The sequence below is a fragment of the Streptomyces sp. NPDC048636 genome (genome assembly GCF_040650655.1).
In the GTDB taxonomy this organism is placed as follows: Bacteria; Actinomycetota; Actinomycetes; order Streptomycetales; family Streptomycetaceae; genus Streptomyces.
On record NZ_JBEZHR010000001.1, the window covers coordinates 1,022,615 to 1,137,680 of the forward strand.

General features: G+C 71.0%; 98 protein-coding genes, 5 tRNA genes, 1 pseudogene and 1 riboswitch (2 of these 105 cut by a window edge). Of the genes and pseudogenes, 68 read left to right on the top strand and 36 right to left on the bottom strand.

Annotation, left to right across the window (positions count from 1 at the left end):
- The 3 genes in view from AB0C66_RS04680 to glgX are tightly spaced (at most 34 nt apart) and all read right to left on the bottom strand, a layout consistent with a single transcriptional unit that may run on beyond the window.
- Positions 1 to 403: the start of an ABC transporter ATP-binding protein gene (locus AB0C66_RS04680; protein WP_362432752.1), read on the bottom strand. 1,490 nt of this gene lie to the left of the window's left edge; 403 of the gene's 1,893 nt are visible here — the first part of the coding sequence; the start codon lies at positions 401 to 403; its stop codon lies beyond the left edge, outside the window.
- Positions 400 to 2,292 carry an ABC transporter ATP-binding protein gene (locus tag AB0C66_RS04685; protein WP_362432754.1) on the bottom strand — a complete coding sequence of 631 codons (1,893 nt, stop codon included), beginning with the start codon at positions 2,290 to 2,292 and terminating at the stop codon, positions 400 to 402. Before AB0C66_RS04685 ends, AB0C66_RS04680 begins: the two co-directional genes overlap by 4 nt.
- A 34-nt stretch (positions 2,293 to 2,326) precedes the next feature.
- Positions 2,327 to 4,534: a glycogen debranching protein GlgX gene (gene glgX, locus AB0C66_RS04690; RefSeq protein WP_362433389.1), complete on the bottom strand. Its 2,208-nt coding sequence runs from the start codon at positions 4,532 to 4,534 to the stop codon at positions 2,327 to 2,329.
- Positions 4,535 to 5,035: 501 nt separating this feature from the next.
- Here glgX and AB0C66_RS04695 point away from each other — a divergent pair.
- The 5 genes from AB0C66_RS04695 to AB0C66_RS04715 all read left to right on the top strand — a co-directional run bounded on the left by AB0C66_RS04695 (position 5,036) and on the right by AB0C66_RS04715 (position 9,370).
- A complete protein-coding gene (locus AB0C66_RS04695) occupies positions 5,036 to 6,262 on the top strand; it encodes an Ig-like domain-containing protein (protein ID WP_362432756.1) in 1,227 nt (408 codons plus the stop codon).
- Between the two features lie 87 nt (positions 6,263 to 6,349).
- On the top strand, positions 6,350 to 7,117 hold the full coding sequence (locus AB0C66_RS04700) for an enoyl-CoA hydratase-related protein (protein ID WP_362432758.1): 768 nt from the start codon (positions 6,350 to 6,352) through the stop codon (positions 7,115 to 7,117).
- A 278-nt stretch (positions 7,118 to 7,395) separates the two neighbouring features.
- Positions 7,396 to 7,902: an ATP-binding protein gene (locus AB0C66_RS04705; protein ID WP_362432760.1), complete on the top strand. Its 507-nt coding sequence runs from the start codon at positions 7,396 to 7,398 to the stop codon at positions 7,900 to 7,902.
- Between the two features lie 471 nt (positions 7,903 to 8,373).
- The gene (locus AB0C66_RS04710; protein WP_362432762.1) at positions 8,374 to 9,018 is read left to right on the top strand and encodes an N-acetylmuramoyl-L-alanine amidase; all 645 of its coding nucleotides are present in this window, start codon (positions 8,374 to 8,376) and stop codon (positions 9,016 to 9,018) included.
- Between the two features lie 133 nt (positions 9,019 to 9,151).
- Positions 9,152 to 9,370, top strand: coding sequence for an EF-hand domain-containing protein (locus tag AB0C66_RS04715; RefSeq protein ID WP_362432764.1), 219 nt, complete (start codon positions 9,152 to 9,154; stop codon positions 9,368 to 9,370).
- Positions 9,371 to 9,404: 34 nt separating this feature from the next.
- On the opposite strand, the gene AB0C66_RS04720 is transcribed toward AB0C66_RS04715, so the two are convergent.
- Positions 9,405 to 9,713, bottom strand: a complete 309-nt coding sequence (locus AB0C66_RS04720) for a hypothetical protein (protein WP_362432767.1) — start codon at positions 9,711 to 9,713, stop codon at positions 9,405 to 9,407.
- Positions 9,714 to 9,856: 143 nt separating this feature from the next.
- A pseudogene (locus AB0C66_RS04725) lies at positions 9,857 to 10,399 on the bottom strand (glycoside hydrolase family 25 protein); the annotation flags it as partial.
- A gap of 329 nt (positions 10,400 to 10,728) precedes the next feature.
- Between AB0C66_RS04725 and AB0C66_RS04730 the strand changes: the two are divergent.
- Entirely contained in the window at positions 10,729 to 11,034 is a 306-nt protein-coding gene (locus tag AB0C66_RS04730) for a hypothetical protein (RefSeq protein WP_362432769.1), read from the top strand.
- Positions 11,035 to 11,138: 104 nt separating this feature from the next.
- On the opposite strand, the gene AB0C66_RS04735 is transcribed toward AB0C66_RS04730, so the two are convergent.
- Entirely contained in the window at positions 11,139 to 11,312 is a 174-nt protein-coding gene (locus AB0C66_RS04735) for a CsbD family protein (protein ID WP_362432771.1), read from the bottom strand.
- Between the two features lie 196 nt (positions 11,313 to 11,508).
- Between AB0C66_RS04735 and AB0C66_RS04740 the strand changes: the two genes are divergently transcribed.
- A complete protein-coding gene (locus AB0C66_RS04740; RefSeq protein ID WP_362432774.1) occupies positions 11,509 to 11,679 on the top strand; it encodes a hydrophobic protein in 171 nt (56 codons plus the stop codon).
- Between the two features lie 546 nt (positions 11,680 to 12,225).
- Here the strand turns inward: AB0C66_RS04740 and AB0C66_RS04745 are convergent.
- The 5 genes from AB0C66_RS04745 to gcvT form a co-directional block, all read right to left on the bottom strand.
- Positions 12,226 to 12,957, bottom strand: coding sequence for a hypothetical protein (locus AB0C66_RS04745; protein ID WP_362432776.1), 732 nt, complete (start codon positions 12,955 to 12,957; stop codon positions 12,226 to 12,228).
- Positions 12,958 to 13,018: 61 nt separating this feature from the next.
- Positions 13,019 to 14,401, bottom strand: coding sequence for an L-serine ammonia-lyase (locus AB0C66_RS04750; protein ID WP_362432778.1), 1,383 nt, complete (start codon positions 14,399 to 14,401; stop codon positions 13,019 to 13,021).
- An 85-nt stretch (positions 14,402 to 14,486) separates the two neighbouring features.
- Positions 14,487 to 15,752 carry a serine hydroxymethyltransferase gene (gene glyA, locus AB0C66_RS04755; RefSeq protein ID WP_362432780.1) on the bottom strand — a complete coding sequence of 422 codons (1,266 nt, stop codon included), beginning with the start codon at positions 15,750 to 15,752 and terminating at the stop codon, positions 14,487 to 14,489.
- Between the two features lie 23 nt (positions 15,753 to 15,775).
- Positions 15,776 to 16,153: a glycine cleavage system protein GcvH gene (gene gcvH / locus AB0C66_RS04760; RefSeq protein WP_362432782.1), complete on the bottom strand. Its 378-nt coding sequence runs from the start codon at positions 16,151 to 16,153 to the stop codon at positions 15,776 to 15,778.
- Between the two features lie 124 nt (positions 16,154 to 16,277).
- Positions 16,278 to 17,405: a glycine cleavage system aminomethyltransferase GcvT gene (gcvT, locus tag AB0C66_RS04765; protein WP_362432785.1), complete on the bottom strand. Its 1,128-nt coding sequence runs from the start codon at positions 17,403 to 17,405 to the stop codon at positions 16,278 to 16,280.
- 160 nt (positions 17,406 to 17,565) lie between these two features.
- Positions 17,566 to 17,677, bottom strand: a riboswitch (glycine riboswitch).
- A gap of 195 nt (positions 17,678 to 17,872) precedes the next feature.
- On the opposite strand from gcvT, the gene AB0C66_RS04770 reads away from it, so the two are divergent.
- The 11 genes from AB0C66_RS04770 (at position 17,873) to AB0C66_RS04820 (ending at position 29,056) form a co-directional block, all read left to right on the top strand.
- Positions 17,873 to 18,523, top strand: coding sequence for an AAA family ATPase (locus AB0C66_RS04770; RefSeq protein WP_362432787.1), 651 nt, complete (start codon positions 17,873 to 17,875; stop codon positions 18,521 to 18,523).
- Between the two features lie 168 nt (positions 18,524 to 18,691).
- Positions 18,692 to 19,486, top strand: a complete 795-nt coding sequence (locus AB0C66_RS04775; RefSeq protein ID WP_362432790.1) for an enhanced serine sensitivity protein SseB — start codon at positions 18,692 to 18,694, stop codon at positions 19,484 to 19,486.
- A 158-nt stretch (positions 19,487 to 19,644) separates the two neighbouring features.
- A complete protein-coding gene (locus AB0C66_RS04780) occupies positions 19,645 to 20,391 on the top strand; it encodes an enhanced serine sensitivity protein SseB C-terminal domain-containing protein (protein ID WP_362433391.1) in 747 nt (248 codons plus the stop codon).
- Positions 20,392 to 20,726: 335 nt separating this feature from the next.
- Complete coding sequence (locus AB0C66_RS04785; RefSeq protein ID WP_362432793.1) at positions 20,727 to 21,731, top strand: ABC transporter permease; 1,005 nt, start codon at positions 20,727 to 20,729, stop codon at positions 21,729 to 21,731.
- A 127-nt stretch (positions 21,732 to 21,858) separates the two neighbouring features.
- A complete protein-coding gene (locus AB0C66_RS04790) occupies positions 21,859 to 23,622 on the top strand; it encodes an ABC transporter substrate-binding protein (RefSeq protein ID WP_362432795.1) in 1,764 nt (587 codons plus the stop codon).
- Positions 23,623 to 23,750: 128 nt separating this feature from the next.
- Positions 23,751 to 24,749 carry an ABC transporter permease gene (locus AB0C66_RS04795; RefSeq protein ID WP_362432797.1) on the top strand — a complete coding sequence of 333 codons (999 nt, stop codon included), beginning with the start codon at positions 23,751 to 23,753 and terminating at the stop codon, positions 24,747 to 24,749.
- Complete coding sequence (locus AB0C66_RS04800; RefSeq protein WP_362432799.1) at positions 24,746 to 25,885, top strand: ABC transporter ATP-binding protein; 1,140 nt, start codon at positions 24,746 to 24,748, stop codon at positions 25,883 to 25,885. The genes AB0C66_RS04795 and AB0C66_RS04800 overlap by 4 nt, the downstream gene beginning before the upstream one ends.
- A gap of 20 nt (positions 25,886 to 25,905) precedes the next feature.
- A complete protein-coding gene (locus AB0C66_RS04805; RefSeq protein ID WP_362432802.1) occupies positions 25,906 to 26,982 on the top strand; it encodes a dipeptide ABC transporter ATP-binding protein in 1,077 nt (358 codons plus the stop codon).
- Between the two features lie 63 nt (positions 26,983 to 27,045).
- On the top strand, positions 27,046 to 27,705 hold the full coding sequence (locus tag AB0C66_RS04810) for a trimeric intracellular cation channel family protein (protein ID WP_362432804.1): 660 nt from the start codon (positions 27,046 to 27,048) through the stop codon (positions 27,703 to 27,705).
- A gap of 56 nt (positions 27,706 to 27,761) precedes the next feature.
- Positions 27,762 to 28,166, top strand: coding sequence for a metalloregulator ArsR/SmtB family transcription factor (locus AB0C66_RS04815; RefSeq protein WP_362432807.1), 405 nt, complete (start codon positions 27,762 to 27,764; stop codon positions 28,164 to 28,166).
- Complete coding sequence (locus tag AB0C66_RS04820) at positions 28,163 to 29,056, top strand: SRPBCC family protein (RefSeq protein WP_362432809.1); 894 nt, start codon at positions 28,163 to 28,165, stop codon at positions 29,054 to 29,056. Before AB0C66_RS04815 ends, AB0C66_RS04820 begins: the two co-directional genes overlap by 4 nt.
- 63 nt (positions 29,057 to 29,119) lie before the next feature.
- Here AB0C66_RS04820 and AB0C66_RS04825 read toward each other — a convergent pair whose 3' ends face one another.
- Positions 29,120 to 29,707 carry a TIGR03086 family metal-binding protein gene (locus AB0C66_RS04825; protein WP_362432811.1) on the bottom strand — a complete coding sequence of 196 codons (588 nt, stop codon included), beginning with the start codon at positions 29,705 to 29,707 and terminating at the stop codon, positions 29,120 to 29,122.
- A gap of 157 nt (positions 29,708 to 29,864) precedes the next feature.
- Positions 29,865 to 30,710: an alpha/beta hydrolase gene (locus AB0C66_RS04830; RefSeq protein WP_362432813.1), complete on the bottom strand. Its 846-nt coding sequence runs from the start codon at positions 30,708 to 30,710 to the stop codon at positions 29,865 to 29,867.
- A gap of 158 nt (positions 30,711 to 30,868) precedes the next feature.
- Here AB0C66_RS04830 and AB0C66_RS04835 point away from each other — a divergent pair, with 158 nt between their 5' ends.
- Complete coding sequence (locus AB0C66_RS04835; RefSeq protein WP_362432815.1) at positions 30,869 to 32,038, top strand: cysteine desulfurase family protein; 1,170 nt, start codon at positions 30,869 to 30,871, stop codon at positions 32,036 to 32,038.
- 100 nt (positions 32,039 to 32,138) lie between these two features.
- Here AB0C66_RS04835 and AB0C66_RS04840 read toward each other — a convergent pair whose 3' ends face one another.
- Positions 32,139 to 32,822 carry an N-acetylmuramoyl-L-alanine amidase gene (locus AB0C66_RS04840; protein WP_362432818.1) on the bottom strand — a complete coding sequence of 228 codons (684 nt, stop codon included), beginning with the start codon at positions 32,820 to 32,822 and terminating at the stop codon, positions 32,139 to 32,141.
- 125 nt (positions 32,823 to 32,947) lie between these two features.
- On the opposite strand from AB0C66_RS04840, the gene mnmA reads away from it, so the two are divergent.
- The 11 genes from mnmA (at position 32,948) to gatB (ending at position 46,095) form a co-directional block, all read left to right on the top strand.
- Positions 32,948 to 34,105, top strand: coding sequence for a tRNA 2-thiouridine(34) synthase MnmA (gene mnmA, locus AB0C66_RS04845; RefSeq protein ID WP_362432820.1), 1,158 nt, complete (start codon positions 32,948 to 32,950; stop codon positions 34,103 to 34,105).
- A 121-nt stretch (positions 34,106 to 34,226) separates the two neighbouring features.
- Positions 34,227 to 34,922 (top strand): HdeD family acid-resistance protein, encoded by a 696-nt coding sequence (locus AB0C66_RS04850; RefSeq protein ID WP_362432822.1) that lies wholly within the window; start codon positions 34,227 to 34,229, stop codon positions 34,920 to 34,922.
- Positions 34,923 to 34,991: 69 nt separating this feature from the next.
- A complete protein-coding gene (locus AB0C66_RS04855; protein WP_362432824.1) occupies positions 34,992 to 35,519 on the top strand; it encodes a TIGR00730 family Rossman fold protein in 528 nt (175 codons plus the stop codon).
- A 138-nt stretch (positions 35,520 to 35,657) separates the two neighbouring features.
- Positions 35,658 to 36,347, top strand: a complete 690-nt coding sequence (locus tag AB0C66_RS04860; RefSeq protein ID WP_362432826.1) for an SDR family oxidoreductase — start codon at positions 35,658 to 35,660, stop codon at positions 36,345 to 36,347.
- A 170-nt stretch (positions 36,348 to 36,517) separates the two neighbouring features.
- Positions 36,518 to 37,534, top strand: coding sequence for a methionine synthase (locus AB0C66_RS04865; protein WP_362432829.1), 1,017 nt, complete (start codon positions 36,518 to 36,520; stop codon positions 37,532 to 37,534).
- Positions 37,535 to 37,549: 15 nt separating this feature from the next.
- Positions 37,550 to 39,748, top strand: a complete 2,199-nt coding sequence (ligA, locus tag AB0C66_RS04870; RefSeq protein ID WP_362432831.1) for an NAD-dependent DNA ligase LigA — start codon at positions 37,550 to 37,552, stop codon at positions 39,746 to 39,748.
- Between the two features lie 258 nt (positions 39,749 to 40,006).
- The gene (locus AB0C66_RS04875; protein WP_362432834.1) at positions 40,007 to 42,106 is read left to right on the top strand and encodes a bifunctional diguanylate cyclase/phosphodiesterase; all 2,100 of its coding nucleotides are present in this window, start codon (positions 40,007 to 40,009) and stop codon (positions 42,104 to 42,106) included.
- A gap of 438 nt (positions 42,107 to 42,544) precedes the next feature.
- Positions 42,545 to 42,841 (top strand): Asp-tRNA(Asn)/Glu-tRNA(Gln) amidotransferase subunit GatC, encoded by a 297-nt coding sequence (gene gatC, locus AB0C66_RS04880; protein WP_176180497.1) that lies wholly within the window; start codon positions 42,545 to 42,547, stop codon positions 42,839 to 42,841.
- Positions 42,842 to 42,846: 5 nt separating this feature from the next.
- On the top strand, positions 42,847 to 44,340 hold the full coding sequence (gene gatA, locus AB0C66_RS04885; RefSeq protein ID WP_362432838.1) for an Asp-tRNA(Asn)/Glu-tRNA(Gln) amidotransferase subunit GatA: 1,494 nt from the start codon (positions 42,847 to 42,849) through the stop codon (positions 44,338 to 44,340).
- Positions 44,337 to 44,576 (top strand): hypothetical protein, encoded by a 240-nt coding sequence (locus tag AB0C66_RS04890; protein WP_362432840.1) that lies wholly within the window; start codon positions 44,337 to 44,339, stop codon positions 44,574 to 44,576. Before gatA ends, AB0C66_RS04890 begins: the two co-directional genes overlap by 4 nt.
- A gap of 13 nt (positions 44,577 to 44,589) precedes the next feature.
- On the top strand, positions 44,590 to 46,095 hold the full coding sequence (gatB, locus tag AB0C66_RS04895; protein WP_362432842.1) for an Asp-tRNA(Asn)/Glu-tRNA(Gln) amidotransferase subunit GatB: 1,506 nt from the start codon (positions 44,590 to 44,592) through the stop codon (positions 46,093 to 46,095).
- A gap of 85 nt (positions 46,096 to 46,180) precedes the next feature.
- Here the strand turns inward: gatB and AB0C66_RS04900 are convergent, their stop codons facing one another.
- The 3 genes from AB0C66_RS04900 to AB0C66_RS04910 form a co-directional block, all read right to left on the bottom strand.
- Positions 46,181 to 47,248, bottom strand: coding sequence for a LacI family DNA-binding transcriptional regulator (locus AB0C66_RS04900; RefSeq protein ID WP_362432845.1), 1,068 nt, complete (start codon positions 47,246 to 47,248; stop codon positions 46,181 to 46,183).
- Positions 47,249 to 47,348: 100 nt separating this feature from the next.
- Positions 47,349 to 48,854, bottom strand: a complete 1,506-nt coding sequence (locus AB0C66_RS04905; protein WP_362432847.1) for a M81 family metallopeptidase — start codon at positions 48,852 to 48,854, stop codon at positions 47,349 to 47,351.
- A gap of 93 nt (positions 48,855 to 48,947) precedes the next feature.
- A complete protein-coding gene (locus AB0C66_RS04910) occupies positions 48,948 to 50,129 on the bottom strand; it encodes an ROK family transcriptional regulator (protein WP_362432850.1) in 1,182 nt (393 codons plus the stop codon).
- Positions 50,130 to 50,343: 214 nt separating this feature from the next.
- Between AB0C66_RS04910 and AB0C66_RS04915 the strand changes: the two genes are divergently transcribed.
- The 7 genes from AB0C66_RS04915 to AB0C66_RS04945 all read left to right on the top strand — a co-directional run bounded on the left by AB0C66_RS04915 (position 50,344) and on the right by AB0C66_RS04945 (position 62,282).
- The gene (locus tag AB0C66_RS04915) at positions 50,344 to 52,149 is read left to right on the top strand and encodes a peptide ABC transporter substrate-binding protein (RefSeq protein ID WP_362432852.1); all 1,806 of its coding nucleotides are present in this window, start codon (positions 50,344 to 50,346) and stop codon (positions 52,147 to 52,149) included.
- Positions 52,146 to 53,096 (top strand): ABC transporter permease, encoded by a 951-nt coding sequence (locus AB0C66_RS04920; RefSeq protein WP_362432854.1) that lies wholly within the window; start codon positions 52,146 to 52,148, stop codon positions 53,094 to 53,096. The genes AB0C66_RS04915 and AB0C66_RS04920 overlap by 4 nt, the downstream gene beginning before the upstream one ends.
- Complete coding sequence (locus AB0C66_RS04925; protein ID WP_362432856.1) at positions 53,093 to 53,986, top strand: ABC transporter permease; 894 nt, start codon at positions 53,093 to 53,095, stop codon at positions 53,984 to 53,986. The genes AB0C66_RS04920 and AB0C66_RS04925 overlap by 4 nt, the downstream gene beginning before the upstream one ends.
- An 11-nt stretch (positions 53,987 to 53,997) precedes the next feature.
- Complete coding sequence (locus AB0C66_RS04930; RefSeq protein WP_362432859.1) at positions 53,998 to 56,100, top strand: ABC transporter ATP-binding protein; 2,103 nt, start codon at positions 53,998 to 54,000, stop codon at positions 56,098 to 56,100.
- Between the two features lie 217 nt (positions 56,101 to 56,317).
- Positions 56,318 to 58,552 carry an MMPL family transporter gene (locus AB0C66_RS04935; protein WP_362432861.1) on the top strand — a complete coding sequence of 745 codons (2,235 nt, stop codon included), beginning with the start codon at positions 56,318 to 56,320 and terminating at the stop codon, positions 58,550 to 58,552.
- 345 nt (positions 58,553 to 58,897) lie between these two features.
- Entirely contained in the window at positions 58,898 to 59,089 is a 192-nt protein-coding gene (locus AB0C66_RS04940; RefSeq protein WP_362432863.1) for a hypothetical protein, read from the top strand.
- A gap of 73 nt (positions 59,090 to 59,162) precedes the next feature.
- On the top strand, positions 59,163 to 62,282 hold the full coding sequence (locus AB0C66_RS04945; RefSeq protein WP_362432865.1) for an AAA family ATPase: 3,120 nt from the start codon (positions 59,163 to 59,165) through the stop codon (positions 62,280 to 62,282).
- A gap of 24 nt (positions 62,283 to 62,306) precedes the next feature.
- Here AB0C66_RS04945 and AB0C66_RS04950 read toward each other — a convergent pair whose 3' ends face one another.
- From AB0C66_RS04950 to AB0C66_RS04960, 3 genes are all read right to left on the bottom strand, one after another.
- Complete coding sequence (locus AB0C66_RS04950) at positions 62,307 to 62,474, bottom strand: DUF6191 domain-containing protein (RefSeq protein WP_362432867.1); 168 nt, start codon at positions 62,472 to 62,474, stop codon at positions 62,307 to 62,309.
- 245 nt (positions 62,475 to 62,719) lie between these two features.
- A complete protein-coding gene (locus tag AB0C66_RS04955; RefSeq protein WP_362432869.1) occupies positions 62,720 to 63,919 on the bottom strand; it encodes a PQQ-dependent sugar dehydrogenase in 1,200 nt (399 codons plus the stop codon).
- A gap of 230 nt (positions 63,920 to 64,149) precedes the next feature.
- Positions 64,150 to 65,148, bottom strand: coding sequence for an aldo/keto reductase (locus AB0C66_RS04960; protein ID WP_362432872.1), 999 nt, complete (start codon positions 65,146 to 65,148; stop codon positions 64,150 to 64,152).
- A gap of 74 nt (positions 65,149 to 65,222) precedes the next feature.
- On the opposite strand from AB0C66_RS04960, the gene AB0C66_RS04965 reads away from it, so the two are divergent.
- The 8 genes from AB0C66_RS04965 (at position 65,223) to AB0C66_RS05000 (ending at position 77,599) form a co-directional block, all read left to right on the top strand.
- Entirely contained in the window at positions 65,223 to 66,227 is a 1,005-nt protein-coding gene (locus AB0C66_RS04965; protein ID WP_362432874.1) for a 2-hydroxyacid dehydrogenase, read from the top strand.
- 334 nt (positions 66,228 to 66,561) lie between these two features.
- On the top strand, positions 66,562 to 69,465 hold the full coding sequence (locus tag AB0C66_RS04970) for an EAL domain-containing protein (protein WP_362432877.1): 2,904 nt from the start codon (positions 66,562 to 66,564) through the stop codon (positions 69,463 to 69,465).
- Between the two features lie 215 nt (positions 69,466 to 69,680).
- On the top strand, positions 69,681 to 71,537 hold the full coding sequence (locus AB0C66_RS04975) for an acetolactate synthase large subunit (protein ID WP_362432879.1): 1,857 nt from the start codon (positions 69,681 to 69,683) through the stop codon (positions 71,535 to 71,537).
- A gap of 39 nt (positions 71,538 to 71,576) precedes the next feature.
- Positions 71,577 to 72,101, top strand: coding sequence for an acetolactate synthase small subunit (gene ilvN / locus AB0C66_RS04980; protein WP_362432881.1), 525 nt, complete (start codon positions 71,577 to 71,579; stop codon positions 72,099 to 72,101).
- 137 nt (positions 72,102 to 72,238) lie between these two features.
- Complete coding sequence (ilvC, locus tag AB0C66_RS04985) at positions 72,239 to 73,237, top strand: ketol-acid reductoisomerase (RefSeq protein ID WP_362432884.1); 999 nt, start codon at positions 72,239 to 72,241, stop codon at positions 73,235 to 73,237.
- A 267-nt stretch (positions 73,238 to 73,504) separates the two neighbouring features.
- Positions 73,505 to 75,109, top strand: coding sequence for a phosphoglycerate dehydrogenase (gene serA, locus AB0C66_RS04990; protein ID WP_362432886.1), 1,605 nt, complete (start codon positions 73,505 to 73,507; stop codon positions 75,107 to 75,109).
- A gap of 225 nt (positions 75,110 to 75,334) precedes the next feature.
- Positions 75,335 to 76,024 (top strand): helix-turn-helix domain-containing protein, encoded by a 690-nt coding sequence (locus AB0C66_RS04995; RefSeq protein WP_362432889.1) that lies wholly within the window; start codon positions 75,335 to 75,337, stop codon positions 76,022 to 76,024.
- Positions 76,025 to 76,096: 72 nt separating this feature from the next.
- Complete coding sequence (locus AB0C66_RS05000; protein WP_362432891.1) at positions 76,097 to 77,599, top strand: MFS transporter; 1,503 nt, start codon at positions 76,097 to 76,099, stop codon at positions 77,597 to 77,599.
- Positions 77,600 to 77,679: 80 nt separating this feature from the next.
- On the opposite strand, the gene AB0C66_RS05005 is transcribed toward AB0C66_RS05000, so the two are convergent.
- Positions 77,680 to 79,287 (bottom strand): MFS transporter, encoded by a 1,608-nt coding sequence (locus AB0C66_RS05005; RefSeq protein WP_362432894.1) that lies wholly within the window; start codon positions 79,285 to 79,287, stop codon positions 77,680 to 77,682.
- A gap of 97 nt (positions 79,288 to 79,384) precedes the next feature.
- On the opposite strand from AB0C66_RS05005, the gene AB0C66_RS05010 reads away from it, so the two are divergent.
- Both AB0C66_RS05010 and AB0C66_RS05015 read left to right on the top strand, forming a co-directional pair.
- Entirely contained in the window at positions 79,385 to 79,978 is a 594-nt protein-coding gene (locus AB0C66_RS05010) for a TetR/AcrR family transcriptional regulator (protein WP_362432896.1), read from the top strand.
- Between the two features lie 112 nt (positions 79,979 to 80,090).
- On the top strand, positions 80,091 to 80,924 hold the full coding sequence (locus tag AB0C66_RS05015) for a MerR family transcriptional regulator (protein WP_362432899.1): 834 nt from the start codon (positions 80,091 to 80,093) through the stop codon (positions 80,922 to 80,924).
- Positions 80,925 to 80,981: 57 nt separating this feature from the next.
- On the opposite strand, the gene AB0C66_RS05020 is transcribed toward AB0C66_RS05015, so the two are convergent.
- On the bottom strand, positions 80,982 to 82,238 hold the full coding sequence (locus tag AB0C66_RS05020; RefSeq protein ID WP_362432902.1) for a helix-turn-helix domain-containing protein: 1,257 nt from the start codon (positions 82,236 to 82,238) through the stop codon (positions 80,982 to 80,984).
- A gap of 167 nt (positions 82,239 to 82,405) precedes the next feature.
- Here AB0C66_RS05020 and AB0C66_RS05025 point away from each other — a divergent pair, with 167 nt between their 5' ends.
- From AB0C66_RS05025 to AB0C66_RS05035, 3 genes are all read left to right on the top strand, one after another.
- Positions 82,406 to 83,332, top strand: a complete 927-nt coding sequence (locus AB0C66_RS05025) for a proline dehydrogenase family protein (protein ID WP_362432905.1) — start codon at positions 82,406 to 82,408, stop codon at positions 83,330 to 83,332.
- Positions 83,333 to 83,400: 68 nt separating this feature from the next.
- Positions 83,401 to 85,041, top strand: coding sequence for an L-glutamate gamma-semialdehyde dehydrogenase (gene pruA, locus AB0C66_RS05030; protein WP_362432907.1), 1,641 nt, complete (start codon positions 83,401 to 83,403; stop codon positions 85,039 to 85,041).
- A 545-nt stretch (positions 85,042 to 85,586) separates the two neighbouring features.
- A complete protein-coding gene (locus AB0C66_RS05035) occupies positions 85,587 to 85,709 on the top strand; it encodes a hypothetical protein (protein WP_362432909.1) in 123 nt (40 codons plus the stop codon).
- On the opposite strand, the gene AB0C66_RS05040 is transcribed toward AB0C66_RS05035, so the two are convergent.
- Entirely contained in the window at positions 85,703 to 87,286 is a 1,584-nt protein-coding gene (locus tag AB0C66_RS05040) for a metallophosphoesterase family protein (RefSeq protein WP_362432912.1), read from the bottom strand. The two genes, AB0C66_RS05035 and AB0C66_RS05040, sit on opposite strands and share 7 nt — an antisense overlap.
- Before the next feature lie 137 nt (positions 87,287 to 87,423).
- Between AB0C66_RS05040 and AB0C66_RS05045 the strand changes: the two genes are divergently transcribed.
- From AB0C66_RS05045 to cimA, 3 genes are all read left to right on the top strand, one after another.
- Positions 87,424 to 88,467 (top strand): 3-isopropylmalate dehydrogenase, encoded by a 1,044-nt coding sequence (locus tag AB0C66_RS05045; RefSeq protein ID WP_362432914.1) that lies wholly within the window; start codon positions 87,424 to 87,426, stop codon positions 88,465 to 88,467.
- Positions 88,468 to 88,674: 207 nt separating this feature from the next.
- Positions 88,675 to 89,760 (top strand): branched-chain amino acid aminotransferase, encoded by a 1,086-nt coding sequence (locus AB0C66_RS05050; protein ID WP_362432916.1) that lies wholly within the window; start codon positions 88,675 to 88,677, stop codon positions 89,758 to 89,760.
- Between the two features lie 300 nt (positions 89,761 to 90,060).
- A complete protein-coding gene (gene cimA, locus AB0C66_RS05055; RefSeq protein ID WP_362432919.1) occupies positions 90,061 to 91,659 on the top strand; it encodes a citramalate synthase in 1,599 nt (532 codons plus the stop codon).
- Between the two features lie 95 nt (positions 91,660 to 91,754).
- Here cimA and AB0C66_RS05060 read toward each other — a convergent pair whose 3' ends face one another.
- The gene (locus AB0C66_RS05060) at positions 91,755 to 92,384 is read right to left on the bottom strand and encodes a YceI family protein (RefSeq protein ID WP_362432921.1); all 630 of its coding nucleotides are present in this window, start codon (positions 92,382 to 92,384) and stop codon (positions 91,755 to 91,757) included.
- A gap of 318 nt (positions 92,385 to 92,702) precedes the next feature.
- Here AB0C66_RS05060 and AB0C66_RS05065 point away from each other — a divergent pair, with 318 nt between their 5' ends.
- Both AB0C66_RS05065 and AB0C66_RS05070 read left to right on the top strand, forming a co-directional pair.
- Positions 92,703 to 94,286: an acyl-CoA carboxylase subunit beta gene (locus AB0C66_RS05065; RefSeq protein ID WP_362432923.1), complete on the top strand. Its 1,584-nt coding sequence runs from the start codon at positions 92,703 to 92,705 to the stop codon at positions 94,284 to 94,286.
- Positions 94,287 to 94,327: 41 nt separating this feature from the next.
- On the top strand, positions 94,328 to 94,570 hold the full coding sequence (locus AB0C66_RS05070; RefSeq protein ID WP_362432926.1) for an acyl-CoA carboxylase subunit epsilon: 243 nt from the start codon (positions 94,328 to 94,330) through the stop codon (positions 94,568 to 94,570).
- 94 nt (positions 94,571 to 94,664) lie between these two features.
- Here the strand turns inward: AB0C66_RS05070 and AB0C66_RS05075 are convergent, their stop codons facing one another.
- The 8 genes from AB0C66_RS05075 to AB0C66_RS05110 form a co-directional block, all read right to left on the bottom strand.
- Entirely contained in the window at positions 94,665 to 95,243 is a 579-nt protein-coding gene (locus AB0C66_RS05075; RefSeq protein ID WP_078510301.1) for an ATP/GTP-binding protein, read from the bottom strand.
- On the bottom strand, positions 95,224 to 95,883 hold the full coding sequence (locus AB0C66_RS05080) for a DUF742 domain-containing protein (RefSeq protein WP_362432928.1): 660 nt from the start codon (positions 95,881 to 95,883) through the stop codon (positions 95,224 to 95,226). The genes AB0C66_RS05075 and AB0C66_RS05080 overlap by 20 nt, the downstream gene beginning before the upstream one ends.
- An 82-nt stretch (positions 95,884 to 95,965) precedes the next feature.
- Positions 95,966 to 96,379, bottom strand: coding sequence for a roadblock/LC7 domain-containing protein (locus tag AB0C66_RS05085; RefSeq protein WP_009714795.1), 414 nt, complete (start codon positions 96,377 to 96,379; stop codon positions 95,966 to 95,968).
- A gap of 10 nt (positions 96,380 to 96,389) precedes the next feature.
- Positions 96,390 to 99,401 carry a nitrate- and nitrite sensing domain-containing protein gene (locus AB0C66_RS05090; RefSeq protein ID WP_362432930.1) on the bottom strand — a complete coding sequence of 1,004 codons (3,012 nt, stop codon included), beginning with the start codon at positions 99,399 to 99,401 and terminating at the stop codon, positions 96,390 to 96,392.
- A gap of 346 nt (positions 99,402 to 99,747) precedes the next feature.
- Positions 99,748 to 100,332, bottom strand: coding sequence for an ATP/GTP-binding protein (locus tag AB0C66_RS05095; protein ID WP_362432933.1), 585 nt, complete (start codon positions 100,330 to 100,332; stop codon positions 99,748 to 99,750).
- Positions 100,313 to 100,723 carry a DUF742 domain-containing protein gene (locus AB0C66_RS05100; RefSeq protein WP_362432935.1) on the bottom strand — a complete coding sequence of 137 codons (411 nt, stop codon included), beginning with the start codon at positions 100,721 to 100,723 and terminating at the stop codon, positions 100,313 to 100,315. Before AB0C66_RS05100 ends, AB0C66_RS05095 begins: the two co-directional genes overlap by 20 nt.
- A 106-nt stretch (positions 100,724 to 100,829) precedes the next feature.
- Positions 100,830 to 101,243, bottom strand: a complete 414-nt coding sequence (locus AB0C66_RS05105; protein WP_009714795.1) for a roadblock/LC7 domain-containing protein — start codon at positions 101,241 to 101,243, stop codon at positions 100,830 to 100,832.
- A gap of 9 nt (positions 101,244 to 101,252) precedes the next feature.
- Positions 101,253 to 105,227 (bottom strand): nitrate- and nitrite sensing domain-containing protein, encoded by a 3,975-nt coding sequence (locus tag AB0C66_RS05110; protein ID WP_362432938.1) that lies wholly within the window; start codon positions 105,225 to 105,227, stop codon positions 101,253 to 101,255.
- 587 nt (positions 105,228 to 105,814) lie between these two features.
- Here AB0C66_RS05110 and AB0C66_RS05115 point away from each other — a divergent pair.
- The 8 genes from AB0C66_RS05115 to AB0C66_RS05150 all read left to right on the top strand — a co-directional run bounded on the left by AB0C66_RS05115 (position 105,815) and on the right by AB0C66_RS05150 (position 109,106).
- A complete protein-coding gene (locus AB0C66_RS05115; RefSeq protein ID WP_362433393.1) occupies positions 105,815 to 105,994 on the top strand; it encodes a hypothetical protein in 180 nt (59 codons plus the stop codon).
- 161 nt (positions 105,995 to 106,155) lie between these two features.
- Positions 106,156 to 106,947, top strand: a complete 792-nt coding sequence (locus tag AB0C66_RS05120) for a fumarylacetoacetate hydrolase family protein (protein ID WP_362432940.1) — start codon at positions 106,156 to 106,158, stop codon at positions 106,945 to 106,947.
- A complete protein-coding gene (gene gltX / locus AB0C66_RS05125; protein ID WP_362432942.1) occupies positions 106,940 to 108,427 on the top strand; it encodes a glutamate--tRNA ligase in 1,488 nt (495 codons plus the stop codon). Before AB0C66_RS05120 ends, gltX begins: the two co-directional genes overlap by 8 nt.
- 198 nt (positions 108,428 to 108,625) lie before the next feature.
- Positions 108,626 to 108,697, top strand: a tRNA-Gln gene (locus tag AB0C66_RS05130).
- A 50-nt stretch (positions 108,698 to 108,747) separates the two neighbouring features.
- A tRNA-Glu gene (locus AB0C66_RS05135) sits at positions 108,748 to 108,820 on the top strand.
- A gap of 31 nt (positions 108,821 to 108,851) precedes the next feature.
- Positions 108,852 to 108,924: transfer RNA gene (locus AB0C66_RS05140), tRNA-Glu, on the top strand.
- A gap of 13 nt (positions 108,925 to 108,937) precedes the next feature.
- A tRNA-Gln gene (locus tag AB0C66_RS05145) sits at positions 108,938 to 109,009 on the top strand.
- Positions 109,010 to 109,033: 24 nt separating this feature from the next.
- Positions 109,034 to 109,106, top strand: a tRNA-Glu gene (locus tag AB0C66_RS05150).
- Positions 109,107 to 109,182: 76 nt separating this feature from the next.
- Here AB0C66_RS05150 and AB0C66_RS05155 read toward each other — a convergent pair.
- On the bottom strand, positions 109,183 to 109,821 hold the full coding sequence (locus AB0C66_RS05155) for a MerR family transcriptional regulator (protein ID WP_362432944.1): 639 nt from the start codon (positions 109,819 to 109,821) through the stop codon (positions 109,183 to 109,185).
- Positions 109,822 to 109,913: 92 nt separating this feature from the next.
- Here AB0C66_RS05155 and AB0C66_RS05160 point away from each other — a divergent pair, with 92 nt between their 5' ends.
- Complete coding sequence (locus AB0C66_RS05160) at positions 109,914 to 110,405, top strand: DUF4188 domain-containing protein (protein ID WP_362432946.1); 492 nt, start codon at positions 109,914 to 109,916, stop codon at positions 110,403 to 110,405.
- A 38-nt stretch (positions 110,406 to 110,443) separates the two neighbouring features.
- On the opposite strand, the gene ndgR is transcribed toward AB0C66_RS05160, so the two are convergent.
- Positions 110,444 to 111,160, bottom strand: coding sequence for an IclR family transcriptional regulator NdgR (ndgR, locus tag AB0C66_RS05165; protein ID WP_362432948.1), 717 nt, complete (start codon positions 111,158 to 111,160; stop codon positions 110,444 to 110,446).
- Between the two features lie 144 nt (positions 111,161 to 111,304).
- Here ndgR and leuC point away from each other — a divergent pair, with 144 nt between their 5' ends.
- The 4 genes from leuC (at position 111,305) to AB0C66_RS05185 (ending at position 114,406) form a co-directional block, all read left to right on the top strand.
- Positions 111,305 to 112,735 (top strand): 3-isopropylmalate dehydratase large subunit, encoded by a 1,431-nt coding sequence (leuC, locus tag AB0C66_RS05170; protein ID WP_362432951.1) that lies wholly within the window; start codon positions 111,305 to 111,307, stop codon positions 112,733 to 112,735.
- Positions 112,736 to 112,741: 6 nt separating this feature from the next.
- A complete protein-coding gene (gene leuD / locus AB0C66_RS05175; protein WP_362432954.1) occupies positions 112,742 to 113,335 on the top strand; it encodes a 3-isopropylmalate dehydratase small subunit in 594 nt (197 codons plus the stop codon).
- A gap of 124 nt (positions 113,336 to 113,459) precedes the next feature.
- Positions 113,460 to 113,705 (top strand): hypothetical protein, encoded by a 246-nt coding sequence (locus tag AB0C66_RS05180; RefSeq protein ID WP_362432956.1) that lies wholly within the window; start codon positions 113,460 to 113,462, stop codon positions 113,703 to 113,705.
- Positions 113,706 to 113,830: 125 nt separating this feature from the next.
- On the top strand, positions 113,831 to 114,406 hold the full coding sequence (locus tag AB0C66_RS05185; RefSeq protein ID WP_362432959.1) for an HU family DNA-binding protein: 576 nt from the start codon (positions 113,831 to 113,833) through the stop codon (positions 114,404 to 114,406).
- Positions 114,407 to 114,483: 77 nt separating this feature from the next.
- Here AB0C66_RS05185 and AB0C66_RS05190 read toward each other — a convergent pair whose 3' ends face one another.
- Entirely contained in the window at positions 114,484 to 114,687 is a 204-nt protein-coding gene (locus tag AB0C66_RS05190) for a hypothetical protein (protein WP_362432961.1), read from the bottom strand.
- Positions 114,688 to 114,757: 70 nt separating this feature from the next.
- Positions 114,758 to 115,066 carry the 3' end of a 2-phospho-L-lactate guanylyltransferase gene (gene cofC, locus AB0C66_RS05195; protein WP_362432963.1) on the bottom strand. 426 nt of this gene lie beyond the right edge of the window, so only the last 309 of its 735 coding nucleotides appear in the window; its start codon lies beyond the right edge, outside the window; the stop codon is at positions 114,758 to 114,760.

The following is a 115,066-nucleotide window of genomic DNA, read 5'->3' on the forward strand; positions in this document are numbered from 1 at the left end:
GGCTGATCCGGGCCCAGGAGCGGATGAACGCGTACTGGAGGGCGCCGGAGGCCAGCGCACAGCCCAGATAGCCCGCGCCGACCGCGATCAGCGGCCCCCGGTCGCCGTCGCGGAAGGCGGGCACCGCGCGGTCGATCGCGTACGCCACCAGCAGCGGACCGGCCTGTACGGCGGCCTGCTGGAGGAGCAGCAGCACGGTGGTCAGCCAGACACGGGGCCGGTGCGGGGAGAGCAGCGAGCGCAGCAGCGCGAATGAGGCGCCCTTGGGGGCGGGCAGCGCATCGCCGTCGAACGGATCGGCCTCGGCCCGGTCCGCGCTCCCCGCCGCGGGCGGCGCGGTGCGTGCGCCACCGCCCCGCTCGTCGTCCTCCGCCGTCGGCGGGCCCGTCGCGGTCGTGGTCATCGGTGGTCCTCCCCCTTCTCGCCCTCGTGCCGGGAGCCCTCGTGCCCGGAGCCCCCCGAGCCCCCGTCCCCCGAGCTCTCCTCCCCGGACATCAGGTGCCGGTACTCGGCGCTGTCACGCAGCAGTTGCTGATGGGTGCCGACGGCGGTGATCCGGCCCTCGGAGAGCAGCGCGACCCGGTCGGCGAGCAGCACGGTGGAGGGGCGGTGGGCGACGACGAGCGCCGTCGTGGTGGCCAGCACCTGCCGCAGCGCGGCCTCCACCAGCGCCTCGGTATGGACGTCCAGCGCGGACAGCGGATCGTCGAGCACCAGGAAGCGCGGCCGCCCGACGACGGCCCGGGCCAGCGCGAGCCGCTGCCGCTGTCCGCCGGACAGGCTCAGCCCCTGCTCACCGACCTGAGTCCGGTCGCCCTCCGGCAGCGCGTGCACGAAGTCGGCCTGGGCCACCTCCAGGGCGCGCAGCAGATCGGCCCGCTCGGCGCCGTCCGCGCCCATCAGCACGTTCTCCCCGGCGGTCGCGGAGAACAGGGTGGGCTCCTCGAAGGCGACCGCGACCAGGGCCCGCAGTTCCTCGCGGGGGAGTGCGGTGATATCCCGTCCGTCCAGGGTGATCCGGCCGCGGGTGGGCTCCTGGAGCCGGGGCACCAGCGCGGTCAGCGTGGTCTTGCCGGAGCCGGTGGCGCCGACCAGCGCCATGGTCTCGCCGGGACGGATGTGCAGATCCACACCGCGCAGCACCGGCGGGGCGTCCACGGGCGCGTCCGGATGGGCGAACTCCACGCCCTCGAACCGCAGTCCGCCGCCGGACCGGTCCCGCTGCCGGGGCACCACGGCCTCCCCGGCGGGCGCGGGCCGGTCGGCGGCCGCGGCCGGGACCTCGCCCATCACCTCGAAGTAGCGGTCGGTCGCGGTCGCCGCGTCCTGGCTCATCGCGAGCAGGAAGCCGAGCGACTCCACCGGCCAGCGCAGCGTCATCGCCGTGGACAGGAAGGCCACCAGGGTGCCCGCGGACAGCTCACCGTCGGCCACCCGCACCGTGCCCAGCACCAGCGCCGCGCCGATCGCCAGCTCCGGCAGCGTCATGATCAGCGCCCAGATGCCGGCCAGCAGCCCGGCTTTGTGCAGCTCGGTCTTCCGGACGCCCCGCGACAGCGTCCGGAAGGCGCGGGCCTGGCTGCGGTGGCGGCCGAAGCCCTTGACGATCCGGACCCCGAGCACCCCCTCCTCGACCACCGTGGTCAGATCGCCGGTCTGGTCCTGGACGGCGCGGGCGACGGTCGCGTAGCGCTTCTCGAAGTACGAGCAGAGGACCATCAGCGGCACCGCCGGGACCACCAGAACCAGTCCCAGCGTCCATTCCTGCGACAACAGCAGTACGAACCCGGCCAGGATGGTCACCCCGTTGACCACCAGGAAGGTGAGCGGGAAGGCCAGGAACATCCGCAGCAGCATCAGATCGGTGGTGGCGCGCGACAGCAGCTGACCGGAGGCCCAGCGGTCGTGGAAGGAGACCGGCAGCCGCTGGAGATGGCGGTACAGACCGGCGCGCATCTCCGCCTCGACGGACGCCAGCGGCCGGGCCACCAGCCAGCGCCGCAGCCCGAACAGCCCGGCCTCGGCCATCCCGAGCGCCAGCAGCAGGGCGCCGCCCAGCCACACCCCGCCCGGATCGCGGTCGGCGACGGGCCCGTCCACCATCCACTTGAGGACCAGCGGGATCGCCAGCCCCAGACAGGAGGCCACGATCGCCACCGGGACCGCGGTGAACAGCCGAGCCCGCACCGGGCGCACATACGGCCACAGCCGCAGCAGCGAACGGGTGGCGGAGCGGCGCCGCGGGGCGGCTCCGCTCTCCTGGGCCCGGGGTGGTGCACTGGTCGTTGCCATCAGGAGCGAGATTACGGTTCGCCGCTGACAGCTCTCACTCGGTTTTTTGTCGTAGGTCCGGGAGCGGGAGGGCGCGCAGCAGCAGAACCGAGCGCTCCGGGAGCTCCAGGGGAACGCCCGCCGGGTGCCGGGTGCGCGGAGGCGCGCCCTGGTCCTCGCGCGAGGTGTCGAGGAGGAGCTCGTACCCCGGGGCCCAGGGCGGACCGGGCAGGGTGAAGGACAGCGGCTCCGGCCCCGCGTGCAGCAGTACGAGGAAGCTGTCGTCGCCGACCGGGCCGCCGCGCGGATCGCGCTGGGGGAGGTCATGGCCGGAGAGGTAGACCCCCAGCGCGGTGGTCGGCGCGTACCAGTCCGCCTCGGTCATCTCGGTGCCGGCCGGGGTGAACCAGGCGAGGTCGCGCACCCCGTCGGACGGCCGGGCCCGGCCGGTGAAGAAGACGGGGCGGCGCAGCACCGGATGGTCCCGGCGCAACCGCACCAGCCGGGCGGTCAGCTCGGTCAGCGCCGCCCAGCCGGGGTCCTCCAGCAGCGACCAGTCCACCCAGCCGGTCTCGTTGTCCTGGCAGTACGCGTTGTTGTTGCCGCCCTGGGTGCGGCCGAGCTCATCGCCCGCCACCAGCATCGGCACCCCGGTGGACAGCAGCAGGGTGGACAGCAGACCGCGCAGCTGGCGGCGGCGCAGCGCCCGTACCCCGGCGTCGTCCGTCTCGCCCTCGGCGCCGCAGTTCCACGCGCGGTTGTCATCGGTGCCGTCGCGATTGCCCTCGCCATTGGCCTCGTTGTGCTTGCGTTCGTAGGAGACCAGGTCGCGCAGGGTGAAGCCGTCGTGGGCGGTGATGAAGTTGACCGAGGCGTACGGGCGGCGGCCGCCCCAGCCGTAGAGGTCGCTGGAGCCGGACAGCCGGTAGCCGAGGTCGCGGACATCGGGCAGCGCACCGCGCCAGAAGTCGCGGACCGCGTCCCGGTAGCGGTCGTTCCACTCGGCCCACAGCGGGGGGAAGGCACCGACCCGGTAGCCCCCGGGCCCCACGTCCCACGGTTCGGCGATCAGCTTGACCCGGCGCAGCACCGGGTCCTGGCCGACGGCCGACAGGAACGGGGCGAGCATGTCGACGTCCCGCTCGGTACGGGCCAGCGCGCTGGCCAGATCGAAGCGGAAGCCGTCCACCCCCATCTCGGTCACCCAGTAGCGCAGGGAATCCGTGATCAGGCGCAGCACCTGCGGCCGCAGCACATGCAGGGTGTTGCCGCAGCCGGTGACATCGGCGTAGCGGCGCGGGTCCGGCTGGAGCCGGTAGTAGCCGCGGTTGTCGACACCGCGCAGCGAGAGGGTGGGCCCCAGCTCCCCCGCCTCGGCGGTGTGGTTGTAGACGACGTCGAGGATCACTTCGATCCCGGCCCGGTGCAGGGCGCGCACCATCCGCCGGAACTCGGCCACCTGCTGGCCGCGGCTGCCGGTGGCCGCGTAGGCGGCGTGCGGGGCGAAGTAACCGATGGTGTTGTAGCCCCAGTGGTTGCGCAGCCCCCGGCGCAGCAGATGGTCCTCATGGGCGAACTGGTGCACCGGCAGCAGCTCCACCGCGGTGACCCCGAGCCGGGTGAGGTGCTCGACGGCGGCGGGGTGGGCCAGACCGGCGTAGGTGCCGCGCAGTTCGGGCGGGACCCCGGGGTGGCGCATGGTGAAGCCGCGCACATGGAGCTCGTAGATGACCGACTCGTCCCAGGGGGTGCCGGGGCGCGGCTCCTCGCCTCCGTGGCTGTCCTCGTCACCGACGACCACCCCCTTGGGGACGTACGGGGCGGAGTCGCGGTCGTCGCGCACGGTGTCGGCCACCTGCTGCTGCGGCCAGTCCCGCATGTGGCCGTAGACCTCCGGCGGAAGCGCGAACTCGCCGTCCACGGCGCGTGCGTAGGGATCGAGCAGCAGCTTCGCCGGGTTCCAGCGGGCGCCGGTCCACGGGTCCCAGCGGCCGTGGACGCGGTAGCCGTAGCGGCGGCCGGGCCCCACGCCGGGGACGAAGCCGTGCCAGATCCCGTGGGTCTGCTCGGTGAGCGGGCAGCGGGCCTCGCTGCCGTCCTCGTCGAACAGGCACAGCTCGACGGCTTCCGCACCGCCCGCCCACAGGGCGAAGTTGGTGCCCGGCACCCCGTCCGGCCCCCGGCACACCCGCGCGCCCAGCGGCTCCGGACCGCCGGGCCAGGGCCGCGGGCCCGTGGCCGGGACACCGCGCGGGGCGGGCAGTGCGGCGGAACGGCCTTCGGCGAGGCCGCCGGGTGCCGCGGTGGCCGTGGTGCGGTGGCCGGAGGCCCCGTCAAACGCCGCGGCCGGACGCGGTGCCGGGCCCGCATCCGGCTCCGGAGACCCGCCCGGCGCCGTCTCCCGCTCCACTGCTTTGGACACGTCGGCCTCCGGCGGCTCACGGCTCACCCGCCCGCCCCGGCGGGGCACGGCGGACAGCGCCTCATGGTGGGCCGGCGGCCCCGGCGGCGTCCCGTGCCGCGCGGAAGTGCCCCCGCCCTCGGAGCTGTTCTGCCCGTAATACCGGCGGCGCTCACGTGTCCGGTGCGCGCCGGGGGCGGCGACGGCACGGCCGCTCCCCGGTGACCGCTCCCACCTGGGACTGAACCGTAACAATCAGGGGCAGTCCACTGTCACCACCGTGTGATTACCTATCGCCGAGCGCGCCTGCGCGTGTGGTTCGGGGTCGCCGCCGATGCGGGGCCCGCGGAGGGGAGAGCTGTTGTGACGGTGCGGCCGATATCGGGGGCGGGGACGGCGCGGGGCCGCGGGGGCCCGCTGGCGCTGGTTCTCGGGGCGTTGCTGGTCCTGGTGACCGCATGCGGCGGAGGCGGCGGCTCCGGCGACGGGGACGGGAACAAGGACGACAAGAGCGCCGAGAGCAAGGCGTCGCGGGCGCGGGTGACGATCGCGCCCAAGGACGGCGCCAAGGGCGTCGACACCAGCGGCGAGCTCAAGGTCACCGCCGCCAAGGGCAAGCTCACCTCGGTCACCGTCAAGGACGCCGACGGCAAGCGGATCGACGGGAAGATCGCCAAGGACGGGAAGAGCTGGCGCCCCGAGGCCCCTCTCGGCGCGGACACCCGCTATACGGTGGCCGCGGTCGCCAAGGACTCCGAGGGCCGCGCCGCCACCCGGCAGGCGAAGTTCACCACGCTGCGCCCCAAGGAGACCTTCCTCGGGACCTACACCCCCGAGGACGGTTCCACGGTCGGCGTCGGGATGCCGGTCTCGCTCCGCTTCAACCGCGGTATCACCGACCCGGCGGCGGTCGAGAAGGCGATCGGGGTCAGCGCCTCCCCGTCGGTGCCGATCGAGGGCCACTGGTTCGGCAACGACCGGCTGGACTTCCGCCCCGAGAAGTACTGGAAGGCCGGCACGAAGGTGACGCTGCGGCTGAACCTGGACGGGGTCGAGGGCCGCCCCGGCGTCTACGGCGAGCAGCGGAGGACCGTGAAGTTCACCGTCGGCCGCAGCCAGGTCTCCGTCGTGGACGCCAAGTCCAAGAAGATGACGGTCAAGCGCGACGGCAAGACCCTCAAGACCATCCCGATCACCTCCGGCGGTCCCGGCAACGAGACCTACAACGGCAAGATGGTGATCAGCGAGAAGCTCAAGGTGACCCGGATGGACGGGGACACGGTCGGCTTCGGCGACGCGTACGACATCAAGGACGTCCCGCACGCCATGCGGCTGTCCACCTCGGGCACCTTCATCCACGGCAACTACTGGGCGGGCAAGCCGACCTTCGGCTCCGCCAACGTCAGCCACGGCTGTGTCGGTCTCTTCGACCAGCGCGGCGGCGGTGACCGCTCCACCCCCGCGGCCTGGTTCTTCCGTGAGTCGCTGCTCGGTGACGTGGTCGTGGTGAAGAACTCGAAGGACCGGACCATTCAGCCGGACAACGGGCTCAACGGCTGGAACATGTCCTGGGAGAAGTGGAAGAAGTAGCCCTGCGCCGGTTCTCGCCGGGGGCTCCGGCACCGGCCGCCCGCCCCACCCTCGCCGAGCCATGTGAACCGGCGCTAACCTGCGCTCATGACTGTGAACCTCGAGGTTGCCGACGGCGTTGCCACCTTCCGCCTGGACCGCCCCCCGATGAACGCGCTGGACGTCGCCACCCAGGACCGGCTGCGCGAGCTCGCCGCCGAGGTGACCCGCCGGGACGATGTCCGGTCCGTGGTCATCTGGGGCGGGGAGAAGGTGTTCGCGGCGGGCGCGGACATCAAGGAGATGCGGGAGATGGACCACGCCGCGATGGTGGCCCGCTCCGGTGCGCTCCAGGAGTCCTTCACCGCCATCGCCCGGATCCCCAAGCCCGTGGTCGCCGCCGTGACCGGCTACGCCCTCGGCGGCGGCTGTGAGCTGGCGCTGTGCGCCGACTTCCGGATCGCCGCGGAGAACGCCAAGCTGGGCCAGCCCGAGATCCTGCTGGGTCTGATCCCCGGCGCGGGCGGCACCCAGCGGCTGTCCCGGCTGGTGGGCCCGTCCAAGGCCAAGGACCTCATCTTCACCGGCCGCCAGGTCAAGGCCGACGAGGCGCTGACCATGGGCCTGGTGGACCGGGTGGTTCCGGCCGAGGAGGTCTACGAGCAGGCGCGCGCCTGGGCGGCGAAGCTGGCCCAGGGGCCCGCCATCGCGCTGCGCGCGGCCAAGGAGTCGGTGGACCGTGGCCTGGAGACGGACCTCGACACCGGGCTCACCATCGAACGCGGTTGGTTCGCGGGGCTGTTCGCCACCGAGGACCGGGAGATCGGTATGCGCAGCTTTGTCGAGGACGGTCCCGGGAAGGCCAAGTTCTCCTAGGGAACGAGCAGTTCCGCTCAGCGTCACCAAAAAGGCCGCCGCCGCGCATGCCCCGTGCGAGCGAATTTTCTTCGCCATCGGTCGGCGGCCCCTTGTCCGGTTCCGGTACGCTGGGTGATCACGCGGATGCGCGGAGATATCGCTGGTCAGATGAGGGATTATGCCCCTCTGGCTGCCATTGGCATATGTCGGATCCGGTTTGTGGAGCCTAGGGCTCCGGTGTTCGGAATCCCATGGTTCCGCCCCGGACGCCTCTGTGGGCGGCCATGATGGGGGGCATGGCGGGCTTGGAGGGTATGGAGCAGCCGCGGCAGCGCACGGGAACGGCTGCGGTCCGGCGGATGCCGTCAGTCGACGAGGATCGGGCTCTCAGAGCGCTCGAGCTGTTCGGCAACCCCGCGGTCGAGGAGGTGCGGCTGCCCTCCCTCCCGGAATCCGCGGGTACCGCCCGTCGGCTGGCCGAGTATGTGGTGGTGCGCGACTGGGGCCTGGGGGCCCAACTCGCCGAGTACGCCGTGCTGCTCGTCTCCGAGCTCGTGGGGAACGCGGTCCGGCACACCGGCGCCCGCACCTTCGGTCTGCGGATGCTCCAGCGGCGCGGCTGGATCCGGGTCGAGGTGCGCGATCCCTCGCGGGGGCTGCCGTGTCTTTTGCCGGTGGGGGACCTCGACACCAGTGGGCGCGGGCTGATGCTGGTGGACCAGCTCTCCCAGCGGTGGGGGGTGGATCTGCTGCCGTGCGGCAAGTCGACCTGGTTCGAGATGCGGGTGAACGACGGCGGCTGACCCCGGTCGAAGATGGCCGAATGCCGACCCCGCGGTGTCCGGATCATGGACGCGGAAGAGGCCCCGAGCCGTCGGTGTGTCGGTGACGGCAAAGGGCCTCTCCGGCCCCGGTGCGCGGCGGAAGGGGTGTGGCCGCGGCAGCCGGGTGAACGACCTGGCCCGGGTCAATGGGGGTCGCGGCCCCGACTATCGCAGAGACGGTAGAGCACTTCCAAGCCAATCAAAGGTGAGCTGTGACACTTGCCTTGCTAAGGCTGGGTAGAAGCGCACTTTTCCTTTGTTGTCCACTTCTGCGCGATGAATTTCCACTGGTCCATACCGTGACGCGCAAACTTTCTTTGCCCGCCGGTCCTTGGCATGGCCCTGTCGAGCACCCACCATGGAACCGCGCTACGCGCGTCACACCCCCTGTGACACCCCCCATGCACACGTCACATCCCCCCTGTCCCGGCTACGCATTCGGGAGCCCCCATGGAAGCGCACGGCCGCACCCCCAACCGCCGAACCCTGCTCCGCTCGGGCGCGTTAATCGCGACCGCGTCCCTCGGAGCCGCCACCGTCGCCGGCAGCGCCCACGCCACCGACGCCTCCGCCACCTCCACCGGCAGACGCCGTCGCCGCACCGCCGCCGCCGACTATCCCCCCACCCACTGGATCCCGGCCAGCAGCTCCAACTACCGCGTCTCGGACCGCCCGGCCTCGTATCCGATCGAGCTCGTCGTGATCCATGTGACACAGGAGACGTTCCAGGACGCGATGAAGATCTTCCAGGACCCGGCCAAACAGGTCTCCGCGCACTACATGGTCGCCTCGGCCGACGGCTATATCGGGCAGTTCGTGCGCGAGAAGGACGTCGCCTGGCACGCGGGCAACACCGACTACAACAACCGCAGCATCGGCATCGAGCACGAGGGCTGGGTGGACCAACCCGAGTGGTTCACCGACGCGTTGTACGAGTCGTCCGCGGCCCTCACCGCCGCCGTCTGCGACCGGTTCGCCATCCCCAAGGACCGTGAGCACATCATCGCCCACAGCGAGGTCCCCGGCACCGACCACACCGACCCCGGCCCGCTCTGGGACTGGGACCGCTATATCGACCTCGTCAACGGGGCCTGACCCCACCCCGGACGCGATCCGTCACCGGCGGCCGTGACCACGGCCGCCGGTGACCGTGACCACGGCCGCCGGGACGCCGCCCGCGGGCCCGCTAATCTGTGCGGGTCAGACAGACCCACAGAAGGGGCGGAAAGTGGCGGACATCGAGGCGGCGCGCAAGGCGTTCGAGCGGTTCGACCTGAACGGCGACGGTCAGATCACCGCGGCCGAGTACAAGAGCGTGATGGCGCAGCTGGGTGACCCCTATGTCACCGAGCCCGTCGCCCAGGCCGTCATCAACGCGCATGACTCCAACGGTGACGGGCTGCTCACCTTCGACGAGTTCTGGGCGGCCCAGAGCGCGGCCAACTGATCGGACCGGGCCGCACGGCGGCGCCGCGGGCGCGTCAGCGCCAGCCGCGCCGCTGTGCGCTCGCCCGCCGTCTGCGGTCGTTGCACAGCAGGCAGCGGCCGTAGCCGGGCGGCAGCGGATCGTCCGGATCCCCGTACAGCGGATCGACGGCCCCGCGCGGATGCTCGGCACAGCCCGTGGCGCCATGCTCGGCCGTGAGCGCCCCGGCCGCGCTCAGCGCCCGGCGCAGGGCATCGGTGAGCAGCTCGGTCTCCCGCCCGGAAGGCGCGGCGTCGAGCGCGAACGCGATATCCGAGGCGGTGGTGAGCGCGCTGCGGAGTTCGCGCAGATCTGCGTAACTCATACCGGGCAGCGTAGGCGCGCCCACTGACAGTGCCCCTGCGGGCGGTGCTACGCCCCGCTCTCCTCACGCTCCGGCTGCTCCGGCCGCTCCTCCTCGTCGCCGTCGCCCAGGTCCTCGAGCGCGTGCGCCACCCGGCTGACCGCGGCCCACGCCTTCAGCGAGGTCTTGCTGGAGAAGTCCGCCACGTCCTTGTCGAGCGGACTGTCGGTGTACTGGTGGATCCGCCACTTCGCCTGGATGCGCGGCTTGCCCGCCGTCACATAGTCCGCGATCCACAGCCCGTCCCCGGCGTAGGACGTGGTGTCGTGGTTGAGCCAGAAGCTGCGGTTGCAGTAGAGCAGTACGCGGTGGCTCGGGCGCAGCTTCTTGACCTCCCGGATGAACCGGTCCTTCTCGGCGTTGCTGGCGCGGGTGCCCGAGCCGGTGGTCTCCCAGTCGACGGCGAGCAGATCGTGCTCCTGCGACGCGCACTTCTCGACGAAGTAGCGTGCCTGCGCGGGGATGTTGCCGGGCCACAGGAAGTGGTAGAAGCCGACGACGCACCCCGCCGAGCGGGCGCGGGACGCCTGGGACGTCTGCTTGGGGTTGATGTACGACCGTCCCTCGGTGGCCTTGATGAAGACGAAGGCCAGTCCGTCCGGGTCGAAGCTGGACTGGTGCGAACTCACGTCGATGCCGTGCAGCATGGTGCCTGCCTCATGGGGGAGGTGTGGGGAGAGAGTGCTGTCCTTGTCATGCCCGGTCCAGGACCCTATGCAACGGGATGCCGGGGAGCGTATCTCGTTTGCGCAAACGAATGATTTCGCCAGGAAGAGCGTCGGCGTGCTCCGGCGGCATGCTACGAGGCGACCGGCCGTTCTTCGCTCCCGGCACACCTCTCGTTGCCTGAGTTATCAGAGTTCTTGATGTGAACTCGTGGACGCTCATTGGCATGTGTTGAATGAGTTATGCCCGGTGGCCGAATGGGGTCGACGGGCGCTTTCTTGTTCCTTATGACAAGAGCGGAGTAAAGGCTATGCGCACTTTCTTGAACGTGGCGGCTGTGGCCCTCGCCGGAACGGCCCTCGTGGCCTCCGCCGGGGTGGCCTCCGCGGCGACGCCGTCGGCTTCCGCCGCGGTTCCCTCCTGTGTGGTCGCCGATGAGCAGTTCCTGGGCACGGTCTGGGTGAACCTCACCAACAACTGCTCCACCCAGCAGCGGGTGAAGGTCGTGTACCAGGACCGGGTGGACGAGACCTGTTACACCCTGAAGCCGGGCGGGACCGCCACCAGCCGCCTCGCCTTCAACATCGCGCACTTCGACCGGCTGGTCAGCTGCTGACACCGCCCCTGAGCTGAGCGGGTATTCATGAGAGCGGGCCCGCCACGTCCTTGGGGGACGTGGCGGGCCCGAACGTCGCTCTCGGAGCCGCGGCGCTGCGCGGCTCAGCGGCGGAACGCGTCCTTCATCTTCTCCTTGGCCTGGCGGGTGTCGCCTTTGGCCTGCTCGGCCCGGCCCTCGGCGGTCAGCCGCTCATTGCCCACGGCGCGACCGGCGGCCTCCTTGGCCTTGCCCTTCGTCTGCTCCGTCTTGGCCTTGGCCTTCTTGTTCTCAGCCACCGCACTCACTTCCCAGGAACTCGACTGCAAGGTGCTGCCCTCCGACTATCCGCGTACGGCGGAGTCAAACATCCGCCGCCCCTCCGGCGGCGGGAAAACCTGCTCCAGTTCCCCTTGGCGGTGGTATGAAACCAACGGAATTCCAAGGCGTGAACCATGGAATGCGGGGCACTCGTCGTGTCGGAGGTTGATAACTATGGTTCCCCTGCTTCTCGTCCTACTGCTCGCCCTGGTTCTCTTCGGCGCGGGATTCGCGCTCAAGGCACTCTGGTGGATTGCCGTTATCGTCCTCGTCGTGTGGCTGCTCGGCTTTGTCGCCCGCACCACCGGAGCGGGCGGCCGCCGGAGCCGCTGGTACCGCTGGTAGCCGCCGTCCGGACCGACGACCGTCCGTCCGGATGACAGCTGACGAGAAGGGCCCGCCCCACCGGGGCGGGCCCTTCTCGTCAGCTGTCGCGAGCGGGAAAAGGAGCGGGCCCGAGGGTTTGGCCATCCCCCGGGCCCTGTGGTGCCGCCTTCTGCGCACGCCCGACCGTGTCGTCACGGGTCACTTTGATGTCGTCGTGTTCTTCCATTGAACTACCGCCCCAGGAAAGCGGGGTGGGCCGGACTTGAACCGGCATCCGACGACCGAGCCCGTGCCGGGTCGCTCAAGCGATCGGCGGCGAATGCTGAGGCTGGAGCAAGAGTCTGAGATTGAACGCGTGCCACGGGCGGAATGGTCCGCCGAAGACTGGGGGCTAAACCCAGCGACCTCCGGACACAGCCATTCCCCTCTCGTGACCGAGTGCTCGGGGGAGGTGGTCATACCTCTCCGGTGCAGCCGCGTGTATCACGACGAGCTTCAGTTTCAGCTTGCGCTCCTCGCGCACCCCCTACCGCCTTTTCGGGGCGGTACGGGGAGTTCATGACGCTACCCGAAGAGGTAGCCGAAGACCACGTCGCCCACGCGCTGGTCGGTGACCTCGGCGCCATTGGCCTCCTCGCGGGCGAACTTGACCGCCTGCTGGAGCTTCTCCACCCGGGTCAGCACCTCGTTGACCCGGCGGGCGGGAAGCGCGCCGGAGAACTTCACGGTCGTCCAGTAGCCGACCGGGATGTCCTCGTAGTACACCTCGACCTGCGCCGGGTGCTTCTCCGTGGCCTCCGCCTTCACATGGTTGCGCGGCACCTTCTTGGTGCGGACCGTCCGCACGGCCTCGGTCTTCCACGAGTCCGTGGACGGGTCCAGCGTCCAGAACTCCGCCCCGTCGAGCGTCGGCAGCCGCCGGATGAAGCCCCCGAGGTCGGCCAGCTGCTTCTCCAGGAACAGCAGGTACGACACGGGCACCTCGCGCAGCAGCGTCCGCCCCTCGACCTCGATGTCCGCGCGGGCCTCGCAGTTGGCCCAGTCCTTGGTGGCGGTGACATCGAACAGCCGGGTCAGCGTCGCCGCGGCGTCACGGAGCACGTCCTCCGCCTTGACCTGCACCCGCGTCGACTCGGGCGGCAGTTGCTCACCCTCCTCGTCCTTCGGCTGGTACGTCCGGGAGATACCCGCCAGCAACGCCGGCTTGTCCAGCCCGCGCTGGGCCGCCGTCAGGTCCTGCTGGACCTTGGACTTGACGCCCTTCTCCACTGCGATGATCTGATTGAGTTTCGCCACGTCACGCACGCTAGCAGCCCCAACCGACCGCCCTCGAACCGTTATTCGGCCGGGCCGCCGGTCAGCACTCGATGACGTTCACCGCGAGCCCGCCCCGCGCCGTCTCCTTGTACTTGACCTTCATATCGGCGCCGGTCTCCTTCATGGTCTTGATGACCTTGTCGAGGGAGACATGGTGGCGGCCGTCGCCGCGGAGGGACATCCGGGCGGCGGTGACGGCCTTGACGGAGGCCATGCCGTTGCGTTCGATGCAGGGGATCTGGACGAGGCCGCCGACCGGGTCGCAGGTGAGGCCGAGGTTGTGTTCCATGCCGATCTCGGCGGCGTTCTCGACCTGTTCGGTGGAGCCGCCCAGGACCTCGGCGAGGCCGCCGGCGGCCATGGAGCAGGCGGAGCCGACCTCGCCCTGGCAGCCGACCTCGGCGCCGGAGATGGACGCGTTCTCCTTGAAGAGCATGCCGATCGCGCCCGCGGCGAGGAGGAAGCGGATGACGCCTTCCTCGTCGGCGCCGGGGACGAAGTTCACGTAGTAGTGGAGGACGGCGGGGATGATGCCGGCCGCGCCGTTGGTCGGGGCGGTGACGACGCGGCCGCCGGCCGCGTTCTCCTCGTTGACCGCCATCGCGTAGAGGGTGACCCACTCCATCGCGTGGGCGGCCTGGTCGCTCTCGGCGCGCAGCGCGCGGGCGGCGTTGGCGGCGCGGCGGCGGACCTTGAGGCCGCCGGGGAGGATGCCCTCACGGGACAGTCCGCGGGCGACACAGGACTGCATGACCTGCCAGATCTCCAGCAGCCCCGCGCGGATCTCCTCCTCGGTGCGCCACGCCTTCTCGTTCTCCATCATCAGCGCGGAGATGGACAGGCCGGTCTCTCGGGAGAGCCGCAGCAGTTCGTCGCCGGTGCGGAAGGGGTGGGCCAGCACGGTGTCGTCGAGCTTGATGCGGTCCTCGCCGACCGCGTCCTCGTCGACGACGAAGCCGCCGCCGACCGAGTAGTAGGTCTTCTCCAGCAGCGGGACGCCCTCGGCGTCGTACGCCTGGAGCGTCATGCCGTTGGCGTGGTACGGCAGCGAGCGGCGGCGGTGCAGCACCAGCTGGGAGGACTCATCGAAGTCGATCTCGTGGCCGGGGCCGATCTCGGCGTCCAGCAGCCGCAGCCGCTTGGTGGTGCGGATGCGCTCCACCTGGTCGTCGGCGGTCTCGACGTCGACGCTGCGCGGGGAGTGGCCCTCGAGGCCGAGCAGTACGGCCTTCGGGGTGCCGTGGCCGTGGCCGGTGGCGCCGAGCGAGCCGAAGAGCTCGGCGCGTACGGCGGTGGTGTGGGCGAGCAGGCCCTCGTTCTTCAGACGGCGGACGAACATCCGCGCCGCTCGCATCGGTCCGACCGTATGCGAGCTGGAGGGGCCGATGCCGATCGAGAACAGATCGAAGACGGAGATGGCCACCGGTGAACTCCTTTGTCTGCACGGGGGCGTGCGGTGGTGCGGGTGCGGGGGGCGCCGGGGCCGGCGCCCCCCACGGCCGGTCCTGTTACTTGCCCAGGCCCGGGTAGAGCGGATGCTTGTCGGCCAGCGCCGTGACCCGGGCCTTGAGCGCCGCGGCGTCGTACGACGGCTTGAGGGTCTCCGCGATCACGTCGGCGACCTCGTGGAAGTCGTCGGTGGTGAAGCCGCGGGTGGCCAGTGCCGGGGTGCCGATCCGCAGACCCGAGGTGACCATCGGGGGCCGGGGGTCATGGGGGATGGCGTTGCGGTTGACGGTGATGCCGACCTCGTGGAGCCGGTCCTCGGCCTGCCGCCCGTCCAGCTCCGAGTCGCGCAGGTCGACCAGGACGAGGTGGACGTCGGTGCCGCCGGACAGTACGGAGACGCCCACCTCGGCGACGTCGGGCCGGGTCAGCCGCTCCGCGAGGATCCGGGAGCCCTCGAGGGTGCGCTCCTGGCGCTCCTTGAAGGCCGAGCCCGCCGCGACCTTGAAGGACACCGCCTTCGCCGCGATGACATGCTCCAGCGGGCCGCCCTGCTGGCCGGGGAAGACCGCCGAGTTGATCTTCTTGGCCAGCTCCTGCGTCGAGAGGATCACTCCGCCGCGGGGGCCGCCCAGGGTCTTGTGGGTCGTGGTGGTCACCACATGGGCGTGCGGTACGGGCGAGGGGTGCAGCCCGGCCGCCACCAGGCCCGCGAAGTGGGCCATGTCCACCATCAGATAGGCGCCGACCTCGTCGGCGATCCGCCGGAAGGCGGCGAAGTCCAGCTGACGCGGATAGGCCGACCAGCCCGCGATCACCATCTTGGGGCTGTGCTCCTTGGCCAGCCGCTCGACCTCGTCCATGTCGACCAGGCCGGTCCGCGGGTCCACGTGGTAGGGCACCACGTTGTAGAGCTTGCCGGAGAAGTTGATCTTCATGCCGTGGGTGAGGTGGCCGCCGTGCGCCAGGTCCAGACCCAGGATGGTGTCACCGGGGGAGAGCAACGCGACCATGGCGGCCGCGTTGGCCTGGGCGCCGGAGTGCGGCTGCACATTGGCCGCCTCGGCGCCGAAGAGCTCCTTCACCCGGTCGATGGCGATCTGCTCGACCACATCGACGTGCTCACAGCCGCCGTAGTAGCGGCGGCCGGGGTAGCCCTCGGCGTACTTGTTGGTCAGGACCGAACCCTGGGCCTCCATGACGGCCACCGGAGCGAAGTTCTCCGAGGCGATCATCTCCAGGGTGGACTGCTGGCGGTGGAGCTCGGCGTCGACGGCGGCGGCGACGTCCGGGTCGAGCTCATGAAGGGAGCTGTTGAGAAGCGACATCAGGGTCCCGATCGAGAGGAGGGTCAGTTTTCGCAGAAGGCGGTGTAGTCATCGGCGGAGAGCAGGTCGTCCGGCTCGTCCGTCACCCTCACCTTGAACAGCCAGCCGCCCTCGAAGGAGGCGGAGTTCACCAGCGCCGGGTCGTTCACGACGTCCTCGTTGATCTCGGTGACCTCTCCGCTGACCGGGGCGTAGAGGTCGCTCACCGACTTCGTGGACTCCAGCTCGCCACAGCTCTCACCGGCGGTGACGGTGGCGCCCACCTCCGGAAGCTGGACGTAGACGACATCGCCGAGCGAGTTGGCCGCGAACTCGGTGATGCCGATCGTCGACACACCGTCCTCGGTGGCCGACAGCCACTCGTGCTCCTTGCTGTAGCGCAGCTGCTGGGGGTTGCTCATGGTCCGATTCTCCTGGATGCGAGGGAGTGATGAGGAACGGGTCTTGGCTGATGGGACGGGGTGGGCGCGCCGGAGGGCACTCCGTGCCGGTGAGGTGGCGCCCGGTGACGGCCGACCGGAGCGGTCAGCGCTCCCGCCGGTAGAAGGGGAGGGCGACAACCTCGTACGGCTCACGGGTACCGCGGATGTCCACGGCCACGCCCTCGGTACCGGGCTCGGCGTGCTCCGCGTCCACATAGGCGATGGCGAGGGGCTTGCCGAGAGTGGGGGAGGGGGCACCCGAGGTGACCTCGCCGATCACCGCGCCGTCCGGGCCCACCACGGGGTATCCGGCGCGCGGCACCCGGCGGCCTGAAGCGATCAGCCCCACCAGGGCGCGCGGGGGGCGGCTCTCCGCCCGGCGCGCCGCCGCCCGGAGCGCCTCGCGCCCCACGAAGTCCCCGGTCTTCTCGAACTTCACCACCCGGCCGAGCCCGGCGTCGAAGGGGGTCGTGGCGGTGGTCAGCTCATGTCCGTACAGCGGCATCCCCGCCTCCAGCCGCAGGGTGTCCCGGCAGGAGAGACCGCAGGGCGTCAGGCCCACCGGAGCGCCCGCCTCGGTCAGCGCCTGCCACAGCCGCTCGGCGTCCGCCGGTGCGACGAAGAGCTCGAAGCCGTCCTCGCCGGTGTAGCCGGTGCGGGCGATCAGCGCGGAGACGCCCGCGACGGTGCCCGGCAGCCCGGCGTAGTACTTGAGGTTGTCCAGGTCGGCGTCGGTGAGGCTCTTGAGGATCCCGGGCGACTCCGGACCCTGGACCGCGATCAGCGCGTACGCCTCGCGGTCGTCCCGTACGGCCACGTCGAAGCCGGTGGCCCGCTCGGTGAGGGCGTCCAGCACCACCTGGGCGTTCGAGGCGTTGGCCACCACCATGAACTCTTCGTCGCCGAGGCGGTAGACGATCAGGTCGTCGAGGATGCCGCCCTCGGCGTCGCAGATCATGGTGTAGCGGGCGCGGCCCACGGCGAGCGCCGACAGGTATCCGACCAGGGCGTGGTCCAGGGCCTGCCCGGCCTGCGGACCGGTGAGAGTGATCTCACCCATATGGGAGAGGTCGAAGAGCCCGGCGCGGGTGCGCACGGCGTGGTGCTCGTCGCGCTCGCTTCCGTAGCGCAGCGGCATGTCCCAGCCGGCGAAGTCGGTCATGGTGGCGCCGAGCGCACGGTGCAGCGCGTCCAGCGCGGTGCGTCGTGGCGCGGTCGGGGCGTCGGTCATGATTCAGGCTCCAAGATCAGGATCGAGGCTGGGGCATCAAGGACGCAGAACGTCCTCCCCATCTGTCATCGGAACCTGAGAGGTTCGCCGCGACGCCCGCACGGGGTCCGGCTTGCACCTTGGGTGGAGCCACACACAGCGGCTCGCTTTTCAGATCTGCCTCGCCCGCGCGGTATGTGGGGCCTGAGAGATTCAAGGGAGGACTTGCTCCTTCGGCGCCCCGGCCGGCCGGCGACTGCCGGTGTGACCAAGGACTCTCCCGCGCGGATTCAAGCGGCCGGTATGGAGTTGCGCGGCCATCATCGCACGTACTCGCGAGAAGGGAACCCCCGGTCCGCGAGGTGACCGCCTTGATGGGCATTACCTTTTCTTGACACTCTTCGGGTACGAGCCGCAGTGACCGACCTTGGAGGACGATCACGGTGCATGGGCAGGGAACGTTTGCGACGTCACGTGGGCCCCTGCCGGTGCGGCGCGGACGCGCGCCCTCCGGGGGACCGGTCCGGCCGGGGCGCAGGGTGCCGGTGCACGATCTGCGCACCGCCGACGAGAGCCGCGCGGCCGTGCCCGAACTGCGCTATCCGGCCCACGACGTACTGGTCGCCTCCGGGCTGCCGGGCAGCGGCAAGACCACACTGATCAGCCGGACGGTCGCCCCGCTGGACGAAGAGGGCGGCACGGTGGTCCGGATCGACTCCCAGGACATGCGCGAGGCGTGGGAGCGGCGGCTGCCCGGCTGGCTGCCCTACGCGCTCTACCGGCCGCTGGTCCGCTGCGCCCACTACGCCGGGCTGCGCCGCGCGCTGCGCGCCGACGCCAGTGTGGTGGTGCACGACTGCGGCGCGCTGCCCTGGGTCCGCCGCTGGCTGGCCTGGGACACCCGGCGCCGGGGCCGGCGGCTCCATATGGTCCTGCTGGACGTGGACCCCGGGGTGGCGCTGGAGGGGCAGGCCGCCCGGGGCCGCGGGGTCTCGGGGTACGCCTTCGGACGCCACCGCCGCGCGGTGCGGCGGCTGGTCGCCGGGGTCGAGGCGGGACGGCCGCCGCAGGGCTGTGCCTCCGCGGTGCTGCTGGACCGGGAGGCGACCAGCGCGCTGCGGGGCATCTCCTTCGAATGAGGCACTCCGCGCACGCCGCCTCGAAGGACGCACTCCGCGCGCCGTCCGGACGCCGCGCAGCGCGCCCGGGTGGGGATGTGGTGTGGAGATGGGGACGTGTCCGATGGCCTTGCGCCGCCCAGCGGTTAGGCTGCTGAGGCAGGTCGGACGAGATGGCGGTTGAAAGAGATGAGCATCCCGGAGCAGCACGGGTTCCCACCGGCTCACGGAGGATTCCCCGACAGCGCTGTGCCCGCGTTCCCCGGCAATGAGCTCGAAGCGGTGCTGGCCGCCTCGGTCGAGGTGCCCGGCGCCGGAGCGCGCATCGTCGAGGTGCTCGGCCGCAGCCATGTCTGGGTTCCGCTGCCCAACGGCGGGGGCCCGGACAGCCGTGATCTCGATCTGCCGACCATGGAGATCGAAGGCGCCGCGTATGTCCCGGTGTTCAGCTCCGAGCAGCAGTTCCTCCAGATCGTCGGCGGCCATATGTCGTTCACCGTCGCCCCCGCCGTGGAGTTCGCCCGGGGGCTGCCGCCCCAGCTGGGCATCGCGGTGAACCCCGGCGGCGCCGTCGGCGTCCCGCTGCCGCCCGCCGTCGTGGCCCAGTTGTGCCGTACCGGCCGCACCGACCTCGACGGTCCGGCCTCCGGCGGCCGGGTGCGGCTCTTCCAGCCCGACTGGCAGGAGGAGCCCGTCGACTTCCTCGCCGCCGCCGGTATCGAGTTCGCCAAGGAGCGGGGGATTCGCACCGCCCGGCGCGCCCTGGCCAGTGTCGAGGGCGACCCGCCGGCCCTCTTCGTCGGCGTCGAGCTGGACACACCCGGCCCGGAGGGCCAGGCGCTCGCGGTGGACGCGCTCGGGCGGGCGCTCGGCACGGTGCCGCTGCCCTGGACCGTGCAACTCGTTCTGCTGGACATCGCGCGGGACCCGGTCGCGGACTGGATGCTGGAACGGGTGCGTCCGTTCTACGACCGTGACCTCTGACTCATCCCAGGGCCCCCAGCCGCGGCCCGTAAGCTGGTTTGATGACCAGGCGGGGCGCACCCACGCGTCCCGCTGAGGTACGGGCACAGCCGAGAGAGGGGCGGACCCAGGTGAGCGCGGGCGCGGAGTGGGGGGCGGTCGCCGGTCGGGTGGAGCGGATGCTGCAACAGGTCGCTCCTGGCCGGTACGACGCCTATGAGGCGCTGCTGCGTGCCCTTGCCGAGGGTCAGGTCTGGATGCTCCTGTGGAACGGCTCGCCCGGTGCGTCCGACGCCCAGTACGGCAACATGGACGTGAACGGCCTCGGTTACGCCCCGTGTGTGACCTCCGCCCAGGAGCTGGCCGCGAGCGGCTGGAACCGCGCCCATGAGGTGGTGGAGGGCCGTCTGATCGCCGACTCCCTCTACCGCGACCGCTACGGTCTGTGGCTGAACCCGCATGCGCCCGGCGGCGGTGTGGGCATCCCCTGGCTCGATCTGCGCCGGATCGCCGGGGGCCTGGACCGGCTGCCCGCGGGACCGCTGCGGGTGTCCGAGCCCGCTATCGACATCCCCCAGTTCTACGCCCTGTTGGGGCAGAACGCGCATCGCACCGCCGCGGTGCGGTCGCTGCGCAGGGCCTGGGTGCAGCCCGCCCTCGGCGCGCCGTATCTGGCCATCGGCCTGGACCTGTACGACACCGGCGGTCCGGCCGTGCAATCGGTACGGATGATGATGGAGCAGTCCGTCGGCGCCGTGCCGGACGGGCTGCCGGTCTCCACCGTCGCGCTGTCCGACGCGTATGACCCGGTCGCCATGTGGATGCGGGCCAACGCCCGTCCCTTCTTCGACCGGGACGCCTACGGCGCCGCGCCCGCCGCGCCGTCGTACGGCTATGGGTATCCGCCGCCGCGCCCCGCGTACTGAGCCTCGCCCCGCCCTCTCCGGAGCACACACCGTCCGTATGTGGCTGAAAAGCGCATAGCGGACTCGGCGTTACTGTGCCGTTCTCGTATCACGACCGTCCGTATACCGGAACTGCGTGCGCCACATCACGGTTAGGCATCCATTGCCCGTGGGGTCTGGCGGGTGATCACAAGCGCGATGAAGACTCCCGCTCCAAGGGGTGCGGTTCTGCGCCAAGAGCCCCTTCAGGAAAGGTTCCGAACCACGAGCCTGACTTTCTCCAGGTTGTGAACGAAGCCGCCACAGCGGCGAGTCGTGGGCCGGTCACCACCGGTCGAGAAGGGGTCCCCACCACGATGACGGCACCATTGCACGGCACGAGCGCGGAGGCGGAGCCGGTCGCGACTGCCGATGTAGCGGCTGATGTAGTCAAGACATCGGTCGAGGGCAGATCGCTGCGGCAGATCGCCTGGATGCGCTTGAAGCGGGACAAGCTGGCGCTGGCCGGTGGGGCCGTTGTCATCCTGCTGGTGCTGGTGGCCGTTTTCGCGCCGCTGATCGTCTCTCTGCTCGGCCACCCGCCGAACGAGTTCCACCAGGATGAGATCGACCCGCTGTTCGGCACCCCCAAGGGCGCCTGGGGCGGTATGAGCCCCGACTTCCTCTTCGGCGTCGAGCCCTCCAACGGCCGCGATGTGTTCAGCCGGGTGGTCTACGGAGCCCGGATCTCCCTGCTGGTGGCCTTCCTCGCGGCGGTCGTCGCCGTGGTCATGGGCACCGTGTTCGGCATCATCGCCGGATATTTCGGTGGCTGGGTGGACACGGTGATCAGCCGGGTGATGGACATGCTGCTGGCCTTCCCGCAGCTGCTCTTCATCATCTCGCTGGTGTCGGTGCTGCCGAACGACCTGCTGGGGCTGACCGGCAGCGGGGTGCGCATCACCATCCTGGTCTCGGTGATCGGCTTCTTCGGCTGGCCGTACGTCGGCCGGATCGTGCGCGGCCAGACCCTCTCGCTGCGCGAGAAGGAGTACGTCGAGGCCGCACGCAGCCTGGGCGCCGGCCGGCGCTACATCCTCTTCCGTGAACTGCTGCCCAACCTGGTGGCGCCGATCACCGTCTACACGACGTTGATGATCCCCACCAATATCCTCACCGAGGCGGCCCTCAGCTTCCTCGGGGCGGGCGTCAAGCCGCCGACCGCGTCCTGGGGGCAGATGCTCTCCAAGGCCGTGGGCACCTACGAGGACGATCCGATGTTCATGATCATCCCCGGTGCGGCGATCTTCATCACGGTGCTGGCCTTCAACCTCTTCGGCGACGGCGTCCGCGACGCCCTCGACCCGAAGGGCACCCGATGACGGCGACACACCCGGCTCCGGTCCGGGCACATCCCGACGTATGTCCCCCTGCCTCATCTGTCAGGCGGCTACCCGATCTCTCCCCGGCGCCATGCCAAGGACCGCTATTCCGGAGGTTGCAGCAACTATGAAACCCCTACGTTCGTCGAGAAACAGGCGGATCGCCGGTGCGACGGCTGTCGTCTGCGCCCTCCTGGCCACAGCGGCCTGTGGCGGCGGATCCGATGACGAGAGTGGCTCGGGGGCCGGTTTCAACGCCGCGATGAAGGGCGTTGCGAACAAGTCGGCCAAAAAGGGCGGCACCCTGAAGTTCATCAACAAGCAGGACTTCGACTCCCTCGACCCGCAGCGTCAGTACTACGGCTTCGCCTGGGACTTCTCCCGCTTCTACGCGCGCCAACTGATCTCGTACGCGCCCAAGCCGGGCAACGCCGCCAATGAGCTGGTGCCGGACCTGGCCACCTCCAAGGCCAAGATCTCCAACGGTGGCAAGACCTACACGTACACCCTGCGGGACGGTGTCTCCTGGGAGGACGGCTCGGCCATCACCTCCAAGGACGTCAAGTACGGCATCGAGCGCATCTGGGCCAAGGACGTCGTCTCCGGCGGCCCCAGCTATCTGCGTCAGGTGCTCGACCCCAAGGGTGAGTACCCCGGTCCGTACAAGGACAAGTCCAAGGACAAGCTGGGTCTGAAGGCGATCGAGACGCCCGACGACAAGACCGTCGTCTTCAACCTCGCCAAGCCCAACGGTGACTTCGAGCAGATGCTCGCGATGCCGACCGGCTCCCCGGTGAAGGCGTCCAAGGACACCGGCGCCAAGTACACCAACCGGCCCTTCTCCTCCGGCCCGTACAAGTTCACCTCGTACTCGCCGGGCAAGAGCGCCGCCCTGGTCCGCAACCCCAAGTGGGACAAGAAGACCGACCCGATCCGCGCCGCGCTGCCGGACAAGGTCACGGTCACCTTCAACTCCAACCTCGAGGCGATCGACAAGCTGCTGATCAAGGGGGACTACGACGTCTTCCTGAGCGCCACCGGTATGACCCAGTCCGGTCGCACCACCGCGCTCAAGCAGCACAAGGGCAACGTCGACAACATAGAGACCAGCTTCATCCGCTACGTCGACATGGCCACCAAGATCAAGCCGTTCGACAACATCCACTGCCGCAAGGCGGTCATGTACGGCACGGACTACAAGTCGCTCCAGACCAGCCGCGGCGGGCCGCAGGCCGGTGGCGAGCTCGCCACCAATATGCTCCCCAAGAGCGTCAAGGGCTCGGACAACTACGACCCCTACGGCGTGCTCAAGCGCGGTGGCAGGCCGGACGCGGCCAAGGCCAAGGACGAGCTGAAGCAGTGCGGCAAGCCCGGCGGTTTCAGCGCCAACATCGTGGCCCGCAACGACCAGCCGGGTGAGGTCGAGGCCGCCGAGGCGCTCCAGGAGTCGCTGAGCAAGGTCGGCATCAAGCTCGAGGTCGAGCCGATCGAGGGCGCGTCGTCCGCCAGCATCACCGGCTCCCCGTCGGTGATGAAGAAGCGCAACTACGGTCTGTCCATGACCGGCTGGGGTCCGGACTTCCCGACCGGCCAGGGCTTCTCGCAGCCGCTGATCGACGGCCGGTTCATCGAGCAGACGGGTAACTACAACGTCTCCGAGACCGACAACCCGGAGATCAACAAGTACTTCGACGAGGCGCTCAAGGAGACCGACCCGGCCCAGGCCGGCGAGATCTACAAGCAGATGAACCACAAGGTCGCGGACCTCGCCGTGCAGCTGCCGTTCCTCTACGAGAAGAACATCACCTGGCGCAGCTCGCGTCTGACCAACGCCTACACGTCGGCGGCGTACAACGGCCGTTACGACTACGTCTCCCTCGGGGTCAAGTGACGGTCCGTCAGCGACCCTCCACCCCACCGTCGCCGCACCCGATAGGCCCGAAGGGCAGGTGATGGCCGCGTGTGGCGGTCCGGGAGCCCCCACGAAGGGGTGACCGGACCGCCACCGGGCCGCGCACAGTGCTTGCTTACGTCATCCGGCGCTTGTTCGCCGTCGTCATGATGCTGCTGGTCGTCACCCTGACGACCTTCGCCATCTTCTTCGTGATCCCCAAGTGGGCCGGATCCGACCCGGCGCTTCTCTTCGTCGGCAAACAGGCCGACCCGGAAGCGATCGAGGGCATCAGGAAGAAGCTGGAGCTCGGCGATCCGCTGCTGGTGCAGTTCTGGCACTTCGTCCAGGGGCTGTTCGTCGGCCGCGACTACGCCAACGGCGCGGACGTCACCCACTGCCCCGCGCCCTGCTTCGGCTACTCCTTCCGGACCGAGCAGGCGGTGTGGCCGCAGCTGACCGACGCCATGCCGGTCACCCTCTCGCTCGCCGCGGGCGCCTGTCTGCTGTGGGTCGTCGGCGGGGTGGCCACCGGTGTGGTCTCCGCGCTGCGCCGGGGCACCCTGTGGGACCGCTCGGCGATGACCGTCGCCCTGGCCGGTGTCTCGCTGCCGATCTACTTCACCGGTCTGCTCTCGCTGGCCATCTTCAGTTATCAGCTGAAGTGGGTGGACGTGGACTACAAGGGGCTCGGCGACAACCCCGGGATGTGGTTCGAGAGTCTGATCCTGCCCTGGATCACCCTCGCGTTCCTCTACGCGGCGATGTACGCCCGGCTCACCCGGGCCACCATGCTGGAGATCATGGGCGAGGACTACATCCGTACCGCCCGGGCCAAGGGGCTGCGGGAACGGGTGGTCATCGGGCGGCATGCGATGCGTTCCACCTGGACGCCGATCCTCACCCTGCTCGGCCTGGACCTCGGCGCGCTGCTCGGCGGCGCGGTCCTCACCGAGACCACCTACAACCTGCCCGGCCTCGGCCGGCTCGCGGTGAACGCGATCAGCGACAAGGACCTCCCGGTGATCCTCGGGGTGACCCTGATCGCCGCGCTGTGCATCGTGCTCGCCAACCTCGTCGTGGACCTTCTGTACGCCGTCATCGACCCACGAGTGAGGCTCGGATGACCGACTTGAACAAATCCGGGACGCCGGAGTCCGGCGCGGTGGCGGCCCCCGAGGCCGCCGTCGGTGAGGTGGCCGCGGCCGGTTCGCCGCCGCCCACCGCCTTCCTGGAAGTGCGCGATCTGCGGGTCCACTTCCCCACCGACGACGGTCTGGTCAAGTCCGTGGACGGGCTCAGCTTCCGGCTGGAGAAGGGGAAGACGCTCGGGATCGTCGGCGAGTCCGGCTCCGGCAAGTCCGTCACCTCGCTCGGCATCATGGGGCTGCACACCGCGGGGCAGTACGGCCGCCGCAAGGCGCGGATATCCGGCGAGATATGGCTCAACGGCCAGGAGCTGCTGGGCGCCGACCCGGACGAGGTGCGCAAGCTGCGCGGCCGCGAGATGTCGATGATCTTCCAGGATCCGCTGTCCGCGCTGCACCCGTACTACACGATCGGCAAGCAGATCGTGGAGGCGTACCGGGTCCACCACGACGTCACCAAGCAGGTGGCCCGCAAGCGCGCGGTCGAACTGCTGGACCGGGTGGGCATCCCGCAGCCGGACAAGCGGGCGGACAGCTATCCGCATGAGTTCTCCGGCGGGATGCGCCAGCGCGCGATGATCGCGATGTCGCTGGTCAACAACCCCGAGCTGCTGATCGCGGACGAGCCGACCACCGCCCTGGACGTCACCGTCCAGGCGCAGATCCTGGATCTGATCCGGGACCTCCAGAAGGAGTTCGGCTCCGCGGTCATCATCATCACCCATGACCTGGGCGTCGTCGCCGAACTCGCCGATGAGCTGCTGGTGATGTACGGCGGCCGCTGTGTCGAGCGCGGTCCGGCCGAGAAGGTCTTCTACGAGCCCCAGCATCCGTACACCTGGGGGCTGCTGGGGTCGATGCCCCGGATCGACCGGGACCAGACCGAACGGCTGATCCCGGTCAAGGGATCCCCGCCCAGCCTGATCAACGTGCCCTCCGGCTGTGCCTTCAACCCGCGCTGCCCGTACGCCGATGTGCCCCGGGACGGGATCACCCGCACCGAGCGGCCGGAGCTGGCGCAGGTGACCGGGGACGACGGGCATTTCAGCGCCTGCCATATGGCGCAGGAGGACCGTACGCGGATCTGGACCGAAGAGATTGCGCCGAAGCTGTGACGGACACGAAGGATCCGAAGATGACCGACCCGGAGCAGGCGACCGCGACGCCCGAGCCCCTGCTCAAGGTGTCGAACCTGGTCAAGCACTTCCCCCTCAAGAAGGGGCTGCTGCAACGGCAGAGCGGTGCGGTGCAGGCGGTCGACGGACTCGACTTCGACGTACGGCCGGGGGAGACCCTGGGCGTGGTGGGCGAGTCCGGCTGCGGCAAGTCCACCATGGGACGGCTGGTCACCCGGCTGCTGGAACCCACCTCCGGGAAGATCGAGTTCGAGGGCCGGGACATCACCCACCTGGGCACCGCCGCGATGCGCCCGATGCGCCGCGACGTCCAGATGATCTTCCAGGACCCGTACTCCTCGCTGAACCCCCGGCACACGGTGGGCGCGATCGTCGGCGCTCCCTTCCGGCTCCAGGGCGTCAACCCGGAGGGCGGGACCAAGGCGGAGGTACAGCGGCTGCTGGAGCTGGTCGGGCTCAACCCCGAGCACTACAACCGCTATCCGCACGAGTTCTCCGGCGGTCAGCGGCAGCGCATCGGCATCGCCCGGGCGCTCGCCCTCAAGCCCAAGCTGGTCGTGGCCGACGAGCCGGTCTCCGCGCTGGACGTCTCCATCCAGGCGCAGGTGGTCAACCTGCTGGACGACCTCCAGGACGAACTGGGGCTCACCTACGTGATCATCGCCCATGACCTGTCGGTGATCCGGCATGTCTCGGACCGGATCGCGGTGATGTACCTGGGGAAGATCGTCGAGCTGGCGGACCGCAAGGCGCTCTATGAGAAGCCGATGCACCCGTACACCAAGGCGCTGCTCTCCGCGGTGCCGGTGCCCGACCCCAAGCGGCGGGCCAAGCGGGAGCGGATCCTGCTCAAGGGCGATGTGCCCTCGCCCATCTCCCCGCCGTCGGGCTGCCGCTTCCACACCCGCTGCTGGAAGGCGACCGAGGTGTGCAAGCGGCAGGAGCCGCCGCTGGTGGCGCTGGAGACCGGGCACCAGGTGGCCTGCCACCACCCGGAAAACGCTTCCGATCAGGCGCCCCAGGAGAAGGCCGCGGCCGAAACGGCACAGAAGGTGACGAAGAAGACCGACAGCTGAGACGGGGCGGGGGTGACGGCTTCGGGCGCGACCGCCGGTCGGACCGGCAGGTAAGAATGTCGCGTGCTCATCGAACTGTTCACCCCCTCCGTCCAGCATGTGTTCGAGCTGGTCGGAATCTTCGTCTTCGCGATATCCGGCGCCCTGCTGGGCGTACGGAAGAACTTCGATGTCTTCGGCATGGCGGTGCTCGCGGAGGCCACGGCGCTGGGCGGCGGGGTGTTCCGGGACCTGGTGATCGGCGCGGTACCGCCCATCGCCTTCACCGACCTCGGCTACTTCTTCACCCCGCTCCTCGCCACCCTGATCGTCTTCTTCCTCCATCCCGAGGTCGAGCGGATCACGGCCGCGGTGGGTGTTTTCGACGCCGCCGGGCTCGGGCTGTTCTGCGTGATGGGCACCATGAAGGCGCATGACCACGGGCTCGGGCTCACCTCCTCGGTCACCCTCGGCATGGCCACCGCGGTCGGCGGCGGAGTGCTGCGCGATGTGCTCGCCCATGAGCAGCCCTCCCTGCTGCGCTGGGACCGCGACCTCTACGCCGTCCCGGCCATCGTGGGCGCGTCCATCGCGGCGCTGCTCATCCACTTCGACGCGCTGACCGGGGCCACCAGCGCGCTCGCCGCCGCCACGGCGTTCCTCGTCCGGCTGCTGGCCATGCGGTTCGGCTGGCGGGCGCCGCGCGCCTGGAACCGGCGCAGCACGGCGGCCGAGGAAGTCTGATCCGCGCGGCGTTGTATTCCGTTGCGGTTATATAGCCCTCAAGGTATGTTCGAGGTATGGCCATACCGTTCGACGTGCTCGCGGAACCGAGCCGACGGCAAATCCTGGATCTGCTCCTGGAGCGGCCCCGGCTGGTCGGTGAGCTGACCGAGGAGCTGGGGCTGACCCAGCCGGGCACCTCCAAGCATCTGAGGGTGCTGCGCGAGGCCGGTCTGGTGCGGGTCCGCGTGGATGCCCAGCGCCGGTGGTACGAGCTGTGTCCCGAGCCGCTGGCCGAGGTCGACGCCTGGCTGGCGCCGTACCGGCGGCTGTGGACCGACCGGCTGGACGCGCTCGAGCGGCACCTCGACACCCTGTCCGACGGCGCCGGTACCCCCGGCGCCGATGCCGACCCCGTCCGCGTCCCCGACGTCCCCGATGCCCCGGCCCCCCAAGACGCCCCCGAGGGAGAAGAGCCATGAAGGACACACTCAGCCAGGACGGCGGCGGCCGCTCCGCCCTGCGGCTGGAGCGGCGGATCGCCCATCCCCCGGAGAAGGTGTGGCGGGCCCTGACCGAGCCCGCCCAGCTGGCCCGCTGGTTCCCCTCCGAGGTCCGGGTGGAGCTGAGGGTCGGCGGAAAGATGGGCTTCGTCTTCCCCGGCCGTGAGGGTCCGGATATGGACGGTGCGGTCACCGAGCTGGATCCGCCCCGGGTCTTCGCCTTCACCTGGGGCGACGACCAGCTCCGCTGGGAGCTCCGTCCCGACGGGGACGGCTGTGTGCTGACCCTCACCCACACCTTCGGCGACCGGTTCGGCGCGGCCAGTTTCGCCTCCGGCTGGCACGCCTGTCTGACCGGGCTGTCGGCGCTGCTGGACGGCGCCGAGACCGCCCATGGCGATATGGCCGAGCTGCACGAGAAGTACGTCGAGGCGTTCGGTCTCGCCGAGGGCGCGGTCGAGACCGTCGAGGGCGGCGGTATGCGGCTGCGCTTCGAGCGTCAGCTCGTCCGCCCCGCCGAGACGGCGTGGCAGGCGCTGACCGGAAGGCCCGGCCCCGCCGGGACCGGCGCCGAGGCGCCCGTCGTCGGCGGTCCGGTGCCCTTCGGATTCCGGGTGGACGCCGTACCGGCCGGGCCGGTGGCCGAGGTCGAGGCGCCCCGGGTGCTCTCCTACGACTGGGAGCTGGACGGCCGCCCGGCGGGCCGGGTGCGCTGGGAGCTGACCCAGGGCACCGGCCACGGCGCCCGGCTGATCCTCACCCAGACCGGCCTCGGGGAGGCGGGCGAGGAGCGGCGGGCCGAGGTGCTCACCGCCTGGCGCCGCCATATCGCGCTGCTCGCGGCGAAGCTGCTGCGGATGCCGGGCTGAGGCGACGGACCGGGCGGGCGCTGAGCGGGTCTTGAGCGGCTCCTGAATGAGTCTTGAACGGCCTTACGGGGTGCGGCCGAGCCAGCCCGCCAGCTGGGCGTAGGTGTCGTTCTCGGCCGGACCGACCGGCACCACCGCGCCGAAGGGCAGCCCCTCGCGGCCCTCCGCCGGAAGCGCCTGCCGGGCGGTGCCCAGGGCGAACGCCGCCAGTTCCTGGTCGAGCGGGATCGGATGGCCGAGGGCCCGGGACAGGTCCCAGGAGTGCATCACCGTCTCCATCACCGAACCGCTGAGCGCGTACCGGCCGGGCATCGTGCCCCATGGCACGGTGACCACCGTGTCCAGCTTCGCGTCGTCCGCCCAGGCCGCCGCCAGCCTGCGGCGCTCCGCCGCGTACGCCTCGGCGAGCCCGTCGTCGGGGACCTCGGGGTCCTCGTCGCGGACGCCCGGCGCGCCGCCGGTCTCGCCCACCGCCACGAACAGCCGGGTACCGCCGATGACATGGGACACCAGGCCCCGCACGTCGTACTCGGTACAGGGCGTAGGTTCGTCCAGCGTGTCCTTGCTCGTCAGATCGATCAGTGCGGCCATCTGGTCGGCGGCGCGCTCGTAGAAGGGGCGCGGGTCGGGCAGGGGCTGTGCGGTGTCCATGAGGACCCTCTCGGTTGGTCGGGACGGACTGCGTCGGGAACGGGAGGAAGCTTTCCGCGTTAAGTTGACATCCGCCGTCAGGTTTTCCGCGAGTCTTCTTCCCGCTCCCGGGGCGCTCCCGGTCCGCCGTCGGGGTGCTCCCGCCTCGGCTCCCGCGTCAGGTCGTTTCCAGGAAGCCGAGCAGTGTGGCGGCCAGCTCGGCCGGGGCGTCCTCCTGCACCAGATGGCCCGCCCCCTCGATCAGCCGCAGCTGCGCGCCGGGGATACGGGCGGCCAGCTCATGCGCCCGCTCGACCGGTATCCAGGCGTCATCGCTGCCCCAGCAGACCAGGACGGGCAGGTCCAGCTCGCCGTAGCGGTGCTCGATCTCGTCGGTGAACCGCTGGTCGTTCTGGGCGATCTGGCGGTAGAAGGCGGGCTGTCCCGCCTCGCCGCACCAGGCGTCGACGATCCGCTCCAGCACCGCCGGATGGAGTCCCGTCGCGCTTCCCGACCGGATGTACTCACGCGCCATTCCCCGGTGCAGTTCGGGCGGCAGCAGCTCGAAGACCTGGTGGTGCGCATGGATCAGCCGGTAGGTGGGGGAGCCCCAGGGGGCGAGGGCGAGGGCGTTGACCAGGGCGAGCCGGCGGTAGCGCGCGCCGTGCAGCAGATGGGTGCGCAGCGCGACACAGCCGCCGAAGTCATGGGCGACGACGGCCGGTTCGGCCCCGGGCGCGGTCAGCCCCCAGTGGTCGAGCAGCTCACCGAAGACCCGGCCCTGGGCGGCGAGGGACACGTCCTGGCCCTCGTGGGTCGCGGACGCGCCGTAGCCCGGCATGTCCCAGACGAAGACGCGATGGCGTCCGGCGAGCGCGCGGGCGGCGCCCCGCCAGACGTACGACGAGAACGGGGTGCCGTGCAGGAGGACGACCGGGGGCGCGTCCGGTGCGCCGAGGGCGGTCCAGCGCACCTCACCGGAGGCGCTGCGGTACGTACGGTCCAGGTTCCAGTTTTCTGTCATGAGTAAAAGGCTAGACGCTCCTTACAGGTCATGTCGAGAGGTCAGGTCAATGTCGAGAGGTCAGGTCATGTCGAGAGGTGTCGCGGGGGAGGCGCACGGGATCTACGCCTACGCGCCCGGCACGCGCCCCCACCACGGCTCGTAGAATCGAGCCCACCATGGTTTACCTCGACCACGCCGCCACCACCCCGATGCTCGCCGAGGCGGTGCGGGCGCTGACCGCCCAGCTCGCCGTCACGGGCAACGCCTCCTCGCTGCACGCCGCCGGACGGCGGGCCCGCCGTACCGTCGAGGAGTCCCGGGAATCCCTCGCCGCCTCGCTGGGCGCCCGCCCGAGCGAGGTGGTCTTCACCTCGGGCGGGACCGAGGCCGACAACCTCGCGGTCAAGGGGCTCTACTGGTCCCGCCGGGACGTGGACCCGGCCCGCACCCGGCTGCTCGCCAGCCCCGTCGAGCACCATGCCGTCCTCGACGCCGTCGACTGGCTCGCCGCGCACGAGGGCGCGCGGGTCGAGTGGCTGCCGGTGGACTCCCTGGGGCGGGTGCACCCCGACGCGCTGCGCGAGGCCATCGCCCGCGACCCCGCGAGCGTCGCCCTCGCCACCGTCATGTGGGCCAACAACGAGATCGGCACCGTCCAGCCGGTCCGGGAACTCGCCGAGGCGGCCGCCGAGTTCGACGTCCCGCTGCACGCCGACGCGGTCCAGGCGTTCGGCCAGCTGGAGGTGGACTTCGCCGCCTCGGGGCTGGCCGCGATGACCGTCAGTGGCCACAAGATAGGCGGTCCGTACGGTATCGGCGCACTGCTGCTCGGCCGTGAGCACAGCCCCGTGCCGGTGCTGCACGGCGGCGGCCAGGAGCGCCAGGTGCGCTCCGGCACCCTGGACACCCCGGCCATCGCCTCGTTCGCGGTCGCCGGTGCCCATGCCGCGGCGCACCGCGAGGAGTTCGCGCGGGAGATCGGCGCCCTGCGTGACGCCCTGGTCGACGCCGTCCGCACCGCCGTGCCCGACGCGGTGCTCGGCGGTGACCCCGACCCCGAGGGCCGCCTCCCGGCCAACGCGCACTTCTCCTTCCCCGGCTGCGAGGGCGATTCGCTGCTCCTGCTGCTGGACGCGCAGGGCATCGCATGCTCGACGGGCTCCGCCTGTACGGCCGGGATCGCCCAGCCCAGCCATGTGGTGCTGGCCACCGGGACCGACGCCGACCTCGCCCGCGGCACCCTGCGTTTCTCCTTCGGCCACACCTCGACCAAGGCCGATGTGGACGCGGTGGCGGAGGCGATCGGCCCGGCGGTGGAGCGGGCCCGCGGCGCGGGGCTGAGCTAGGTCGTGTCGTTTGGATCTTCGCGGACCCGCGAAAGATCCAGAACGACACGGCCTAGCCCGCTCCTGCCCCGCGGGCGGGGCACGCCGGAACCCCCCGGCGTCAGGTGGTCGTCCGCACCGCCCGCACCAGCCGCAGATAGCGGTCCCAGTCCCACCAGGTGCCCGGGTCGGTGTGATCGGTGCCCGGCACCTCCACATGGCCCACGATGTGCTCGCGGTCCCTCGGTATCCCGTAGCGCTCGCATATAGCGGCGGTCAGCCGGGCCGAGGAGCGGTACATCGCGTCCGTGAACGAGCTCGCCCGGCTGACGAACCCCTCGTGCTCGATGCCGATACTGCGCTCGTTGTACGGGCGGTCGCCCGCGTGGAACGCCACGTCCATCTCGCGGACCGTCTGCGCGACATGGCCGTCGCCGCGCACCACATAGTGCGCCGCGGCGCGGTGCCCGGGATCGCGGAAGACCTGGAGGGCGTCCGCGAAACTGCCCTGCACCACATGGATCACCACCCGGTCCACCGTGTAGTCGTACGGCCGGTCCGCCCGCCGCCAGTTCGCCCCCGAGGCCGCGACCCACTCCGCCCCCGGATGGTCGACCGCCCCCGCCTCGCGCTCCTGGTCCACCCCGGGCAGCCGCCACCACAGCCGCTCCAGATCCTCCCGCGCCGCGTATCCGGCGACCGCGGCCGCGGTCAGCCCGGCGGCCGTACCGCCGAGCAGCACGGCGCGTCTGCTGATCCGGCGGCGCCCGTCGCCGGTGGGGGTCCCGCCTGTGCTCTCGCTCACGGTCCGCTCAACGCGCGGAGGCCGCGGCCCGGTTCCGGGGCGCGCGGATCACCACCGGGCGCCGCAGCGGCGGGGGCCGCTCCGCGCGGAGGCCACACCCGGGCAGGGCCTACCCTGGAGGGGTTATGACTGACTTCCCCGGTGCGCCCACAGGTCCCCGCGACGGCCGTCGCCTGCGTGTCCTCGCCGCCATGTCCGGCGGTGTGGACTCCGCGGTCGCGGCGGCGCGCGCGGCCGAGGCGGGCCACGATGTGACCGGCGTCCACCTCGCGCTCTCCGCCAACCCGCAGTCCTTCCGCACCGGCGCCCGCGGCTGCTGCACCATCGAGGATTCGCGCGACGCCCGGCGCGCGGCCGATGTGATCGGCATCCCGTTCTACGTCTGGGACCTCGCCGAGCGGTTCCGCGAGGACGTGGTCGAGGACTTCATCGCCGAGTACGAGGCGGGCCGCACGCCCAACCCCTGTCTCCGCTGCAACGAGAAGATCAAGTTCGCCGCGCTGCTGGACAAGGCGCTCGCGCTCGGCTTCGACGCCGTGTGCACCGGCCACTACGCCACCGTCGTGCGCCGCGAGGACGGCTCCCGCGAGCTGCACCGCGCCAGCGATATGGCAAAGGATCAGTCCTACGTGCTCGGGGTGCTGGACGAGCGCCAGCTCGCTCACGCCATGTTCCCCCTCGGTGACACGCTGACCACCAAGGACGAGATCCGCGCGGAAGCCGAGCGGCGGGGGCTCGCGGTCGCCAAGAAGCCCGACAGCCACGACATCTGCTTCATCGCCGACGGTGACACCCAGGGCTTCCTGGCACGCCACCTGGGCACCGCCGAGGGCGATATCGTCGACGAGGAGGGGCGCAGGCTGGGCGGCCACGAGGGCGCGTACGGCTTCACCATCGGCCAGCGCAAGGGGCTGCGCATCGGCCACCCGGCGCCCGACGGCAAGCCGCGCTACGTCCTGGACATCTCCCCGGTGAACAACACGGTCACCGTGGGCCCCGCCGAGTCGCTGGACGTCGCCGCCCTCACCGCCATCAAGCCCCGCTGGTGCGGGGCGCCGCCCAGCGGCCCCGGCGACTACACCGCCCAGCTGCGCGCCCACGGCGGCGAGACCGAGGTCACCGCGGAGCTGGTCGACGGCGCCGAGCTGCGGGTGACCTTCACCGAGCCGGTCCGTGGTGTCGCCCCCGGCCAGGCCATCGTGCTCTACGACGGCACCCGGGTCGTCGGCTCGGCCACCATCGCCACCACCGAGCGGATGCGCGCGGCCGTGCCGCGGCCGTAGCGGCGGCCCGGCGGGGACGCCCAAGCGGTTCACCGGGCGAAGCCGCGGGCGCGGGGTGACGATGGTTGCGTCCGGTCTACCGCGATCCTCCTTCCCGAGGACCCCCAGGAGGTGGACGACCGTGAGTTTCTCCTCCGATACCCCCCGTGGCGCCGACGACCGGCGCGACGACCGGCGCGACGACCGTCCCGGCGGCGCCGACGGTCCTTACGCCGGTCTCATGGGCGCCCTGTCCGACGCCGCCTGGCAGGTCCTGGTCGTCGCCGGTCTGGTGGCCATCGTGCTGGGCATCGTCGTCCTGGCGTGGCCGGCGGCCACGCTGGTGGTGGTCGGCGCGCTCTTCGGTACGTATCTGCTGGTCAGCGGCATCTTCCAGCTGGTCGGGGCGTTCGGTTCACATGTGCCCAGGCAACTGCGCGTGCTGGGCTTCGTCAGCGGCTCCCTCTCGGTGCTCCTCGGACTGCTCTGCTTCCGGGGGCCCGCGCAGTCGATCCTGCTGCTCGCGCTGTGGATCGGCTTCGGCTGGCTGCTCCGCGGCGTCATGCTGACCGCCACGGCCATCTCCGCCGAGGGGCTGCCCGCCCGCGGCTGGCAGATCGCCCTCGGCCTGATCAGCGCCCTGGCCGGGGTGCTGCTGATCGTCCTGCCCTTCGGCTCCATCGGGGCGCTCGCCGTGACGGCCGGGGTGTGGCTGCTCGCCCTCGGCGTGGTCGAAGTCGTCCACGGCGTCCAGCTGCGGATGGGCAGTGGCCACCGTCCCGCCCGCGGCGCCGGCCGCGGACTGCACTTCCGCTCGCAGCCCCATCCCCAGCCGTAGCCGACGCCTGTGACACCGGCCGCCATGAGCAACGGCCACGGCCCGCCGCGGCGTTCGTACAGTGGCGCCATGAATATCTGCGTCTTCTGCTCCGCCGCCGATCTCGACGCCCGCTACACCACCCCCGCCCGTGAGTTCGCCGAGCTGATCGGCAAGGCCGGGCACACCCTCGTCTGGGGCGGGTCGGACACCGGGCTGATGAAGGTCATGGCGGAGGGGGTGCAGGAGCACGGTGGACGGCTGGTCGGGGTCTCGGTGGAGTTCCTGGCGGAGAAGGCCCGGCGGAACGCCGACGAGATGGTGATCACCAAGGATCTCGCCGAGCGCAAGGCCCAGTTGCTGGCCCGCGCCGACGCGGTCGTGGTCATGGTCGGGGGCACCGGAACACTCGACGAGGCCACCGAGATCCTGGAGTTGAAGAAGCACGGTCTGCACATCAAGCCGGTGGTGCTGCTCAACACGGCCGGGTTCTACGACGGACTGCGTCGGCAGTTCCAGCGGATGGAGGACGAGGGCTTCCTGCCCCGGCCCCTGGAGGAGCTGGTCTTCTTCGCGGACGACGGGGTGGCCGCGATGGCGTATCTGGAGTCCGTCTGAGGGCCCTCCCGGGGTCGACGGCCGTCAGCGGAGCCGTTACAGGACGGGAGCGCCCGGCGGGAAGGCCGCCCGCCGCGGGTGCATGGGATTGCGCCAAGCCAGGACGTGCGCCCGCACGCGGTGAGGCAAGCTGGGGGCATGGGAACGCATCTGATCACTGGGGCGGGTTCGGGCATCGGCACGGCGGTGGCCGAGCGACTGGCCGAGCGCGGCGATGAACTGTGGCTGCTGGCGCGGGACGCCGGACGGGCGAAGGAGCTGGAGCGGCGGTTCCCCGGGGCGCGCACGGTCGTCGGGGACCTCGCCGACCCGGAGAAGCTGTCCTGGGCGCTGAGCCACCAGACGCTGCCGGACCGGCTGGACTCGCTGCTGCATATCGCGGGCGTCGTCGACCTGGGGGAGGTCGGTGAGCTGACCCCCAAGGCGTGGAACCGCCAGCTCGCCGCCAACCTCGTCTCGCCCGCCGAGCTGACCCGGCTGCTGCTGCCACAGCTCCGGCTGGCCCAGGGGCATGTGGTGTTCCTCAACTCCGGTGCGGGGCTGCGCGCCAACGCCCAGTGGGGCGCGTACGCCGCGAGCAAGCACGGTCTCAAGGCGCTGGCGGACGCGCTGCGCTGGGAGGAGAGCGGCAACGGGGTACGGGTGACCACCGTCTACCCCGGGCGCACCGCGACCCCGATGCAGGTGAAGGTGCACCAGCAGGAGGGCAAGGAGTACGACCCGGACCGCTGGATGGCGCCGGAGACCGTGGCCACCACTGTGCTGACCGCGCTCGACCTGCCACGGGACGCGGAGATCACCGACCTGTCGGTGCGCCCGCGCGGCTGACCCCGCACCTCCGCGCCGCCGTCCGCCGGGGAGCCCGCGCGGGCGGCGGCATTCTGCGGCTCCGCCGCGCGGGCGCGACCGGCCACGGCGCGGCCGCGGACGCATGACGGCACCTCCCGGCACTTCCCGCGGAGCGCTTGGGCTTCCCGCGGAGCGCTTAGGCTTCCCGGGTGAGCGAGAAGAGCAGCAACCACCACAGCTGGGGCGCGGGGGCCGCGACCGGCGTCGGGTCGATGCCGGGCGGCGACGCGCGGGAGGCCGCGAAGACCGTCACCGGATCCCTGGAGGCCCTGCCGTATCTGGCCGAACTTCCCGCGCGGGGGCCAGGCGCGGACATGATCGGGCGGACCATCGGGATGCTCGTCGAGCTGTACGCCCATGTCGAGCCCAGCGGCTGGCGGATCAGCGACCGGCCCGGCCGGGACACCCGGCGGGCGCGGTCCTGGCTGGGCGAGGACCTCGACGCCCTGGAGGAGTACACCCAGGGCCACCGGGGGGCGCTGAAGGTGTCGGCCGTCGGGCCGTGGACCCTGGCCGCCGCCCTGGAACTGCGCGGCGGGGAGGCCGCGCTGAGTGACCCGGGCGCCTGCCGGGATCTGACGGCCTCGCTCGCCGAGGGGCTGCGCGTCCATCTCGCGGAGGTGCGCCGCCGGGTGCCGGGCGCCGAGGTGGTGCTCCAGCTCGACGAGCCGTCGCTGACCTCGGTGCTGGCCGGGAGCGTCCGTACGGCCAGTGGCTACCGCACCCACGGGGCCGTGGACCGGTCGGTGGTCGAGGGTGCGCTGCGCGATCTGGTGGCGGTGGCGGACGGACCCGTGGTGGTCCACTCCTGCGCCCCGTCCGTGCCGTTCCGGCTGCTGCGGCGGGCAGGGGTCGCGGGGGTCTCCTTCGACTTCTCGCTCCTCACGGAGAGTGAGGAGGAGGCGATCGGTGAGGCCGTCGAGGGCGGTACGGCGCTCTTCGTCGGTGCCGTCCCCGGCGTTGAGGGTCCATTGTCCGACCCTGCCGGTAGCGTCGGGGGTGTCAGGACGCTGTGGCGCAGGCTGGGGCTGTCACCGGGGACTCTCGCGGAGTCCGTGGTGATCACTCCGTCGTGCGGTCTCGCGGGTGCTTCGCCCGCGTATGCCCGTGCCGCGCTGGCCCACTGCGTCCGGGCGGCGAGATCGCTCGCGGACAACCCTGAGTAACGGGAGGACGACACGGTGGCCGGCGAAGAGCAGTCGACAGTGCCCGCCGAGGCACGGGATCAGCACGCCAAGCTCGCTGAGCAGGTCGAGGAGCACCGCTTCCGGTACTACGTCAAGGACGCCCCGGTCATCTCGGACGGGGAGTTCGACCGGCTGCTGCGCGGCCTGGAGGCCCTGGAGGAGAAGCACCCCGAGCTCAGGACACCCGATTCGCCCACCCAGAAGGTCGCCGGGGCGTACGAGACGGAGTTCACCGAGGTCGCGCACCGCGAGCGGATGCTCAGCCTGGACAACGCCTTCGACGACGAGGAGTTGGCGGCGTGGGCCGACCGCGTCGCCCGCGAGCTGGGGGACATCCCGCACCACTATCTCCTCGAGCTCAAGGTGGACGGTCTCGCGGTCAACCTCACCTATGAGCGCGGGCGGCTGACCCGCGCCGCGACCCGGGGCGACGGGCGCACCGGCGAGGACATCACGCCCAACGTGCGCACCATCGCCGAGATCCCCAACCGCCTCAAGGGCGACCGGGTCCCGGAGCTGGTGGAGGTGCGCGGCGAGGTCTTCTTCCCCCGCGAGCGCTTCGACGAGCTCAACGCCCGGCTGGTGGAGGCCGGGAAGCCGCCGTTCGCCAACCCGCGGAACGCGGCGGCCGGTTCACTGCGCCAGAAGGATCCGAAGGTCACCGCCTCCCGCCCGCTGCGCATGGTCGTCCACGGCATCGGCGCCCGTGAGGGCTTCGACATCGACCGGCTGTCGCAGGCGTACGAGCTGCTGCACGAGTGGGGGCTGCCGACCGCCGCCCACTCCCGGGTGGTCGACGCCCTGGAGGGGGTGCGGGAGTACATCGCGCACTACGGGGACAGCGAGCACCGGCACTCCGTCGAGCATGAGATCGACGGCGCGGTGGTCAAGCTGGACGAGATCCCCTTGCAGGGGCGGCTGGGTTCCACCTCGCGGGCGCCGCGCTGGGCCATCGCCTGGAAGTTCCCGCCCGAGGAGGTCAACACCAAGCTGGTCGACATCCGGGTCGGGGTGGGCCGCACCGGCCGGGTGACGCCGTACGCGGTGGTGGAGCCGGTCACGGTGGCGGGCTCGGAGGTCGAGTTCGCCACCCTGCACAACCAGGACGTGGTCAAGGCCAAGGGCGTGCTGATCGGTGACACCGTGGTGCTGCGCAAGGCGGGCGATGTCATTCCGGAGATCCTGGGCCCGGTCGTCGATCTGCGGGACGGCGGCGAGCGGGAGTTCGTGATGCCCGCCGAATGCCCGGAGTGCGGGACCCCGTTGCAGCCCGCCAAGGAGGGCGATGTCGATCTGCGCTGTCCCAACGCCCGTTCCTGCCCGGCGCAGTTGAGGGAGCGCATCTTCTATCTCGCGGGCCGCAAGTGCCTGGACATCGAGAATCTGGGCTATGTGGCCGCGGCCGCCCTCACCCAGCCGCTGGAGCCCTCCGATCCACCGCTGAAGGACGAGGGGGATCTGTTCGACCTCGATATCGAACAGCTTCTGCCCATCAGGTCGTACGTGCTGGATCCGGACAGCGGTCTGCCCAAGCGCGACCCCAAGACCGGTGAGGAGAAGGTGGTCACCTTCTTCGCCAACCAGAAGGGCGAGCCGAAGAAGAACGCGCTGGCCATGCTGGCCAATATCGAGGCGGCCAAGCAGCGTCCGCTGGCCCGGATCATCACCGGTCTCTCGATCCGCCATGTCGGACCGGTCGCGGCCACCGCGCTGGCCCGCGAGTTCCGTTCGCTGGACCGGATCGCCGAGGCGAGCGAGGAGGAGCTGGCGGCCGTCGAGGGCGTCGGCGGCATCATCGCGGCCTCGGTCAAACAGTGGTTCACGGTGGACTGGCACCGCGAGATCGTGGAGAAGTGGCGGCGGGCCGGGGTGCGGCTGGAGGAGGAGGCGGGCGAGGACGAGGGTCCGCGGCCGCTGGCCGGGCTCACCGTCGTGGTCACCGGCACCCTGGCCTCGCACACCCGGGACGGCGCCAAGGAGGCGCTTCAGGACCGCGGCGCCAAGGTCACCGGCTCTGTTTCGAAAAAGACTGATTTCGTCGTTGTCGGCGACAATCCCGGGTCGAAGTATGACAAGGCCATGCAGTTGAAGGTCCCCGTTCTGAACGACGACGGTTTTGCCGTTCTGCTCGAACAGGGGCCCGACGCCGCGAAGGAGGTCGCTCTGGCGGCTCCGGAGACCTCCGAGGAGTAGCCCGGTCCACCCGACCGGCGCAGTGGTCCGGCCATCTTGTCGGTACAGCAGTTCAAAGGTGGCCGGATTACGACGGGGAGCACTTCCCGCACGCAGCCGGCGGGCATCACCCTTACAGCGCATACCAGAAGGTCACCGATTGTCGGGCGGCATTCGGGCAACCGCTGCCGATCCCCGTCCGTCATCGCCTTCTGCCGCCTACTGTTGAGGTGTGCGCCTGCCGTGGCGCTGGCACCGCCGGCTGTGAGAGGGACGGGTATGAAACCGACCGAAAGCGCCGCCCCGGCGTCGCGGCTGCGCCGGGCAGTCCTGCCCGCGCTGCCGGCCGCGGCGGTCGCCATGGCCGCTTTCGCGTTCGGCATCGGAGTGTTCCGGGTGCTCGACGCGGGCCACGCACTCTTTCCCGACGGCACTGTGGGCTGGTCGTTCGCCGTGCTCACCGGTGTCATCGTCGGCCATCTCGTCGCCCTGGGCCGCGACCGATGGTGGGGCGGCACCGGCTCCGGCGCCGCGTTAACCCTGGCCGCGCTGCTGCTCTACGGCTGGATCCCGGCCGTGCTCATCAGCCTCGCCGTGGTGACGCTGGTCGGCGCCGCCCGGCGGCACCGCTGGCGGCAGGCCGTACTGCACGGCGCGGTCGACATCCTCGGCGTCGGCGCCGGGGCCCTCACCCTCGCGGCGTTCGGCACCACGCCCTCCGTCGAACACCCCTGGCACACCGACGCCTGGGAGATGTCCGCGGTCCCCCAGACGGCCCTGACCGCCTTCGTCTATCTCGCCGTCACCCGCGCCCTGCTCTGGTACTCCCTCGCCCCGCCCGGTGCCGGACTGCCCACCGCCGCCCGCACCGCCCTCGTCCGCCACGCCCTCGTCGGCATCGCGCTGCTCGGCATCGCCCCGCTGATCGTGGTCGTCGCCGGGGACACCCCGCTGCTGCTCCCGCTGTTCGCGGTCCCGCTGGTCGCCCTGGACTCCACCCTGTGGATCGCCCGGGTGCGCGCCGAGGAGCAGTTGCGCGATCCGCTCACCGGACTGCCCAACCGCCAGTGGCTGCTGGAGCGCACCTGGGCCGCCCTGGACGACGCCGAGCGGGCCGGGACGCGTACCGCGCTGGTCCTGCTCGACCTGGACCGGTTCCGTTCGGTCAATGACACATTGGGTCATTTGGCGGGCGACCGGCTGCTGCTCCAGATCGCCGAGCGGCTGCGGCTGGCCCTGCCGCGCGGGGCGGAGGTGGCCCGGCTCGGCGGCGATGAATTCGCCGTGCTGCTGCCCACCACCGACTCGCTCACCGCCGCCCAGCGCTCCGCCCGTGTCCTCGTCGGCGACCTCGGCTCACCGCTCGACCTCGACGGACTCACCCTGGTGCTGGAGGCCAGCGCCGGAGTCGCCGTCTACCCCGACCACGCGCTGGACGCCGAGGGGCTGCTGCGCCGCGCCGATGTCGCGATGTACCAGGCGAAGCGGGACCGCAGCGGTGTCGAGCTCTACGAGGCCCGCCGCGACGGCAACACCCCCGACCGGCTCGGACTGCTGGGCGATCTGCGGCGCGCCCTGGACGCGGGCGATGTGGAGCTCCACTACCAGCCCAAGGTCGGCTTCGACGGCCATGTCGCCGGGCTGGAGGCGCTGGTCCGCTGGGTCCACCCGGACCGCGGCCGGGTGCCGCCGGACGAGTTCATCGCCATGGCCGAGAGCTCCGGGCTGATGCCGCGGCTCACCGAATACGTCCTGGAGACCGCCCTCGGCCAGGTCGCCCGCTGGCGGGCGGACGGCCTCGAGGTGCCGGTCGCCGTCAATGTCTCGCCGCGCGACGTCCACACCCCCGGCTTCGCGGGCGCGGTGGCCGGGCGGCTGGCCCGGCACGGCGTCCCGGCCGGCGCCCTCCAACTGGAGATAACCGAGCATGTGCTGCTGGAGGACCCCCAGCGCGCCGCCGACACCCTGGCCGGGCTGACCGGCCACGGTGTCCGGATGTCCCTCGACGACTTCGGCACCGGCTACTCCTCCCTGGTGCACCTGCGGAAGCTCCCGGTCAGCGAGCTCAAGATCGACCGCTCCTTCGTCGCCCGGCTCGCCGTGGACAACGAGGACGCGGAGATCGTCCGCTGTACGGTCGACCTCGCGCATTCGCTGGGCCTGCTGGTCGTGGCCGAGGGCGTGGAGGACGACGAGACCTGGGAGCGCCTGCGCGACCTGGGGTGCGACGCGGTCCAGGGCTGGCTGGTGGCCGCCGCGATGCCGCCCGAGGAGACCACCGCCTGGCTGCGGGCCCGCGGTGAGGGCGGCTGGAGCCGCGAGGACCGGGACGCCGAGCCCTCCCCGGCCGCCACCGACGCCGACCAGCCGGTCACCTAGCCGGCCGGTCGCCCGGGCGGACACCCCCGGCCCGGGGTGCCCCGCGCCCCGGTGGCCCCCGCGCCCTGGCCCGTCACCCGCGCCGTCGCGCCCTCGCTTCCGCCGGGAGCCCGCACTCCGGCCCGGCTCGGGCCCCGGGCCGTCCGGAGGGGGCGCCCGGGGTGTGGGGCGGGGCGTGCGCGCCGGTGTCGCGTGCGGACCGGCGTCCTGACGGCGCCCCGGCCCACCCGTAACCCCCGGCGTCATGGCCTCGATTCCACCCGTCGGCTCCCGTGCGGGACCACACCCGGGGCATGGTGTGGTGCGGGGTGGGAACCCGGCAGCGGGCCGCTTCCGGGGGCGCCGCCCCCGAGGTGGGGAGAAAGCGTTTCGCGCCCGGCATGGGCGGCGCCATAGGATTGGGGCCGGAACTTACACACTCACCCCGAGGATCTCTGCATGCCTGGCATCACGCGCGAGGAGGTCGCCCACCTCGCCCGGCTGGCGCGTCTGGAGCTGAAGGACGAAGAGCTCGACCACTTCGCCGGACAGCTGGACGACATCATCGGCGCGGTCGCCCGCGTCTCCGAGGTCGCCGACCAAGACGTACCGCCGACTTCTCATCCGCTGCCGCTGACGAATGTCATGCGCCCGGACGAGGTCCGCCCGTCGCTGACCCCGCAGGAGGCGCTGGCCTGCGCCCCGGCCCAGGAACAGCAGCGTTTCAAGGTGCCGCAGATTCTGGGGGAGGAGTGACCGACATGACCGATCTGACCAGGCTCACCGCGGCGGAGATCGCCGCCAGGGTCGCCTCCGGCGAGCTCACCGCCGTCGAGGTCACCGAAGCCCATCTGGCCCGTATCGAGGCCGTGGACGAGAAGGTGCACGCCTTCCTGCACGTGGACCGGGAGGGCGCGCTCCGGCAGGCCCGCGCGGTCGACGAGAAGCGCGAGCGCGGCGAGGAGCTGGGCCCGCTGGCCGGTGTCCCCCTCGCGCTGAAGGACATCTTCACCACCCAGGGGATCCCGACCACCGTCGGTTCCAAGATCCTCGAGGGATGGCTCCCGCCGTACGACGCCACCGTCACCAAGCGGCTGCGGGACGCGGGCGTCATCGTGCTCGGCAAGACCAACATGGACGAGTTCGCCATGGGGTCCTCGACCGAGAACAGCGCGTACGGCCCCACCGGCAACCCGTGGGACCTCACCCGTATCCCCGGCGGCTCCGGCGGCGGCTCCTCCGCCTCGCTGGCCTCCTACCAGGCCCCGCTGGCCATCGGCACGGACACCGGCGGTTCCATCCGCCAGCCCGCCAGCGTCACCGGCACCGTCGGCGTGAAGCCCACCTACGGGGCGGTCTCCCGGTACGGCATGGTGGCGTTCTCGTCCTCCCTGGACCAGGGCGGCCCCTGCGCCCGCACCGTGCTGGACGCGGCGCTGCTGCACGAGGTGATCGCCGGACACGACCCGATGGACTCCACCTCCATCGACGCCCCCGTCCCGCCCGTCGTCGAGGCCGCGCGCGACGGCAGTGTGCGGGGCATGCGCATCGGCGTGGTCAAGGAGTTCGCGGGCGAGGGCTACCAGCCCGGTGTGATGCAGCGGTTCACCGAGTCGGTGGAGCTGCTGCGCGAGCTGGGCGCCGAGATCGTGGAGATCTCCTGTCCGTCCTTCGACAAGGCGCTGGCCGCCTACTACCTGATCGCCCCGTCGGAGTGCTCGTCCAACCTGGCCCGCTTCGACGCCATGCGGTACGGGCTCCGGGTGGGCGACGACGGCACCCGCTCCGCGGAGGAGGTCACCGCGCTGACCCGCGCGGAGGGCTTCGGCGCCGAGGTCAAGCGCCGCATCATGCTCGGCACCTACGCGCTCAGCTCCGGCTACTACGACGCGTACTACGGTTCCGCGCAGAAGGTCCGCACCCTGATCACCCGGGATTTCGAGAAGGCGTTCGAGCAGGTCGACGTGTTGATCTCGCCGACCACCCCGACCACCGCCTTCCCGATCGGCGAGCGCGCCGACGACCCGATGGCGATGTACCTGGCCGACCTGTGCACCATCCCGGCGAACCTCGCGGGCAACGCGGCCATGTCGCTGCCCTGCGGGCTCGCACCCGAGGACGGTTTGCCGGTGGGCCTACAGATCATCGCCCCTGCCATGGCCGACGACCGGCTCTACAAGGTCGGTGCCGCGGTCGAGACCGCGCTCACCGCCAAGTGGGGCCACCCGCTGCTTGAGGAGGCACCGTCCCTGTGAGCGCTCTGAAGAAGGCCAAGGGCTTCAAGAAGTCGAAGCCCGGTACCTACCTGTCCATCGGGACCACGCTGTTCGGCGCGGTCAACGTCTTCAAGCAGGCCAAGAAGGCCCGCTTCGAGAACGACAAGCTCCAGCTGGCCGATGCGGTGGTCTCGGCCGCCGCCATCGTCACCGGCGTCGCCCTGCTCGCCCGCGAGCTGAAGCGCATGGGCGACGACGACGTCCTCGCGGACTGAGAGGTTAGTTTCCGTGACCGTCACTGAACTGGTGTCGTACGAGGACGCCCTGGCCGCCTACGACCCCGTGATGGGGCTCGAGGTGCATGTCGAGCTCGGCACCAAGACCAAGATGTTCTGCGGGTGTTCCACCACGCTGGGCGCCGAGCCCAACGCGCAGACCTGCCCCACCTGTCTCGGCATGCCCGGCTCGCTGCCGGTCGTCAACGCGATCGGCGTCGAGTCCGCCATCAAGATCGGGCTCGCGCTGAACTGCGAGATCGCCGAGTGGTGCCGCTTCGCCCGGAAGAACTACTTCTATCCGGACATGCCGAAGAACTTCCAGACCTCGCAGTACGACGAGCCGATCGCCTTCAACGGCTATCTGGACGTCGAGGTCGAGGGGGAGATCTTCCGCGTCGAGATCGAGCGCGCCCATATGGAGGAGGACACCGGCAAGTCCACCCATGTCGGCGGTGCCACCGGCCGTATCCACGGCGCCTCGCACTCCCTCCTGGACTACAACCGGGCCGGGATCCCGCTCATCGAGATCGTCACCAAGCCGATCGTCGGCGCGGGGGAGAAGGCCCCGGAGGTCGCCAAGGCGTACGTCGCCGAGCTGCGCGAGCTCATCAAGGCGCTCGGGGTCTCCGAGGCGCGCATGGAGATGGGCCAGATGCGCTGCGATGTGAACCTCTCGCTGCGCCCGCACGGCACCGAGAAGTTCGGCACCCGCTCCGAGACGAAGAACGTCAACTCGCTGCGCTCGGTGGAGCGGGCGGCGCGCTTCGAGATCCAGCGCCATGCCGCGGTACTCGGCGACGGCGGGACGATCGTCCAGGAGACCCGCCACTTCCACGAGGAGGACGGCTCCACCACCCCCGGCCGGGTCAAGGAGGAGGCGGAGGACTACCGCTACTTCCCCGAGCCGGACCTGGTGCCGGTCGCCCCCTCCCGGGAGTGGGTCGAGGAGCTGCGGGCCGGGCTTCCGGAGCTGCCGCGGGTGCACCGCACCCGGCTGCGCGAGGAGTGGGGCATCTCGCAGCACGAGATGCAGTCCGTGCTCAACGCGGGCGCGATCGACCTGATCACCGCCACGATCGACGCGGGCGCCCCGGCCGACCAGGCCCGTAAGTGGTGGATGGGCGAGCTGGCCCGCCGGGCCAACGAGGAGGGCACCGACCTCGCCGCCCTGCCGATCACCCCTGAGCAGGTCGCGCGGGTGTGCGCCCTGGTCAAGGAGGGCTCGCTCAACGACAAGCTGGCGCGCCAGGTCATCGAGGGCGTGCTCGCGGGCGAGGGCGACCCGGACGCCGTGGTGGAGAAGCGCGGTCTGAAGGTGGTCTCGGACGAGGGTGCGCTCGGCACCGCCGTCGACGAGGCGATCGCCGCCAACGCCGCCATCGCCGACAAGATCCGCGGCGGCAAGGTCGCGGCGGCGGGCGCGCTCGTCGGCGCGGTCATGAAGGCCACCCGGGGCCAGGCGGACGCGGCCCGCGTCCGCGAGCTGATCCTGGAGAAGCTCGGCGTCGAGGGCTGAGCGTCACCGGCGCACCACGAGGGGGCGGGCCCGCCGGGCCCGCCCCCTCGTGCGGTCGTACCGGCCCGCTTCCTGCGGCGGCCCCCTAGGGCGGTGGGGCGATGGAGTCGCGGGCGATGAAGGACGTGTTCAGCGTGATGTGGCGCGGTGGGCGGGCGCCCGTCTCGATCCGGGCCAGCAGCGCCCGTACCGCCTCCGCCCCCAGTTCCTGGACCGGTTGGGAGACCACGCTGAGCCGGGGCCGGACCACCCGGGCCCAGTCCGCGTCGTCGAAGGCGACCACCGAGATATCGTCCGGGACGCGCAGTCCATGGGCGTCGACCGCGGAGAGCACCCCGAGCGCGACCATGCTGTCGGTGGCGAAGACGGCGGTCGGCGGTTCGGGCAGGGAGAGCAGCTCCTCGGTGAGGGCGGCCGGGTCCTGCCGGTGGAAGGTGCCCACCCGCAGATACGCGTCGGTGTCCTCGACCCCGGCCGCACGCAGCGCCGCGCGGTAGCCCGCGACCCGCTCGACACCGGTCGAGATGGGGAACGCGCGCCCGCCCCCCTCTCCGTTGCCGTCGGCGTCGCCGCCGGCCAGCGTCACCAGGGCGATCCGGCGGTGTCCCGCGGCGATCAGTCTGCGTACGGCGTCCTCGCTCGCGCCCTGGTTGTCCACCGTCACCGCGTCCGTCGGAAGTGAGGGCGCCCGCCGGTCCAGGAGCACCACCGGGCACACCCCCTCGACCAGCGTGGCCAGATGACCGACCTCGGTGGTGGAGGCGGGGGCGACGACCAGGCCGTCCACATGCTTGTCGCAGAGGGTCTTCACGGCGGCGCGCTCGGCGCCGAGGTCCTCGTCGGTGTTGGCCAGCAGCACCTGGTAGCCCGCGGCGTGCGCGGCGTCGGTGATCCCGCGGGTGACCCCGGCGAAGAACGGGTTCTGGATGTCCGCGATCACCGCACCGAGCGTATGCGTCCGGCCGGTGATCATGCTGCGGGCGAGCTGGTTGGCGCGGTAGCCCAGCTTCTCGGCGGCGGCGCGGACACGTTCGCGCGCCTCGGGGCTGACCGAGCCGTAGTCGGCCAGCGCCCGGGAGGCGGTGGACCGGGAGACCCCGGCCTCCCGGGCGACGTCGGGGATGGTCGCGGCGCGGCGTCGGTTGGTCGTCATGTCCCGGCCAGGCTATCGGCCACGTTCTCCACGCCCTTCCGGGCGGCTGTCCCCCCCCGGGTGTTCCCGGCCCGCCCGGCGGCGGCTCAGCGGCGGCCGCTCAGCGGCCGAGCAGCCGGGGGGTGAGGTCCGGGGTGTCGAACTCCGCGTCGTCCAACGGGTACAGCGGCCGCTCGACCCGGTGGTGGCCCAGCCGCGGCAGGTCCTGGTCCACCCCGCCGGGGGTGAGCGCCAGCCGCCAGTCCGCCGCCATCTCGTAGAGCTCGGGCTCCAGATAGCCGATCTTGACGACCACCAGGTCATAGCCGAGGGGGTCCAGCTCCCCGAAGTCCGCACGGGTGTGGAACGGTTTGCGGCGGCTGACCAGGATCACGGTGACCCCGCCGCTGCGCACCGCCGCCAGATCGCCGCCCACCTCGTCGTCCCGGCGCAGGGCGACCACCTCGCCGGTGAGGTCGTACGGCGCGCCGTGCTCCCCGGTCCCCTCGCTGACCGCGCCGCCGACCGACAGCCGTACGGTGGCGCCGAGCCCGGCGGTGAAGCACTCGGCGACCGCCGCCGGATCGGTGATGCCGGGGTGCAGGGCGGTCACACGGCCGGAGGCCAGCTCCTCGTGGGCCAGCAGCCGCCCCAGGACGTAGGCCAGGTCACCGGCGCCCCCGGCGGTGGGATTGTCCCCGGAGTCGCTGATCAGGAAGGGGCGGGCGGCGGAGGCCACGGCCGCGGCGATGCACTCGTCGGCGCTGCCGGTGGGGCCGACGAAGACGAAGTCGCGGCGCACCTCCCAGTATTCGCGGGCCAGGGAACGGGCCTGTTCCACCGCGAGGACGGGGTCGTCGGCGGTGACCACCACCGCCGCCCGGCAGCGCGGTTCATCCGCCCAGGCGTAGCCGACCCACACCGCCGCGTCCACCACACCGTCCATCGCCTCGACCGCGGCCAGCCGTCCGTAGAGCGACTTGGCGGGCTCCAGCCGGGTGCTGGTCTTCTCGCCGGGCAGCAGCACCGGGACCTGGACCCAGGCCAGATGGGGGCGGCCCCGCCCGGAGGCGAGCCGCTGAACCAGCTTGCGGGCGGCGCGTTCCCGGGTCTCCCAGGCGTCCTCGTGCGGGGCCAGCCGGTGGGCGGTGAGCAGGTCGAGCCGTTCGGCGAACCGCCGGGAGACATTGCCGTGCAGATCCATGGCGGCTGAGATCAGCGCCCCGGGGCCGATCGCCTCCCGCACCGCGTCGGTCAGATCGCCCTCGGCGTCCTCCATGCCGACCACGCTCATCGCGCCGTGGATGTCGTAGACCAGCCCGTCGAGGGGGCCGTCGAGCTCCGCCCGGCGCAGCCGGTCGACGAGTTCGTCCTTGACGCGGTCGTAGGTGTCGCGTTCGACCGGGCCGCCGGGGAGGGCGACGGCGTGCACCAGCGGCACCCACTCGACCAGCCCGGCGAGATCGCCGTCGGCCGCGGTCCACGTGTAGCGGTTCAGCAGCTCGTCGCCGCGGGTGACGCGGAAGTCGTCGTAGGTGGTGCGGTGCGGGCAGAAGGTGCTGGACTCGATGGACATACCGCCGATCCCGATGCGCAGGCGGCGGCCTTGGGGTGCGGGGGGAGCCATACTGTCTCGCTTTCCGGTGGAGGAGATCCGGGGGAGAGCCGGGGTGCGGCGGGTGGACGAGCGGGGGCGGCCCCGGGCGGAGGAGAGGGCGGATCAGCGGGTGGCGGCCCCGGCCAACGGCATCGGACGGCCCCTCGCGGCGAGTTCGCGCAGCGCGGCATGGCCCGCCCCGAGCAGCCCCGCGTCGGCGCCGCTGCCGGCGGCCGTGATGGTCAGCTCGCTGGTGGCCATCGGCAGACAGCGCTCGTAGAGCACTCCGCGGACCGCCGCGACCAGCGGTTCGGCCCCGGCGAGGGCTCCGCCGAGGACCACCGCCTCGGGGTTGAAGAAGTTGACGACGACGGACAGCACCGCGCCGATGTGCCGTCCCGCCTGCCGGACCAGCGTGGTGGCGTTCGGCTCGCCGTCGGTGACCAGGCGCAGCACATCCGTGGAACCGTCCGCCTCGATACCCAGCTCGCGCAGGGCGGCGGCGATCGCGGCACCGCTGGCCACGGTCTCCAGACAGCCGATATTGCCGCAGGAGCAGGGGCGTTCGTCGGCCGCGTCCACCCGGACATGGCTGATGTCGCCCGCCGAACCGCGCGCCCCGCGGTAGAGACGGCCGTCGCTGATGACCCCGGAGCCGATCCCGCGCCCGGCCTTGACCACCACCAGGTGACGCAGTCCGGAGTGGGCGGCGCGGTGTTCGCCGAGGGCCATCATGTTGGCGTCGTTGTCCACCAGGACGGGCAGCTCCAGCCGTTCGGCGAGCCGGTCGCGCAGCTCGTACAGATGCCAGCCGGGCATCCGGGACGGGGCGATGACCTGGCCGGTGCCGGTGTCGACCGGTCCGGGGAAGCCCACCCCGACCGCCCGCACGGTGCGGCCCGCCGCGCGCTGGCGGTCGGCGAGCCCGGTCAGCCGCCGCACCAGCGGATCCAGCGCCCGGTCCGGACCGGCGGTCAGATCGAAGGCGTGCTCGGCCACGTCGAAGGTGGCGCCGGTCAGCCCGACCGCCCCGATCCGGGCGTGATGGCTGCCCAGGTCGGCGGCGAGCGCCACCGCCCCGCTCTCCGGTATCCGCAGCAGCCGCGGGCGGCGGCCACCGCGCGAGGCGCCCTCGCCGTACTCCGTCAGCAGCCCGGCGTCCACCAGCTCCTGCACCCGGCCCGAGACGGTGGAGGCGGCGAGGCCCAACTCCCGTACCAGGTCGGCGCGGGAGGCGGCGGCGCCGCTCGCGACGAGTTCGAGGACATGGGCGGCGGAGCCGGGCTGCTCATCGGCGGCGGTCATGGGGCGCCCTTTCCGTCGGGGGGTTGGGTTCTTCTTCTCCGGACTCGACCCCACCACTTTATTCGGTAGCCGAATCAAGTCCCGGTATCTCACGGATTTCAGTAGACAATATTCCGCGCCTGTCGCACCAGCCTCTTGACTTCATTTCAGAGGCATCCGTACTTTGCTCGCTATCTTCGAACGGCCGAGCGGCCGATGAATCCGTGGAGGCAGCATGGGTCTGCGCACACCACGTCTACGCGGACCCCTCGCGGGTCTGGTCGCGGTTCTCACCCTCGTCGGCGCGGGCCTGATCAGCGGCTGCGCGGCGGGGACCGGCCGGGTCACCGACCTCGGCACCACCGGAGGCACCCGGGTCGAGGGCGGTACGGCCACCATGGCGCTGCCGCCCGCAGCCAGCCCCAACTGGATCTTCCCGATCGGTGCGCCCGGCTATCTGGCCTCCTACAACGGCGCCGTGCAGAACCTGCTGTATCTGCCGCTCTACCAGCCGGAGAAGAAAGGCGGGCGGCTCACCCTGGACAGCCCGCGCAATCTCGCCGAACAGCCCCGCTACAGCGACGGCAACCGCACCGTGACCGTCACCCTGAAAAAGGGCTACACCTGGTCCGACGGCACCGCCGTGACCACCCGGGACGTGAAGTTCTGGTTCGACCTGATCCAGCACAACAAGGCGGAGTGGGGCGGCTATTCACCCGGGCTGCTGCCCGACAACATCAAACGGTTCCGCACCGTCGACGACCACACCTTCCAGCTGCGGCTCGACCGCGCGTACAACCCGGCCTGGTTCACCGCCAATCAGCTGCTCTACTTCACCCCGCTGCCCCGGCACGCCTGGGACCCGCGCGAGGAGGACCCGAAGAAGGTCTTCGCCCGGCTGACCCGGCACGCCGAACAGCTCTCCCGGTTCGCCACCGACCCGCTGTGGAAGACGGTCAACGGGCCCTGGCGGATCGAGAAGTGGACCACCTCCGGCCAGGTGGCGCTGGTCCCCAACCGGCGCTACTCCGGCCCCGACCGACCCCATCTCGACCGGGTCGTCCTCAAGCCCTTCACCACCGCCGACTCCGAGTTCAACGTGTTGCGCTCGGGCGGTGTCGACTACGGCTACATCCCGCCCTCGGTGATGGCCCAGTCCAAGGACTTCCGTGAGCTGGGATATCGCGTCGACCCCTGGGAGGGCTGGGCGATCACCTATCTCGTACTCAACTTCAACCACCCCACCGCGGGCCCGCTGCTGCGCCAGAGCTATCTGCGCCAGGCCCTCCAGCACCTCATCGACCAGCGGGCCATCTCCGACGTCATCTGGCACGGCACCGCCGAGCCCACCCGCGGCCCGGTCCCCGCGAGCCTCCTCGCCGAGGACCCCTTCCCCCATGACCCGGCGAAGGCGGCACGGCTGCTGGCCGCGCACGGCTGGACGGCCGACGGCGAGGGAAGGCTGCGCTGCCGACGGCCCGGTACGGGGCCGGACGACTGCGGCAAGGGAATCGAGGACGGACAGCGGCTGCGGCTCTCGCTGCTCTCCCAGTCCGGCTCCACCGAGACCTCCAACATGATGCAGGAGATCAAGTCCTCGTACGACAAGGCCGGGATCACCCTCGACGTCCGTCAGCAGCCGCTCAACACCGTGCTCGGCACCACCGTGCCCTGCACCCCCGCCCAGCGGCTGTGCCGGGAGTGGCAGCTCGGCTTCTTCGGCACGGCGGGCAGCTGGTACTTCCCGCCCGACCCCAGCGGGGAGCAGCTCTTCGCCACCGGCGCCCCCTCCAATATGGGCAACTGGTCCGATCCGCGTACCGACAAGCTGATCAAGGCCACCGAGTACTCCGGCGACCCGTCCGCGATGCGGCGCTACGGGGAGTACGTGGCCCGCCGGGTGCCGGTGCTGTGGACCCCCAACCCCGCCTACCAGGTCTCCGTCATCCGCAACGATCTGCGCGGTGTGGACCAGAACCCCACCCTCAGCATCTCCCCGCAGGACTGGTACTTCGTCAGGAAGGGGGCGGAGGGGCGATGATCCGCTTTCTGCTCAAGCGCACCGCACAGGCGGCGGTCGTCCTGCTGCTGGTCTCCGTCATCGTCTTCGTGCTGCTGCACCAGCTGCCGGGCGGACCGGCCCGTGCCATCCTCGGCCCCCGCGCCACCCCACAGGCGGTCGACCACTTCAACCACCAGCAGGGCTACGACCGTTCGCTGCCGGTGCAGTACGCGCGGTACCTGGGCCGTCTGATCACCGGGGACCTCGGCGAGTCGTACAAGCTCAACCAGACCGTCTCCTCGGCTCTGACCGACCGGCTGCCCAAAACCCTGGTACTGACCGCCCTGGCCATCGCGCTCGCGGCCGTCCTGGCGATCCCGCTCGGCATCCTCCAGGCCGTACGCCGCGGGAAGGCCGCCGACTACCTGCTGACCGGCGCCGCCTTCCTCGCCTACGCCACCCCGGTCTTCTTCCTCGGCCTGGTGCTGATCCTCGTCTTCAGCCAGCGGCTCCAGCTCTTCCCGGCCGAGGCGCCGCAGGCCGACACCGTCGCCGGGATCCTGGGCGAGCCACGCGCCCTGGTGCTGCCGGTGGTCACCATGGCGCTCGGCATCATCGCCGCGTTCAGCCGCTATATGCGCTCGGCGGTGCTGGACAACCTCGGTGAGGAGTACGTCCGCACCGCCCGCGCCAAGGGCCAGTCCCACGCACGGATCATGGCCCGGCATGTGCTGCGCAATGCGCTGATCCCGCTCGCCACCCTGCTCGGCCTCTATCTGCCCACCCTCTTCAGCGGGGCGCTGGTGGTGGAGTCGATGTTCAACTACCCGGGGATGGGGCTGCTGTTCTGGAACGCCGCCCAGGGCTCGGACTTCCCCGTGCTGCTCGGCGTCACGCTCGTCGTCGGGGTCGCCACCGTGCTCGGCTCGCTGCTCACCGACATCGCGTACGCCGTCCTCGACCCCCGGATCAGGAGCGTCTCGTGACCGCCACCGCCGCGCCCGCCACCGATACCGCGGCCGCCACCCCGGGGCTCGCCCGCCGCGCCCTGGTGGTCTTCACCCGCAACAAGCTGGCGCTGACCGGGGCGGTGCTGCTGGCCGCGCTGATGGCCTTCAGCTTCCTCGGCCCGCTGATCCACTCCACCGACCAGACCCACACCGATCTGGGCCGGGCCAATCTGCCGCCCGGCAGCCCCGGCCATCCGCTGGGCACCACCGACCTCGGCTACGACATGCTCGGACGGCTGATGACCGGCGGGCAGACCTCCCTCGAAGTCGGCCTCGCCGCCGGGCTGCTGGCCACCCTCATCGGCACCGTGTACGGCGCCGTCGCGGGCTATTTCGGCGGCTGGCTGGACGCGGCGATGATGCGGATCACCGATGCCGCGCTCGCCATCCCGGCCCTGTTCCTGCTGGTCGTCGTCGCCGCGATCCTCACCCCCAGCAAACCGGTGCTGATCCTCATCATCGCCTCCGTGGCCTGGCTGTCCCCGGCCCGGCTGGTCCGCGGTGAGGCCCTGGCGCTGCGCGGCCGCGACTACATCCACGCGATGCGGCTGATGGGCGGCGGCGGGGGCCGGGCGGTCTTCCGCCATATCGTGCCGAACGCGATCGGCACCGTCGTGGTCAACGCCACCTTCCAGATCGCCGACGCCATCCTCTACGTCGCCTATCTGTCCTTCCTGGGCCTGTCGATACCGCCGCCCGCCGCCGACTGGGGCTCGATGCTCAGCGCGGGCATCACCTACACCCAGGTCGGCTACTGGTGGCTGATCTTCCCGCCGGGGATCGCGATCGTGCTCGTCGTCGCCGCGTTCAACTTCATCGGGGACGGCCTGCGGGACGCCTTCGACGTGCGGCTCCAGAAGAACTGAGGACCCCGGTGATGACCCTGATGACCGAACCCCTGCTCCGCGTCGACGATCTGCACGTCGAGATCACCGGCCGCGACCGCACCGTGCACGCCCTGGACGGCGTCTCCCTCGACCTCGCCCCCGGTGAAGCGCTCGGCATCGTCGGCGAGTCCGGCAGCGGAAAGACCATGACCGCGCTCAGCGTGCTGGGGCTGCTGCCGTCCGGCGGCAAGATCACCGGCGGCTCGATCTCCTTCGGCGGCACCGACCTGGCGAAGGCCCCCGAACCGGTGCTGCGGGACATCCGCGGCAACACCATCGGCATGGTCTTCCAGGACCCGCTGACCTCCCTCAACCCCACCATGACCATCGGCGCTCAGGTCGCCGAACCCCTGGTGCTCCACCGGGGAGCCCGCGCGGCCGAAGCCCGGCGGCGCGCCGAGGAGATGCTGCGGCTGGTCGGCCTGCCGAAGCCCGCCGAGCGGCTGGGCCACTATCCGCACCAGCTCAGCGGCGGGATGCGGCAGCGCGTCGCCATCGCCATGGCGCTGATCTGCGAACCGGATCTGCTGATCGCCGACGAGCCGACCACCGCGCTCGATGTCACCACCCAGGCCCAGATCCTGGAGCTGATCGGCGAGCTGCGCTCCCGGCTCGGCATGGCGATGATCCTGGTCACCCACGATCTGGGGGTGATCGCCAGGCGGGTGGACCGGGTCGCCGTGATGTACGCGGGCAAGACGGTGGAACGGGCGGGCGTACACGCCCTGTTCGCGTCCCCGCGCCACCGCTACACCCAGGCGCTGTTCGCCGCGCTGCCGGAGCGGGCGGCGGACGCGGCCCAGCCGCTGGCCACCATCCCCGGACTGCCCCCGTCCCTGGTGGTACGGCCCACGGGCTGCCGTTTCGCACCGCGTTGCGGCTTCGCCACGGTGCGGTGCGAAGCGGCGGAGCCGGAACTGCGCGAGCGCTCCGGTGAGCGCTCCGGTGAGCTCCCCGGCGGGCTCTCCGGGGACGCCGCCGATCCGCCGGCGTCCGCACCGTCCGGGCACGCCTTCGCCTGTTTCCATCCGGTCGATCCCGCGGTCGATCCGGTCGCCGAGGTGGTCCCGGCCGTCCCCGCCGCACCGCCGGTCCGGGGTACCGAGACCCTGCTGCGGCTCACCGGACTCAGCAAGGACTACCCGCTGCACGGCGGTCCGTTCGCCCGGCGCCGGGGCGCCGCCGCGGTGAGCGCGGTGGCCGGGGTGTCGCTGTCCGTCCGGCGCGGCGAGACCTTCGGCATCGTGGGGGAGTCCGGCTGCGGCAAGTCCACCCTGGGACGGCTGGTGGTCGGCATGGAGCCGCCGACCGGCGGCACCATACGCTTCGCCGACCGCGATATCGCCGCCCTCGGCCGCCGTGAACTGCGTGCCCACCGCCGCGAGGTGCAGCTGATGTTCCAGGACTCCTACGCCTCGATGGACCCGCGGATGCGGGTCGGCGCGATCCTGCGCGAGCCGCTGGTCATCCAGGGCGTCGGCGACCGGGAGGAGCAGCGCGCGCGGATCGCGGAACTGCTGGACGACGTGGGGCTGGAACGCGGTGCGGTGCACCGCTATCCGCATGAGTTCTCCGGTGGCCAGCGGCAGCGGCTCGGGCTGGCCCGCGCGCTGGCGCTGTCGCCCGCGCTGGTGGTGGCCGACGAACCGGTCTCCGCGCTCGACGTCTCCGTCCAGGCGCAGATCCTCAACCTGATGCGGGACCTCCAGCGGGAGAAGGGGCTCGCGTATCTGTTCATCTCGCACGATCTTGCGGTGGTGCGCTATCTCGCCGACCGGGTCGGGGTGATGTACCTGGGCAAGCTGGTGGAGACCGGCCCGGCCGACGCGGTGTTCGGCTCGCCCCTGCATCCGTACACCCGCGGGCTGCTGGACACCGCGGAGCGGCCCGACCCGGCGGCGGCACCGGCCGGGGCGCCGCTCGGCGGCGAGACGCCGTCGGCCGCGGATCCGCCCTCGGGCTGCCGGTTCCGTACCCGCTGTCCGGCAGCCCAGGACATCTGCGCCCGGACCGAGCCGGTGGAGTCCGAACCGACCGTCCCCGGGCACCGGGTGGCCTGCCACTTCCCCCTGGTGGCGACGGCCGCGGTGTGAGCCGGTCCCGGCGGTCATCGCGGCCGTCGGGAATCGCCGCTGCCGGGCGCCGTTTGGCCAGCCCCCTGCCGCGAATGTGGTGATCGCCACAAAGGGGACAAAGGATCTTTTCCGGGTGACAGAGTGCACAGGTCACAACCTCATCACGCGCTCACCGCCACGGAGCCGGCCACCGCCGGGAGCCCGCGCGCCCCGGCGCCGTACCCGGAAAGCAGCCATGGCCGCACTCGCCCGGTGGTGTCTCCAGCGCCCCGTCCTCGTCCTCGTGGTGTGGCTGGCGGCGTTCGCGGGAGTCGCCTCGGCGGCGGCCGCGGCCGGTTCCGCGTACTCCAACGACTACGACATCCCGGGGACCGACTCCTCCAAGGTCTCGGCCCTGCTGGAACAGCGCTTCCCGGACCGGGCCGGGGACAGTGACACCCTCGTCTGGCACACCCCCGCGTCCGCCGGAACCGTGGTCTCCGACGAGGTCGAACAGCGGATGGCCATGGCGCTCCACCGGATCGCCCGGCTGCCCGGTGTCGTCTCCGTGACCGGCCCGTACGGCGACGAGGACCGCGCCCGGATCAGCGCCGACCGGCACACCGCCTACGCCACCGTCGTCTTCCGCGAACCCGCGGCCGACCTGGGGGAGGCCGAGGTGCGCCGGGTGCTGGACTCCGCGCGCTCCGCCGCGCGCGGAGTCCCCGGGCTCCAGGTCGAGATGGGCGGCGCGGGCGCGAGCCTCACCGAGCGCTCCGGCTCCGCGCACCTCAGCGAGATCATCGGTGTCGCGGTGGCCGCCGTGGTCCTCTTCCTCGCCTTCGGTTCGTTCGCCGCGGCCCTGCTGCCGATCGCCACCGCGCTCGTCGGCGTCGGCACCGCCTACGCCGCCATCGGACTGCTCGGCCACACGATGACCGTGGCCGACTTCGCGCCCATGCTCGGTGTGCTCATCGGCCTCGGCGTCGGTATCGACTACGCGCTGTTCATCGTCACCCGGCACCGCCGCGGGCTGCGGCGGGGGCTGACCGTCGACGAGGCGGCGCGGCGGGCGGTGGCCACCTCGGGCCGCGCGGTGGTCTTCGCGGGGGCCACCGTCTGTCTCGCCCTCCTCGGCATGCTCGTGCTGCGGCTGAACTTCCTGGGCGGGGTCGCGGTGGCGGCCTCGCTCACGGTCGCCTGCACCGTCGCGGCCTCCCTCACCCTGCTGCCCGCGCTGCTCGGCCTGATCGGCATGAGGGCGCTGAGCCGCCGTGAACGCGCCCGGCTGGCCGCCCACGGTCCACGGCCGGTGCGGAACCGGGGCTTCGCCACCCGCTGGGCGGCCCTCGTCGAACGCCGCCCCAAACTGCTGGCCGCAGTGGCCGCCGCCGTCATGCTCGTCCTCGCGGTTCCCACCCTCTCCCTCCATCTGGGCACCTCCGACCAGGGCAACAACGCCGCCGACTCCACCACCCGGCGCGCCTACGACCTGCTCGCCGACGGGTTCGGACCCGGCTTCAACGGTCCGCTCACCCTCATCGGCCGGATCGACGGGGCGGACGACCGGATGGCCTTCACCCGGCTGCCCCGGACCCTGCGCACCACCGCGGGCGTGGCGTCGGTGAGCGCCGCGGATCTCGGCGGCGGTGGCGACACCGGGCTCATCACCGTCGTCCCCACGACCGCTCCGCAGGCCGAGGCCACCTCCCGGCTCGTCCACCGGCTGCGCGCCGAGGTGCTGCCCGAGGCCGAACGGGGCAGCTCGCTGCGGGTGTACGTGGGCGGACTGACCGCGGGCTACGACGACTTCGCCGCAGTGATCGTCGCCAAGCTGCCGCTGTTCGTGGGGGTGGTGGTGGGCCTCGGCTGTGTACTGCTGCTGCTCGCGTTCCGTAGCGTCGGCATCCCCGTCAAGGCGGCGGTCATGAACGTGGCCGCCGTCGCGTCGTCCTTCGGCGTGGTCGTCGCGATCTTCCAATGGGGCTGGGGGAGCGAGCTGCTGGGGCTGGGCCGGGCGGGTCCGATCGAACCCTTCCTGCCGGTGATCATGGTCTCGGTGCTCTTCGGGCTCTCCATGGACTACCAGGTCTTCCTGGTCAGCCGGATGTACGAGGAGTGGCAGCACACCCGGGACAACCGGATCGCGGTCCGGGTCGGCCTCGCGGAGACCAGCCGGGTCATCAATTCCGCCGCCATCATCATGATCGCCGTCTTCTCCGCCTTTGTGCTCAGCGGCGACCGGATCATCGCGATGTTCGGCATCGGGCTCGCCGCCGCCGTCGCCCTGGACGCCTTCGTCCTGCGCACCCTGCTGGTGCCCGCCCTGATGCATCTGCTCGGCAGCGCCAACTGGTGGCTGCCGGGCTGGCTCGAGCGGCTGCTGCCCCGGATCAGCATCGAGGGCGAGCAGGCGCCCTCCGCCCCGCTGCCCCTCCCCGGCCAACGCGCCGCCCCCCACGCGGACGCGGCCACGCGGCGCGGCGCCTGAGGTGATCCGGTGCCATGCCCTCCGGCCGGGCGGGTGGCAGGTCAAAGGCGGTGCCCGCCGCGGGGCGTCCTCCCGGCGGGGCGGGGTCTGAGGCGGTACGGCCCGGTCACCCGGTGTCCGGACGCCGTCCGGGGCTCCGTCTAAGGACCCGCCTTAGGTCCCGGACCCCCTCGGCCCCAGGGGCTAAGGCCCCGGGCCCTCTCGGCCCGCAGGGCTAAGGCCCCGGGCCGGGCGAAGATCGGGCAGCCTCCCGATGTGCCGGACCCCCTTGCCGGGCGAGAGTTGGAGTCGCTTCGAAGACACCGTCCCGTCTTCGAAGAACACCTCGTCATCAGGGAGAACACCATGCTGCACTACGAACTCCACCGCGTCCGCGAGGCCGAGCTGCTGCGCCGGGCCGCCGCCGAGCGCCGGGCCCGTGAGGCCGCGGCCGCCCGCCGCGGCCGGTCCGCCGAACCCGAGTCAGGAGGGTGGGTGAGGTTGATCCGGCGGTCCGGGCAGGGCCAGTCCTCCCGGTCGTACGACACCGCGGCCTGACCACGGCTTCCGCACCATGACGACCTGGGAGGCAGCCGGAAAAGACAGTGCCCGGACACCGGACTCCTGTGCGATGCTCGACGACGTGCACACCACATCTGTCAGCCCGGTGTTCGTCGGCCGCACCGAGGAACTGTCCCTCCTCGACGACGCGCTCGCCCGCGCCACCGCGGGCGAGCCGCAGGTGCTGCTGATCGGTGGGGAAGCGGGGGTGGGCAAGACCCGGCTCGTGGACGAGTTCCTGGCCACCGCCGTGGCCTCCGGGGCCGTCGCCGCCACCGGAGGCTGCGTGGAAATCGGCGCCGACGGACTGCCGTTCGCACCCGTCTCCACGGTGCTGCGCTCACTGCGCCGCAAGCTGGGCGCCGAACTGGACGGAGCCGCCGCCGGGCAGGAGGGCGAACTCGCCCGGCTGCTGCCCGAACTGGGCGAGACCGCCCGTGAGGCCCATGACGGGGACGGACGGGCCCGGCTCTTCGAACTCACCGTCCGGCTGCTGGAGCGGCTGGCCTCGACCCGCACCCTCGTGGTCGCCGTCGAGGATCTGCACTGGGCCGACCGCTCCACCCGCGAACTGCTCGCCTATCTCTTCCGCTCGCTGCTCAGCGCCCGGCTGCTGGTCGTCGCCACCTACCGTTCCGACGACATCCACCGCCGCCATCCGCTACGGCCCTTCCTCGCCGAACTCGACCGGATGCGCGAGGTCCAGCGGATCGAACTGTCCCGCTTCAACCGGGGCGAGGTGCGGGACCAGATCACCGGGATCAACGGCGCGGAGCCGGAACGCCAGCTGGTCGACCGGATCTTCAAGCGCAGCGACGGCAACGCCTTCTTCGTCGAGGAGATCGCCCGCTCCCTCAACGAGGGCTGTAGCAGCGGGCTCAGCGAATCGCTGCGCGATCTGCTGCTGGTGCGGGTCGAGGCGCTGCCCGAGGAGGCGCAGGCGGTGGTGCGGATCCTCGCCGAGGGCGGCGCGGCCGTCGAATACCCGCTGCTGCGCCGGGTCGCCCGGTTCGACGAGGACGAGCTGATCGACGCGCTGCGCTCGGCCGTCGGCGCCAATATCGTGCAGCCCACGGCCGACGAGAGCGGCTTCCGCTTCCGGCACGCGCTGGTGCGCGAGGCCGTCGTGGACGATCTGCTGCCGGGTGAGCGCTCCCGGCTCAACCGCCAGCTCGCCGAGGCCCTGGAGGCAGAACCCTCCCTGGTGCGGCCCGATGAACGGGCCGCCCGGCTGGCCAGCTACTGGTACCACGCCCATGACGCGGCCAAGGCGCTGCCCGCCGTGCTCCGGGCCTCGGTCGAGGCCCGGAGACGCTACGCCCACGCCGAGCAACTGCGGTTGCTGGAACGGGCCATGGAGCTATGGGTGGACGCCCCCGAGGAGATCCGCGACGCACAGCGCCCCCTGGGATACGCCGAGGCGTATCCGCCCTACGGCAGGGCCGACGAGTCCCTGCGTTACCTCGATCTGCTTGCCGAGGTGGTGGTGGCCGCCCGCATGTCCGCCCAGCCCGAACGCGCCCTGGCCGTCAGCAAGAAGGCGCTCCGCAAGCTGGCCAAGGGCGATGGCGATCCGCTGCGGGCCGCCTGGTTCTGGACCCAGCAGTCCAAGCTGCTGGAGACCATGGCGCGCGGCGACGGCTGGGAGGAGCTGAGCCGGGCCCAGGAGCTGGTGCGCGGACTGCCACCGTCCCCCGTGCACGCCGAGGTCATGGCCCATATGGCGGGCTGGACCATGACCCACCGCCCGGGAGCGCAGGGGCTGGCCGTCGCCGAGCGGGCGGTGGAACTGGCCCGGATGGTCGGTGTGGAGAGCACCGAACTGCACGCCCGGCTGACACTGGGCTACTTCACCGGTGACTCGGGCGACACCGAGCGCGGGCTGGCCGAGATGCGCGAGGTCTGCGCACGGGCCGTGGCCCTGGGCGACATCAGCGTCCTGGGACGCTGCTACGTCAACCTGGCCTCGGCCCTGGAGGGCGTCGGCAGATCGGCCGAGGCGGTCGAGGCGGCCGAGGAGGGCAACCGGGTCCTGGACCGCTTCGGACTGGTGGACTCCCGGGCCTGGGTGTACGGCAACCTCGCGGAGTCCCTGTTCTCCCTGGGCCGGGTGACCGAGGCGGAGCAGGCGGCCCGGAAGACCCTGCGGCTCGCACTGGGCACCAAACCGCGCGGCACCGCCTGCAACCGGCTGGCCAGGCTGGCCCTGATGCGCGGCGACTGGGACGCCGCCGAGCGCGAACTCGCCACGGCCCGCGAACACTTCGGCCCCCATAACTACGAACCGCAGCACACCATCCAGACCGCGGGCTTCGCCATCGAGCTCGCGTCCGGCCGCGGCCGCATCCTGGAGGTCCGGACCCTGCTGGAGCAGGCCCTGGAGGAAGGGTTCCCGCCAGGGATGCAGCGCTACGCCTGGCCGCTGCTGAACGCGGCGGCCGCCGCCGAGAGCGCCGCCCGCGGACTGCCCACCGCCGAACCCGGCCGCGCCGCCACCCTTATCCGCATCGCCACCGCCGCCAAGCGGGTGCAGCAGGGCGTACCCATGTGGCGGGCCTACGCCGCGATGCTCGGGGCCGAACTGGGCCGCGCCGAGGGCCACAGCCGCCCCGACCAGTGGGCCGAGGCCACCGAGGCCTTCGGCGCACTGGACCGGCCGTATCCGCTGGCCCGCGCCCGGCACCGCTGGGCGGAGGCGCTGCTCGACGCGGGGCCCGGCCCGCTGGACCCCGGCCGCCGCGGGCAGGCGGCCGAACTCCTCGCCCAGGCGCATGCCGTGGCCGAACGGCTGGGGGCACGTCCGCTGCGCGAGGAGATCGAGCTGCTGGCCCGGCGCGCCCGGCTGCCGCTGGTGCCCGCCGCCACCCGTACCGCACTCCCCGCCCCCGCGACCGGCACCCATGCGCTCCCCCCGGCCGCCGTCCCCGCGACCGCCCCGGCCCCCGAAACCGTCGACCCCGCCGCGGAGCTGGGGCTGACACCCCGCGAACGCGATGTGCTGCGGCTGGTCGCGGCGGGCCGCAGCAACCGCCAGATCGCCGAGGAGCTGTTCATCTCGCCGAAGACGGCGAGTGTGCATGTCTCCAACATCCTGGCGAAGCTGGGCGTCTCGGGCCGGGGCGAGGCCGCCGCCGTCGCCCACCGGCTGCGTGTGGTCGACGGTCTGGCCGACGGCGCGGTGGCCCGCTGACGGCTGCCCGGACGGCGCCCCGGCTCAGCCCGCCTCGCGGGGGCGGATCACCACCTGGCCGGAGTCGAGGTCTATGGGGCCCTTCCCGGGGTCATTGCTGCCCACCTCGTCCAGAGTGACCTCCAGCCGGTTGCGCTCCTCCTCGGTGTGCTTGCGGCCGGGCGCGAACAGTTCCTCGATGAGGTTGAACATGGCGACCCCCGTGGGCTGTATGGCTGTGGCCAGTGTAGGCAGACCCCACCCCGAATCGGGCGCGCCATGACATCCCCGGCGAACCCCCCGGGCCCCCGGACCCCCGGGCCCCCGGACCCGTCGGGCGCGTCCGCCCGCTGCCCGCACCGGCCGACCCTGCCCGCGCCCGCACCGGCCAGCCCCCGCCCACGGCCGCGCCGTCGGCCCCGGACCGTGTCCGCCCGTCGTCCCATGCCCGCCGTGGCTCAGGTGATCTTGAGCTTCAGGATCCGGTCGTCGTCCTTGCCCGGCTCACCCCGCCCGTCCGTATTGCTGGTCGTCACCCACAGCCCCCCGTCGTCCGACGCCACCACACTGCGCAGCCGTCCGTACTTCCCGTCCAGGAACGGCTGGGGCTTGGCCACCGGCCGATCGCCCTTCAGCGGGATCCGCCACAGCCGCTCCCCGCGCAACCCCGCCATCCACACCGACCCCTTGGCGATGGCGATCCCACTGGGCGAGGCGTCCTTGGGCTTCCACTGCTCCAGCGGATCGACAAAGCCCTTCTCGCCCGCCTTGCCCTCGGCCTCGGGCCAGCCGTAATTCTTGCCGGGCTTGATCAGATTGAGCTCGTCCCAGGTGTCCTGGCCGAACTCGGAGGCCCACAGCCGCTTATCACGGTCCCAGGCCAGGCCCTGGACATTGCGGTGGCCGTAGGAATAGACCACCGAATCGGCGTCCGGATTGCCATGGGCGGGCTCGCCCTCGGGGGTCATCCGAAGGATCTTGCCGCCGAAGGAGTCCAGGTCCTGGGCGAGCCCGCGGTCCCCGCTCTCGCCCGTGCCCGCGTAGAGCATCTTGTCCGGGCCGAAGGCGATCCGTCCGCCGTTGTGGATCGCGCCCTTGGGGATGCCCTTGAAGATGGTGTCCGGGGCACCGAGCTGATTGCCCGCCGAGCGCTTGTCGTCGTACATCATCCGCGCGATGCGGTTGTCGGAGTCGGTGGTGAAGTAGGCGTACACCATATGGTCCGAGCCGAAGTCGGAGGAGACCGCGAGCCCCAGCAGACCGCCCTCGCCCGCCGCGGAGACCCCGGGGACCGACCCCAGCTCGGTCTTCTTCCCGGTGTCCGCCGAGATCTTGAAGATCTTCCCGGTGTCCCGCGAGGAGACCAGCAGGTCCCCGCCGGGCAGCGGAGCGACTCCCCAGGGCGATTTCAGCTTGGTGGTCAGCGTGCGCTCGACCTTCACCGACCCCTTCTCCGGTGCGGCGGAGGTGGTGGGGGAGGGGGCACCCGGTGAGGAGGAGTCGCCCCCGGAACCCGGCTTCGCCGGAGACGACGTGCGGCCCCCCGGTCTGGTGACGCTGTCACCGTCGGACGAGCAGCCTGCCACCAGCAGCAGCGTGGCTGCGGCGGCGATGACGGGGGTGACGCGGGGACGTCGCACGGTCGGATTCCTCTCCATGGGCACAGGTGCCGCTGCGCGACACTGATTCTTATACACCGCGGCCCCGCGCCGGGTTCCCTCCGCCGATCACGTGGATCAGGAGATCGAACAGTTCCCGCCCCCAGCCTCCGGACACCGTCCCCGCACGCCTCCGGACACCGTCCCCGCACGCCTCCGGACACCGGCCCCGCGCCCCGGACCCGGCCCCGGACCTCGCGCCCCAGCCGTAAGTCCCACGAGCCCGGCCGTCAGTCCCACGACCCCCGCGCCCGCGGCAGCCGCGCGATCTCCACCAGCTCCTCGCCGGTCAGCATCACCTCGGCCGCCGCGCAGTTCTCCGCCGCCCACCGCTCCCGCTTCGTACCCGGCACCGGCACCACATGCCGCCCCTGCGCCAGCAGCCATGCCAGCGCCACCTGCGCCGCCGTCACCGACTCCCCGTGCCGCCGCGCCACCCTGCGCAGCCCGGCCACGATCGGCTGGTTCGCCGCCATCATCTCCGCCGTGAAGCGCGGATGGCGGGCCCGCATGTCGTCCGGCTCGAACCCGGACCCCGGGGTCAGCGTGCCGCTGAGGAAGCCGTTGCCGAGCGGCATCGCGGCCAGGAAGCCGAGTCCGCGTGAGGAGCACCACGGCACCAGCGTCTCCAGCGCCTCGGGCGACCACACCGACAGCTCCGCCTGTACACAGGCCACCGGGAAGACCTGCTGTACCCGCTCCAGCTGCCGCACCGTGGCGTCGTGCATCCCGCCGCCCGTACGCCGCTGTGCCCGCGCGCCCACCGCGCACAGTCCCAGCGCCCGCACCTTCCCGGCGGCGACCAGCTCCGCCATCGCCCCCCAGGTCTCCTCTATCGGCACTTCCGGGTCGGCCCGGTGCAGCTGGTAGAGATCGATCACATCGGTCTGGAGCCGCCGGAGCGAGGCGTCACAGGCCCGCTTCACATAGCCGGGCCGGCCGTTGGCCACGATGTGCTGATCGCCCACCAGCAGTCCGCACTTGGTGGAGACGAACGCGTCCGCGCGCCGCTCCTTGAGCACCCGCCCCACCAGCAGCTCATTGGTGAAGGGCCCGTACATGTCGGCGGTGTCCAGCAGGCTCGCGCCCGCGTCGAGCGCGGTGTGCACGGCGCGCAGCGAGTCCTCGCCGTTGCGCTGCGAAGCGCTGTACGCCCAGCTCATGGGCATGCATCCGAGGCCGATCGCGCCCACCTCGAGCGCCGCCGCTCCGATTGTCCTGCGCTCCACCTGGCCTGACCCCTCCCGTTCCTCGCACCAAAGCTAACCTCTGCCGGGGACCTCACTTCGCATAGCCTCCTGACATGAGTGCAGATCACAGCGATACGTTCCGGCACCGCGATCCGTCTCACGGTGCTGCGGACGACTCCGCGCGTCCGCTGGCCTGGCTGCCGATCCCGCCCGAGGAGATCGACGGCCTCCCCGACGGCCTCTCCTACGCCTTCTGGGACGGCGGTCCGGAGTTCCCGACCGACCCGGCCCGCTGCGCCTTCTACTGCGTGCCGTACATGAAGGGCCTGGAGGTCTCCGTCCGGCCGCTGCGGGAGATGGCCAACGTCCAGGTGATCCAGACCCTCACCGCCGGAATAGACGACCTCCGCCCCGCCCTCGACGGGCTTCCGTCCGGCGTGCGGCTGTGCAACGCGCGCGGGGTGCACGACGCGAGCACCGCCGAGCTGGCACTGACCCTGATCCTCGCGTCGCTCCGTGGCATCCCCGACTTCGTCCGTGGCCAGGACGCGGGGGAGTGGCGGGCGGGGTTCCGCCCGGCGCTGGCCGACAAGTCCGTTCTCATCGTCGGATACGGATCCATCGGCCAGGCGATCGAGGACCGGCTTGTGCCGTTTGAGTGCGAGCGGGTGATGCGCGTCGCGCGCTCCCCGCGCACCACCGAGCGCGGTCCGGTGCACCCGATCGACTCCTTGCCCCAACTGCTCCCGGACGCCGATGTGGTGGTGCTGATGACCCCGCTCACCGAGGCCACGCGTGGTCTGGCCGGGGCGGACTTCCTGGCGCGGATGAAGGACGGGGCGCTGCTGGTGAACGTCTCGCGCGGTCCGGTGGTGGACACCAAGGCCCTGCTCGAGGAGGTGCGGACGGGCCGGTTGCGCGCCGCGCTGGATGTGACCGACCCCGAACCGCTGCCCGCCGGGCATCCCCTGTGGCACGCTCCAGGCGTGCTCATCACCCCGCATGTGGGCGGCCCCACGTCGGCGTTCCTGCCGCGCGCCAAGCGGCTGTTGCGCGACCAGTTGACGCGCTTCGCATCCGGCGAGTCGCTCCGTCATCTGGTGGTCACGACGGGGTAGACATGCCTCTGGCACCACATACAGGCACCGAATGACTGCACTCCGTATATACAACAGCGAAGTCGGTTACGGTGTGTAGATGGCCTATGTCCCTGAGTGACCAGTCTGGTGTATCGTCCCGAGCGGGGGCTGCGCCACTGACCTGACGGCGTCAGCGATGGACCGGAACTCGAGGGGGGCGACGGGCGATGTATGGCCGATGGACCAACGACCCGACGCAGCTCAGGCGTCGACCGCGACTTTTCCGCGCAGCCGCGCGGCTCTCGAACTCGACGAGGCTCACCGGGATACGGCTCCCGGAGTGGCGGTCCCTCGCGCAGAGGACGGGCGTCCGGTGACCGCCACCGGAGCGGTGCTCGCCCGCCCGTCGGTCTCCGGCGGCAGCGCGGGGCTGCTGCCCCAGGTTGTCCTCGCCGTGGTCTGCGGCGGCTATGCGGCGGGCGCCGTGCTCGGCTGGGGATCACCCGAACTGGCCGTCTTCATGGGGGACTTCGGACTGAGCATCGCGGCGCTCGCGGCCGCGGCCTCCTGTCTGTGGTACGGCCGCAGACACGCCGGCCGCATGCGCCCCGCCTGGCTGCTGTTCGCCGCCTCGTCCGCCATGGCGGCCCTGGGGAACGGCGTATGGGGCTGGTACGAGGTGGTGCTCAGCCGCCCGGTGCCCACGCCCTCCGCCGCCGACTTCTGCTTCCTGCTCTTCGCGCCGCCCGCCATCGTCGGCATGCTGGTGCTCGCCAAGCGCCCGGTCACCCGGGCCGGTTGGATCTGCCTGGGGCTCGACGCCTGGCTGATCGCCGGATCCCTGGTCACGCTCTCCTGGAGTCTGGCGCTCGCGCACACCGGACAGACCGGCGGGGACGGCGAGTCGGTGGCCCGCAGGGCGCTTTCGCTGGCCTATCCGCTGCTGGACATCGTGCTGGTCAGCATGGTCATCGTGCTGCACTTCCGGCGCTCGTCCGGCAATCGCTCCGCGATCAACACGGCCATCGCCGCCTTCGCTCTGACCGTGCTGTGCGACGCGCTCTTCACCTCCCCGATGCTGCGCGAGCACTACCGCTCCGGGCAGATACTGGACGCCGGATGGTTCGCCGGTTCGCTGCTGCTGGCGTACGCCCCGTGGGTCGCCCGGCGGGTAGCCGCCGAGGCCCCGCCCCCGGTGCGCCGCCCCGCCCCGCACAGCCGGCCCATCGCGGGCTCGCTCGGCGCGCTCGCGCCGTATCTGGCCGCGGCCGTCTGCACCCTGGGCATCCTGTTCAACGTGATGGACGGGCGCCCGATCGACGGGGTGGTGCTCTTCACCGCCTGCGCGGTCGTGCTCGCCCTGGTCATACGGCAGGCCATCATGCTCATGGACAACATCACCCTCACCCAGGAACTCGCCCAGAAGGAGAACCACTTCCGCTCCCTGGTACAGAGCTCCAGCGATGTGATCATGATCGCCGCGCCCACCGGCATCCTGCGCTACGTCAGCCCCGCCGCCTCCGGTGTCTACGGCCGTGACGCGGACGAGCTGGTCGGCTCCGAACTGGCCTCGCTGATCCACCCCGAGGACCTCGGCTCGGTCGTCCACGAGGTGCGCCGCTTCCTGGCCGCCTCACCGGGGGAGGAGCCCACCACCCGGATCGAATGCCGCTTCCGCTCCGGCTCCGGCGACTGGCTCAATGTGGAGTCCACGATCAACCGCCACCACGGCGGCCTGATCTTCAACAGCCGTGATGTCACCGAACGGGTGCGGCTCCAGGCCCAGTTGCAGCACAACGCCGAGCACGACCCGCTCACCGACCTGCCCAACCGGGCCCTGTTCACCAGGCGGGTCCGGCACGCCGTCGCCGGGCGCCGCCGCACCGACGCGGGCACCGCCGTGCTCTTCATCGACCTCGACGGCTTCAAGGCCGTCAACGACTCCGTCGGCCACCAGGCGGGCGACGAACTGCTGATCCAGGCCGCCCGCAGACTCCAGGAGTCGGTGCGCTCCGGCTCCGGCGACTGCGCGGCCCGCCTCGGGGGCGACGAGTTCGCCGCCCTGATCGTCGGCGACGGCGACGGGGACACCGGGGACCGCGAGTGCCGGATCCTGGAGATCGCCGACCGGCTGCGCGCCCGGCTCTCCCAGCCCTACAAGGTCGAGGGCGGCACCGAGGTCAGAGTCGCCGCCAGTATCGGTGTCGCGTTCGCCGAGCCCGGGATCAGCCCCGGCGCCCTGATGCGCAACGCCGATCTGGCGATGTACCGCGCCAAGGCCGGCGGCAAGAACCGCGTCGAGCTCTACGCACCGCAGATGCAGGCCGAGGTGGCCCGCCGCGCCGAGGTCGCCACCCGGCTGCGCGCGGCCCTGCACGACGGCGAGTTCGTCCTGCTGCACCAGCCCGTGGTGGAGCTGGCGAGCGGCCGGATCACCGCCGTCGCGGCCCAGGCCCGCTGGCGTTCGGCACAGGGCATCCTGTTCACCCCGGCCGAGTTCCTCCGGGTCGCCGACAACGGCCGCGGCGGTGACGAGGCCGCCCGCGCCGCCGAGCTCGCCCGCTGGCTGCTGGAGGCCGCCGTCGAGCAGGCCGCCCAGCGCCGCCGGGAGGGCCACTCGGTCCCCGTCTGTGTCCGGCTGCCCGCCGGGCGCCTGGTGGACAAGTCCATGCCGCCCAAGAGCGTGGAAACGCTGCTGGCCCGGCATGGTCTGCCCTCCGGATCGCTGATCCTGGAGCTCACCGACAGCGATCCGCGGATGCCGCTGGAGGAGCTGGAGCACCGGCTCGGCGCACTGCGCCGCCTCGGAGTGCGGATCGCCCTGGACGGCTTCGGCAGCGGCTATGCCGCGATCAGATCGCTGCGAAGACTCCCCGTCGATGTGCTCAAACTGGACCCCGGGCTGGTGGAGGGCGTCGTGGAGTCCTCCCGGCTGCATAAGATCACCTCAGGGCTGCTGAGGATCGCGGGCGACCTCGGGATGCAGTCCATCGCCGAGGGGGTGGACCTTCCGGAGCAGCTCGTCACCCTCCGGGGAATGGGATGCACCCACGCCCAGGGGATGGCCTTCAGCGGTCCGCTCGATGAGCACCGGCTGCGCCGGGCGCTGACCCGCGGCGCCTATCCGGTGCCACGCTCGGACGCTCCGCTGCTGGTCGGAGGCGCGCTGGCGGTGCGCCACGGCGGCCATGGCGGTCTGCACGCACCGCGCCGGACGGAGTCCCACACCCACCCGCCGACCCGCTCAAATACTGAGACGCCCGTCCCACCCACTTGACACCCGATATGCGCCGGGTGGAGGGTCGGAGCCATGCGCACCCGAATTCTCGTACTTGGACAGCGCGTCGGCTGAGCAGGGCTTCCTTCGGACCCTGCGGACCCTCACCGGCGCGCTCCCCTCGCTTGCCTCCTGGCACGAGGGGTTTTTTGTTGCACAGGCACCTGATGCAGCGCCCTCTCCCTCCCCGCACAAAACCCTCATTCGAGAAGAGAATGCCGATGACCGAGCAGGCCACCGGGGCCCATCATCCCCAGCCGCGGGCCCGTAACGGCGGATCGCAGTCCGCAGCAGTCGAGAACGTCACGGGCGCGCAGTCCCTCATCCGCTCGCTCGAGGAGGTCGGGGCCGACACCGTGTTCGGCATTCCCGGCGGTGCGATCCTCCCGGCGTACGACCCGATGATGGACTCCTCGAAGGTCCGGCATGTGCTCGTCCGGCACGAGCAGGGAGCGGGCCACGCGGCCACCGGTTACGCCCAGGCCACCGGCAAGGTCGGCGTCTGCATGGCGACCTCGGGTCCGGGCGCCACCAACCTGGTCACCCCGATCGCCGACGCCCATATGGACTCGGTGCCGATCGTCGCGATCACCGGTCAGGTCGCGTCCAAGGCCATCGGTACGGACGCCTTCCAGGAGGCGGACATCTGCGGCATCACGATGCCGATCACCAAGCACAACTTCCTGGTCACGCGGGCCGAGGACATCCCCCGGACGATCGCCGAGGCGTTCCACATCGCCGCCACCGGCCGCCCCGGGCCGGTCCTGGTCGATATCGCCAAGGACGCCCTCCAGGCCCGGACCACCTTCTCCTGGCCGCCGCAGACCGATCTGCCCGGCTACCGCCCGGTCACCAAGCCGCACGCCAAGCAGATCCGCGAGGCCGCCCGGCTGATCAGCCAGGCCGAGCGCCCGGTGCTGTACGTCGGCGGCGGTGTGCTCAAGGCCCGGGCCACGGCCGAGCTGAAGGTCCTGGCCGAGCTGACCGGGGCGCCGGTCACCACCACCCTGATGGCGCTGGGCGCCTTCCCCGACAGCCACCGGCTCCACCTGGGCATGCCGGGGATGCACGGCACCGTCGCCGCGGTGACCGCCCTCCAGAAGGCCGATCTGATCGTGGCGCTCGGCGCCCGCTTCGACGACCGCGTCACCGGCAAGCTGGACTCCTTCGCCCCGTACGCCAAGATCGTCCACGCGGATATCGACCCGGCCGAGATCGGCAAGAACCGCGCCGCCGACGTCCCGATCGTCGGTGACGCCCGCGAGGTCATCGCCGATCTGGTGGTCTCCGTCCAGGCCGAGCACGAGGCGGGTCACACCGGCGACTACAGCGGCTGGTGGGAGGATCTGAACCGCTGGCGGGAGACCTATCCGCTCGGTTACGACCAGCCCGACGACGGCAGCCTCTCCCCGCAGCAGGTCATCCAGCGGATCGGCCAGCTGGCGCCGCAGGACACGGTCTTCGCCGCCGGCGTCGGCCAGCACCAGATGTGGGCCGCCCACTTCATCGACTACGAGAACCCCGCCACCTGGCTGAACTCGGGCGGCGCCGGGACCATGGGGTACGCCGTCCCGGCCGCCATGGGAGCCAAGGCCGGTGTCGAGGGCCGTACGGTCTGGGCGATCGACGGGGACGGCTGCTTCCAGATGACCAACCAGGAGCTGGTCACCTGCGCGCTGAACAACATCCCGATCAAGGTCGCGATCATCAACAACGGCGCGCTGGGCATGGTCCGCCAGTGGCAGACCCTCTTCTACAACCAGCGCTACTCCAACACCGTGCTGCACTCCGGCCCCGGCGCCCCCGCCCAGGAGAATCTGGGCACCCGGGTCCCGGACTTCGTCAAGCTCGCCGAGGCCATGGGCTGTGTGGGGCTGCGCTGTGAGGACCCGGCCGACCTCGACGCCGTCATCGAGAAGGCCAACGCGATCAACGACCGCCCGGTGGTCGTGGACTTCATCGTCCATGAGGACGCCATGGTCTGGCCGATGGTCGCGGCCGGCACCTCCAACGACGAGATCCTGGCGGCGCGCGACACCCGCCCGGACTTCGGCGACGGCGAAGACGACTGAGACCAGGACCGAGACGAGAGAAGAAGAGAGACCGAGCCCATGTCCAAGCACACGCTCTCCGTCCTGGTGGAGAACACCCCCGGCATCCTGGCCCGGATCGCCGCCCTGTTCTCCCGCCGCGGCTTCAACATCGACTCGCTCGCGGTGGGTGTCACCGAGCACCCCGACATCTCCCGCATCACCATCGTGGTCAATGTCGAGGAGCTGCCCCTGGAGCAGGTCACCAAGCAGCTCAACAAGCTGGTCAATGTGTTGAAGATCGTCGAGTTGGAGGACAGCGCGGCGATCCAGCGGGAACTCGTCCTGGTGAAGGTCCGCGCCGACAACGAGACCCGATCCCAGGTCGTGGAGATCGTCCAGCTCTTCCGCGCCAAGACCGTGGACGTCTCCCCGGAGGCCGTGACCATCGAGGCCACCGGCGGCAGCGACAAGCTGGAGGCCATGCTCCGGATGCTGGAGCCGTACGGCATCAAGGAGCTGGTGCAGTCCGGCACCATCGCCATAGGGCGCGGCGCCCGCTCCATCACCGACCGGAGCCTGCGCGCGCTCGACCGTTCCGCCTGACCGGTGGGGCCGCGGCGGCACCCCGCCACACGCGGCACCCCGGCGCGGCCCCGACCGCATCGCGAGACCCCCGGACCATCCCCCGCCCGCCCGTCATACGGTGGGACGCACAACCCAAACGCTAGGAGAAACCCGAAGTGGCCGAGCTGTTCTACGACAACGACGCCGACCTGTCGATCATCCAGGGCCGCAAGGTCGCCATCCTCGGCTACGGCAGCCAGGGCCACGCCCACGCGCTGTCGCTGCGCGACTCGGGCGTCGATGTGCGGGTCGGTCTGCACGAGGGCTCGAAGTCCAAGGCCAAGGCCGAGGAGCAGGGCCTGCGCGTGGTCACCCCGGCCGAGGCTTCCGCCGAGGCGGACGTGATCATGATCCTGGTCCCGGACCCGATCCAGGCCAAGGTCTACGAGGAGTCCGTGAAGGACAACCTGAAGGACGGCGACGCGCTGTTCTTCGGCCACGGACTCAACATCCGTTTCGACTTCATCAAGCCCCCGGCCAACGTGGACGTCTGCATGGTCGCCCCGAAGGGCCCGGGCCACCTCGTCCGCCGCCAGTACGAGGAGGGCCGCGGCGTGCCGTGTATCGCGGCCGTCGAGCAGGACGCCACCGGGAACGCCTTCGCGCTGGCCCTGTCGTACGCCAAGGGCATCGGCGGCACCCGCGCCGGCGTGATCAAGACCACCTTCACCGAGGAGACCGAGACCGACCTCTTCGGCGAGCAGGCGGTCCTCTGCGGCGGTACCGCGGCGCTGGTCAAGGCCGGGTTCGAGACCCTGGTCGAGGCCGGTTACCAGCCCGAGATCGCGTACTTCGAGTGCCTCCACGAGCTGAAGCTGATCGTGGACCTGATGTACGAGGGCGGCCTGGAGAAGATGCGCTGGTCGATCTCCGAGACCGCCGAGTGGGGCGACTACGTCACCGGCCCGCGGATCATCAACGACTCCACCAAGGCCGAGATGAAGAAGGTCCTCGGCGAGATCCAGGACGGCACCTTCGCCCGCAACTGGATGGCCGAGTACAACGCCGGTCTGCCGAAGTACAACGAGCTGAAGAAGGCGGACGAGGACCACCTCCTGGAGACCACCGGCAAGGAGCTGCGCAAGCTCATGAGCTGGGTCGACGACGAGGCGTAAGCGCCTGGTGGCGCGGATGGCCGTGCCCCGGACGGCGGGGGTTCCCAGGAACCCCCGCCGCACCGGTCCGCGCGTTGTCCACCCCGCACCACCACGTGCGGGTGATCCTGCCGCATTGGCGTAAGACACCTGCCCGACCGCCACTACACTCAACTGCAACAAGCGCGTCAGGCTCACAGCGTCGTGCGTCTTCCACGCGGCTCCCCTTCACCGCCAGCGGCCGTCGGGACGGCCGTCCGCTGAGGACTAGTGAGGACTGAAGACCACGTGAGCACTGCTTCCACCGGTAAACCCGTCGTACTCATCGCCGAAGAGCTGTCGCCGGCCACCGTCGACGCCCTGGGCCCGGACTTCGAGATCCGCAGCTGCAACGGCGCGGACCGCGCCGAGCTGCTCCCCGCTCTCGCCGATGTGGACGCGATCCTCGTCCGCAGCGCGACGAAGGTCGACGCCGAGGCCATCGCGGCGGCGAAGAAGCTGAAGGTGGTCGCTCGCGCGGGCGTCGGTCTGGACAATGTGGATGTGTCGGCCGCCACCAAGGCGGGCGTCATGGTCGTCAACGCCCCGACGTCCAACATCGTCACCGCCGCCGAGCTGGCGTGCGGTCTCCTGGTCGCCACCGCCCGTAACATCCCGCAGGCCAACGCCGCGCTGAAGAACGGCGAGTGGAAGCGCAGCAAGTACACCGGTGTGGAGCTCAGCGAGAAGACCCTCGGTGTGGTCGGGCTCGGCCGGATCGGCGTCCTGGTGGCCCAGCGGATGTCCGCGTTCGGGATGAAGATCGTCGCGTTCGACCCCTATGTGCAGCCCGCGCGCGCCGCCCAGATGGGTGTGAAGCTGCTCTCGCTGGACGAGCTGCTCGAGGTCTCCGACTTCATCAGCGTCCACCTGCCCAAGACCCCGGAGACCCTCGGTCTGATCGGCGACGAGGCGCTGCGCAAGGCCAAGCCCGAGCTCCGGATCGTCAACGCCGCGCGCGGCGGGATCGTGGACGAGACCGCGCTGGCCGCCGCCCTCAAGGAGGGCCGGATCGCCGGGGCCGGTCTGGATGTGTTCTCCCAGGAGCCGTGCACCGACTCCCCGCTGTTCGAGTTCGACAATGTCGTGGTCACCCCCCACCTGGGCGCCTCCACCGGTGAGGCCCAGGAGAAGGCGGGTATCGCGGTCGCCCGCTCGGTGCGGCTGGCGCTCGCGGGCGAGCTGGTCCCGGACGCGGTGAACGTCCAGGGCGGTGTGATCGCCGAGGATGTCCGCCCCGGGCTGCCGCTGGCCGAGAAGCTGGGCCGGATCTTCACCGCGCTCGCGGGCGAGGTCGCGGTGCGGCTCGATGTCGAGGTGTACGGCGAGATCACCCAGCACGACGTCAAGGTGCTGGAGCTCTCCGCCCTCAAGGGTGTGTTCGAGGACATCGTCGACGAGACCGTGTCGTATGTGAACGCCCCGCTGTTCGCGCAGGAGCGCGGTGTCGAGGTGCGGCTGACCACCAGCTCGGAGTCGTCGGAGCACCGCAATGTGGTGACCGTGCGCGGCACCCTCGCCGGTGGCGAGGAGGTCTCGATCTCCGGCACCCTGGCCGGTCCCAAGCACCTCCAGAAGATCGTCGCCGTGGGTGAGTACGACGTCGATCTGGCCCTCGCCGACCATATGGCCTTCCTGCGCTACACCGACCGCCCGGGTGTGGTCGGCACGCTCGGCCGCATTCTGGGCGAGGCCGGGATCAATATCGCGGGCATGCAGGTCTCGCGGGCCGCGGTCGGTGGGGCCGCCCTGGTGGCGCTGACCGTCGACGACACCATTCCGCCGACCGTCCTCAGCGAGATCGCCGGTGAGATCGGGGCCACCTCGGCCCGCTCGGTCAATCTGGACGGCTAGTCCGCACCACGGACCCCTGGGGCCCGGTTTCCGCTTCGGCGGGGACCGGGCCCTTTTTGCTGCGCGGATCCCCTGCGCGGATCCCCTGCGCGCGGAGGCTCACTGATTTTTTTCATCGCATGTTGAATATTGCGCACGGGCTCGCTACGCTGACGGCTATGTGGAGAAAAACTCTCCACATAGCCCCGATGGCTTTCCCTCAGCACGCCCCGCAGGAGTACGCACGTGTCCGCTGACCTCCCCGCCGACGCCGCGCCCCGGATGCGCGCCGACGCCCGGCGCAACCGCGAGCAGATCCTGCGCGCCGCCCGCGACGTCTTCGTCGACGAGGGACCGGACGCCCCACTCGACGAGATCGCCCGGCGCGCCGGAGTCGGCATCGCCACGCTCTACCGGCGCTTCCCACAGCGCGCCGACCTGTTCCGCGGAGTGGTCACCGAGGTCCTCACCGCTCTCACCGAGGCCGCGCGGGAGGCCGTCGCCGACGAGGGTGACCCGGTCGAGGCGCTGCGCCGCTTTATGCACCGGGCGCTCGAGCTCAAGATCGGCTCGGTGATGCCCTCGCTGCTGGGCCGGTTCAACCTCGGCGAGATCCTGGACGAGGTGCGCGGCGACGCCGTGGACCCGGTCGACGAGATGCTGGTCCGCGCCCAGGCGGCCGGCCATATCCGTCCCGATGTCGTCTTCGGTGACCTCACGATGATGATCATGCGGCTGTCCCGGCCGCTGCCCGGCGGCGGGCAGTTCGCGGATGACGAGGCCCTCGCCCACCGCCATCTCGATGTGTACGTCGACGGGCTGCGCCCCAGCGGCTCGCCGCGTCCCACCACCATGCTCAGCGGTCCGGCGGTGGACGCCCCGGCGTTCAAACGGCTCCGGGAGCGCGTGCTCGACGACGCCCGCGTCGACGACTGAGCCCCTCTCTCCCTCCGCTCTCTCTCCGCTCGGCCTTCCGCACGAGCGGAAAGATCAGAAAGGCAATCCCTCATGTCCCAGCCCACCGGTATACAGCCCGAGGCCAACCCTCGGCGCTGGCTGGCACTGCTGTTCATCGGCCTCGCCCAGCTGATGATCGTCCTCGATATCACCATCGTGAACATCGCCCTGCCGTCGGCACAGAAGGACCTCGGGATCACCGACGGCGACCGCCAGTGGGTGATCACGGCCTACACCCTGGCGTTCGGCAGCCTGCTGCTGCTGGGTGGCCGGATCGCCGACTACACCGGCCGTCGGCGCACCTTCCTGATCGGTCTGATCGGCTTCGCCAGCGCCTCCGCGCTGGGCGGCGCGGCCTCCGGTTTCGAGACGCTGCTGCTGGCCCGTGCGCTCCAGGGCGCGTTCGCCGCGATGCTCGCCCCCTCGGCGCTCTCCCTGCTCGCGGTGAACTTCACCGAATCGAAGGAGCGGGCCAAGGCGTTCGGCATCTTCGGTGCCATCGCCGCGGGCGGCGGCGCGATCGGCCTTGTCGTCGGCGGCGCGCTGACCGAGTACCTGGACTGGCGCTGGTGCCTGTATGTGAACGTGCCGATCGCCGCCATCGCGGTCGTCAGCTGGTGGGTGCTGCCCGCCGACACCCGCGCCGAGGGCAGGGCCCGTTTCGACATCCCCGGGGTGTTCTTCGCCGTGACGGGTCTGGTGGCCCTGGTCTACGGATGCAGCGAGGCCGAGTCCGAGGGCTGGGACTCGGCGATGGTGACCGGTCTGCTCACCGCGGGCGTGGTGCTGCTCCTCGCCTTCATCCTGGTGGAGCGGCGGGTCCGGAACCCGCTGCTGCCGATGCGGGTCCTGGCGGACCGCACCCGGGGCAGCGCCTACCTGGCCGTCGGTCTGTCGGTGGTCGGCATGTTCGCCATGTTCCTCTTCCTCACCTACTACATGCAGGTCGTCAAGGGGTACTCGGCGCTCACCACCGGTCTGGCCTTCCTGCCGATGACCGCGTCGGTTCTGGTCTCCGCGGGCGGCCTGGCGTCGCGTCTCATCCCCAAGGTGGCGCCACGGCTGCTGGTCGGCCCCGGTCTGCTGATCGCGGCCACCGGGGTGGCGCTGCTGGTCCCGCTGGACGTCGACAGCTCCTACGCGGCCGGTGTGCTGCCCGCGGAGATCCTGGTCGGCTTCGGCATGGGCCTGGTGATGGCCCCGGCGATGAACTACGCGACGCACGGGGTGGACGAGCGGGACGCCGGTGTCGCCTCCGCCACCGTCAACACCGCCCAGCAGATCGGTGGTTCGATCGGCACCGCACTGCTCAACACCATCGCCACCAGCGCGACCGACGACTACAAGGCCGAGCATCTGCACGAGATCACCCGGCAGAACATGCAGGCGCATCTGAAGACCGGTCTGGTCGAGGGGTTCTCGGAGGCGTTCGTCTGGTCGTCCGCGATCCTCGCCGGCGCGGCCGTCGTGGTGACCCTCCTGATGAACACGCCGCGTCCCTCCCGGGAGCCGGGCGCGCGGGAGGGCCTGCCGAAGGCGGTGCACCTGGGCTGACGCCCACTCACCGGGCCCTCCGTTCCGCGCTCTCCCGCGGAACGGAGGGCCCTCGCGCCTCTTGGCCCCCGTGCGCGGCGTCAGACGGCCACCGCGTCATCGGCCCCGGTCTCGGTGCCGGACTCGGCGTCGGCAGGGGCGTCGGCCACGGCCGGTGCGGAGGTCTTCGCGATCCGCGGAGGGCGCAGGGTCACGGCGGCCAGCACGGCCCCCGCGATCAGCACCCCGGCGCCGGTGACGCTCGCGATCCGCATCCCGTGGGTGAACGCCTCCCGCGCCGAGTGCAGCACCAGTTCCCCGGTCCCTCCGGACAGCCGCTCGGCCACCGCGTCGGCCACGCCCAGGGTTTCGCGTACCGCCTCCACCGCCGCGGGCGGCAGCCCGTCCGGCATCGTGTCCTTGACGTCGGCCCGGTAGACCGCGGTGCCGACGCTGCCGAGCACCGCCATCCCCATCGCTCCGCCGAACTCCTGGCCGGTCTCCAGCAGGGCGGCGGCCGAACCGGCCCGCTTCGGCGGTACGGCGCCGATCGCCATATCGGTGACCAGCGCCATCACCATGACGATGCCGCTGGCCAGCAGGGCGGCGCCGATGAGCACGGTCCACAGCGCGTCCGTACCGGCGAACGCCAGCACCCCGTAGCCCACCGCCCCGAGGACGAAGCCACCGCTGATCACCGAGGCGCGGTCGGCGCCGCGCTGGACGAGCACGCTCGCGGTCGGCCCCGCGAGCGCGACGGAGAAGGAGGGGGCCAGACTCCACAGCGCGGCCTCCAACGGGCCCTTTCCCAGGACCGACTGGAGGTACTGGGTGGTGAAGTAGGCCGAGCCCATCATCGCGAAGGTGGCCAGGGTGTTGATCGCGACCGCCGGTCCGAAGCCGCGGTCGCGGAACAGCGCGGGACTGATCATCGCGTCCCGTCGGGTGAGTTGACGGCGGACGAAGACCGCCCCGATCACCAGCCCGGCCACGATCGACAGCGCCGGGACCAGGGTGATGGCGTTGTCGGCCGACACCTTCTTCAGCCCGTAGATCACCGGGAGGACGGCGCCCATCGACAACGGCACGCTCAGGAGATCGAACCGGCCGGGCGCCGGATCCTTGAACTCCGGCACCAGGACCGGCACCAGCACCAGCAGCAGGACCATCGCCGGGACATTGACCAGGAAGACCGAGCCCCACCAGAAGTGATCGAGCATCACCCCGCTCATCACCGAACCGAGGGCGATCCCGCCCGCCATGGCCGACGACCAGATGGCGATGGCCCGACCGCGCTGGATCGCGTCCTGGAAGATATTGCGGACCAGCGCCATCGTGGAGGGCATCAGGGTCGCGCCGCCGATGCCGAGCCCGGCCCGCGCGGCGATGAGCATCTCCGCGTTCCGCGCGTACGCCGCGGCGACGGAGGCGATACCGAACGCCACGGCGCCGAACAGCAGCAGCTTCCGGCGCCCGATCCGGTCTCCCAGCGCCCCCATGGTGATCAGCAGCCCGGCGAGCGCGAATGCGTAGATGTCGAAGATCCACAGCTGTTGTGCCGCACTCGGGTGCAACTCCCGGCTGATCTCCGGGACCGCGAAGTACAGCACCGACACATCCATGGAGACCAGGAGGAGCGGAAGCAACAGGACCACGAAGGCGGTCCATCCCTTGCGCCCGGCGAGGGGAGCGGTGGAGGTGGTTGTCATGCCGAGAAATGTACGGGCGTATAAAACGCTTGTCTAGTACAGATGTGTAAGACGTCCGTCTTGGACGGGCGTATGGCGCCGGGGATAGGCTGGAGCCATGGGACATCGAGAGGATCTGCTGGCCGGGGCGAAGCGTTGCCTGCTGGAGAAGGGCTGGTCGCGGACGACCGCGCGGGACATCGTGGCCGCCTCCGGCGCCAACCTGGCCTCCATCGGCTATCACTACGGCTCCAAGGACGCCCTGATGCGGGAGGCGCTCTTCGCGGCCATGGGCGACTGGGCCGATGACGTCCAGCGGTCCCTCGCGGACGACGCCGCGACCGGCAGCGATCTGGTCGGCCGGTTCGAGACCGGCTGGACCCGGGCCCTGGAACTGTTCACCAAGCACCAGGCGGTGTGGCGGGCCCAGTTGGAGGCCGTCATGCAGGTCGAGAGCGACCCCGAGCTGCGGGAGGCGTTCGCCAAGGCCCAGCCGGAAGGGCGGCAGGGGCTGGTGGCCCTCTTCCACGGCATCGACGAGCGCGAGGTGGACGAGGAGACCTCCCGGACCCTGGGCTCCTTCTATATGACGCTGGTGGGCGGCATGGTGGTCCAGATGGCCATCAACCCCGGCCTCACGCCGGACGCGAAGGAACTGATCGCGGCCATGCGGCGGATCCTGGACGGCACCCCGCCGGGTCCGTCGGACTGACTCCCGGGCCGCCCGGCAGCGCCCGGCGGACCCGGCCGCTTGACCTTGCCCAAGGGGCAGACCCCAGTGTGCGGGTCACCGGGCGCGGTGCCCGGGACGGAGGATCACCACCGTGGACACACCCCTGCTCAGCATCGGCGCGTTCGCGCGCAGAACGCGGCTGTCACCCAAGGCGCTCCGGCTGTACGACCGGCTGGGGCTGCTCGCCCCCGATCACGTCGACGAGACCACCGGCTACCGCTGGTACCGCGCCGACCAGGTGGAGCGGGCCCGGCTGGTGGCGCTGCTGCGGCGGCTGGACATGCCGCTGGCGCGGATCGGCCGGGTGCTGGACCTCCCGGGGGAGCGGGCGGCGCACGAGGCGGCGGACTACTGGGCCGCCGTCGAGGAGCGCATCGCCCGGCAGCGGGCCCTCGCGGTACACCTCCGTGACCGGCTGGCAGGCAGGAGAACCGAGATGTACGAGATGACGATGGCTGAGGTCGGCGAGCAGACCGTGCTCACCGAGCGCCACCATCTGCTCGTGGACGACCTCCCCGCGTGGATCGGCGCCGCGCTCGGCAGGCTGGAGACCGCCGCCGCGGCCTGCGGCGGGGTCGCCGGGCCGCCCTTCGTCCTCTATCACAGCGAGGTCAGCGAGGAGAGCGACGGCCCGGCCGAGGCATGTGTCCCGGTCGCCGACCGCGCCGCCGCGGAGAAGTACGCCGCCGAGCACGGCCGTGAGGTGACGCTTCGCCACGAGCCCGCCCAGCGGCTGGCGTACACCCGGCTGACCAAGGCCCAGGTCGCCTTTCCACAGATCGCCTCGGCGTTCGACGCGGTCGAGCGCTGGACGGCCGAGGAGGGTCTGACGGTCACCGGCCCCTGCCGCGAGGTCTACTTCGCGGACTGGTGCGCGGCGGGCCCGGAGGACGAGGTCTGCGATGTGGCGTTCCCGGTGAGGTGACCGGTGAGGTGACCGGTGAGGTGACCTGTCCCCGGGGCGGTCCCGGCCCCGGCGCCGTCAGCCGCCGTCCGGGCCGCCCGGCGGGCTCAGGCGGGCCGCTTTGAGGGCCATGTGGAGGAGCAGCCGGTCCTCGCCCGCGTCCAGGTCGAGGCCGGTCAGCTGTTTCACACGGGAGAGGCGGTAGTAGAGCGTCTGGCGGTGGATGCCGAGCAGCTGCGCGGTGCGGCCGGCCTGGCCCGCGCAGTCGAGGAACGCCTCGGCGGTGCGGGCGAGTTCGGCGTGCGAACGCTCCAGCAGGGGGCGGACGGCCGGGTCCGGCCGGGTCGCCGGGAGGTCGGCCAGCAGGCGGTACGGGCCGATGGCGGTCCATTCGGCCACCGGTCCGAGCCTGGCGTCCGCGCGGGCGGCGCGGGCCGCGGACACGGCCTCCCCCCAGGCGGTGGGCAGCTCGTCCAGGCCGCGGCGCGGCCCGGAGACCCCCGCGGCGGTCTCCCGGCCGCCGCCCGGGGGGAGCTCGGGGCCGGGCGCGCTCGGGGCGCTCGCCCGGGGTGAGCGCAGCAGCTGCTCGGCGGTGGCGCGGGCCGGATCCAGGGCGGTGGCGGCCCGCAGCCGTACCAGCGCGGCCAGCGTGACGTCCCCGGCGCGGGGCACCACACAGGCGGCCGCGATCCCCGGCAGCCGGGGCAGCCCCGGGTGGTCGGTGTCCACACCGGTGTCCGGGGTCCAGGGCACCACCGCCACCAGCGCCAGCGGGCCGTCGGCCGACTGCCGCAGCGCGGCCCGCAGCCCCGCGCGGGCCGCGTCCCGGCCGCCCGGCGGCCCGGTCAGCAGCTCGCCGAGCAGCTCGCCCAGCTCCTCCCCGGCCCGCGCCTCCGCCGCCAGCAGGGCACCGATCCGGGAAGCGGTGTCCATGGCCCGCGCCAGCCGCGGGTCCGGCGCCTCCGAGGGGCCGCCGAGCTCCAGGTCGGAGAGATGGCCGTCGTCCAGCAGCCACACATAGCCGTGCACCACACCGCGGTGGCGCACCGGCAGACAGATCCGGCCCATGAAGACCCCGGCCGCCGGGTCCGGTGGGATCCGCAGCGGGGCCTGGGCGCGGGCGATCCCGAACGCCTCGAACCAGGCGCGCACCGCCGCCGTCGAGCGCCGCTGGAGGATGGAGCGGGTGCGCACCGGGTCCAGCGCCGGTTCCTCGGCGTCCCCGCTGTCGTGCGCGCCGAAGGCGATCAGGGCGAAGTCGCGGTTCTCCAGGGTCGCCGGCGCGCCGAGCGCCGCCGTGATCTCGTCCACCAGCTGCTGATAGTCGTCCCGCACCGGCCGTTCGCCTCCTTCCCGGATCCGTCTCCCTCATTCTCATACAGATGTCTGAGATCCCGGACACGGATGTAGGACAGCTGTCGATGGTCGCGGATACGAGAGATCCTTAGGTTTCACGGTGAGTTGTTGGTGCCGTTCGACGGCTGTCATCGTGGAGGTGCCCCGTGCTGGGACCCGTACTGCTCGCCGCTTCGCGCAGTGCTGTCATCCGTCGAGTCGTCTCGGCCGCGCCGGTCACCCGCCAGATGGTGGACCGGTTCGTGGCGGGGGAGGCGCTCGGCCAGTCGATGGCGGCCGTGCGGTCCCTGACCTCGCGCGGGCTGGAGGTCACCCTCGACCATCTGGGTGAGGACATCACCGACCGGGCCGAGGCGCTGCGCAGCCGGGACGCCTATCTCGCGCTGACCGAGGCGCTGGCCGCCGAGGGGCTCGGCCCCCGCGCGGAGATGTCGGTGAAGCTGTCGGCCTTCGGCCAGGCGCTGCCCGGCGGCCACGATGTGGCGCTCGCCAATGTCACCCCGGTCGTCGAGGCGGCCGCCGAGGCGGGGACGACCGTCACCCTGGACATGGAGGACCACACCACCGTGGACTCCACCCTGGCGATCCTCGGCGAGCTGCGCACCCGCTTCCCGCAGACCGGCGCGGTGGTGCAGTCGTATCTGTTCCGCACCGAGGACGACTGCCGGGCACTGGCCGGGGAAGGCTCCCGGGTGCGGCTGGTGAAGGGCGCGTACAAGGAGCCCGCGAGCGTCGCCTACCAGGACAAGCGCGAGGTCGACCGGGCGTATGTGCGCTGTCTGAAGATCCTGATGGCCGGCGAGGGCTACCCCATGATCGGCTCGCATGACCCGCGTATGGTCGCCATCGCCCAGGAGCTGGCCCGCCGGGTCGGCCGCAAGCTGGACGAGTACGAGTTCCAGATGCTCTACGGGATCCGTGAGGCCGAGCAGGAGCGGCTGGTGGCGGAGGGGCACCGGATGCGGGTTTACGTCCCGTATGGAACAGACTGGTATGGGTACTTCATGCGCCGCCTCGCGGAGCGCCCCGCGAACCTCACGTTCTTCCTGCGCTCGCTGGCCAGCCGCGGCTGACCGTCCCGCCCGCAGACTCCCGCAGACCTCATCTCGTAACCCGACGATCGAAGGAGACAACGGCCACCATGGACGCCGTCACCCAGGTCCCCGTCCCGGTGAACGAGCCGGTGCACACCTACGCCCCCGGCACCCCGGAGCGCGCCCGCCTCGAGACCAAGCTCAAGGAGCTGGCCCAGAACCCGGTCGAGCTGCCGATGACCATCGGCGGCGAGCGGCGGATGGGCGGCGGCGAGCGCTTCGACGTCGTACAGCCGCACAACCACGCGGCCCGTCTGGGCACCTACGCCAACGCCACCAAGGCCGACGCGCAGGACGCGATCGACGCGGCGCTTGCCGCCGCCCCGGCGTGGCGCGCGCTCAGCTTCGACGACCGCGCCGCGGTCATCCTCAAGGCCGCCGATCTGCTCTCCGGCCCGTGGCGGGAGACCCTCGCCGCCTCGACCATGCTCGGGCAGTCCAAGACCGCCCAGCAGGCCGAGATCGACACCCCGTGCGAGCTGATCGACTTCTGGCGCTTCAATGTGCACTTCGCACGCCAGATCATGGCCGAGCAGCCGATGGCCAACTCGCCCGGTGTCTGGAACCGCTCCGACCACCGGCCGCTGGAGGGGTTCGTCTACGCGATCACCCCCTTCAACTTCACCGCCATCGCGGGCAACCTCCCCACCGCCCCCGCCCTCATGGGCAATGTGGTGGTCTGGAAGCCGTCCCCGACGCAGACCCACGCCGCCGTGCTGCTGCTGCGGCTGCTGGAGGAGGCCGGGCTGCCCAAGGGCGTCATCAACCTGGTCACCGGTGACGGCAAGGAGGTCTCCGAGGTGGCGCTGGCCCACCCGGACCTCGCGGGCATCCACTTCACCGGCTCCACCCGTACCTTCCAGTACCTGTGGAAGACGGTCGGCGCCAATATCGAGAACTACAAGACCTACCCGCGGCTGGTCGGCGAGACCGGCGGCAAGGACTTCATCGTCGCCCACCCGTCCGCGGACCCGGCGGTGCTGAAGACCGCGATGACCCGCGGCGCCTTCGAGTTCCAGGGCCAGAAGTGTTCCGCCGCCTCGCGCGCCTACGTCCCGCGTTCGCTGTGGGAGGGCGGTCTCAAGGAGGAGTTCGCCGCCGAGGTCAACGGGCTGTCCATGGGCGATGTGTCCGAGCTGGGCAACTTCATGGGCGCGGTCATCGACGACCGTTCGTTCGCCAAGAACAAGGCGGCGATCGACCGGGCGAAGGCCGACCCGACCATCGAGGTGGTCGCGGGCGGTACCTACGACGACAGCGAGGGCTACTTCGTCCGGCCGACCGTCCTGGTCTCCACCGACCCGGAGAACGAGATCTTCAAGGACGAGTACTTCGGCCCGATCCTGGGCGTGTACGTCTACGAGGACGAAACCGATGACGGCTATGCCGCGATGCTCCAGCAGATGGAGTCGGCCTCGGCCTACGGTCTGACCGGCTGCGTCATCGCCCAGGACCGCGCGGCGGCCGCCGCCACCTGTGAGGCCCTGCGCTTCGCGGCGGGCAACTTCTACATCAACGACAAGCCCACCGGTGCCGTGGTCGGCCAGCAGCCGTTCGGCGGCGGCCGCGCCTCCGGCACCAATGACAAGGCGGGCGCCAAGCAGAACCTGATGCGCTGGACCTCCACCCGCTCCATCAAGGAGACCCTGGTCCCGCCGACGGACTACCGCTACCCGCACATGGGCTGACCTGCCCGGCGCGCTCCGCGCCCGTTAACCCCGCCCCCGGCCGTGTCCAGCACCGGCCGGGGGCGGCGTGCGTGCGGAGGCGGAATACGCCGTAAAGCTGTGGACGCCCGAGCGGTGACGGTGCTAGCGTCAGGCAATCAAGTAGGCATTATTTACCGCAGTTTACGTGGGTAACCGGACGCGAGGTCACCCACGGCGGTACGGGATTCGGCCAGGGTGGTCGAGGTCGGACGGGGGTCGGCCTCGATCATCAGGACGGGACCGCCGTGGCTCCGCCACGGACAGCAGGACGGCCGGTGGATTCCCATCGGCCGTTTTTTGCGTCTCAGATAGTAGGACGTCCGACTAATTGTGCAGACAGCGAAGCCCGGCTGTCGTACTTTTGTGGAGACCGAACGTCTCGCTCCATCGAGCGACGGCGGCCGTGGCCGGTGCATTTCCGCAGGTGACCCCTGCCGCGCCCAGGCCCCCGCCCCCTTCCGGTTGCCACCCTCTCGGGGATTCCCCCCGGTTCCTTTCCGGGGTTGAGCCAAGGAGACGTGATCATGGCCGAGACGACCATTCGCAGGGTCCGCCGCAAGACCGAGAACACCGACCGCCAGAAGGCGGCCGCCGCGCTCCAGCGCGCGCTCGACCGCCGGGACAACGGCGGCTCCACCGGTCACTGACGCCGGGAGCGCGTGATCGTGAAGTGATCCACGCGCTCACCGGACTCCGCCAGTGCCTTGACCTTCAGCTTCGGGTCGGCGCCGGGCTCCACCTCCACCGCGAGGAAGGAGAAGCCGGTGTAGCGGACCCGGGACCAGTCCACGGTGTCGCGGTTCTTCTCCCCGTCCTTCGTCCAGTGGTAGGTCTTCACCTCGTCGAGGTCCTCGACCTTCCCTTCGTAACTGTCGGGTACGGGGAAGGAGTAGAGATCCGCGCCCGCCCCGCCCGCCGTCACATAGACGATCCCGTCGCGCGCCGCGTCGGCGTGGCCGCCGACCGGGACCTCGCGGGCCACCTTCCCGCCCCGGATGGCGTCGGTGCGCTCGTAGACATGGTTATGGCCGTTGATCACCAGGTCCACCTGGTGCCGGTCGAACAGCGGCACCCACGCGTCGCGTACGCCCCCGTCCGAGGCGTGGGAGCTGGTCGTGGAGTAGGCGCAGTGGTGGAAGAAGACCACCACGAAGTCGATGTCCGCCCGCGCCCGCAGCTCCGCCAGCCGCCGGTCCAGCCAGCGGGTCTGCTCCCCGCCGCTCCAGCCCGTGTTGGCGGTCATCTCGTAGCTGACGTCATTGGCGTCCAGCGCGACCACGCCCACGTTCCCGTAGACGAACCAGTAGACACCGGGCGAGGTGCGCGGCGCGGGTCCGTTCCCCGGAAGTGACCAGCGGGCCAGCTGACCGCCGTAGCCGTCGGGGGAGTACCACGCCTCCATGTCGTGGTTCCCGGTGGTCACCATCCAGGGCACGGTGGCCGCCACCGCGTCGGTCTGGGCGAGGAAGGAGTCCCAGACCCGCGCGTCGTACAGGTCGGACTTCTTCCCGTGGCCGGTGGTGTCCGCGTAGCACAGATCGCCCGCGTGCAGATGGAACGACGGGTTCTGGCCCAGGATCACCCGGTCGTTGGCGAGCGCGTGATAGCTCACGCCCTGGTCGCCGAAGGCGGTGAAGACGAACGGCACCGGGCGCTCGGGCGCGGTGCGGAAGGTGCCCAGCGAGGAGACGCGCCGGGGGTCGGCCGGGTCCCAGCCCTCATGGCCCACGCCGTAGTAGTAGGTGACGTCGGGGCTCAGCCCGTCCACCGCGGCGTGCAGGTAGTACTGGTCCACCGCGGGGAGGTCGTCGCCGAGCGCCGGGGTGTGCAGCGGACGCACCTCGGCCTCGACCTTCCGGGTCAGCTGCCCGGGCCCCGGGCCGATCCGCAGATAGGGCCTCCGCACCGCCAGCGGCACCTGCCAGGAGATCCGCATCTGGGTCCTGGGGTCGGCGCCGAACGCCAGATGGCGGCCGAACGGTGCCACCAGCGCGCCGTCCACCGTGGCCCGGCGCGGAACCGGGGCCGCCGCGGGGGACGGCCGGGCGCCGGTGGCACAGGCCGAGCCGCCCAGCAGCCCCGCGCTGGCGGCCGCGCCCGCCGTGGCCGCGCCCGCGCGCAGCACCTTCCGGCGGGAGAGCTTCGCCCGCAGATACTCATGCTGCTCGGCGAGGCTCATCCGGCGTGCGAGTGCCTCGGGGATGCCGAACCGTGGAGTGTCCATGTCCCGGAATCTCCCCCGGGCGGTCAACCACCCGCCGTACAGGGGGTGAACGGCGGCTTACCGGTTGACGGGGCGACGGGCTGTCCGAATGGCGGACAGTCCATGTCAACCTCTGGGACGAGGAGTAGGGTCCCGGTATGTCTCGCTCCCTTCGCCTCGCAGTGATCCCCGGTGACGGTATCGGCCAGGAGGTCGTGGCCCAGGGCCTCAAGGTCCTCGCCGCCGCGCTTCCGCAGGACGTGAAGCTGGAGACCCGGAACTACGACCTCAGCGCCCGGCGCTGGCACGCCACCGGCGAGACCCTGCCGGACGCCGACCTGGAGTCGCTGAAGGACCATGACGCGATCCTGCTCGGCGCGATCGGCGATCCGTCGGTGCCCTCCGGGGTGCTGGAGCGGGGGCTGCTCCTCAAGCTCCGCTTCGCCTTCGACCACTACGTCAACCTGCGTCCTTCGAAGCTCTTCCCGAACACGCCGACCCCGCTGGCCGGCCGCCCCGACATCGACTTCGTGGTCGTCCGCGAGGGCACCGAGGGCCCGTACGTCGGCAACGGCGGCTCGCTGCGCACCGGCACCCCCGCCGAGGTGGCCACCGAGGTCAGCCTGAACACGGCGTACGGCGTGGAGCGGGTGGTACGCGACGCGTACGAGCGCGCCGACGCCCGTCCGCGCAAGAAGCTGACCCTGGTGCACAAGAACAACGTCCTGGTGCACGCCGGTCACCTCTGGAAGAACATCTTCGACCGGGTGGGCCAGGAGTACCCCGAGGTCACCACCGACTACCTGCATGTCGACGCCGCGACGATCTTCTTTGTCACCCAGCCCGAGCGGTTCGACGTGATCGTCACCGACAACCTCTTCGGCGACATCCTGACCGACCTCGCCGCCGCCGTCACCGGTGGTATCGGGCTCGCCGCGAGCGGGAACATCAACCCCTCCGGCACCTTCCCCTCGATGTTCGAGCCGGTCCACGGCTCGGCGCCGGACATCGCGGGCACCGGCAAGGCCGACCCGACGGCGACCGTGCTGTCGGTGGCGCTGCTGCTGTCGCATCTCGGCCACACCGAGGAGGCGGCCCGGATCGAGACCGCGGTGGCGGGGGACCTCGCCGAGCGGGACGCCGGGACCCCCCGCACCACCGACGAGATCGGCGACGCGCTCGCCGCCCGGGTATCCGGCTGACCCGGCCGGTGCCCCCGCGCGGCCGGCTGCGACCATCGAACCTGGGCCGCGCGCAACCCGCACACCTCTTCCCGCGGCCCCACCTAGGCGATAATCCTGGTGGGGCCGCTGTGCGAAGCGAAACTCGGACGTCCTCGTACCGGATCATCACGGTCAGGACGGTGTGAGCGCGGTCCGTGACAACCGAACGGTGAAGGACTACCACTCATGACGACGCCCACGATCGAGCTCAAGCCCTCGTCCCACCCGCTCTCCGACGCCGAGCGGGAGCGGATCCTGGCCAGCCCCGGGTTCGGCCGCCACTTCACCGATCACATGGTGACCATCAAGTGGACGGAGGGCCGCGGCTGGCACGACGCCCAGCTCGTGCCGTACGCCGCGCTGCCGCTCGACCCGGCGAATATGACGCTGCACTACGCGCAGACCATCTTCGAGGGGCTCAAGGCGTACCGGCAGCCCGACGGCACGGTGGCCACCTTCCGCCCCGAGCAGAACGCCGAGCGCTTCCAGGCGTCCGCCCGCCGGATGGCCATGCCCGAACTGCCCGTGGAGACCTTCATCGCGGCCTGTGACGCGCTGGTCACCCAGGACCGGGCGTGGGTGCCCGGCACCGGTGAGGAGTCGCTCTACCTGCGGCCGTTCATGTTCGCCACCGAGGTCGGGCTCGGCGTCCGGCCCGCCAACGAGTATCTGTTCGTGGTCATCGCCTCCCCGGCCGGGGCGTACTTCCCCGGCGGGGTGAAGCCGGTCTCGGTGTGGCTCTCGGAGGAGTACGTCCGCGCCGCCCCCGGCGGCACCGGTGCGGCCAAGGCGGGCGGCAACTACGCCGCCTCGCTGGTCGCCCAGGCGCAGGCCGCCGACCAGGACTGTGACCAGGTGGTCTGGCTGGACGCCATCGAGCGCCGCTGGATCGAGGAGATGGGCGGGATGAACCTGTACTTCGTGTACGGGGACCGCATCGTCACCCCCGAGCTGTCCGGTTCGCTGCTGCCCGGGATCACCCGCGCCTCGCTGCTGCGGATCGCCGCCGACCTCGGCCATGAGGTCACCGAGGGCCGGATCTCGGTGGACGACTGGCGCGAGGGGAACGCGGACGGCTCCCTCACCGAGGTCTTCGCCTGCGGCACCGCGGCCGTCATCACCCCGGTCGGCTCGGTGAAGTCCGCCCGCGGCAGCTGGACGGTGGGCGACGGGGAGCCCGGTGAGGTCACCATGAAGCTGCGCCGGGCGCTGCTGGACATCCAGACCGGCGCCGCCCCGGACACCCATGGCTGGATGCACCGCCTGGGCTGACGCCCGCGTTCGCATACTGAGACGGCAGGGAGCCCGGGGGCGGAATGTGCCAGACTGCCCCCGTGCTCTCGTTCGCCATGATTATTGGCAGCAGGCGCGCCGGTCCGCAGTGACCGCCCCGTACGACCCGGTACGGCGCGGACACCGTGCCCCAGACCCGCGCGCAGACCTCTCGCACCCGCGAGGGGTCTTTTCGTTTTCCGGACCATCCCACCGGATGCGGAGCGTGAGGGATCATAGGAGGGCGCGGAACCGGTTATTCCGGTAGACCGAGATCCATCCGACAGGAGCCCGACCACCATGAAGGATCTGCCCGACGACGGTTTCCATGTCTTCGACACCACACTGCGCGACGGCGCGCAGCGCGAGGGCATCAATCTGACGGTCGCGGACAAGCTCACCATCGCCCGTCACCTCGACGACTTCGGCGTGGGCTTCATCGAGGGCGGCTGGCCCGGAGCCAACCCGCGCGACACGGAGTTCTTCGCCCGGGCCCGCGAGGAGATCGACTTCAAGCACGCCCTGCTCGTGGCCTTCGGCGCGACCCGTAAGGCGGGGGTGAGCGCCGAGAAGGACCCGCAGGTGAAGGCGCTCCTCGACTCGGGCGCACCGGTGATCACGCTGGTCGCCAAGTCCCATGACCGCCATGTGGAGCTGGCCCTGCGCACCTCGCTCGAGGAGAACCTCGAGATGATCCGGGACACCGTCGCCTATCTGCGCTCCCAGGGCCGCCGGGTCTTCCTGGACTGCGAGCACTTCTTCGACGGCTACCGCGCCAACGCCGGCTACGCCAAGCAGGTCGTGGCCACCGCCCACCAGGCGGGCGCCGAGGTGGTCGTGTTGTGCGACACCAACGGCGGGATGCTCCCCGGCCAGATCGACGCGGTGGTCCGCACCGTCCTCGCCGACACCGGGGCACGCCTGGGCATCCACACCCAGGACGACACCGGCTGCGCCGTGGCCAACACCCTCGCCGCCGTGGACGCGGGCGCCACCCACGTCCAGTGCACCGCCAACGGCTACGGCGAGCGGGTCGGCAACGCCAACCTCTTCCCGGTCGTCGCGGCGCTGGAGCTGAAGTACGGCCGCGCGGTGCTGCCCCCCGGCGCACTGGCGGAGATGACCCGGATCTCGCACGCCATCGCCGAGGTCGTCAATCTGACGCCCTCCACCCACCAGCCCTATGTGGGTGTTTCCGCCTTCGCCCACAAGGCCGGGCTGCATGCCTCGGCCATCAAGATCGACCCGGACCTGTACCAGCACATCGACCCCGAGCGGGTCGGCAACACCATGCGGATGCTGGTCTCGGACATGGCGGGCCGCGCCTCGATCGAGCTCAAGGGCAAGGAGCTGGGCATCGACCTGGGCGATGACCGTGCGCTGGTCGGCCGGGTCGTCGAGCGGGTCAAGGAACGGGAGCTCGCGGGCTACACCTACGAGGCCGCCGACGCCTCCTTCGAACTCCTGCTGCGCGCGGAGGCCGAGGGCCGGGCCCGCCGCTTCTTCCGGGTGGAGTCCTGGCGGGCGATCGTCGAGGACCGCCCGGACGGCACCCACGCCAACGAGGCCACCGTGAAGCTCTGGGCCAAGGGGGAGCGGATCGTCACCACGGCGGAGGGGAACGGTCCGGTCCATGCCCTGGACCGTGCGCTGCGGGTGGGGCTGGAGCGGATCTACCCGCAACTGGCCGCGCTGGAGCTGGTGGACTACAAGGTCCGCATCCTGGAGGGCAAGCACGGTACGCAGTCCACGACCCGGGTGCTGGTCTCCACCACCGACGGCAAGGGGGAGTGGTCGACGGTCGGCGTCGGGGAGAACGTGATCGCCGCGTCCTGGCAGGCCCTGGACGACGCCTACGCCTACGGACTGCTGCGGGCCGGGGTGGAACCGCGGGAGTAGAGATGGCCACGGCCCCGGCATCGCCCTTGGGGGCATGGCTCTGCCGGGGCCGCGGGACCGATGCCCACGCGTTCGCGCGCGTGGGGAGGCTCGGATCAGCCCTGCGCGGTGTTCTTGATCGCGGAGATGTCGAAGGTCAGCCGGACCTTGTCGCTGACCATCACCCCGCCGGTCTCCAGCGCGGCGTTCCAGGTCAGCCCCCACTCGGAGCGCAGGATCTCGGTACCGCCCTCGAAGCCGACCCGCTCGTTGCCGTACACGTCGGTGGCCGAACCGTTGAACTCCAGGTCGATGGAGAGCGGCCGGGTCACGTCCTTGATGGTCAGATCGCCGGTGATCCGGTAGCGGTCGCCGTCGAGCCGCTCCGCCGCGGTGCTGCGGAAGGTCATGAGGGGGAAGGTCTCGGCGTCGAAGAAGTCGGCGCTGCGCAGATGGGCGTCGCGGTCCTTGATGCCGGTGTCGACGCTCTCGACGGTGAGGTCGATGGAGGCGGTCGAACGGGACGGGTCGCTGCCGTCGAGGCTCAGGGTGCCGCGGTGGTCGGAGAAGGTCCCGCGGACGTTGGTGATCATGGCGTGCCGCACCGTGAAGCCGATGGCGCTGTGGGCGGGGTCGATCGTGTAGTCACCGGTCAGCGCGGCGAGCGCCGGGTCCGGTGCGATCACGGAGCCGGCGGCCGCGGCGCCGGGGTTCGTGCTGGTGGTGTGGCGACGGAACAGAGCCATGGCTCCTCCTTCGGGTCGGCGTGGTTGAACGTTGAACAACCTCGGATGTCGCCGAGCGTAGACCTATCCAGTTCAACTTTCAACATCTCTCCATGATCGGTTCTCGGGCGGACGCCGACCATCCGGGTGGTCAAGCTCGTACGGTCACCGTGCGGGGGTCCGAAGTTTGTGGAGGACCCACAGCGGCGAATGTGGTGCGGCGCACCAGGTGCCGCGAAATCTGCTGTCCAGTTCTGTTCCGCCTGCCCACCAAAACGCCGCCGACGTTGTATGGAATTGACATGCGCTTCCGGGGGTCCGGGAACGTACCGTCGATGCATGACCAATCTCGAAGGTGCGCCCGCTGAGGCGAGTGACGTTCGCGGGCGCGTCGCCGAGCTGCACGCGATCCGCGAGCAGTCTCGGCGCGGCCCGAGCGAGCGGGCGACCGAGGCCCAGAAGGCCAAGGGGAAGCTGACGGCTCGCGAGCGGATCGATCTGCTGCTGGACGAGGGGTCCTTCAACGAGGTGGAGCCGCTGCGGCGGCACCGCGCGACCGGCTTCGGGCTGGAAGCGAAGAGGCCCTACACCGACGGGGTCGTCACTGGCTGGGGGACCGTCCACGGCCGGACGGTGTTCGTCTACGCACACGACTTCCGGATCTTCGGCGGGGCACTGGGGGAAGCCCACGCGACCAAGATCCACAAAATCATGGACATGGCCATCTCGGCCGGGGCCCCGCTGGTGTCCCTCAACGACGGTGCCGGAGCCCGGATCCAGGAGGGCGTCTCCGCCCTCGCCGGTTACGGCGGCATCTTCCAGCGCAACACCCGGGCGTCCGGGGTGATTCCGCAGATCAGTGTGATGCTCGGGCCGTGCGCGGGCGGGGCCGCGTACTCCCCGGCCCTGACCGACTTCGTGTTCATGGTCCGGGAGACCTCGCAGATGTTCATCACCGGGCCCGATGTGGTCCAGGCGGTGACCGGCGAGAAGGTCTCGCAGAACGGACTGGGCGGCGCCGATGTGCACGCCGAGACCTCCGGGGTGTGCCACTTCGCCTACGACGACGAGGAGACGTGCCTGGAGGAGGTGCGCTACCTGCTGTCGCTGCTGCCGCAGAACAACCGGGAGAACCCGCCGGTCGCCGAGTCCGACGACCCGGCCTCCCGGCGCGGTGAGGCGCTGCTCGACCTCGTCCCGGCCGACGGCAACCGCCCCTACGACATGCGCAAGGTCATCGAGGAGATCGTCGACGACGGCGACTACCTCGAGGTCCACGAGCGCTGGGCGACCAACATCATCTGTGCCCTGACCCGCCTGGACGGCGCGGTGGTCGGCATCATCGCCAACCAGCCGCAGTCGCTGGCCGGAGTGCTGGACATCGAGGCGTCGGAGAAGTCCGCGCGCTTCATCCAGATGTGCGACGCCTTCAACATCCCGCTGATCACGCTGCTCGACGTACCCGGCTTCCTGCCCGGGGTGGACCAGGAGCACGGCGGGATCATCCGGCACGGCGCCAAGATGCTCTACGCGTACTGCAATGCCACCGTTCCGCGTATCTCGGTCATCCTGCGCAAGGCGTACGGCGGTGCCTACATCGTCATGGACTCCCAGTCCATCGGTGCGGACCTGACCTACGCCTGGCCCACCAACGAGATCGCGGTGATGGGCGCGGAGGGCGCGGCCAACGTGATCTTCCGCCGTCAGATCGCCGACTCCGACGACCCCGAGGCCATGCGCGCACGCATGGTCAAGGAGTACAAGTCCGAGCTGATGCACCCGTACTACGCGGCCGAGCGGGGCCTGGTCGACGACGTCATCGACCCGGCCGACACCCGTGAGGTCCTGATCCGGTCCCTGGCGATGCTGCGCGACAAGCACGCCGACCTGCCGTCCCGTAAGCACGGCAACCCGCCGCAGTGACCGCGGCATCGCGACAGAGGGAACTGAGGGAGAAACCCACCATGAGTACGTCTTCGGACTCCGCCGATACCGCCGCCGCGGCGGCCACGCTCGTCCGCGTCGAGAAGGGCCACGCGGACGCCGAGGAGCTCGCCGCGGTCACCGCGGTCCTCCTCGCCCGGGCCGCCGCCACCGCCGGCCACCACCGCGCCGGTGGCTCGGTCCGCCCGCGCCGCAGCGCCGCGCGCTGGCGTCGCCTGGAGCGCCAGTCGGCCTTCCGCGCCCCGCACAGCTGGCAGGGCTGAGCCCCCGCGCCACCGCGGAGGACGCACACACACGACATCCCCTGCTCTCCTCGGAGAGCAGGGGATTTCTCGTGTCGCGGAACCGCCGGGACCGCTAGCGCAGCCGGGCCATCAGCGCGTGCTCGACCAGGGTGATCAGCGCGCTCTTGGCCTCGCTGCGGTGGCGGGCGTCGGTGATGATGATCGGCGCGTCGGGGCCGATCTGGAGCGCCTCGCGCACCTCCTCCGGGCTGTACGGCTGGTGGCCGTCGAAGCCGTTGAGGGCGATGACGAAGGGCAGGCCGGAGTTCTCGAAGTAGTCCACGGCCGGGAAGCAGTCCGCCAGGCGGCGGGTGTCCACCAGCACGACGGCGCCGATGGCGCCGCGGACCAGGTCGTCCCACATGAACCAGAAGCGGTCCTGACCAGGCGTGCCGAACAGGTACAGGATCAGGTCCTGGTCGAGCGTGATACGCCCGAAGTCCATCGCCACCGTGGTGGTGGTCTTGTCCGGCGCGTGCGTCAGGTCGTCGATCCCCGCCGACGCCGACGTCATCACGGCTTCGGTGCGCAGCGGGTTGATCTCCGAGACCGCGCCGACGAACGTGGTCTTGCCCACGCCGAAGCCGCCCGCCACCACGATCTTCGCGGAGGTGGTGGAGCGGGCTGCACCGCTAGAGCTTGCGAAGTCCACTGAGCACCCTTTCGAGCAATGTCACGTCAGGCTGTCCGCCGGCGGTCTCGTCGCCGCCGGGCTGATGAATGGCGACGAGTCCGGCCTCGGCCAGGTCGGCGACAAGGATCCGGGCGACGCCCAGGGGGATGGTGAGCAGTGCGGAGATCTCGGCGACCGACTTGATCTCACGGCACAGATGGCAGATCCGCTGGTGCTCGGGCAGCTGGCCCTGGAGCTGGGCGGGTTCGGCCGTGGTGCTGACCAGCGCCTCGATGGCGAGCTGGTATCGGGGCCGGGTCCGGCCCCCGGTCATGGCGTACGGCCGCACCAGGGGGTTGTGGGTGCCGCCGGTGGGGGAGGGCTCCGGGGCGGGGCGCGCGGGCGGCTGTACGGGCTGGATACGCGGCGCGGGCGGCGGATCGTACCGCGGCCCCTCCGGCCTGCCGGGCGGCGCGTAGGAGGGCGGGTACGGCTGTTGACGGCCCTGCTCCGGGTGGCGCTGCGGCGGCAGCGGCCGCTGGTACCGGTCGTCCGGCCCCTGGGAGTGGGCCTGGCTGCTGGGCGCGGAGGGGAAGTTGAAGCGCTTCAGCGGGGCTTCTCCGCGCGGCTCGGACGGCTGCCCAGGGCCGTACGGATATCCGCTAGGGGGCGTTGCCACGTGTCCTCCTCCAACTCGCCTGTCTTGCCATGCGCGCCACCGCACCTTATGGCGCGGTGGCGCGGAACGCACTCCATGTTTGCTAGTTGAGAAGACTGCCTTGCAGTTCGGCGCGGAGGTCCGGGGTGAGGACGTTGCCCGCGCGGTCGACCAGCAGGGCCATCTCGTAGCCGACGAGGCCGATGTCGCATTCGGGGTGGGCGAGGACCGCGAGGGACGATCCGTCGGAGATGGACATGATGAAGAGGAAGCCTCGTTCCATTTCGACGACGGTCTGGTTGACCGCGCCGCCTTCGAAGATGCGGGAGGCTCCGGCGGTGAGCGAGGTCAGGCCGGAGGCGACCGCCGCCAGTTGGTCGGCTCGGTCACGGGGGAAGCCTTCGGACATCGCCAGAAGGAGTCCGTCGGCGGAGACCACCACCGTGTGGGACACCCCGGGGGTGTTGTCCACGAAGTTGGTGATCAACCAGTTCAGGTTCTGCGCCGCCTGGCTCATCGGGCTCACACTAACGCTCCTGATCGTAGGTGCTGCCGGGGCCGTAGCCCTGTTGGTCATGCTGGTCACGCCCGGGGATCCCGGATCCCGCGCTGCGTCCCCGCTGGACACCGCGCCGCAGATTGCTCAGCCTGCCGCGGACGTCCTCCGGGGCCCGGGAGACCTGGGGGCCGCCCTGCCCGGACTGCTCGGCGGTGCCCTCGACCAGATTGGCCTTGGGTATCCGCCGGGGCAGACCGGAGGACGTGACCCCGCCGGCCTTCGGCTCGCGGAGCTGCTCGGCCCGGTGCCAGCGCTGGTCGTTCTCCGACTGCCACTGTTCCCGGCCGGTGTTCTCCTGCTGGGCGGGCTGAGGGGATCCGTCCGGCGCCGTGGGCGCCGCCGGCTCCCCGGTCACCCCCCGTGCCCCAGTGTCCTCGGACGGCTGCCACTGCTTGCCACGACGCGGAAGTCCGGAGTCGGTCAGGGAGCGGCTGTCGTTCGAGGAGGTGCCCGGACGGTGGAACTCTACGCGTTCCCCGGAGACTTCGGGAGCGCTGGGTCCGGATTCCGTTTGGGTCCCGAACTGCGATGCGTAGGGCATCTCGAATGATCCGGAATCGCCCCACTCTCCCTGCTGGGAAGGTGAGTTGTACCCGACGAAAGGCTGCTGCCCGGTCTCCGTCTGAGGGCGGTAGTGCGATTCCGGTTCAGCGTAGGAGGGGGTTTCGTAGGACGGCTGGACCGGCTGTGCGGGGCCCGGGTCGTGCCGGGGCTCCTGCGGCGCGGCCATCCCGCTGTACTGGCCCTGGTACGGGTCCTGGGCGTACGGGGAGTCGTCGAAGCCCAGCTCGGCGGCGGTCCGCTGGGGGACGGCCGGCCGGTCCTGGTAGGAGCTCTCCTGCTCGGGGACGATCCGGGAGACCGTGAAGTCGTCCGGGGGCAGCTCCTCGCCGCCACCGCCGTGGGTGATCCCCTCCGGCAGCATCACCAGTGAGGTGGTCCCCGCCTGCTCCCCGGAGGGGCGCAGCTGGACGCGGATGCCGTGCCGGTCGGCCAGGCGGCCGACCACGAACAGCCCCATGCGCTGGGACACCGCGGCGTCCACCGTCGGCGGGTTGGCCAGCTTGTGGTTGATGTCGGCGAAGTCCTCGGGGGTGAGCCCGATCCCCTTGTCGTGGATCTCCACCACCACACGGCCGTCGGGCAGCCGGGTCGCGGTGACCCGCACCTTGGTGTGCGGGGAGGAGAAGGTGGTGGCGTTCTCCAGCAGCTCGGCCAGCAGATGCACCAGGTCGGTCACGGTCGTGCCATGGATCTCGCTCTCCGAGATCCCCGCCAGCTCGATCCGTTCGTAGGATTCCACTTCCGAGGAGGCGGCGCGCAGGACGTCGATCAGCGGCACCGGCTGGTTCCACCGCCGGCCCGGCTCCTCGCCCGCGAGAATCAGCAGGTTCTCGCCGTTGCGCCGCATACGGGTCGCCAGGTGGTCCAGCCGGAAGAGGTGCTCCAGCTGGTCCGGATCGGCCTCCCGGCTCTCCAGTTCGGAGATCAGGGTGAGCTGCCGCTCGATCAGGCCCTGGTTGCGACTGGAAAGGTTCGTAAAGATTGCGTTGACGTTGCCCCGAAGCATCGCCTGCTCGGCCGCGAGCCGGATCGCCTCGCGGTGCACCTGGTCGAAGGCGCGGGCCACCTCGCCCATCTCGTCCCGGCTGTTGAGCGGGATCGGGGTGACGCGGGTGTCCACCCGTCCCGGATCGTTCCGGGAGAGCTGGTCGACGAGCATGGGCAGCCGCTGCTCGGCGACGTCGAAGGCGGCGTTGCGCAGCTGCTGCATGCTCCGGCTCATCGAACGGGCCATCCGCGCGGCCACCACGAACGCGGCGAGCAGTGCGAGCACCACGATCACGGAGTTCACGATCGCATCGCGCTTTGCATCCGAAGAGATTTGCGCGGCCTCGTTCACGGCCTTGTCGATCAGAGTCTGCTCGACCTCGCGGTAGGCGTTGAACTTGGCCGTGGAGGCGTTGAACCAGGCGTCCGGGGTGATGCCCCGGGCCTTGAGCTCCTGCGGTGAGGCTCCACTGCTGATGGCGGTGAGCATCCGCTTCATGGAAGGCGGCGCGGTGAACTTCTGACCGGCGGACTCGGCCTTCCGCTTGGCTTCGGCGAGCTGTGCCTTGGCACTCTTCTCGGCCGCGGCCATGGTGTCCTCGAGCTTCGAGACGTCCTCGGGCATACCCGCGGAGGTGAACTCCCCGAGCGCGATGCCCTCCAGATAGGCGTACGAGCCGAAGGCGGTGAGCTGGACCTTGCGCTCGGCCGCGGACGGACCGGGCTTGACCAGCAGATGGGTGCCGATGGAGCGCTGGAGGGACTCGGCGCCCTTGGCCAGGGAGACCGCGTAGACGGTACGGCCGTAGGAGGTGATGTTTCCGGTGCCCAGACCCAGCTCATTGGCGAACTCGGTCAGCGCGTGCTGGACCGCGACATAGCCCTCTTCGGTCTCCACCCCGTTGAGCCGGTTGGTGTAGGCGTTCCGGCGCAACGTCGTGAGCTGGGGTTCCGCCGACCTGAACGCCGCGAGGCGCCGCTTGAGGGTCGCCGTCTGCGGTACGTCCTCGGCGGCCTTGTTGAATTCCTCGCGCGCCTGGTCGGTGGCGGAACGCGCCTCCCGCACCACATCGGCGTTGGTGTCGCTGAGCAGCGGACCGGCGGTGCGGTCGCGCTCGTCGATCATCGCGTGGCTGTATGCCTCGGCGGCGCGGACGAGCCGCGCGGTGCGCTCGGCGTCCTGCGCCTCGCTCCAGGTCTTGACCGACGAGGTGACCTGGAATCCACCGAAGACCAGGGCGACCAGCACCGGAATGAGCAGAATCGCGTAGAGCCGAGTGCGTACCCGCCAGTTCCGCGGGGAGAGACGGCCGCCGCTGTCGGCGGGCGGATCCGGCGCATCGGCAGGCGACGCCGCTGTGCGCGTACGCGGCGGCGGGGTGAAGTTCCCTCGCGCCTCATGCACGGGGTCCGGCTTGCTTCGCCTCACTCGACCAACAACCTCTCGGCGTCGGCACCTGATGTCGTGCCGTTCCAGCTGAGCCCTTACTGCCCAGTTCAGCGAATTCCAGCACGCCGCGCAGGTGCTTACCAAACACTGCGCAAAACGGTCAGCCCGTTGTCTAGACCAGAGATAAAACGGGCGTTAAGGGTGAGGTGTGTCAAATACCGAACCAATTGAGTGCGGTACGGAGCGGAGCGAACGCACTCTGTGGCGGCAGAGGGTTTTTCGTCTGTCGAAACGTTATGAACGGGAGAGCGGGCCGTGTCGTCCGACACGGCCCGCTCCGACATCCGCTCAGAAGGACTTCCGGAGAACTTCCGGAGGCCGGTTCCTACTTCAGCCGGGCCATCAGCGCGTGCTCGACCAGGGTGATCAGCGCGCTCTTGGCCTCGCTGCGGTGGCGGGCGTCGGTGATGATGATCGGGGTGTCCGGCCCGATCTGGAGCGCCTCGCGCACCTCTTCGGGGTTGTACGGCTGGTGGCCGTCGAAGCCGTTGAGGGCGATGACGAAGGGCAGGCCGGAGTTCTCGAAGTAGTCCACGGCCGGGAAGCAGTCGGCCAGGCGGCGGGTGTCCACCAGTACGACGGCGCCGATGGCGCCGCGGACCAGGTCGTCCCACATGAACCAGAAGCGGTCCTGACCGGGCGTGCCGAACAGATAAAGGATCAGATCGTCGTCGAGCGTGATGCGCCCGAAGTCCATCGCCACGGTCGTCGTGGTCTTGTCCTGCACATGGCTCAGGTCATCGATCCCCGCCGAGGCCGATGTCATCACGGCTTCGGTGCGCAGCGGGTTGATCTCCGAGACCGCGCCGACGAACGTGGTCTTGCCCACGCCGAAGCCGCCCGCCACCACGATCTTCGCCGAGGTGGTCGCCCGGGCGGGCGGCGCACCGCTAGAGCTTGCGAAGTCCACTGAGCACCCTTTCGAGCAGTGTCACGTCCGGGGTACCGCCCGCTTCCGAACCGCCGCCGGGCTGGTGGATCGCCACCATGCCGGCCTCCGCCAGGTCGGCCACCAGAATCCGCGCCACCCCGAGCGGTATGTTCAGCAGCGCCGAGACCTCCGCGACCGACTTGACCTCCCGGCACAGATGGCAGATGCGCTGATGCTCGGGGAGCAGTCCCGCCAGATGCGCTGGGTCGGCCGTCGTGCTGACCAGCGCCTCGATGGCGAGCTGGTACCGCGGCCGGGTCCGGCCTCCGGTCATGGCGTACGGGCGCACCAATGGCTGGTCGCCTTCACCCCCGTACGGCGAATGGTGGTGGCCGCCGTACGGGCCGGGCGAGGCAGGGGGCGGGGTCATCGAGTCCTCCGGTCGGACAACAAAGTGACGGTTCGTCCCGTCGGTCGGTGCCGGTGGGGGGCCGCCCGGCGGTGCCGGGCGGGGCGGGCGGCGGATGGTCGGTGGGTCAGTTCAACAGGCTGCCTTGCAGTTCGGCGCGGAGGTCCGGGGTGAGGACGTTGCCCGCGCGGTCGACCAGCAGGGCCATCTCGTAGCCGACGAGGCCGATGTCGCATTCGGGGTGGGCGAGGACCGCGAGGGACGATCCGTCGGAGATGGACATGATGAAGAGGAAGCCTCGTTCCATTTCGACGACGGTCTGGTTGACCGCGCCGCCTTCGAAGATGCGGGAGGCTCCGGCGGTGAGCGAGGTCAGGCCGGAGGCGACCGCCGCCAGTTGGTCGGCTCGGTCACGGGGGAAGCCTTCGGACATCGCCAGAAGGAGTCCGTCGGCGGAGACCACCACCGTGTGGGACACCCCGGGGGTGTTGTCCACGAAGTTGGTGATCAACCAGTTCAGATTCTGCGCCGCCTGGCTCATCGGGCTCAACTAACGCTCCTGCTGGTAAGTCGGGCCTACGCCGCGATCGTGATTGCCGTCGAAACCGGTTCCGGCCCGACGGCCCTGCTGGATCCCCCGGCGGAGGTTGGTCAGCCTCCCGCGTACATCATCGGGCGCGCGAGACACCTGCGGTCCACTCTGGTCGGGCTGGGCCGACTGTGCGGCACCTTCCACGAGATTGGCGCGGGGGACCCGTCGTGGCAAGCCGGACGACGTCACCCCGCCCGCGGCGGGTTCACGGATCTGCTCGGCACGGCGCCAGCGCTCGTCGTTGGCCGAGGTACTCCAGGAACCGGTGCCGTTCAGACCACCGGGACCGGCGGCGTTCGCGCCGTTGGTGCCGTGCAGTCCGGCGAAGTCGCCGGTGCCCCGGGACGCCGGCTGCGGCTCGCGGCGAGGGGCGGCGGGAACGGCCGGAGCGGGCTGCCCGGATACGGGCTGCTCCGGCGTGACGGGCGCGGCCGGTCGCTCGGGGCGGCTCGGCTGGGCGGGGCGGGGCGGCTGCGCGGGCTGCGAAGGCGCCGAGGGGAATCGGGAGTCCTCACCGGAGGGGGCGGTGGGCTCGGCCTGCTCGCGGAACCAGTTCGACTCGATGGTGTCGAAGATCGGCGTACGGCCGTCCCCGGGACCGGCGGGCGGAAGTGCCTCCTCCCGCTCGGTGGTGCCGCGCCCGTCCCGCGGGAGCGGGAACTCCCCGGTGTCGCCGGGGCCCATGGCGTTGACGTCCGGGCGTGCGTACTCACCCGTGTTGCCGGGGCCCTGGCCGAGGTCGGGGCGTGCGTACTCGCCGGTGCTGCCCGGACCCTGGCCGAGCTCCGGGCGTGCGTACTCACCCGTGCTGCCGGGGCCTTGGCCGAGGTCGGGGCGTGCGTACTCGCCGGTGCTGCCCGGACCCTGACCCAGCTCCGGTCGTGCGAACTGGCCGGTGTCGCCCGGTCCCTGGCTGAAGTCGGGGCGCTCGAACTGGGCGGTGTCGCCCGGTCCGCGGGCGCCCGGGGCGTCCGGACGGCCCGGCATCGCGAACTCACCGGTGTCGCCGGGACCGCGGCGCGGCTCGAACATGCTGGGGCCGTCGCCCTGGTCGGGCCGCGGGAACTCACCGGTGTCACCCGGACCGCGGTTGCCGAACGGATCACGCCGCCCCGACGGGGCGCCGCCATGGTCCGGCCGGGCGAACTGGCCGGTGGAATCGGCCTCTTCATGGCCGCGCGGGGCGTCGCCCGCGTCACGCGGAGCGCTCGGCCAGTCGTCGCCCGCCGCGGCGCGGCGCGCGCCCCAGCTGGTGCCGGGCTGGGTGGGAGCGGGCAGCTCCGGCGCGCGGTCACGGGAGGGGAGCTGCGGACGGGCGCCCTGGTCACCGGAGTCGGCTCGGGCCGGAGCGCCGGTGGGCGGGGCGACGGTCGGGCCGTCACCGCGCTGCGGAAGCGGCGGGCGGCCGGAGTTGGCACCCGGACCGCCGGGGCCGCCGGAGCCGCCCCGTCCGCCGGGACCGCCCGGACCACCGGGGCCCGCGGGACCGTTGCCGCGGGGGCCCGGAGGCCGTCCGCTGTCGAAGAGGCTGCCGCCGGACGGGGCGCTGCTCTGCGGGCCCGCCCCGGCGCCGACCGGCCGGGTCGGCAGTCCGCTGCTGGTGGTGCCGGCGCCGCCGGGGCCGTTCGCACCGCCGGAGCCGGGCAGCGCGGCGCGTGAGCCCGCACCGGGCACCTGGCGCCGTGAGGGGGCGGAGCCCAGCAGGCCCGCCGAGCCGTTCCCCGGTCCGCCGTTGCCCGGTCCGCCGGAGCCCGGCCCACCCGGACCGCCGCCGGGGGTCTGGGCGCCCGGCTTGCGGCCGCCCTGGGCGACGTCGACGGGCAGCATGACCAGCGCCGTCGTACCGCCCGAGTCGGACGGCCGGAGCTGGATGCGGATGCCGTGGCGCAGGGACAGCCGGCCGACCACGAACAGGCCCATGCGGCGGGAGACCGACACATCGACCGTGGGCGGGCTGGCCAGCCGCTCGTTGATCGCGGCCAGGTCCTCGGGCGAGAGCCCGATGCCGGTGTCGTGGATCTCGACCAGCACCCGCCCGTCGGGCAGGGCGTGACCGGTCACCTTGACCTTGGTCTGCGGCGAGGAGAACGAGGTGGCGTTCTCCAGCAGCTCGGCGAGCAGGTGGACGAGGTCGTTGACGACCCGGCCCGCGACCTCGGTCGCCGGGACCGAGCTGAGCTCGATGCGCTCGTACTGCTCCACCTCGGAGGCCGCGGCGCGGAGCACGTCCACCAGCGGGACCGGCCGGGTCCACCGGCGGCCCGGCTCCTCACCCGCGAGGACGAGCAGGTTCTCACCGTTACGCCGCATACGGGTGGCCAGGTGGTCCAGCTTGAACAGCGAGGACAGCTGGTCCGGGTCGGCCTCGCGGCTCTCCAGCTCGGAGATGAGCGAGAGCTGGCGCTGGATGAGGCCCTGGCTCCGGCGCGACAGGTTGGTGAACATCGCGTTGACGTTGCCCCGCAGCAGCGCCTGCTCGGCGGCGAGGCGGACCGCCTCGCGGTGCACGTCGTCGAAGGCGGTGGCCACCTTGCCGATCTCGTCCCGGCTGTGCACACCCACGGACTCCACCGAGGTGTCCACGTCCTGCGGGTCGGACTCGGAGAGCTGCTTGACCAGTTCGGGCAGCCGCTTCTGGGCGACTTCCTGCGCGGTGTCCTGGAGACGGCGCAGCGAGCGGACCATGGAGCGGGCGACGACGAAGGCGCCGACGAGGGAGACGCCGAGGACGAGCAGGATCAGCGCGCCGTTGATGATCGCGACCTGCTGGGCGTCCTGACGGAGCTCACGAGCCTTCTGCTGCATCTCGCTGAGCAGCGTCGCCTCGATCTTGCCCATCTCTTCGATCTTGATGCTGTCCTGGTCGTACCAGTCCAGATCGGTGCGCTTCTCCGCCTTCAGACCGTCCGGGTCGCGGACCGCGCGGTCCGCGTACATGGTCGCCGCCTTGATGTCCGGGCGGCTGTCCAGCGGCTCGAGGAGGTCCTCGGAGTTGCCCTGGCGGATCTGCTTGAAGCGGCCGAGGGCCTCGTTCTCCTTGTCCACCGCGGTCTTGGCGAAGCGGCGGTCGTTGGCGGAGAACTCGGCGCCGTCCGGGTCGGCGAGCGCGGCGCTGATCAGCGCGCGCTGGATGGAGGCGTACTCCTTCGCGGAGGAGAAGGTGGCCAGCGCGCGGGTGTTGTTGATCATCGCGCGGTTGCTGGTGGCCTGCGCCATGTCCTGGGACAGCGACAGCAGCGAGTTGATCAGCTCGTTGTAGTTCTGGACCGTCAGCGAGTAGTACTGGCTGTTGTCGTACGCCGTGTCACGGATCTCATTGATCTTGCCGAGCTGACGACTGATGTCGACGAGCGTGGACTGCACACCGGCCATCGACTGCTCACCGGGGTCGATGTCGTCGGTGGCGGTGCGGAACGCCGAGATGGCGCGGTCGGTGTCCTCACGCGTGGAGACGACCCGGTCGTCCTTGGCGTTGCCCTTGCCCGCCAGCGGCCCCGCCGACTTGTCGCGCTCCTCCTGGAGGGCGCTCGCCAACTGGGTGGCCTGCTGCGTCATCTCGGTGAGCAGCTTCATCTGGTCCAGCTGCTCGATGTTGTCGAGCGAGTCCTGGATCCGCAGGGCGCCCAGGGTGGTCGCGGCGACCACGGGGAGCGCGAGCAGGGAGACCAGCCTGGTGCTGATGCGCCAGTTGCGAAGGGCCAGACGGTTGCCGGGCCCGCTGGGGCTCTTGGGTTTGGGCTGCTCGGCGGGGTCGCCACCACCGGGCTTGCCGGTCAGCTGGGTGCCCTGTGCGCCGGACTCGGAGCCCTGGTCGGCCGGGGGCCTGCCGGTGCCCTGGGCGCGCTGGGGCATCGAGCCGCGGTCGGTTCCACCACGCGGCTCCGGGTCCGCCGAAGCTTCCCCTCGGCCCTGACGGGCCTGGGGAGTCCCCATACCATCCCTCTTGAAACGTCCCTGCACTAGCGTCGCAACCTCTGGACCAGGCGCTTCACCGAATCACGGTGAGGCGGTGTCGAGTCGTGGGGGACCGCGATCCCCCCTGTCGGTCGTGAGTGACCGGCGCGCTTCCTTTCGTATCGACAAGAGGAACCCCCGCCGCTCGGCGCCTCTCTGCGCCCCGTGCGCGCCGGCTGATTCCCGCGGCGGTCCCGGGAATTCCAGCACAGTGCCGGATGCTGCAACAAGGGCAAGGGGTGAGGCTGTGATGCGCGTGACGCTGTGTGCGGGCTTTATTACCGGACGTAGAAAGTCATGTCGGCGATAACGGACGTTTGCGAACGAGTCGCGTGCACACTTCGCGTGTCCGGCTAGCGATGATCAAGAGCGGAACGTCAGGTTCAGAGTGGCAATGTCCGTTTAGGGCGATTGAATCAACTGTCCTGAATATGGCATTTGCCCGATGATTCGTGAGCAAAATCACATACTGACGCCGACTTTTTCCGCGATTTCGTGGGCAAGGCCGCCTCTAGCCTGACGCTTTACACCGCCCGTCGAAACGACAACAGCGAGGCATGAACCCAGTGAAGACGACGATGATGTTCCGCGCCATAGCCAATCCGCGGCGCACCACCCTGGCGCATCTCGAGGACGCCGAGGAGCTGCGGACCGCGACCGAGGAGCAGCCGGAGCACTCCGTCGACCTGCCGGTCCAGACGGCCAACCCCCGCCGTACGGTGCTGAACGAGGCCCCCGCCCTCTGACGCCCAACCGACACCGGACCGATACCGGACCCGGGACCGCCCGGGCGGCCGGCCGCGGCGGACACCACCGCCCCGGCCGAGGACGCGGCGGCGCGCGGGACGCGGAGCGATAGCCTGGAGCGTCAGTTCCAGCGAGTCCAGTTAAGGGGCAGCAGCTTCCCGTGCGCATCGCCAGGTTCTCCATCGACGGCAACGTCGCCTTCGGAGTGGTCGAGGGTGAGCCGTCCGGCCAGGACGGCCCGGTCATCGACATCATCAAGGGCCATCCCTTCGCCGACTTCGAGCGCTCGGGACAGAAGATCCCGCTGAGCAAGGTCCGGCTGCTGCCGCCCGTGCTGCCGAACAAGGTCGTGGCGATCGGCCGCAACTACCGTGCGCACGCCGCCGAGCTCGGCAGCGAGGTCCCCGATGTCCCGGTCACCTTCTTCAAGCCGTCCACCTCGGTGACCGGTCCCGGTGACCCGGTCGTGTACCCCTCCTTCTCCTCCGAGGTGCACTACGAGGCGGAGCTGGCCGTGGTCATCGGCCGGATGTGCCGCGAGGTCCCGCGGGAGCGCGTCAAGGACGTCATCCTCGGCTACACCTGCGCCAACGACATCACCGCGCGGGATGTGCAGCGCCGTGAGGACCAGTGGGCACGGGCCAAGGGCTTCGACACCTCCTGCCCGCTGGGCCCCTGGGTGGAGACCGATATCGACCTGACGCGCGCCGCGGACCTCGGCATCATGTGCACGGTCAACGGCGAACAGCGTCAGCTGGGCCGTACGAGCGAGATGGTGCGCCCGGTCGAGGATCTGATCGTGCACATCACCGAGGCCATGACGCTCCTCCCGGGCGACGTGGTGCTCACCGGCACTCCGGCGGGCGTGGGCCCGCTCTCCGTCGGCGACGAGGTCGCCGTCACCATCGAAGGCATCGGCACTCTCACCAACAAGGTGATCAAGCGTGGCTAGCGCAAGCTCCTCCGCCCCCGTGCGGGTTCGTTTCTGTCCCTCGCCGACCGGCAACCCGCATGTCGGCCTGGTCCGCACCGCTCTGTTCAACTGGGCGTTCGCCCGCCACCACGGCGGCACCCTGGTCTTCCGCATCGAGGACACCGACGCGGCCCGCGACTCCGAGGAGTCGTACGAACAGCTGCTGGACGCGATGCGCTGGCTGGGCTTCGACTGGGACGAGGGCCCCGAGGTCGGCGGTCCGCACGCGCCCTACCGCCAGTCGCAGCGGATGGACATCTACCGCGAGGTCGCGGACAAGCTGCTGGAGGCCGGACACGCCTACCGCTGCTACTGCACCGCCGCGGAGCTGGAGGAGCGCCGCGAGGCCGCACGCAAGGCCGGACGTCCCTCCGGTTACGACGGCGCCTGCCGCACCCTGACCCCCGAGCAGATCGCGGCGTACGAGGCGGAGGGGCGTTCCTCGATCGTCCGCTTCCGGATGCCCGATGAGCCGATCACCTTCACCGACCTGGTCCGCGGCGAGCTCACCTTCACACCGGAGAACGTGACGGACTACGGCATCGTGCGGGCCAACGGCGCGCCGCTCTACACGCTCGTCAACCCGGTGGACGACGCGCTGATGGAGATCACCCATGTGCTGCGCGGTGAGGATCTGCTGTCCTCCACCCCGCGCCAGATCGCGCTGTACCGCGCACTGGCCGGGATCGGGGTGGGCGGCGGTCTGGTGCCCGCCTTCGGCCACCTCCCGTACGTCATGGGCGAGGGCAACAAGAAGCTCTCCAAGCGCGACCCCGAGTCCTCGCTGAACCTCTACCGGGAGCGCGGCTTCCTGCCCGAGGGGCTGCTCAACTACCTGTCCCTGCTGGGCTGGTCGCTCTCGGCCGACCAGGACGTCTTCTCGATCGACGAGATGGTCGCGGCGTTCGACATCGACGGGGTGAACGCCAACCCGGCCCGCTTCGACCTGAAGAAGGCGGAGGCGATCAACGCCGATCACATCCGCCGGCTGGATGCGAAGGCGTTCATCGAGGCGTGTGCTCCCTGGCTCCAGCCGCCGCACGCGCCCTGGGACCCGGAGCGGTTCGACGCCGCGGCCTTCGAGGCGCTGGCGCCGCTGGCCCAGACCCGGCTGACGGTGCTGTCCGACATCACCGCCAACGTCGACTTCCTCTTCCTCGCCGAGCCGGTGGCCGACGAGGCGTCCTGGACGAAGGCCATGAAGCCGGGCGCGGACGCCCTGCTCACCACCGCCCGGGCCAGGCTGGCAGAGGCGGAGTGGGCGGCCGAGCCGCTCAAGGAGGCGGTCCTCGCCGCCGGTGAGGAGCACGGCCTCAAGCTGGGCAAGGCCCAGGCCCCGGTGCGGGTCGCGGTCACCGGCCGCACGGTCGGGCTGCCGCTGTTCGAGTCGCTGGAGATCCTGGGGCGCGAGCGCACACTCGCCCGGATCGACGCGGCGCTGGCGAAGCTGGCCGCCTAGGTCCTGTCCGGTGGACCACCGGACAGGACCTGGTGCCACGGGGCGCCGGGTGCCCGGCACGCGGCGCCCCCGCACGGCGAATCCGTTTTGGTGGCCCGTCCACCATCGGGTAATGTTCTTCCTGCGCCGGACGGCCGGGCCGAGAGGCCGGACCGGAGGCGCAAGCCAAACAAAACCCCTACGGGGGTGGCGTTTTGGTGGGGTATGGTGTAATTGGCAGCACGAGTGATTCTGGTTCACTTAGTCTAGGTTCGAGTCCTGGTACCCCAGCAAGAGATCTTCTCGGATTCTTCGGGAATCTCTTGACCCAGCAGGACCAAGCCCCCGTTGTGTAGCGGCCTAGCACGCTGCCCTCTCAAGGCAGTAGCGCCGGTTCGAATCCGGTCGGGGGTACGGCTTCCTTCGGAAACGAAGGAGCGCTAGAGCCCCCGTTGTGTAGCGGCCTAGCACGCCGCCCTCTCAAGGCGGTAGCGCCGGTTCGAATCCGGTCGGGGGTACTGGTCTATACCATGGGCTATGGTGTAATTGGCAGCACGAGTGATTCTGGTTCATTTAGTCTAGGTTCGAGTCCTGGTAGCCCAGCGCAGTACAGCTTGTGCTGATCAGGCCCCCGTTGTGTAGCGGCCTAGCACGCCGCCCTCTCAAGGCGGTAGCGCCGGTTCGAATCCGGTCGGGGGTACAGGGACAAGGCCCTCCGCGTGATGCGGAGGGCCTTTCGCCGTTCCGGGTCCGGGGCGGTGCCCCGGGCGCGTCCCTCAGGACGCGAAGCGCCGGTAGGACTCCTCGGTCTCGGCAAGCCGCCGCAGGCTCAGCAACACCGGTTCGTACAGCACGGTCAGTGCGACGACCGCCTCGATCCGCTCCTGCGGGGTGTAGGTCTCCACCAGATCCAGGTCCGCGACGGCCAGTTCGGCCGCGAGCCGGGCGTGCAGCTGCAAGTGGCCGGTCTCATGCGGATATCCGAGGCGGTCCAGGGTCGCGATGGCCGACACCAGCATCCGGTACGCGGGGGAGGCGTCGCCCAGCTCCTGGCAGCGCGTCCACGCCAGCCGCTCCAGCAGCGTGTCCACCTGCTCCCGGGCGAGGGCCGTCGCGGCGTCGTCCGCGTCGGGTTCGGGGCCGTGCGGCAGCGCCCAGACCGCGGCTCCCATCCGGCTGGGCTCGCTGAGTGATGCGTCCTCGGCGGCGTCCAGCACCTGCCGGGCGGTGGACACCGGAACCCGGCCGACCTGGATCAGCGCCCGGACCAGCCGCAGTCGGCGCAGATGCTCCTCGCCGTACTCGGCCTTGGTGGCGGTGATCCGCTCGCCCTGCGGCAGCAGCCCCTCGCGCAGGTAGTACTTGATCGTCGCGGTGGACACCCCGCTGCGCTCGCTGAGCTCCGCCAGTCGCATACCTGTTGCACCTTCCCTTGGAGAGTGGCACTATCTAACTCATAGATAGTGACGCTATCCAATCGTACAAGGCGAGGGACGAGGGGATCACCATGGGTGCCGAGCTGTATGCGGGACGTATGACCGCCGCTGCCGAGGGGGACGTGACCGTCTTCCTGATCGGGATGCGCATCAACCGCTTCCGGGCGCTGGGCAGCTGGCTGCCGGTGTTCAAGGCGATGCCGCGGATGCTGCGCGAGCTCTCGCGGGACAAGGGGAGCGGGATGCTCGGCTATCAGCTGCTGTTCGGCCCGCCGCGGGTGATCTACGTGGTCCAGTACTGGTCGTCGCACGAGAAGCTGCTGGCGTACTCCGTGGCCCAGGACAAGGAGCACCGCCCGGCCTGGGCGGCGTTCAACCGCCGGATGCGGGAGGGCAAGGGCAGGGTCGGCTTCTGGCACGAGACCTATGTGGTCCCGGCCGGGGCCCATGAGTCGGTGTACCTCAACATGCCGGAATTCGGCCTGGGCAAGGCCGCCGGAGTGGTTCCGGTCGGCCGTCGTGGGGACCGCGCGGCCGACCGGCTGTCGCTGAAGGGCGCCTGAGGCGCGCACGCCCCCGCGGCGCGGCGGGGGTGCGGGGGTCAGTGGCCCCGGCGCAGGGCGTCGCTGAGCCGCGCGGCGGCGTCGATGACGGCCTGGGCGTGCATCCGGCCCGGGTGGCGGGTCAGCCGCTCGATCGGTCCGGAGACCGAGACGGCGGCGACCACGCGGTTGGAGGGTCCGCGCACCGGGGCGGAGACCGAGGCCACGCCCGGCTCCCGCTCGCCGATCGACTGGGCCCAGCCCCGCCGCCGTACGCCCGACAGGGCCGTGGCCGTGAAGCGGGCCCCCTGGAGACCGCGGTGCAGCCGCTCCGGCTCCTCCCAGGCCATCAGCACCTGGGCGGCCGAGCCGGCCTTCATGGGCAGTGTGGAGCCGACCGGCACGGTGTCCCGCAGTCCGGACAGCCGCTCCGCCGCCGCCACGCAGATCCGCATATCGCCCTGGCGCCGGTAGAGCTGCGCGCTCTCGCCCGTCACGTCCCGCAAGTGCGTGAGCACCGGTCCGGCCGTGGCGAGCAGCCGGTCCTCACCCGCCGCCGCGGCCAGCTCGGCCAGGCGCGGGCCCAGGATGAACCGGCCCTGCATATCGCGCGCCACCATGCGGTGGTGCTCGAGCGCCACCGCCAGCCGGTGTGCCGTGGGGCGCGCCAGGCCCGTCGCCCCGACCAGCCCGGCGAGGGTGGCCGGACCGGACTCCAGAGCGCTCAGAACCAGAGCCGCCTTGTCGAGAACGCCGACGCCACTAGAGTTGTCCATGCAACGATACTCGCGTCTCACACTGTGAAACGCAAGTTCAATTTCGCGGGAGACCCGCCACTCTGGAATGGCGGGCCCGCACGACCAGGGCACGCACTCGATCCGAGTTTGGGCCGCGCGGCGACGCCGGCCGGAGGGAAAGCGATGGGACGGACACTCGCGGAGAAGGTCTGGGACGACCATGTCGTCCGGCACGCCGAAGGCGAGCCCGACCTCCTCTTCATCGATCTGCACCTGCTGCACGAGGTGACCAGCCCGCAGGCGTTCGACGGCCTGCGCAAGGCCGGGCGCCAGGTCCGTCGCACCGACCTCACCATTGCCACCGAGGACCACAACACCCCGACCCTCGACATCGACAAGCCGATCGCCGACCCGGTCTCCCGCGCCCAGTTGGAGACGCTGCGCAAGAACTGCGCGGAGTTCGGCGTCCGGCTGCATCCGCTCGGCGATGTCGAGCAGGGCGTTGTCCACGTGGTGGGACCGCAGCTGGGACTGACCCAGCCCGGCACCACCGTGGTCTGCGGTGACAGCCACACCTCCACCCACGGCGCGTTCGGCGCGCTGGCGTTCGGCATCGGCACCAGCCAGGTCGAGCATGTGCTCGCCACCCAGACGCTGCCGCTGGCGCCGTTCAAGACCATGGCGATCACCGTCGAGGGCGAGCTGCCCGAGGGCGTCACCGCCAAGGACCTGATCCTGGCGATCATCGCCAGGATCGGCACCGGCGGCGGTCAGGGCTATGTGCTGGAGTACCGCGGCTCCGCCATCGAGAAGCTCTCGATGGAGGCCCGGATGACCGTGTGCAACATGTCCATCGAGGCGGGCGCCCGCGCGGGCATGATCGCGCCGGACGAGACCACGTTCCGCTATCTGGAGGGCCGTCCGCACGCCCCCGAGGGCGCCGACTGGGACGCCGCCGTCGCGTACTGGCGAACCCTGCGCAGCGACGAGGACGCCGTCTTCGACCGCGAGGTCGTCATCGACGCTTCCGAGCTGGCCCCGTTCGTCACCTGGGGCACCAACCCCGGCCAGGGCGCGCCCCTGTCGGCCTCGGTGCCCGACCCCGCCTCCTACGAGGACGCGAGCGAGAAGCTGGCCGCCGAGAAGGCCCTGGAGTACATGGGTCTGACGGCTGGTCAGCCGCTGCGCGACATCGCGGTGGACACCGTTTTCGTCGGCTCCTGCACCAACGGCCGCATCGAGGACCTGCGCTCCGCCGCCTCGGTCCTCCAGGGCCGTTCGGTGGCCGACGGCGTGCGGATGCTGGTGGTCCCCGGTTCGGTACGGGTGTCGCTCCAGGCCGTCGAGGAGGGTCTGGACAAGGTGTTCACCGCGGCAGGTGCCGAGTGGCGGCACGCCGGCTGCTCGATGTGTCTGGGCATGAACCCCGACCAGCTCGCCCCCGGTGAGCGGTCGGCCTCCACCTCCAACCGCAACTTCGAGGGCAGGCAGGGCAAGGGCGGCCGTACCCATCTGGTCTCCCCGCAGGTGGCCGCCGCCACCGCGGTACTGGGCCATCTGGCCTCGCCCGCCGATCTGTCCGACGTCGACGCAACCGTTCCCGTGGGGGCCTGAGCAGTCATGGAAGCATTCACCACGCACACCGGCCGGGCCGTACCACTGCGCCGCAGCAACGTCGACACCGACCAGATCATCCCCGCGCACTGGCTCAAGAAGGTCACCCGCGACGGCTTCGAGGACGGGCTGTTCGAGGCCTGGCGCAAGGACCCGGAGTTCGTGCTCAACCGCCCCGAGCACAAGGGCGGGACCGTCCTGGTGGCCGGACCGGACTTCGGCACCGGCTCCTCGCGTGAACACGCGGTGTGGGCGCTCCAGAACTACGGCTTCAAGGCCGTCATCTCCGCCCGATTCGCCGATATCTTCCGCGGCAACTCCCTCAAGAACGGCCTGCTGACCGTCGTGCTGCCGCAGGAGACGGTGGACCGGCTGTGGCAGCTGGTGGAATCCGACCCGGCCGCGGAGGTCTCCGTGGACCTCGTCGACCGCCAGGTGCGCGCCGAAGGCATCACGGCTGATTTTGAGCTTGACGAGAACGCCCGCTGGCGGCTTCTGGAGGGCCTGGATGACATCAGCCTCACCCTGAGGGAGGAGGCCGACATCGCCGCGTACGAGGCGACTCGTCCTTCCTTCAAGCCCCGTACGGTGCAGCTCTGACCCCCCGGTTCTCGCTGTACAGAGCAGGTTTGGCATGATGCGCCGCCGGTCCTCGGACTGGCGGCGCATCGTCATGTTGAGGCCCCGTGAAGCGACAACTCGCCTCAGATGGCACAATCAGTGCATGGAACGCGACGGCCAACTCGAGCTCTACGGTCTTGTCGCCGCCCGACTCAAGGAAGCGCACACAAGGGTGCGCACACTGCAAGTCCCGGAGGGCGTACGGATGGCGCTGTCCCGGAAGCTGCTGGTCATCACCTCGGCGGCGAAACACGATCTCGCAGACGCGGCAAGGCGTCTGGAGCGGTTGATGAACGACCTCGACGAGGGGCGTTTCCCCCAAGATCCCGACTCCGACGGAAGTCCGTGACGATCGAGTACGTTGCGGCACAAGGGTGATTAGCCCGTTTCGTGTTTGATTTGCGGTATATATCTGCCTAACGTGCGAAAAAGCCTGAACACATTCGTTCCGGCGATGTCTCCGAAGGGGAAGACGTGAACAAGGCGCAGCTCGTAGAAGCGATTGCCGACAAGGTCGGCGGCCGACAGAACGCCGCCGAAGCGGTCGACGCGGTCCTGGATGCCATCGTCCGCGCGGTCGTCGGCGGGGATCGAGTTTCGGTCACCGGATTCGGCTCGTTCGAGAAGGTGGAGCGTCCTGCCCGGTACGCCCGGAACCCGCAGACCGGTGAGCGGGTCCGGGTCAAGAAGACCTCCGTGCCCCGCTTCCGCGCGGGCCAGGGCTTCAAGGACCTGGTGAGCGGCTCGAAGAAGCTCCCGCGCGGTGGCGAGGTCGCCGTGAAGAAGGCCCCCAAGGGCAGCCTCCAGGTCGCCGCCAAGAAGGCGGCCGCCAAGAAGGCCACGGCGAAGAAGACCACCGCCAAGAAGACCACCGCCAAGAAGACGGCGGCGAAGAAGACCACCGCGAAGAAGACCGCGGCGAAGAAGACCACGGCCAAGAAGGCGACCGCCAAGAAGACGGCGACCAAGAAGGCCACGGCGAAGAAGGCTCCCGCGCGCAAGACCGCCGCGCGCAAGACGGCCAAGAAGACCACCGCCAGGAAGCGCTAGTCAGCGGCGCACCGCCGTACGTCACGCGCCGGGCCGGGCTCCCTCGGGGAGCCCGGCCCGCGGTGTTTCCAGGGCGTTCAGAAGGTCTGGAGGGTCACGAGGACCACGCGGCGGTCCTCGCCCTCGCCCGCCACCTCGATCCGCACCCGCTGTCCCGGGCGCAGCATCCGCAGCCCCCCGGCGTCGAAGGCCGCCGCGTCGAAGGGCAACGGGGTGCCGTCGTCGAGCAGCACGCTTCCGGCGCGGGTCTCGGGGTCGTAGGTGTACGCGGTTCCCTGCATGACCGCCAGCCTAGTGCGGCGCCGTCCGCCAGCGGCCCCCGGTCGGCGGGCACCGTACGGGACAAGGGCCCTAGCCCTCGCCGCGGGTCGGTTCCGGTGCGCGCGGCCGGGCCCCGGCCGCGGGAACGGGCCCCGGTTCCGGGCCGGACGCGGTCGCCGCACCCAAGCGGCGGGCGGTGTGCGGGCCGACGCCCAGTGCCAGCGCCGCGCGCAGGTCCTCGCCGGTGTCCACGTCGCGCCGTACCGAGTCCACCCCGGCCAGCTCGATCTCCCGCGCCCCCGACGCCCGGTGCCGGGCCCGCGAGGGTCCGCCGAAGGCCGGGGCGAGCTCCGTGCCCGGTGCCGCCGAGAGCAGGGTCGTGCCCACCCCCGCCGCGTC

Bases quoted from the DNA above. Each gene is read 5' to 3' on its own strand.
- AB0C66_RS04685 (WP_362432754.1), bottom strand. From the start codon at position 2,292: ATGGCAACGACCAGTGCACCACCCCGGGCCCAGGAGAGCGGAGCCGCC.
- AB0C66_RS04700 (WP_362432758.1), top strand. From the start codon at position 6,350: ATGACTGTGAACCTCGAGGTTGCCGACGGCGTTGCCACCTTCCGCCTG.
- AB0C66_RS04705 (WP_362432760.1), top strand. From the start codon at position 7,396: ATGGCGGGCTTGGAGGGTATGGAGCAGCCGCGGCAGCGCACGGGAACG.
- AB0C66_RS04710 (WP_362432762.1), top strand. From the start codon at position 8,374: ATGGAAGCGCACGGCCGCACCCCCAACCGCCGAACCCTGCTCCGCTCG.
- AB0C66_RS04720 (WP_362432767.1), bottom strand. From the start codon at position 9,713: ATGAGTTACGCAGATCTGCGCGAACTCCGCAGCGCGCTCACCACCGCC.
- AB0C66_RS04730 (WP_362432769.1), top strand. From the start codon at position 10,729: ATGCGCACTTTCTTGAACGTGGCGGCTGTGGCCCTCGCCGGAACGGCC.
- AB0C66_RS04740 (WP_362432774.1), top strand. From the start codon at position 11,509: ATGGTTCCCCTGCTTCTCGTCCTACTGCTCGCCCTGGTTCTCTTCGGC.
- glyA (WP_362432780.1), bottom strand. From the start codon at position 15,752: ATGTCGCTTCTCAACAGCTCCCTTCATGAGCTCGACCCGGACGTCGCC.
- gcvH (WP_362432782.1), bottom strand. From the start codon at position 16,153: ATGAGCAACCCCCAGCAGCTGCGCTACAGCAAGGAGCACGAGTGGCTG.
- gcvT (WP_362432785.1), bottom strand. From the start codon at position 17,405: ATGACCGACGCCCCGACCGCGCCACGACGCACCGCGCTGGACGCGCTG.
- AB0C66_RS04775 (WP_362432790.1), top strand. From the start codon at position 18,692: ATGAGCATCCCGGAGCAGCACGGGTTCCCACCGGCTCACGGAGGATTC.
- AB0C66_RS04780 (WP_362433391.1), top strand. From the start codon at position 19,645: ATGCTGCAACAGGTCGCTCCTGGCCGGTACGACGCCTATGAGGCGCTG.
- AB0C66_RS04785 (WP_362432793.1), top strand. From the start codon at position 20,727: ATGACGGCACCATTGCACGGCACGAGCGCGGAGGCGGAGCCGGTCGCG.
- AB0C66_RS04790 (WP_362432795.1), top strand. From the start codon at position 21,859: ATGAAACCCCTACGTTCGTCGAGAAACAGGCGGATCGCCGGTGCGACG.
- AB0C66_RS04800 (WP_362432799.1), top strand. From the start codon at position 24,746: ATGACCGACTTGAACAAATCCGGGACGCCGGAGTCCGGCGCGGTGGCG.
- AB0C66_RS04805 (WP_362432802.1), top strand. From the start codon at position 25,906: ATGACCGACCCGGAGCAGGCGACCGCGACGCCCGAGCCCCTGCTCAAG.
- AB0C66_RS04815 (WP_362432807.1), top strand. From the start codon at position 27,762: ATGGCCATACCGTTCGACGTGCTCGCGGAACCGAGCCGACGGCAAATC.
- AB0C66_RS04820 (WP_362432809.1), top strand. From the start codon at position 28,163: ATGAAGGACACACTCAGCCAGGACGGCGGCGGCCGCTCCGCCCTGCGG.
- AB0C66_RS04825 (WP_362432811.1), bottom strand. From the start codon at position 29,707: ATGGACACCGCACAGCCCCTGCCCGACCCGCGCCCCTTCTACGAGCGC.
- AB0C66_RS04830 (WP_362432813.1), bottom strand. From the start codon at position 30,710: ATGACAGAAAACTGGAACCTGGACCGTACGTACCGCAGCGCCTCCGGT.
- AB0C66_RS04835 (WP_362432815.1), top strand. From the start codon at position 30,869: ATGGTTTACCTCGACCACGCCGCCACCACCCCGATGCTCGCCGAGGCG.
- mnmA (WP_362432820.1), top strand. From the start codon at position 32,948: ATGACTGACTTCCCCGGTGCGCCCACAGGTCCCCGCGACGGCCGTCGC.
- AB0C66_RS04855 (WP_362432824.1), top strand. From the start codon at position 34,992: ATGAATATCTGCGTCTTCTGCTCCGCCGCCGATCTCGACGCCCGCTAC.
- AB0C66_RS04860 (WP_362432826.1), top strand. From the start codon at position 35,658: ATGGGAACGCATCTGATCACTGGGGCGGGTTCGGGCATCGGCACGGCG.
- AB0C66_RS04875 (WP_362432834.1), top strand. From the start codon at position 40,007: ATGAAACCGACCGAAAGCGCCGCCCCGGCGTCGCGGCTGCGCCGGGCA.
- gatC (WP_176180497.1), top strand. From the start codon at position 42,545: ATGCCTGGCATCACGCGCGAGGAGGTCGCCCACCTCGCCCGGCTGGCG.
- gatA (WP_362432838.1), top strand. From the start codon at position 42,847: ATGACCGATCTGACCAGGCTCACCGCGGCGGAGATCGCCGCCAGGGTC.
- AB0C66_RS04900 (WP_362432845.1), bottom strand. From the start codon at position 47,248: ATGACGACCAACCGACGCCGCGCCGCGACCATCCCCGACGTCGCCCGG.
- AB0C66_RS04905 (WP_362432847.1), bottom strand. From the start codon at position 48,854: ATGGCTCCCCCCGCACCCCAAGGCCGCCGCCTGCGCATCGGGATCGGC.
- AB0C66_RS04910 (WP_362432850.1), bottom strand. From the start codon at position 50,129: ATGACCGCCGCCGATGAGCAGCCCGGCTCCGCCGCCCATGTCCTCGAA.
- AB0C66_RS04915 (WP_362432852.1), top strand. From the start codon at position 50,344: ATGGGTCTGCGCACACCACGTCTACGCGGACCCCTCGCGGGTCTGGTC.
- AB0C66_RS04920 (WP_362432854.1), top strand. From the start codon at position 52,146: ATGATCCGCTTTCTGCTCAAGCGCACCGCACAGGCGGCGGTCGTCCTG.
- AB0C66_RS04930 (WP_362432859.1), top strand. From the start codon at position 53,998: ATGACCCTGATGACCGAACCCCTGCTCCGCGTCGACGATCTGCACGTC.
- AB0C66_RS04935 (WP_362432861.1), top strand. From the start codon at position 56,318: ATGGCCGCACTCGCCCGGTGGTGTCTCCAGCGCCCCGTCCTCGTCCTC.
- AB0C66_RS04940 (WP_362432863.1), top strand. From the start codon at position 58,898: ATGCTGCACTACGAACTCCACCGCGTCCGCGAGGCCGAGCTGCTGCGC.
- AB0C66_RS04945 (WP_362432865.1), top strand. From the start codon at position 59,163: ATGCTCGACGACGTGCACACCACATCTGTCAGCCCGGTGTTCGTCGGC.
- AB0C66_RS04950 (WP_362432867.1), bottom strand. From the start codon at position 62,474: ATGTTCAACCTCATCGAGGAACTGTTCGCGCCCGGCCGCAAGCACACC.
- AB0C66_RS04955 (WP_362432869.1), bottom strand. From the start codon at position 63,919: ATGGAGAGGAATCCGACCGTGCGACGTCCCCGCGTCACCCCCGTCATC.
- AB0C66_RS04965 (WP_362432874.1), top strand. From the start codon at position 65,223: ATGAGTGCAGATCACAGCGATACGTTCCGGCACCGCGATCCGTCTCAC.
- AB0C66_RS04975 (WP_362432879.1), top strand. From the start codon at position 69,681: ATGCCGATGACCGAGCAGGCCACCGGGGCCCATCATCCCCAGCCGCGG.
- ilvN (WP_362432881.1), top strand. From the start codon at position 71,577: ATGTCCAAGCACACGCTCTCCGTCCTGGTGGAGAACACCCCCGGCATC.
- AB0C66_RS05000 (WP_362432891.1), top strand. From the start codon at position 76,097: ATGTCCCAGCCCACCGGTATACAGCCCGAGGCCAACCCTCGGCGCTGG.
- AB0C66_RS05005 (WP_362432894.1), bottom strand. From the start codon at position 79,287: ATGACAACCACCTCCACCGCTCCCCTCGCCGGGCGCAAGGGATGGACC.
- AB0C66_RS05010 (WP_362432896.1), top strand. From the start codon at position 79,385: ATGGGACATCGAGAGGATCTGCTGGCCGGGGCGAAGCGTTGCCTGCTG.
- pruA (WP_362432907.1), top strand. From the start codon at position 83,401: ATGGACGCCGTCACCCAGGTCCCCGTCCCGGTGAACGAGCCGGTGCAC.
- AB0C66_RS05035 (WP_362432909.1), top strand. From the start codon at position 85,587: ATGGCCGAGACGACCATTCGCAGGGTCCGCCGCAAGACCGAGAACACC.
- AB0C66_RS05040 (WP_362432912.1), bottom strand. From the start codon at position 87,286: ATGGACACTCCACGGTTCGGCATCCCCGAGGCACTCGCACGCCGGATG.
- AB0C66_RS05045 (WP_362432914.1), top strand. From the start codon at position 87,424: ATGTCTCGCTCCCTTCGCCTCGCAGTGATCCCCGGTGACGGTATCGGC.
- AB0C66_RS05050 (WP_362432916.1), top strand. From the start codon at position 88,675: ATGACGACGCCCACGATCGAGCTCAAGCCCTCGTCCCACCCGCTCTCC.
- cimA (WP_362432919.1), top strand. From the start codon at position 90,061: ATGAAGGATCTGCCCGACGACGGTTTCCATGTCTTCGACACCACACTG.
- AB0C66_RS05060 (WP_362432921.1), bottom strand. From the start codon at position 92,384: ATGGCTCTGTTCCGTCGCCACACCACCAGCACGAACCCCGGCGCCGCG.
- AB0C66_RS05065 (WP_362432923.1), top strand. From the start codon at position 92,703: ATGACCAATCTCGAAGGTGCGCCCGCTGAGGCGAGTGACGTTCGCGGG.
- AB0C66_RS05070 (WP_362432926.1), top strand. From the start codon at position 94,328: ATGAGTACGTCTTCGGACTCCGCCGATACCGCCGCCGCGGCGGCCACG.
- AB0C66_RS05085 (WP_009714795.1), bottom strand. From the start codon at position 96,379: ATGAGCCAGGCGGCGCAGAACCTGAACTGGTTGATCACCAACTTCGTG.
- AB0C66_RS05100 (WP_362432935.1), bottom strand. From the start codon at position 100,723: ATGACCCCGCCCCCTGCCTCGCCCGGCCCGTACGGCGGCCACCACCAT.
- AB0C66_RS05105 (WP_009714795.1), bottom strand. From the start codon at position 101,243: ATGAGCCAGGCGGCGCAGAATCTGAACTGGTTGATCACCAACTTCGTG.
- AB0C66_RS05110 (WP_362432938.1), bottom strand. From the start codon at position 105,227: ATGGGGACTCCCCAGGCCCGTCAGGGCCGAGGGGAAGCTTCGGCGGAC.
- AB0C66_RS05155 (WP_362432944.1), bottom strand. From the start codon at position 109,821: ATGCGACTGGCGGAGCTCAGCGAGCGCAGCGGGGTGTCCACCGCGACG.
- AB0C66_RS05160 (WP_362432946.1), top strand. From the start codon at position 109,914: ATGGGTGCCGAGCTGTATGCGGGACGTATGACCGCCGCTGCCGAGGGG.
- ndgR (WP_362432948.1), bottom strand. From the start codon at position 111,160: ATGGACAACTCTAGTGGCGTCGGCGTTCTCGACAAGGCGGCTCTGGTT.
- leuC (WP_362432951.1), top strand. From the start codon at position 111,305: ATGGGACGGACACTCGCGGAGAAGGTCTGGGACGACCATGTCGTCCGG.
- leuD (WP_362432954.1), top strand. From the start codon at position 112,742: ATGGAAGCATTCACCACGCACACCGGCCGGGCCGTACCACTGCGCCGC.
- AB0C66_RS05180 (WP_362432956.1), top strand. From the start codon at position 113,460: ATGGAACGCGACGGCCAACTCGAGCTCTACGGTCTTGTCGCCGCCCGA.
- AB0C66_RS05190 (WP_362432961.1), bottom strand. From the start codon at position 114,687: ATGCAGGGAACCGCGTACACCTACGACCCCGAGACCCGCGCCGGAAGC.